The sequence below is a fragment of the Paraburkholderia gardini genome (genome assembly GCF_907164575.1).
GTDB lineage: Bacteria > Pseudomonadota > Gammaproteobacteria > Burkholderiales > Burkholderiaceae > Paraburkholderia > Paraburkholderia gardini.
The window spans coordinates 1-105218 of the sequence record NZ_CAJQYY010000024.1 but is presented as its reverse complement, the minus strand read 5'-3'; the positions used below and the strand labels follow the sequence as shown (position 1 = coordinate 105218).

General features: G+C 63.4%; 92 protein-coding genes, 3 tRNA genes, 1 other RNA gene, 1 pseudogene and 1 riboswitch. Of the genes and pseudogenes, 63 read left to right on the top strand and 34 right to left on the bottom strand.

The window, feature by feature from the left end; all coding sequences use genetic code 11:
* From LPA34_RS19730 to LPA34_RS19710, 5 genes are all read left to right on the top strand, one after another.
* Positions 1–320 (top strand): endoribonuclease YicC domain-containing protein (locus LPA34_RS19730; RefSeq protein WP_228981319.1); only part of this gene is annotated, 320 nt, incomplete at its 5' end.
* Positions 321–327: 7 nt separating this feature from the next.
* Positions 328–1011 (top strand): guanylate kinase, encoded by a 684-nt coding sequence (gene gmk / locus LPA34_RS19725; RefSeq protein ID WP_228981318.1) that lies wholly within the window; start codon positions 328–330, stop codon positions 1009–1011.
* A 59-nt stretch (positions 1012–1070) separates the two neighbouring features.
* Positions 1071–1274, top strand: coding sequence for a DNA-directed RNA polymerase subunit omega (gene rpoZ / locus LPA34_RS19720; RefSeq protein WP_006025620.1), 204 nt, complete (start codon positions 1071–1073; stop codon positions 1272–1274).
* A gap of 91 nt (positions 1275–1365) precedes the next feature.
* Positions 1366–3750 carry a RelA/SpoT family protein gene (locus LPA34_RS19715; protein WP_228981317.1) on the top strand — a complete coding sequence of 795 codons (2385 nt, stop codon included), beginning with the start codon at positions 1366–1368 and terminating at the stop codon, positions 3748–3750.
* A gap of 60 nt (positions 3751–3810) precedes the next feature.
* Complete coding sequence (locus LPA34_RS19710; RefSeq protein ID WP_228981316.1) at positions 3811–4302, top strand: phage protein NinX family protein; 492 nt, start codon at positions 3811–3813, stop codon at positions 4300–4302.
* 52 nt (positions 4303–4354) lie between these two features.
* Here the strand turns inward: LPA34_RS19710 and LPA34_RS19705 are convergent.
* Both LPA34_RS19705 and LPA34_RS19700 read right to left on the bottom strand, forming a co-directional pair.
* A tRNA-Arg gene (locus LPA34_RS19705) sits at positions 4355–4431 on the bottom strand.
* 101 nt (positions 4432–4532) lie between these two features.
* Positions 4533–4609 (bottom strand) — tRNA-Arg (locus LPA34_RS19700).
* Positions 4610–4725: 116 nt separating this feature from the next.
* On the opposite strand from LPA34_RS19700, the gene greB reads away from it, so the two are divergent.
* The gene (gene greB / locus LPA34_RS19695; protein ID WP_228981315.1) at positions 4726–5295 is read left to right on the top strand and encodes a transcription elongation factor GreB; all 570 of its coding nucleotides are present in this window, start codon (positions 4726–4728) and stop codon (positions 5293–5295) included.
* Positions 5296–5394: 99 nt separating this feature from the next.
* Here greB and LPA34_RS19690 read toward each other — a convergent pair whose 3' ends face one another.
* Both LPA34_RS19690 and LPA34_RS19685 read right to left on the bottom strand, forming a co-directional pair.
* Positions 5395–6540: a porin gene (locus tag LPA34_RS19690; RefSeq protein ID WP_228981313.1), complete on the bottom strand. Its 1146-nt coding sequence runs from the start codon at positions 6538–6540 to the stop codon at positions 5395–5397.
* 527 nt (positions 6541–7067) lie between these two features.
* Positions 7068–7319 (bottom strand): hypothetical protein, encoded by a 252-nt coding sequence (locus LPA34_RS19685; RefSeq protein WP_228981311.1) that lies wholly within the window; start codon positions 7317–7319, stop codon positions 7068–7070.
* Positions 7320–7681: 362 nt separating this feature from the next.
* Here LPA34_RS19685 and LPA34_RS19680 point away from each other — a divergent pair, with 362 nt between their 5' ends.
* Together LPA34_RS19680 and LPA34_RS19675 are read left to right on the top strand one after the other, a co-directional pair.
* Positions 7682–7885 (top strand): cold-shock protein, encoded by a 204-nt coding sequence (locus LPA34_RS19680; RefSeq protein WP_090528809.1) that lies wholly within the window; start codon positions 7682–7684, stop codon positions 7883–7885.
* A 281-nt stretch (positions 7886–8166) separates the two neighbouring features.
* Positions 8167–9324: an exonuclease domain-containing protein gene (locus LPA34_RS19675; protein ID WP_228981308.1), complete on the top strand. Its 1158-nt coding sequence runs from the start codon at positions 8167–8169 to the stop codon at positions 9322–9324.
* On the opposite strand, the gene LPA34_RS19670 is transcribed toward LPA34_RS19675, so the two are convergent.
* The 5 genes from LPA34_RS19670 to pepN form a co-directional block, all read right to left on the bottom strand.
* Positions 9321–9917 carry a chorismate mutase gene (locus tag LPA34_RS19670; RefSeq protein ID WP_228981306.1) on the bottom strand — a complete coding sequence of 199 codons (597 nt, stop codon included), beginning with the start codon at positions 9915–9917 and terminating at the stop codon, positions 9321–9323. The genes LPA34_RS19675 and LPA34_RS19670 overlap by 4 nt on opposite strands.
* A 255-nt stretch (positions 9918–10172) precedes the next feature.
* Positions 10173–10322 (bottom strand): hypothetical protein, encoded by a 150-nt coding sequence (locus LPA34_RS19665; protein ID WP_228981305.1) that lies wholly within the window; start codon positions 10320–10322, stop codon positions 10173–10175.
* A gap of 897 nt (positions 10323–11219) precedes the next feature.
* Positions 11220–11295, bottom strand: a tRNA-Thr gene (locus LPA34_RS19660).
* A 62-nt stretch (positions 11296–11357) separates the two neighbouring features.
* Positions 11358–12374 (bottom strand): class 1 fructose-bisphosphatase, encoded by a 1017-nt coding sequence (locus LPA34_RS19655; protein ID WP_228981304.1) that lies wholly within the window; start codon positions 12372–12374, stop codon positions 11358–11360.
* Between the two features lie 197 nt (positions 12375–12571).
* Entirely contained in the window at positions 12572–15274 is a 2703-nt protein-coding gene (gene pepN / locus LPA34_RS19650) for an aminopeptidase N (protein ID WP_228981303.1), read from the bottom strand.
* A gap of 212 nt (positions 15275–15486) precedes the next feature.
* Between pepN and LPA34_RS19645 the strand changes: the two genes are divergently transcribed.
* A complete protein-coding gene (locus LPA34_RS19645) occupies positions 15487–16182 on the top strand; it encodes a DUF4136 domain-containing protein (RefSeq protein WP_228981302.1) in 696 nt (231 codons plus the stop codon).
* A 114-nt stretch (positions 16183–16296) separates the two neighbouring features.
* Here LPA34_RS19645 and LPA34_RS19640 read toward each other — a convergent pair whose 3' ends face one another.
* Positions 16297–16869, bottom strand: coding sequence for a TMEM165/GDT1 family protein (locus LPA34_RS19640; protein WP_228981301.1), 573 nt, complete (start codon positions 16867–16869; stop codon positions 16297–16299).
* 18 nt (positions 16870–16887) lie between these two features.
* Positions 16888–17103: riboswitch (yybP-ykoY riboswitch) on the bottom strand.
* Positions 17104–17647: 544 nt separating this feature from the next.
* Here LPA34_RS19640 and LPA34_RS19635 point away from each other — a divergent pair.
* Genes LPA34_RS19635 through LPA34_RS19550 form a run of 18 tightly spaced genes read left to right on the top strand, consistent with a single transcriptional unit; the run spans position 17648 to position 34702 of the window.
* A complete protein-coding gene (locus tag LPA34_RS19635; protein WP_228981299.1) occupies positions 17648–18349 on the top strand; it encodes a beta-ketoacyl synthase chain length factor in 702 nt (233 codons plus the stop codon).
* Entirely contained in the window at positions 18333–19127 is a 795-nt protein-coding gene (locus LPA34_RS19630) for a lysophospholipid acyltransferase family protein (RefSeq protein ID WP_228981327.1), read from the top strand. Before LPA34_RS19635 ends, LPA34_RS19630 begins: the two co-directional genes overlap by 17 nt.
* A complete protein-coding gene (locus LPA34_RS19625) occupies positions 19102–19401 on the top strand; it encodes a phosphopantetheine-binding protein (RefSeq protein ID WP_228981298.1) in 300 nt (99 codons plus the stop codon). The genes LPA34_RS19630 and LPA34_RS19625 overlap by 26 nt, the downstream gene beginning before the upstream one ends.
* A 3-nt stretch (positions 19402–19404) precedes the next feature.
* Positions 19405–19656 (top strand): acyl carrier protein, encoded by a 252-nt coding sequence (locus LPA34_RS19620; protein WP_228981297.1) that lies wholly within the window; start codon positions 19405–19407, stop codon positions 19654–19656.
* Positions 19656–20297, top strand: a complete 642-nt coding sequence (locus LPA34_RS19615; protein ID WP_228981296.1) for a COG4648 family protein — start codon at positions 19656–19658, stop codon at positions 20295–20297. The genes LPA34_RS19620 and LPA34_RS19615 overlap by 1 nt, the downstream gene beginning before the upstream one ends.
* Positions 20298–20302: 5 nt before the next feature.
* Positions 20303–21994, top strand: a complete 1692-nt coding sequence (locus LPA34_RS19610) for an AMP-binding protein (protein ID WP_228981326.1) — start codon at positions 20303–20305, stop codon at positions 21992–21994.
* On the top strand, positions 21991–23730 hold the full coding sequence (locus tag LPA34_RS19605; RefSeq protein ID WP_228981295.1) for a glycosyltransferase family 2 protein: 1740 nt from the start codon (positions 21991–21993) through the stop codon (positions 23728–23730). Before LPA34_RS19610 ends, LPA34_RS19605 begins: the two co-directional genes overlap by 4 nt.
* Positions 23717–25315, top strand: coding sequence for an HAL/PAL/TAL family ammonia-lyase (locus tag LPA34_RS19600; protein WP_228981294.1), 1599 nt, complete (start codon positions 23717–23719; stop codon positions 25313–25315). Before LPA34_RS19605 ends, LPA34_RS19600 begins: the two co-directional genes overlap by 14 nt.
* On the top strand, positions 25312–25743 hold the full coding sequence (locus LPA34_RS19595; protein ID WP_228981292.1) for an acyl-CoA thioesterase: 432 nt from the start codon (positions 25312–25314) through the stop codon (positions 25741–25743). The genes LPA34_RS19600 and LPA34_RS19595 overlap by 4 nt, the downstream gene beginning before the upstream one ends.
* A complete protein-coding gene (locus LPA34_RS19590; RefSeq protein WP_228981288.1) occupies positions 25731–26405 on the top strand; it encodes a LolA family protein in 675 nt (224 codons plus the stop codon). The genes LPA34_RS19595 and LPA34_RS19590 overlap by 13 nt, the downstream gene beginning before the upstream one ends.
* On the top strand, positions 26405–28810 hold the full coding sequence (locus LPA34_RS19585; RefSeq protein ID WP_228981285.1) for an MMPL family transporter: 2406 nt from the start codon (positions 26405–26407) through the stop codon (positions 28808–28810). The genes LPA34_RS19590 and LPA34_RS19585 overlap by 1 nt, the downstream gene beginning before the upstream one ends.
* A complete protein-coding gene (locus LPA34_RS19580; RefSeq protein ID WP_267478874.1) occupies positions 28807–29991 on the top strand; it encodes a beta-ketoacyl-[acyl-carrier-protein] synthase family protein in 1185 nt (394 codons plus the stop codon). Before LPA34_RS19585 ends, LPA34_RS19580 begins: the two co-directional genes overlap by 4 nt.
* 38 nt (positions 29992–30029) lie before the next feature.
* The gene (locus tag LPA34_RS19575; protein ID WP_228981324.1) at positions 30030–30521 is read left to right on the top strand and encodes a hotdog family protein; all 492 of its coding nucleotides are present in this window, start codon (positions 30030–30032) and stop codon (positions 30519–30521) included.
* Positions 30518–31243, top strand: a complete 726-nt coding sequence (locus LPA34_RS19570) for a 3-ketoacyl-ACP reductase FabG2 (RefSeq protein WP_228981284.1) — start codon at positions 30518–30520, stop codon at positions 31241–31243. The genes LPA34_RS19575 and LPA34_RS19570 overlap by 4 nt, the downstream gene beginning before the upstream one ends.
* Complete coding sequence (locus LPA34_RS19565) at positions 31243–32469, top strand: beta-ketoacyl-ACP synthase (protein ID WP_228981281.1); 1227 nt, start codon at positions 31243–31245, stop codon at positions 32467–32469. Before LPA34_RS19570 ends, LPA34_RS19565 begins: the two co-directional genes overlap by 1 nt.
* A gap of 5 nt (positions 32470–32474) precedes the next feature.
* Complete coding sequence (locus LPA34_RS19560; protein ID WP_228981323.1) at positions 32475–33713, top strand: beta-ketoacyl-[acyl-carrier-protein] synthase family protein; 1239 nt, start codon at positions 32475–32477, stop codon at positions 33711–33713.
* 37 nt (positions 33714–33750) lie between these two features.
* Positions 33751–34248, top strand: a complete 498-nt coding sequence (locus tag LPA34_RS19555) for a signal peptidase (protein ID WP_228981279.1) — start codon at positions 33751–33753, stop codon at positions 34246–34248.
* A 19-nt stretch (positions 34249–34267) separates the two neighbouring features.
* Positions 34268–34702, top strand: a complete 435-nt coding sequence (locus tag LPA34_RS19550) for an excinuclease ABC subunit A (RefSeq protein ID WP_228981277.1) — start codon at positions 34268–34270, stop codon at positions 34700–34702.
* A 65-nt stretch (positions 34703–34767) separates the two neighbouring features.
* Here LPA34_RS19550 and LPA34_RS19545 read toward each other — a convergent pair whose 3' ends face one another.
* Positions 34768–35499 (bottom strand): class I SAM-dependent methyltransferase, encoded by a 732-nt coding sequence (locus LPA34_RS19545; protein WP_228981276.1) that lies wholly within the window; start codon positions 35497–35499, stop codon positions 34768–34770.
* A 140-nt stretch (positions 35500–35639) separates the two neighbouring features.
* Between LPA34_RS19545 and LPA34_RS19540 the strand changes: the two genes are divergently transcribed.
* A complete protein-coding gene (locus LPA34_RS19540; RefSeq protein WP_411179010.1) occupies positions 35640–36902 on the top strand; it encodes an NAD(P)/FAD-dependent oxidoreductase in 1263 nt (420 codons plus the stop codon).
* A 152-nt stretch (positions 36903–37054) separates the two neighbouring features.
* On the opposite strand, the gene guaD is transcribed toward LPA34_RS19540, so the two are convergent.
* The 7 genes from guaD to LPA34_RS19505 form a co-directional block, all read right to left on the bottom strand.
* Positions 37055–38368, bottom strand: coding sequence for a guanine deaminase (gene guaD, locus LPA34_RS19535; RefSeq protein ID WP_228981274.1), 1314 nt, complete (start codon positions 38366–38368; stop codon positions 37055–37057).
* A 124-nt stretch (positions 38369–38492) separates the two neighbouring features.
* Entirely contained in the window at positions 38493–39521 is a 1029-nt protein-coding gene (locus tag LPA34_RS19530) for an adenosine deaminase (RefSeq protein WP_228981269.1), read from the bottom strand.
* Positions 39522–39605: 84 nt separating this feature from the next.
* Entirely contained in the window at positions 39606–40613 is a 1008-nt protein-coding gene (xdhC, locus tag LPA34_RS19525; RefSeq protein ID WP_228981268.1) for a xanthine dehydrogenase accessory protein XdhC, read from the bottom strand.
* 108 nt (positions 40614–40721) lie between these two features.
* On the bottom strand, positions 40722–43106 hold the full coding sequence (gene xdhB / locus LPA34_RS19520; protein WP_228981266.1) for a xanthine dehydrogenase molybdopterin binding subunit: 2385 nt from the start codon (positions 43104–43106) through the stop codon (positions 40722–40724).
* A complete protein-coding gene (gene xdhA / locus LPA34_RS19515) occupies positions 43106–44662 on the bottom strand; it encodes a xanthine dehydrogenase small subunit (RefSeq protein ID WP_228981263.1) in 1557 nt (518 codons plus the stop codon). The genes xdhB and xdhA overlap by 1 nt, the downstream gene beginning before the upstream one ends.
* 362 nt (positions 44663–45024) lie before the next feature.
* Entirely contained in the window at positions 45025–45531 is a 507-nt protein-coding gene (locus tag LPA34_RS19510; protein ID WP_228981262.1) for a disulfide bond formation protein B, read from the bottom strand.
* 95 nt (positions 45532–45626) lie between these two features.
* On the bottom strand, positions 45627–47003 hold the full coding sequence (locus LPA34_RS19505) for an amidase (RefSeq protein ID WP_228981260.1): 1377 nt from the start codon (positions 47001–47003) through the stop codon (positions 45627–45629).
* Positions 47004–47195: 192 nt separating this feature from the next.
* On the opposite strand from LPA34_RS19505, the gene LPA34_RS19500 reads away from it, so the two are divergent.
* The 3 genes from LPA34_RS19500 (at position 47196) to LPA34_RS19490 (ending at position 51481) form a co-directional block, all read left to right on the top strand.
* The gene (locus LPA34_RS19500) at positions 47196–48953 is read left to right on the top strand and encodes a cation:proton antiporter (protein ID WP_228981259.1); all 1758 of its coding nucleotides are present in this window, start codon (positions 47196–47198) and stop codon (positions 48951–48953) included.
* 130 nt (positions 48954–49083) lie between these two features.
* Positions 49084–50505 carry a gamma-glutamyl-gamma-aminobutyrate hydrolase family protein gene (locus LPA34_RS19495; protein ID WP_228981258.1) on the top strand — a complete coding sequence of 474 codons (1422 nt, stop codon included), beginning with the start codon at positions 49084–49086 and terminating at the stop codon, positions 50503–50505.
* A 268-nt stretch (positions 50506–50773) separates the two neighbouring features.
* Positions 50774–51481, top strand: coding sequence for a DUF2968 domain-containing protein (locus LPA34_RS19490; protein WP_228981257.1), 708 nt, complete (start codon positions 50774–50776; stop codon positions 51479–51481).
* 214 nt (positions 51482–51695) lie between these two features.
* Here the strand turns inward: LPA34_RS19490 and LPA34_RS19485 are convergent, their stop codons facing one another.
* From LPA34_RS19485 to LPA34_RS19470, 4 genes are all read right to left on the bottom strand, one after another.
* Positions 51696–52295 (bottom strand): cupin domain-containing protein, encoded by a 600-nt coding sequence (locus tag LPA34_RS19485; RefSeq protein ID WP_228981254.1) that lies wholly within the window; start codon positions 52293–52295, stop codon positions 51696–51698.
* A gap of 160 nt (positions 52296–52455) precedes the next feature.
* On the bottom strand, positions 52456–52950 hold the full coding sequence (locus tag LPA34_RS19480) for a cache domain-containing protein (protein WP_228981252.1): 495 nt from the start codon (positions 52948–52950) through the stop codon (positions 52456–52458).
* Between the two features lie 416 nt (positions 52951–53366).
* The gene (locus LPA34_RS19475) at positions 53367–54446 is read right to left on the bottom strand and encodes a hypothetical protein (protein ID WP_228981250.1); all 1080 of its coding nucleotides are present in this window, start codon (positions 54444–54446) and stop codon (positions 53367–53369) included.
* 233 nt (positions 54447–54679) lie between these two features.
* Entirely contained in the window at positions 54680–55204 is a 525-nt protein-coding gene (locus LPA34_RS19470) for a GNAT family N-acetyltransferase (RefSeq protein WP_228981249.1), read from the bottom strand.
* Positions 55205–55407: 203 nt separating this feature from the next.
* On the opposite strand from LPA34_RS19470, the gene tcuC reads away from it, so the two are divergent.
* On the top strand, positions 55408–56706 hold the full coding sequence (gene tcuC / locus LPA34_RS19465) for an MFS transporter (protein ID WP_228981248.1): 1299 nt from the start codon (positions 55408–55410) through the stop codon (positions 56704–56706).
* A gap of 117 nt (positions 56707–56823) precedes the next feature.
* Here tcuC and LPA34_RS19460 read toward each other — a convergent pair whose 3' ends face one another.
* Entirely contained in the window at positions 56824–58671 is a 1848-nt protein-coding gene (locus LPA34_RS19460; protein WP_228981247.1) for a tetratricopeptide repeat protein, read from the bottom strand.
* Positions 58672–58796: 125 nt separating this feature from the next.
* On the opposite strand from LPA34_RS19460, the gene LPA34_RS19455 reads away from it, so the two are divergent.
* The 3 genes from LPA34_RS19455 (at position 58797) to LPA34_RS19445 (ending at position 62135) form a co-directional block, all read left to right on the top strand.
* Positions 58797–59123, top strand: coding sequence for an ArsR/SmtB family transcription factor (locus LPA34_RS19455; RefSeq protein ID WP_228981245.1), 327 nt, complete (start codon positions 58797–58799; stop codon positions 59121–59123).
* A 113-nt stretch (positions 59124–59236) separates the two neighbouring features.
* On the top strand, positions 59237–60340 hold the full coding sequence (locus LPA34_RS19450; protein WP_411179011.1) for a cation diffusion facilitator family transporter: 1104 nt from the start codon (positions 59237–59239) through the stop codon (positions 60338–60340).
* 79 nt (positions 60341–60419) lie between these two features.
* Positions 60420–62135, top strand: a complete 1716-nt coding sequence (locus LPA34_RS19445) for an FAD-dependent monooxygenase (protein WP_228981242.1) — start codon at positions 60420–60422, stop codon at positions 62133–62135.
* A 94-nt stretch (positions 62136–62229) separates the two neighbouring features.
* On the opposite strand, the gene LPA34_RS19440 is transcribed toward LPA34_RS19445, so the two are convergent.
* Genes LPA34_RS19440 through LPA34_RS19425 form a run of 4 tightly spaced genes read right to left on the bottom strand, consistent with a single transcriptional unit; the run spans position 62230 to position 67450 of the window.
* Entirely contained in the window at positions 62230–62472 is a 243-nt protein-coding gene (locus LPA34_RS19440) for a formate dehydrogenase subunit delta (RefSeq protein ID WP_228981240.1), read from the bottom strand.
* Positions 62473–62481: 9 nt separating this feature from the next.
* Positions 62482–65394: a formate dehydrogenase subunit alpha gene (fdhF, locus tag LPA34_RS19435; protein ID WP_228981238.1), complete on the bottom strand. Its 2913-nt coding sequence runs from the start codon at positions 65392–65394 to the stop codon at positions 62482–62484.
* A gap of 17 nt (positions 65395–65411) precedes the next feature.
* On the bottom strand, positions 65412–66968 hold the full coding sequence (locus tag LPA34_RS19430; protein WP_228981237.1) for a formate dehydrogenase beta subunit: 1557 nt from the start codon (positions 66966–66968) through the stop codon (positions 65412–65414).
* On the bottom strand, positions 66965–67450 hold the full coding sequence (locus LPA34_RS19425; protein ID WP_267478176.1) for an NAD(P)H-dependent oxidoreductase subunit E: 486 nt from the start codon (positions 67448–67450) through the stop codon (positions 66965–66967). Before LPA34_RS19425 ends, LPA34_RS19430 begins: the two co-directional genes overlap by 4 nt.
* 143 nt (positions 67451–67593) lie before the next feature.
* Between LPA34_RS19425 and LPA34_RS19420 the strand changes: the two genes are divergently transcribed.
* Together LPA34_RS19420 and LPA34_RS19415 are read left to right on the top strand one after the other, a co-directional pair.
* The gene (locus LPA34_RS19420; protein WP_228981236.1) at positions 67594–68673 is read left to right on the top strand and encodes a substrate-binding domain-containing protein; all 1080 of its coding nucleotides are present in this window, start codon (positions 67594–67596) and stop codon (positions 68671–68673) included.
* A gap of 110 nt (positions 68674–68783) precedes the next feature.
* On the top strand, positions 68784–69050 hold the full coding sequence (locus LPA34_RS19415; RefSeq protein ID WP_228981235.1) for a hypothetical protein: 267 nt from the start codon (positions 68784–68786) through the stop codon (positions 69048–69050).
* Positions 69051–69125: 75 nt separating this feature from the next.
* Here the strand turns inward: LPA34_RS19415 and LPA34_RS19410 are convergent, their stop codons facing one another.
* A complete protein-coding gene (locus LPA34_RS19410; protein ID WP_228981234.1) occupies positions 69126–69485 on the bottom strand; it encodes a COG4315 family predicted lipoprotein in 360 nt (119 codons plus the stop codon).
* Between the two features lie 745 nt (positions 69486–70230).
* Here LPA34_RS19410 and LPA34_RS19405 point away from each other — a divergent pair.
* From LPA34_RS19405 to LPA34_RS19390, 4 genes are all read left to right on the top strand, one after another.
* Entirely contained in the window at positions 70231–71196 is a 966-nt protein-coding gene (locus LPA34_RS19405) for a lysophospholipid acyltransferase family protein (protein ID WP_228981232.1), read from the top strand.
* A 103-nt stretch (positions 71197–71299) separates the two neighbouring features.
* Complete coding sequence (locus LPA34_RS19400) at positions 71300–72496, top strand: HlyD family secretion protein (RefSeq protein WP_228981230.1); 1197 nt, start codon at positions 71300–71302, stop codon at positions 72494–72496.
* A gap of 2 nt (positions 72497–72498) precedes the next feature.
* A complete protein-coding gene (locus LPA34_RS19395) occupies positions 72499–74616 on the top strand; it encodes a peptidase domain-containing ABC transporter (RefSeq protein ID WP_228981229.1) in 2118 nt (705 codons plus the stop codon).
* Entirely contained in the window at positions 74609–75988 is a 1380-nt protein-coding gene (locus LPA34_RS19390; protein ID WP_228981227.1) for a TolC family outer membrane protein, read from the top strand. The genes LPA34_RS19395 and LPA34_RS19390 overlap by 8 nt, the downstream gene beginning before the upstream one ends.
* A 109-nt stretch (positions 75989–76097) precedes the next feature.
* Here LPA34_RS19390 and ssrA read toward each other — a convergent pair.
* The 4 genes from ssrA to ompA form a co-directional block, all read right to left on the bottom strand.
* Positions 76098–76467: a transfer-messenger RNA gene (gene ssrA, locus LPA34_RS19385) on the bottom strand.
* A gap of 178 nt (positions 76468–76645) precedes the next feature.
* Positions 76646–77359, bottom strand: a complete 714-nt coding sequence (locus LPA34_RS19380) for an HAD family hydrolase (protein WP_228981225.1) — start codon at positions 77357–77359, stop codon at positions 76646–76648.
* A 28-nt stretch (positions 77360–77387) separates the two neighbouring features.
* On the bottom strand, positions 77388–78086 hold the full coding sequence (gene ubiG, locus LPA34_RS19375; RefSeq protein ID WP_228981223.1) for a bifunctional 2-polyprenyl-6-hydroxyphenol methylase/3-demethylubiquinol 3-O-methyltransferase UbiG: 699 nt from the start codon (positions 78084–78086) through the stop codon (positions 77388–77390).
* A 226-nt stretch (positions 78087–78312) separates the two neighbouring features.
* The gene (gene ompA / locus LPA34_RS19370; RefSeq protein ID WP_228981222.1) at positions 78313–78960 is read right to left on the bottom strand and encodes an outer membrane protein OmpA; all 648 of its coding nucleotides are present in this window, start codon (positions 78958–78960) and stop codon (positions 78313–78315) included.
* A 491-nt stretch (positions 78961–79451) separates the two neighbouring features.
* Between ompA and gyrA the strand changes: the two genes are divergently transcribed.
* From gyrA to cysM, 17 genes are all read left to right on the top strand, one after another.
* Positions 79452–82088 carry a DNA gyrase subunit A gene (gene gyrA / locus LPA34_RS19365; RefSeq protein ID WP_228981220.1) on the top strand — a complete coding sequence of 879 codons (2637 nt, stop codon included), beginning with the start codon at positions 79452–79454 and terminating at the stop codon, positions 82086–82088.
* 128 nt (positions 82089–82216) lie between these two features.
* Positions 82217–82834 carry a DUF2059 domain-containing protein gene (locus LPA34_RS19360; protein ID WP_228981320.1) on the top strand — a complete coding sequence of 206 codons (618 nt, stop codon included), beginning with the start codon at positions 82217–82219 and terminating at the stop codon, positions 82832–82834.
* A 188-nt stretch (positions 82835–83022) separates the two neighbouring features.
* On the top strand, positions 83023–84105 hold the full coding sequence (gene serC / locus LPA34_RS19355) for a 3-phosphoserine/phosphohydroxythreonine transaminase (protein ID WP_228981219.1): 1083 nt from the start codon (positions 83023–83025) through the stop codon (positions 84103–84105).
* A gap of 50 nt (positions 84106–84155) precedes the next feature.
* Positions 84156–85238 (top strand): prephenate dehydratase, encoded by a 1083-nt coding sequence (pheA, locus tag LPA34_RS19350; protein ID WP_228981218.1) that lies wholly within the window; start codon positions 84156–84158, stop codon positions 85236–85238.
* 59 nt (positions 85239–85297) lie between these two features.
* Positions 85298–86413 (top strand): histidinol-phosphate transaminase, encoded by a 1116-nt coding sequence (gene hisC / locus LPA34_RS19345; protein ID WP_228981217.1) that lies wholly within the window; start codon positions 85298–85300, stop codon positions 86411–86413.
* 45 nt (positions 86414–86458) lie between these two features.
* Complete coding sequence (locus tag LPA34_RS19340) at positions 86459–87400, top strand: prephenate dehydrogenase (RefSeq protein WP_228981215.1); 942 nt, start codon at positions 86459–86461, stop codon at positions 87398–87400.
* A 12-nt stretch (positions 87401–87412) separates the two neighbouring features.
* The gene (aroA, locus tag LPA34_RS19335; RefSeq protein WP_228981213.1) at positions 87413–88717 is read left to right on the top strand and encodes a 3-phosphoshikimate 1-carboxyvinyltransferase; all 1305 of its coding nucleotides are present in this window, start codon (positions 87413–87415) and stop codon (positions 88715–88717) included.
* Between the two features lie 46 nt (positions 88718–88763).
* Positions 88764–89450: a (d)CMP kinase gene (gene cmk, locus LPA34_RS19330; RefSeq protein WP_228981211.1), complete on the top strand. Its 687-nt coding sequence runs from the start codon at positions 88764–88766 to the stop codon at positions 89448–89450.
* A gap of 177 nt (positions 89451–89627) precedes the next feature.
* Entirely contained in the window at positions 89628–91343 is a 1716-nt protein-coding gene (rpsA, locus tag LPA34_RS19325) for a 30S ribosomal protein S1 (RefSeq protein WP_090528989.1), read from the top strand.
* A 22-nt stretch (positions 91344–91365) separates the two neighbouring features.
* On the top strand, positions 91366–91689 hold the full coding sequence (locus LPA34_RS19320) for an integration host factor subunit beta (RefSeq protein WP_228981209.1): 324 nt from the start codon (positions 91366–91368) through the stop codon (positions 91687–91689).
* Between the two features lie 220 nt (positions 91690–91909).
* Positions 91910–92203 (top strand): LapA family protein, encoded by a 294-nt coding sequence (locus tag LPA34_RS19315; protein ID WP_228981207.1) that lies wholly within the window; start codon positions 91910–91912, stop codon positions 92201–92203.
* 63 nt (positions 92204–92266) lie between these two features.
* Positions 92267–93442 carry a lipopolysaccharide assembly protein LapB gene (gene lapB, locus LPA34_RS19310; RefSeq protein ID WP_228981205.1) on the top strand — a complete coding sequence of 392 codons (1176 nt, stop codon included), beginning with the start codon at positions 92267–92269 and terminating at the stop codon, positions 93440–93442.
* 172 nt (positions 93443–93614) lie between these two features.
* Positions 93615–95030, top strand: coding sequence for a UDP-glucose dehydrogenase family protein (locus tag LPA34_RS19305; RefSeq protein WP_228981203.1), 1416 nt, complete (start codon positions 93615–93617; stop codon positions 95028–95030).
* Positions 94984–95985, top strand: coding sequence for a D-glycero-beta-D-manno-heptose-7-phosphate kinase (gene rfaE1 / locus LPA34_RS19300; protein WP_407672539.1), 1002 nt, complete (start codon positions 94984–94986; stop codon positions 95983–95985). The genes LPA34_RS19305 and rfaE1 overlap by 47 nt, the downstream gene beginning before the upstream one ends.
* Positions 95986–96069: 84 nt before the next feature.
* Positions 96070–97062: an ADP-glyceromanno-heptose 6-epimerase gene (gene rfaD, locus LPA34_RS19295; RefSeq protein ID WP_228981200.1), complete on the top strand. Its 993-nt coding sequence runs from the start codon at positions 96070–96072 to the stop codon at positions 97060–97062.
* Between the two features lie 77 nt (positions 97063–97139).
* Complete coding sequence (locus LPA34_RS19290) at positions 97140–97514, top strand: ComEA family DNA-binding protein (RefSeq protein WP_228981198.1); 375 nt, start codon at positions 97140–97142, stop codon at positions 97512–97514.
* 176 nt (positions 97515–97690) lie between these two features.
* Entirely contained in the window at positions 97691–98593 is a 903-nt protein-coding gene (cysM, locus tag LPA34_RS19285; RefSeq protein ID WP_228981196.1) for a cysteine synthase CysM, read from the top strand.
* 94 nt (positions 98594–98687) lie between these two features.
* On the opposite strand, the gene mltB is transcribed toward cysM, so the two are convergent.
* The gene (gene mltB / locus LPA34_RS19280) at positions 98688–99920 is read right to left on the bottom strand and encodes a lytic murein transglycosylase B (protein ID WP_228981194.1); all 1233 of its coding nucleotides are present in this window, start codon (positions 99918–99920) and stop codon (positions 98688–98690) included.
* 194 nt (positions 99921–100114) lie between these two features.
* Between mltB and LPA34_RS19275 the strand changes: the two genes are divergently transcribed.
* Positions 100115–101038: a histone deacetylase family protein gene (locus LPA34_RS19275; protein ID WP_228981191.1), complete on the top strand. Its 924-nt coding sequence runs from the start codon at positions 100115–100117 to the stop codon at positions 101036–101038.
* Positions 101039–101078: 40 nt separating this feature from the next.
* Here LPA34_RS19275 and LPA34_RS19270 read toward each other — a convergent pair whose 3' ends face one another.
* Positions 101079–102026, bottom strand: a complete 948-nt coding sequence (locus tag LPA34_RS19270) for an alpha/beta hydrolase (RefSeq protein WP_411179009.1) — start codon at positions 102024–102026, stop codon at positions 101079–101081.
* Positions 102027–102233: 207 nt separating this feature from the next.
* Between LPA34_RS19270 and LPA34_RS19265 the strand changes: the two genes are divergently transcribed.
* The 4 genes and pseudogenes from LPA34_RS19265 to LPA34_RS19250 form a co-directional block, all read left to right on the top strand.
* The gene (locus LPA34_RS19265) at positions 102234–103268 is read left to right on the top strand and encodes a methionine ABC transporter ATP-binding protein (RefSeq protein ID WP_228981188.1); all 1035 of its coding nucleotides are present in this window, start codon (positions 102234–102236) and stop codon (positions 103266–103268) included.
* Positions 103258–103911 (top strand): methionine ABC transporter permease, encoded by a 654-nt coding sequence (locus tag LPA34_RS19260; protein ID WP_228981185.1) that lies wholly within the window; start codon positions 103258–103260, stop codon positions 103909–103911. The genes LPA34_RS19265 and LPA34_RS19260 overlap by 11 nt, the downstream gene beginning before the upstream one ends.
* 53 nt (positions 103912–103964) lie before the next feature.
* Positions 103965–104768 carry a MetQ/NlpA family ABC transporter substrate-binding protein gene (locus LPA34_RS19255; RefSeq protein ID WP_228981184.1) on the top strand — a complete coding sequence of 268 codons (804 nt, stop codon included), beginning with the start codon at positions 103965–103967 and terminating at the stop codon, positions 104766–104768.
* Positions 104769–105055: 287 nt separating this feature from the next.
* Positions 105056–105218, top strand: a pseudogene (locus LPA34_RS19250) (electron transfer flavoprotein subunit beta/FixA family protein); the annotation flags it as partial.

Below are 105218 nucleotides of genomic sequence, written 5' to 3'. Positions count from 1 at the left end.
TGGCCGCGCCGGACGGCGCGGCCACGATCGTCCCGCGCGAGGAAATCGCCGAACGTATCCGCCAGGAAGTGACGATTTACGGCATCCGCATCGACATCGCGGAAGAGCTCACGCGCCTCACCGCGCATCTGAACGAAACGCGTCATGTGATCGAGAAGGGCGGCAAGGTCGGCAAGCGCCTCGACTTCATGATGCAGGAACTGAATCGCGAGGCGAACACATTGGGATCGAAGGCGGCCGCGAAGGAACTGGCCGATTCGTCGATGACGCTGAAGCTCCTCATCGAGCAGATGCGCGAACAAGTACAAAACCTGGAGTGACACGCCCATGACTGGCCAGACACGCGAAGGCAGCGCGCAGCACAACCCGTACGCCGGCGCTTATCCGGGCAACCTGTTCATGGTCGTGGCGCCGTCCGGCGCGGGCAAGTCGACGCTCGTGAACGCGCTGCTCGCGAAAGATCCGCAGATCCGTCTGTCGATTTCGTACACGACGCGCTCGCCGCGTCCGAAGGAACAGGGCGGTCAGCACTATCACTTCACGACGGTCGACGATTTTCTGTTGCGTCACACGCAGGGTGAGTTTCTCGAAAGCGCGGAAGTGCACGGCAACTACTATGCGACCTCGCGCGTGTGGATCGAGGAACAGATGAAAAGCGGCCACGACGTGCTGCTCGAAATCGACTGGCAAGGCGCGCAGCAGGTGAAAAAGCAGTTCCACAATGCCGTCGAGATTTTCATTCTGCCGCCTTCGCTCGATGCGCTCGAAGAGCGTCTGAAGAAGCGTGGCCAGGACGAGCCGAACGTGATTACGCGCCGTCTGCTTGCCGCGGGTAGCGAGATGGCGCACGCCGCCGAAGCCGAATACGTGGTGATCAACGAGAACTTCGATCGCGCGCTCGCCGAGCTGCAATGCCTCGTCGCGGCGACGCGTTCACGCTTCGCTTCGCAGTACGCACGCCACACGCAGCTTTTTGTGCAACTCGGCATCCATCTGCCGCACGGCGGCTAACGGCGGGGTTTCCGGCACATAAGGTAGAATAAGCAACATACTGAGAAGGAATTTCCAACATGGCCCGCATTACCGTCGAAGACTGTCTGAAACAGATTCCGAACCGTTTCGAACTGGCGCTTGCCGCAACCTATCGCGCGCGTCAGCTCGCACAAGGCCACACGCCGAAGATCGAAAGCCGCGACAAGCCTACCGTCGTCGCACTGCGCGAAATCGCGGCTGGTCAGGTCGGCGTCGAAATGCTGAAGAAAGTGCCGGTTTAAGGCGCGCTTCGTCCGCATTCGACTGCTGAGTTATTGAACAACGCGTGCAGACCGGCTTGTCGCCAGCACGTATTCCGGCACGGAGGCGAACATGAGCACGACCCCATCGCCTGCCACTTCGGAAGCGGAGCACGATTCGCACGACAACGTCCCCGAAGGCGATTCGCCTTCGACTGCACGCCGCTACATCGACGCGGTCCTCGAACAGTCGTTTCGTCATCTGTTCGGGCCGACCGCCACGCCGGAGCAGCCGCGCCGGCATGACGTCGTTTCGATCTCGAAGCTGACGTCGGCACTTGCCGAATACATCACGCCGGAAGAGATCAAGGACGTCAAGGCGGCCTTCCATTTCAGCGATGAGGCCCATCTCGGCCAGTATCGTCAAAGCGGTGAACCCTACATCACGCATCCTGTCGCCGTCGCGGAAATCTGCGCCGGCTGGAAGCTCGACGCCCAGTCGATCATGGCGGCGCTGCTGCATGACGTGATGGAAGATCAGGGCGTGACCAAGGCGGAACTTGCCGAGCGCTTCGGCGCGAAGGTCGCGGAACTGGTCGACGGGCTGTCGAAGCTCGACAAGATGGAGTTTCGCAATCGCGAGGAAGCGCAGGCGGAAAACTTCCGCAAGATGCTGCTCGCGATGGCGCGCGACGTGCGCGTGATTCTCGTCAAGCTTGCGGACCGCCTGCACAACATGCGCACGCTGGGCGCGGTACCGCATGAGAAGCGCCGTCGCGTGGCGCGTGAAACGCTCGATATTTACGCCCCGATCGCGCACCGGCTGGGTCTGAACAATACGTATCGCGAGTTGCAGGACCTGAGCTTCGCGAACTTCAACCCGCATCGGTACGCCACGCTCGAAAAGGCCGTCAAGGCGGCGCGCGGCAACCGTCGCGAAGTGGTCGGCAAGATCATGGAATCGGTGCAGCGCGCGATCGCCGACGCGAAGCTCGATGCCGAAGTCACCGGCCGCGAAAAGACCATCTTCAGCATCTACAAGAAGATGCGCGACAAACAACTGTCGTTCTCGCAGGTGCTCGACGTGTACGGGTTCCGCGTGGTCGTCGAAAGCGCGCTGGAGTGCTACACCTGCATCGGCGCGCTGCATGCGCTCTATAAACCGGTGCCGGGCAAGTTCAAGGATTACATCGCGATTCCGAAGGTCAACGGCTATCAGTCGCTGCACACCACACTCGTTGGCCCGTTTGGCGCGCCGATCGAGTTCCAGGTGCGCACGCGCAAGATGCACGAGATCGCGGAAGCGGGCGTCGCCGCCCACTGGCTGTACAAGAACGGCAGCGCCGATCTCAACGACGTGCAGAAGCGCGCGCATCAGTGGATGAAATCGCTGCTGGATATCCAGAGCGAAGCGGGCGATTCGAGCGAATTCCTCGAACACGTGAAGATCGACCTGTTCCCGGATGCGGTCTATGTGTTCACGCCGAAGTCGAAAATCATGGCGTTGCCGCGCGGCGCCACGGCACTCGATTTCGCGTATTCGATCCACAGTGACCTGGGCAACCAGTGCGTCGCGGTGAAGATCAACAACGAACTGCTGCCGCTGCGCACGGAGCTGAAGAGCGGCGATATCGTCGAAGTCATTACCGCGCCGTATTCGAAGCCGAATCCGGCGTGGCTTGGCTTTGTGCGCACGGGCAAGGCGCGTTCGGCGATCCGCCACTACCTGAAGACGATGCGGCTGAACGAGTCGGTGCAGCTCGGCGAACGTCTGGTCGATCAGGCGCTGAAGGGCTACGGCTTTGCACTGTCGGACGTGACGCCGGAAGTCTGGGAAAAGCTGGTGCAGTGGACCGGCAACAAGAACCGCCAGGAAATTTTCGCGGACATCGGCCTTGGCCGGCGCGTCGCAGCCGTGATGGCAAAGCGCATCGAGGTGCTGATGAGCGGCCGCGACGCCGACGACGACAGTCCGCGCCAGGAGTCCGCCGGCTCGCATGCGCCGCCGCCGGTCGTGATTACGGGCACCGAAGGCATGTCGGTGCAGCTCTCGGCCTGCTGCCGTCCGATTCCGGGCGACGACATCATGGGCTACATCGGCATTGGCCTCGGCATGGCGATTCACACCACCGATTGCCGCGTCGCACAGCGCATTCACCGCCGCGATCCGGGCCGCTGGATCGACGTCGCGTGGGCGCCGCAGCCCGGGCGTCTCTTCGACGTCGCGATCAAGGTGCTGGTGAAGAACACGAAGGGCGTGTTCGCCCGAGTCGCCGCCGACATCACGTCAGCCGACGCGAATATCGTTCATATCGCAATGGACGAAGACCTGTCGCAGGAATCCACCGTCCTGCGCTTCGTGATTCAGGTGAGCGACCGCGTGCACCTCGCCAATGTCATGCGCCGCGTGCGTACGAACCCGGATGTGATGCGCATCGCGCGCGAGCGTCCGAGCGAGGAAGGCCATCATCGCCACGACGGCGGCATGCGCATCGACCGCGAACGCGCCGATTACTGACGGTTTCAGGCGCGTCTGAATCGAACGCGCGCACCTGCGGCTGTTCGAAAGGGAAATCCGATGAACGTTGCTGATCTGACCGATGTCGCGCTCGATTACTGGGTGGCGCGAAGCCTCCACGATTTTGTCCGCGAAATCCACTTCACCGACAGCGGCCGCACGGTTGCGATCCGCGGCACCGACCGCGGCCGCCCCTGGGATGGACGGTTTACGCCGTCGGCCTCATGGGAAGCGGCTGCGCTCGTGCTCGACCGCGCAAGGCAGCTGGAGCTCGCGGCGGGCGGGCACGGCACCGACGCGCATTGTGTCGCTGATTTCGAGGGTGGATTGCATACGGTGGAAGGGCGCGGGGAATCGACGCGAACCGCACTGCTGCGGGCATTCGTCGCGAGCCGTTTCGGCGATACGGTCGCTGACGACATGCTGCGCCAGTCGCAGGCACTGGCGGGCGTGTGTGCGGAAGTAATCAGCGAGGCGTTGACGCCGCCCTCCGCCGAAGACATGCCGACGCCGAACGGCCGCATCGGCGATATCCAGTCGGCGCCGCGTTGATTGAGGCAACATAAAAGACAAAGGGCCTTCCATCTGGAAAGCCCTTTATAGGTGGTGCGGCTGGCAGGATTCGAACCCACGACCCCTTGGTTCGTAGCCAAGTACTCTATCCAACTGAGCTACAGCCGCACGCGAAACAGGTAGTGCCTGAACGCCGGCGCTTCGTACAAAAAACCGACGAAAGGCCGGTGAAACAAAAGGGCCTTCCCGGAGGAAGGCCCTCGAATAAGTGGTGCGGCTGGCAGGATTCGAACCCACGACCCCTTGGTTCGTAGCCAAGTACTCTATCCAACTGAGCTACAGCCGCACGCAGAAACGGGATTATAGCAAAGCCGCGAAAAAAGGGAAGCCACAAACGCCAATTTGTCCCATTATCCTTGTTATGTATCCTTGATGGACGGGGCCTGGCCCTTTCGAAGCACCATGAACAAAGCCTTTGTCAAAGAGTCGACCGACGATCTGGACGACGACGCCGATGTCGCCCAGCCCGAGATTCCCGCGGGTGCGAAGAACTACATCACGCCTGCGGGTTACCGGCGTCTGCGTGACGAACTGTTGCATCTGATCGACGAGGAGCGTCCGGAGGTCGTGAGGCTGGTGTCGTGGGCGGCGTCGAACGGCGACCGCTCCGAAAACGGCGATTACATCTACGGCAAGCGGCGCCTGCGCGAAATCGACCGGCGTATCCGCTTTCTGACGAAACGCCTCGATCTGGCGGAAGTCGTCGACAGCAGCCGGCAGGAGAGCGTCGATCAGGTGTTTTTCGGGGCGAGCGTCGACTACGGGACCGAAGACGGCGAAATGCACACGGTGACGATCGTGGGCGTGGATGAGGTCAATCTGGACATCGGACATGTGAGCTGGGTTTCGCCGATTGCGCGCGCGCTGCTGAAGGCGCGAACCGGCGACCAGGTCACGCTGCACACGCCTGCGGGGCCGGAACCCATCGACGTGCTCGACGTCCGTTATCCACGGCCGGACGCAGGCGGGTAAGCCGTTACGACGTCGATGTCGATACCGGAGAATGCCCGCGGCCAGTAAAAAAGGCGCCGCAAGCGGCGCCTTTCAATACTGCGGATACTACCTGACAGCTTAGAAGCGGTGACGCAGACCAGCCGTCACAGCGACTTGCTTGTTGTTGCCCGAAGCGTTCAGGCCGTTGATGTCTGCATTGACACCAGCGCCTTCGTTGACTTCCTGGTATTCGCCTTGCAGGTACACGTCCGTACGCTTCGACAGCGCATAAGCGGTTTGCAGGTTGAACTGGTTCCAGTGCGGGCTCGTGCCTTCCAGGTTGCCACGCGTGTACGTGTACGAACCGGCGATGCTGATAGCCGGCGTCAGAGCGTAACGTGCGTTTGCTTCGAAGTTCTGGAAGCGTGCGCTGTCGCCGTTCATGGCGATGCCGCCCGCCACGCCCGATTGACCTGCGCCGATACCGGCGAGACCGTTCAGGTTCGTTTGCGAGTACACGAGGCCAGCCGTTGCCGGGCCGAACGAGTAGCTTGCGCCTGCACCCCACGTTTGCTGACGTGCCGCGTAGAACGTGTTGTCGCTCGACACTGCGCCACCCGAGTTGAACGCTGCAGCTGCGCCCGTTGCGCCGTTGCTGTTCAGTTGCAGGTAGGCCGCGCCGATGTTCAGGCCGCCGTAGTTATACGATGCACCCGCGCTGTATGCGCGGTTGTTCGCGAAGCCGTCTGCCTGGTTCGAGAAGCCATACAACGCGCCGAACTTGAAGCCGCCGTAAGCCGCGCTCTGGTACTTGACCGAGTTGTTCACGCGGAACGAGTTGTTCAGGTTGTCGTTGTCGAACGGGTGGGCAAACTGCGTGCCGCCGTATTGCGTGCCGGTCAGCGACAGCGGGCCGACGTAGTCAACCATGCTGTCGTATTGACGGCCCAGCGTCACGGTACCGAACTGGTTGCTCGACAGACCGACGAAAGCCTGGCGGCCGAATTCACGACCACCTTGCTTCAGCGTGCCGTCGTTGATGCCGAAGCCATTTTCCAACGTGAAGATGGCCTTCAGACCGCCGCCCAGATCTTCCGCACCGCGCAGGCCCCAACGGCTGCCGTTCACCGCGCCGCTCGTTTCCTGCCAGTTGCTATGACCGCCCTGGTTGTTCGTGTAGGTGATGCCTGCGTCGATCAAGCCGTACAGCGTGACGCTGCTTTGTGCATGAGCGGCAGTAGCGAAAACGCCCGACAGGGCCGCGACCATGAGTGTCTTTTTCATCTTTGTAACTCCGAGAACAGGATGGGCTTTGGAAACCCAGGCTTCAAGGAAACGATCACGCAACGCTGCGAGAGGCGGAATGCACGTGAAAACGCGCCATACGACAAGCACGTTCGTTTCCGGGACAGCCAAAGTGTATGTACGTGAGTTGCGATGCGCCCATTCCGAAATCCGCAATAAAGTATTACTGGATTGGAAATGATATTTAGCCTCGGCTAAAGCCTTGCTGGTAAAGGCTTTGGGGGCTTCTTCCCGATACGGGAGATTGATGTCAACCTTAGGGCGTTGTGCAATTGCGACAGCAAAAGTGGCCCAAAAACTACAACGTTTGTCTCAAACTGTAACTGTTGCAGTTTTTGAAATAGACGATTGTTGTTATTGCCGCTAATCGCATTTCAAGGCAGCGCTATACTGAACTTTCTGCTTTTCGAAGCAGACTTTTTCGTTGACGAAAAAGATCTCCAAACCTTTGTCGGCGCGGCCTTCCAGCCGCGCTCTTTTTTTTCAGCCGTTCTGCACGTTCCTTCCTAGCCAGCTCCGGTTGCCACCGGATTCGCTTCGTCGAACCCGAAGCTGCCATGCACGCTCCAATCTTCCATTACGTAGCGGCGCGCGTCCATAGGGGAAGACAGCAGGTTCTGCCAGTGATCGCCGTGCCACACCGGGTCGAATGCGAACGCAGAAGAATCCGCCGCTTCCGTGGTTCCTTCCGGCTGTACGGATGACGGTTGAGAATGAAAAAGCCAGTTGGCCAGCCATCCGGGTTGCTTGAAAAACATGGCGATCTCCCTTTTGCGTGATACATAACTTCGATCGTGATGTGAATGTATTACATGAACAACCCGGATAAACACTTACCAAAAACACTATTTGTTACATAGTGGAAATTTTGCCCGAATTTCCGTTCTGAGACTTTTAAAAAAAGTAATAATGACCGATAGTTTTAAAATGCGTTTTGAATTAGGTGACTGCTTCATTCAGGCCTTCAAATCCAGTTGCCAGGATTTCTCTTGACGGCTTCTCATCGTTCCCCGTATAACGGCAAGGCTGAATTCCAGAGCTGGATGTGTAGTTGGCAGGCCCATGGAGTTGGCATAAAGGGCATCACCCGTTTTACTTTAAATTTCGAGGGAACTGGAATATGGAAACCGGTATCGTCAAATGGTTTAACGATGCTAAGGGCTTTGGATTCATCACGGCTGATTCGGGTGGCGAAGATCTGTTCGCTCATTTCTCGGAAATCCGCTCGGAAGGATTCAAGTCGCTGAAAGAAAATCAGCGCGTGTCCTTTGAGGTGAAGGCCGGGCCGAAGGGCAAGCAGGCTGCGAACATCCAGCCGCTATAAGCCTCTGCGCGCCACGCGCAGAGGTTGCCGTGACCTCAAAAGCCCTCGCCACGCCGAGGGCTTTTTTTATTGGCGGAAATTGTGGGATTTTAATCGAAATTAAAAAGCGGATTTCGCAGGGCTGGTTTATAAATTCTGAATGCCGGTGGCGATTTTTTAAAGGTCATGAGCGCGCGGGTTTTTTATTCGCCGGGCAACCAGACAGAAATTTCCCGCCGCAATCCTGCTGATCTGCCAACTGGTGCATACTTGCGCAAAGTCCACGCCTAGAACGCATTCTCATGTCTGAACAGTATCTGGCGGTTCCCGCCATCGATGTACCTATTGTCTTTGTCGACCTCGAAACCACTGGCGGATCTGTCGGCGAGCATCGAATTACCGAAGTCGGCGTAGTCGAAGTGGGGCCGCAAGGCGTTTCGCGCTGGAGCACGCTGGTCGATCCGCAACAACCCATCCCGCCCTTCATCCAGCAACTCACCGGCATCACTGACGCGATCGTGCGTGGCGCGCCGACGTTCGAGTCAATTGCGCCCGCGCTGTTCGAGCGCCTGAAGGGCAGGCTCTTCGTCGCGCATAACGCCAGTTTCGACCGCGGTTTCCTGCGCGGCGAATTCGCGCGCGTGGGGCTGACGTTCAATCCGGATGTGCTGTGCACGGTGCGGCTGTCGCGCGCGCTGTTTCCGGCCGAAAAGCGCCATGGTCTCGATGCGCTGGTTCAGCGGCATGCGCTCGTGCCGTCCGACAGGCATCGTGCGCTGGCGGACGCCGATCTGCTCTGGCAATTCTGGCAGCGTCTGCACAGCCTCGTGCCGGTGGACGCGCTGCGCACGCAGATCGAGCGCACCACGCGCTATTTCCAGCTTGCCGGCGACATCACCGAGGACCTGCTTGACACCGCGCCGGCCGGCTGCGGCGTCTATGCGTTCTATGGAGAGGACGACCTGCCACTCTACGTCGGGCGCAGTGTGCGTGTCCGTCAGCGGGTACGGGCGCATCTCACGGCCGAGCGGCGTTCAGCGAAGGACATCCGTCTCGCGCAGCTGGTTCGGCGCGTCGAATGGCGCGCGACGGGCGGCGAGCTTGGCGCGTTGCTCGCCGAAGCGCAGTGGATTGCGACATTGCGCCCGCGGCATAACCGGGCGCCACGAGTGGGCCGGCACGATCCCGTCGACGCCCCCTGGCCGTTCAGCGGTCCAGTCGTCTTCGAGGAGCGCGATGCGCAATCGCAGGCCACGGCGTTTCATGTGATCGATCGCTGGCGCTATCTCGGCGGTGCGGCGACACAGAAAGAGGCAGCTTCGCTGGTCGTGCCAGGTATTGCCGGCGCGTTCGAACTGTCGACGTACCGCATTCTCCAGACGCATCTCGAGCGCGGCCTCGCAGTGTCGCTGCTGGGCGCGCCAGCGCCGCTCGCTTCGAGCGACGCCGCTACCGTCTAACCCGTCGCGCCGACGCCGCCCGACTCACACACGTGCGAGAGTGCATGCGTCAGCGCGCTCGAATGCGCGGCGTCGTAGCGCGTCAACGACTTCCAGTTTGCAATGCCCCGTGCGACCCGCGACGGACAGTCCGCTGCACCGCGCAGCGGCTGCACGCGCGCGAGGCCAGCCAGCATCGACTGCGTCAGTCGATCCAGTTGCGGGCGCGTGCTGGTGGCGAGGTCCGGTGCGGCGCCAGCCGGCGGCTGGCCGTTGCGCCACGCATCGAACAGTGCATTCTGCACATCCTTGCTGGCATCGATCTGATCCCGGAAGAACGCTTGCGCGAACGCCGGATCGACATTCGCGACTACCGCGCGCTTCGCGACATCAGCGAGTAGCGTGTTTTCGCGCGGCGTGTCGGTGATCGGCTGATGCGTTGCCCACTTGTAGCGCGCGACCGGCTCCGCCAGCGCAAGACGTTGCGAGGCAAGCGCGATGAGATTGGTGAGCGCTGTGTCGTCGCCATCGGCGGAGGCGGGAAGCGGTGCGACGGCGAGCGTGGCCGCGACCAGCGTCGCGCAGAGCGCGCCAGTGCGTGTCAGAAGTGTCATGAGTGAATAGCGGCCGGCAGGCCAGAACGGAAACAGCAGTAGAGTAGACCATCACCGCACTGGCGCGGTCAAATCGACGCGCGCAACCGTGCACGCCAGGTGCCGCCACCCGGCGCGCAGGCAACAATCAGGCGGCAGTCGTTCGCGCGAGTGCACGCGGTACGCAGCGCGCAACGGCGCCTGCGCACGATAGCCATCCCCGCGCGAATCGGGCGTCACCCGGCGCGTCACCCGTATTGCCGTGTCTGACCACGCTTACTTCTGGTCGCACGACTTGCGTTGTTCGTCGAAGAATGCGCGAACGTGTTCTGGAAGTTCGGCCCCGAGGAACTCAACGCCTGCCGGTTCCGGATCCGGACTCAACACCTTGTCTGGGGTCGGAATTCTTGGCGGTCTGGTATCCATGATCTTTCTCCTTTACAAACCGATTATCTGCTCCGGTCTCCGTTTTGCACCAGTGCTGCGAAGCGGCAACTCCGGTTTCGCTGTTTCATTGTTGCTTTAACGGCACAGCCCTTCCGGAATTGAAGTCGAGTGAATAAAATTTATCGGTTGTCTGCTAATCCCTTGCTGCCAGCTCTTCCTTACAGCCAGTCTCCCGCTCCTCTCCGCCCTGGTCCGTGCGTCGCCATACATGCGGACGCACGAAAGCGGTGTCGTTGTTATTGTGCATCGCAGCGAAAAGATGCGCGATTCCGGATTCGTATGAAATGTGATCTTGCCTGATCTTTTATTAACGGATGATTAAGGCGCTCCGTTGACGAACAGAAACAGGTTTCGTTGTCGTCAACGTGAATGAGGACGCATTCGGTTTTTAAACGATCATTCGTTCGGAAATCGACTTTCGAAAATATCGCTAATATTTACCGGACATGGAAATATGCGTCCGGTGTGAGGAAGGCGTGAATGCATTTGCCGGGTAGCGACGCGGTTTCGCCGTCCGGAGCAGGTTCGTTGTTCTACCGGGAGGCGCACATGAAATCGGGCGCATCGTTGTGAACGCGGTATGCGTTCAATCAGGATTCTTAAGCATGGCCAGGAGGCGAAACAACCAGCCGATGCAGTTTTTTCGTAGCGATCGCGCCGCGCCGTGCATCTGGAATGGTTTTGTGCGCAACGACCGCGTCGGAATATCAGGGAATCGTGTTGGACCCGCCGCGGCAATGTCGTTCGCTACGATGGGGGTAGCGAGACCGCGACCGACGGCGTACGGTTCGCCGACGTCGCCTTTATCCGCGCTCCACAAAGCCTGCAAAGCAAAAAGCCCAGTCGCGATGACTGGGCTTTTTGCCTGAATCTTGTTGGTGCCGGAAAGAGGAATCGAACCCCCGACCTTCGCATTACGAATGCGCTGCTCTACCGTCTGAGCTATTCCGGCATCAGGGAAACGAGATTATAGGGACTTCTTCAATAGTTTGACAAGCCCCCGGTTCAACTTTTTCAGCTTTTTGCTTCGAGATGGTAGCGGGTCACGCGATCGACTTCATTTTTCGAGCCGAGGAACACCGCGACGCGTTCGTGCAGGCTCTTCGGCATCACGTCGAGAATGCGTTTCTCGCCGTTCGTCGCGGCGCCGCCCGCCTGTTCGACGATGAACGCCATCGGGTTCGCTTCGTACATCAGGCGCAGCTTGCCTGGCTTGTCCGGGGTACGCTTGTCGGCGGGGTACATGAAGACGCCGCCGCGGTTCAGGATACGGTGCACGTCCGCGACCATCGATGCAATCCAGCGCATGTTGAAGTCCTGCTGACGCGGACCTTCGGAACCCGCATTCAGTTCACCAATGTATTGCTGGACCGGCGGATGCCAGTGGCGTGCGTTCGATGCGTTGATCGCGTATTCGCGCGTTTCGACCGGAATGCGCATATCGCTTTGCGTAAGCACCCACGAGCCGAGTTCGCGATCGAGCGTGAAGCAGTTCACGCCATTGCCGGTCGTCAGCACGAGCACCGTTTGCGGACCGTAGACGGCATAGCCCGCGGCGACCTGCTGCGAGCCGGGTTGCAGAAACGACTGCTCGGTCGGTTGCTGGCCATCGGGGCAGCGCAGCACCGAGAAGATCGTGCCGATCGACACATTCACGTCGATGTTCGACGAACCGTCGAGCGGGTCGAACACCAGCAGGTATTCGCCCTTCGGATAGTTGCTGGGGATCGGGAAGAACGTTTCCATTTCTTCCGACGCCATCGCGGCCAGGTTGCCGCCCCATTCGTTCGCGTCGAGCAGGATTTCGTTCGACAGGATGTCGAGGTTTTTCTGCACCTCGCCCTGCACGTTTTCGCTGCCGGCTGTGCCGAGCGCTTCGCCCAGCGCGCCCTTGCTGACGTGGTAACTGATCGACTTGCATGCCCGCGCAACGACTTCGATCAACAGACGCAGATCGGCAGGCAGGTTATTGGTCTCGCGTTGCTGCTCGATCAGGTACTTCGTAAGAGTGGTACGACGTTGCAAAGCCATTGCTTACTCCGGAAAGGCATAGGAATGCACTGATTTTACCTGCTTGCATCCGCCCGCCCCGCCTTTTGAGACGGCGCGTGCGCTTTTCGCATCACGAGGGTTCGATTCGCGGCGCATTGAGGCGGCCCGTTTCTCGCATGAAAAAAAGAGCCGGCGTACCGCACCGGCTCCTTCTTCAAACAGAACCGCCGAAAAAATCAGCCCAGCGCCTTCTCCACGATCTCGCGCACATCGCGCGATTTCACCTGCGCCGCGACGGATTCCAGTGCCGCGCGCATGCCGTCGCGCAGCGTCGGCGTGAACCGGCGCCACAACTCCAGCGAGCGCGCGAGACGCGCCGCAACCTGCGGATTCATCGCGTCGAGCGCGATCACCTGTTCGGCCCAGAAGCGGTAGCCCGAACCGTCCTCCGCGTGGAACTGCGACGGATTGGCCGCGCAGAAACTGAAGATCAGCGAGCGTGCCCGGTTCGGGTTCTTCAGCGTGAACGCCGGATGCGCCATCAGCTTGCGGACGATATCGATCACCGGCCGCTGCGCGCTGCCGCGTTGCGTCGCCTGCAGTGCGAACCACTTGTCGATGACGAGCGGTTCGTTTTCGAAGCGTCGATAGAAGTCGTCGAGCGCGGCGTCCGCCAGCGTGCCGCCCGCAGCCGCCGACGCATTCAGCAGCGCCGACAGCGCAGCCGACCGGTCCGTCATGTTGTTCGCCGCGTCGTACTGCGCGTGGGCAAGACGCACGGCTTCGGCGGGATCGTCCAGTTCGGCGAGATACGACAGCGCGAGGTTCTTCAGCGCGCGATGGCCCGAAGCCTCGGGAGTCGCTTCGTATGCGCCCGGCGTCTGATGCCGGGCGTAGATCGCGAGCCAGTCGGCGCGCAGCGCGTTCGCCAGACGGTTGCGCACGAACCGCCGCGCCCGGTGCACGGCGGCCGGATTCGACTCGGCCATCTGCTCGGCCAGGTACGCTTCCGAAGGCAACATCAGCGCGAGTTCGCGAAACGCCGGCGACAGCGTTTCGTCGCGCAGCACGCGCGCGAACGCTGCGACCACGGCGTCGTCGAGCTGCAGCGGCGCGCCCGTCGCGGCGTGTGCCGCGAGTGCGAGCAGTTCGCGCGTGGCAAGCCGCTGGCCGGCTTCCCAGCGGTTGAACGGATCGCTGTCGTGGGCAAGCAGGAAGGTCAGCTCCTCGTTCGAGTAGTCGTATTCGACGATCACCGGCGCCGAGAAATTGCGCAGCAGCGAAGGCAGCGGCTTGTCGGCAACATCGACGAACGTGAAGGTCTGCTCCGTTGCCGTGAATTCGAGCACGCGCGTCGTGCCCGCGCCCGCGGCCGTTTCACCTTCGAGGCGCAGCGGCAGATCGGCGCCGTCCTTGCCGATCAGGCCGATGGCGAACGGAATCAGCAGCGGACCCTTTTGCGTATCGCGCGCGGCCGGCGAACTGTCGCCGTAGCCTTGCGTCAGCGTCACGCTGTAACGGTGCTGCGCAGCGTCGTACGTGGTCTTGACGGACACGCGCGGCGTGCCGGCCTGGCTGTACCAGCGCTCGAACTGCGCGAGGTCGCGACCGTTGGCGTCGGCGAGCGCGTGACGGAAATCGTCGCACGTCACGGCCTGGCCGTCGTGGCGCCTGAAGTAGAGATCCATGCCCTTGCGAAAACCGTCGCGGCCGAACAGCGTCTGATACATCCGCACGACTTCCGAGCCTTTTTCGTAGACCGTCATCGTGTAGAAATTGTTGATTTCGACGTAGCTTTCCGGGCGCACCGGATGCGCCATCGGGCCGGCGTCCTCGGCGAACTGCATCTGGCGCAGCACGCGCACGTCCTCGATGCGCTTCGTGGCGCGCGCGGCTTCATCGCTACTGTTGCTCTGGCCGCCGGCCATGTCGGCGGAAAATTCCTGGTCGCGGAACACGGTCAGCCCTTCCTTCAGGCTCAGCTGGAACCAGTCGCGGCACGTCACGCGATTGCCGGTCCAGTTGTGGAAGTACTCGTGGCCCACCACGGCCTCGATGTTCGCGAAGTCGGTATCCGTCGCGGTTTCGGGGTTCGCGAGCACGTACTTCGTGTTGAAGATGTTGAGCCCCTTGTTCTCCATCGCGCCCATGTTGAAGTCGCTCACGGCGACGATCATGAAGCGGTCGAGATCCAGTTCGAGCCCGAAGCGCTGCTCGTCCCAGCGGATCGAGTGCTTCAGCGAATCCATCGCGTGTTGCGTCTTGTCGAGGTCGTGCGGTTCGACCCACACCTGCAGCAGCTTTTCCTTGCCCGAGCCGCTCTTCACGCGCTCCTCGAGCGCGACGAGCTTGCCCGCCACCAGCGCGAACAGATAGCTCGGCTTGCGAAACGGGTCTTCCCAGCGCGCGAAGTGGCGACCGTCAGGCAGGTCGCCTTCGTCGACCAGATTGCCGTTTGACAGCAGCACCGGATATGCGGCCTTGTCGGCACGCAGCGTGACCGTGTAGGTCGCCATCACATCGGGCCGGTCGAGGAAGTACGTGATGCGGCGAAAGCCTTCGGCTTCGCACTGGGTGAAGAAGTTGCCGCCCGAGACGTAGAGGCCCGAGAGCGTGGTGTTCTCCGCCGGGTTGCAGGCGCTCACGAGCGTCAGCTCGAAATCGTCGGGCACGTGGTCGAGCGTCAGGCCGCGCGCGTGCGGATGCGCGGCGGCGTGCGGCTTGCCGTCGATCGCCGCGCTGATGAATTCCAGCTGTTCGCCCATCAGTTCGAAATGCGACGCGCGCACGGCGCCGGGATTGCGACGCACGCGCATCGTGTTACGGACGACCGTGCGCCCGGGGACGAGATCGAACTCCAGCGCGACGGTATCGATCATGAATGCGGGCGGCGCGTAATCGGCGCGGCGGATCACAGCAGGCGTAGCGGTGTCGGACATGGCGGGTTCATTAAAGAGTGCAGGGCGGCCGATGGCCGTGCGGGGTGCGCGGCGACAAACCAGTTGGACCATTGTACAAAGCCATTCCAGATTGTGCCCCTCGAACTTTTTACCGACGATGCGGGTCAGCGTAATATCGGGCCACGATGCAATGGCGCAGCGCGCCTGCCAGACACCGAAAGATGCCGAAGACGCTGAAAATGAGGAAGACCATGAAGTTCGACCGTTGGACCCGCCGTGTCACCATGCTGCTGGGCGCCATGGCTGTCACCCTGTCCGGCTGCACCACCTGGGTGACGACGCAGGTCACCGCCTTCTCCGACTGGAGCGGGAGCGACGCGACGCGAACCTATGCATTCACCCGCGCCAGCGACCAGCAGAACAACCTCGAACTGTCCACCTACGAGGCGCTCGTCGGCAACGAACTCACGAACCAGGCGTTCCGTCGCGTGAACAGTCGGGACGCGCACTATCTGGTTGGACTCGGCTACGGCACCCGCAGCGATATGGTGACGGTTTCGCAGCCGGTCTATTACTACAACCCGTGGCCGGCGCCTTACTACTGGGGCCGCCCGATGGTGGACCCGTGGGGACCGTTCGGGCCGTTTCCGGCCGGCTACGTGGGCCAGAGCTATCCGGTCTATACCCATCTGCTCAGCATCCGCATCACCGATCGCGCGTCCGGCAAGGAGGTGTACAACGTGACGGCCCGCAACTCGGGCGACGAGCCGTCGCTGGTGCGCGCGATGCCGTATCTCGCACGCAGCGCGCTCGCGGATTTCCCGCTGGGTAACGGCGTCGTGCGCACGGTACGCATTCCGCTCGATGGCAGCGGCGGCGCGCCGTCGAACGAAGCGGCTGTGGGAGCGCCTCCGGCGCCGGCCTCCGCGGCCAAAACCGTCCAGTAGCCGAGGCTTCGCAGGTTTTACGCGTTCCGCACCGGCGGCATCGCGGCGAAAAAAGCCGGCTCCCGCGTCATACGCGGAGCCGGCTTTTTACTGATGCATCACGCGGAACGCGCCTCAGAGCCCCACGCCGAAGAGCGCCATCGTACCCAGCACCACGAACATGACCGCGGCGATACCGTGGACCACCTTCGTCGGCAGCCGGTGGGCGAAGCGGTCGCCGAGCAGGATGGCCGGCACGTTCGCGATCATCATCCCGAGCGTCGTGCCGGCCACCACGCCGAAGAAATCATGGAAACGCGCGGCGAGCGCGACGGTGGCGATCTGCGTCTTGTCGCCCATTTCCGCGAGAAAGAACGCGACGACGGTTGCCCCGAACACGCCGAGGCGCGTGCGGTTCGCGTTGGCTTCGTCTTCGTCGAGCTTGTCGGGCACCAGGATCCACAGCCCCATGCCGATGAACGACACCGCCAGCGCCCAGCGCATGATCGTCGGCGTGACGAGCGTGCCAAGCCATGCGCCGAGCGCGCCGGCGCCCGCGTGATTGACGAGCGTCGCGACGAGGACGCCGAGAATGATCGGCAACGGTTTGCGATAGCGGGCAGCGAGGACGAGCGAAAGCAGCTGCGTCTTGTCGCCGATTTCGGCCAGCGCGACGGCGCCGGTCGAGATGAGAAAGGCTTGATCCACGTTGTGATGGTTTTCCCGGGCCGTGATGAACGAGCGACGACCCACAACCAGCCGGACCCTGTAGCGGCAGCTGTGGATCATCGGTCTCGCCAGGCCTCAAGGCTGCGTCTGCCATGGCCGTACAGGCCAGGTCTGTTGACAGGCGCCCCCGCGTGACACGTGCGCGGCGCGGTCTTCATGACTGAAAGACTGCGCGGACATGCAGCAGGGCGGCTACTCCCCAATGAGGGGCGGATTATAACACGCGGTTTTCGGGTCGCTGCGCCCCGCCTGGCGCGCCTGGGCCCCGTCCGCAGTCCCTTTCAACCTGATGTCGCAGATGCGACGCGTGCAAACCGTCCAGATGCCGGCGGATGGCGCAAACATTTCTTTCCGAAAGTAAAAAGGGCGATATGAAAATGCGAGAGCGGTTCACCACATTTCGTCAGCATGCGAAAGGGTTTGAGGCCGTCCAAGACTACATTTACGTTTCCGTGGCGGCGTTAAGACGGATACAGATAGATACGTCTTTCGTGGCTGATTTAATCCACAATATTCAGTATGATGCCGGCGACCGCCGGGGAATCCGAGTCTAACTAACATCATGTCCGGTGAGTCCGCCCCTAAATAATCCGGGGCATCGGCCGTTAATTCACCTGAACACATATAAATAACGAGACTGGATTGACCCTTGCGGCGTCTGCCCCCGGGCTGGGCGGCGCCCGTGTGTCGCCTTCCGGCCGGCGCGCCAGATGGGGCGCCAGCAGCCTTAGCCGCTTTCAATCGCGCGAACACCGATATGCCCGATCTGCACTGGACTATTCCGGTTGCTCGCTGGTCTTCCTGGCCTGCCGCCGCAGCCACCGCCCCCGATATCGGCTTCATCGAGCCGATCGTACGGCGGCGACTGAGCACACTGTCGCGCGCCGCGCTGAAGGTGGCGCACGACTGCGTGGGCGATGACGTCGCCGCCGTGCGCACGGTATTTGCATCGCGACATGGCGAACTGCGCCGCACCACCGACATCCTGCGCGCCATCAGCGCGGGCGAACCCGTATCGCCGACCGCGTTCAGTCTTTCGGTTCTCAACGCGATGACGGGCGTGTTCGGCATCGCCCGCGGCGACCGTTCGCCGGCGAGCGCGATTTCGGCGGGCGCCGAGACCCTTGGCTACGCATTGCTGGAAGCGCATGCGCAATACGCGAGCGATCCCGCCACGCCCGTGCTGCTCGTCTACGCCGATGAACCCGCCGATCCCGCGTACGGCACGATCGAAGACGAAGTGCAGGGCGGCGCACTTGCCATCCTGCTCGACGCGGCCGCAACCGCAGGCCAGCTGACGTGTACGATTGCCCGCGCGCCGGACGCCGGCGATGCGTCGTTCGCCGTATTCCCGACACAGAGTCAGGCCGTGCATCACTGCCTCGACACGCACGCGAACGCGGTATGGCAGGGCGCAGGCGCAATCTGGCAATGGAGCTGGCATCATGGCGCGGCTTGAGTTCGTGTGGCGGCTGACCGCAACCGGCCTCGCGATGGCGGTGTTCGGGATATGCGGTTTCCTGTTTTCCGTGATCGTGTTTCCGCTCGCGTGGCTATGGCCGCACCGGGCGTCACGGCAACGTGCGGTGACCACGGTCATTCACGGATTTTTCCGCGCGCTCGTGGCCGTGCTGCAGTTCGCCGGCGTGATGAAGCTCGAAGTCGAGGGCGGCGACGCACTGCGCACCCGCCGTCCGGCGGTCGTCGTGGCGAATCATCCGACGTGGCTCGACGTGATGGTGCTGCTCTCGCTCACGCCGCACGCGTGCTGCGTCGTGAAGAACGCGCATTGGCGCAACCCGTGCTTTTACGGCATCGTGCGGGCGGCCGAATACGTGAGCAACGCGGACCCGGTCGAGCTCGTCGAGGCAGGCTCGCGGCAACTCGAAGCCGGCTATACGATGATCGTCTTTCCGGAGGGCACGCGCAGCCCCGCGCAGAACCGTCTGCACGCGTTTTCACGCGGGTTCGCGCACATGGCGATCAAGGCGGGCACGCCGATCCTGCCCGTGCTGATGAATTGCGATCCGCCCGTTTTCACGAAAGAGATGCGCTGGTACGACGTGCCGGCGCGCGCATTTTGCATGCGCGTGAGCGTGCTCGAGCCGGTTGGCGTCGAACAGCTTTCAGCCCACGAGACTTCGCCGGCACTTGCCGCGCGTTCCGTGACCAGCGCCATCGAGGCCCACATTACCCAGCATCTGTTCGACTATGGATTCTTTAAAACTGGAAATTAAGCAGCTCCTGATCGCCGCTTTGGATCTGGAGGACCTGACACCTGCCGACATCGACGACGATGCGCCGCTCTTCGATACCGATGGCATCGGTCTCGATTCGATCGACGCGCTCGAGATCGGCATCGTGCTGCGAAAACAATACCAACTGACCATCGCTGCGAACGACGAACGCACGCGCGAGCATTTCCGCTCGATCAACACGCTGGCGGCGTTTGTCGCCAGCCAGCGCGAGCCGGTGCACGCAGCGAACGAAACCGCAGGAAAAGGGGAGTAAATCGTGAACGAGGCAGACATTCTTGAGCGCATCCGCGCCATCTTCAAGGAGAACTTCGCGATCGAGCCCGAGCGCGTGACGCCCGGGGCGAATCTGTTCGAAGATCTCGATCTGGACAGCATCGATGCAGTCGATCTCGCGATCAAGCTGCAGGAGATGACGGGCCGACGCATCAAGCCCGAGGAGTTCAAGTCGGTGCGCACGGTCGGCGACGTGATCGGCGCGGTCGAATCGCTGCTGGCGGCGCAGGGCTGATGCAGTCTGCTCCGTCAGACGCACCGGACGCTACGGCAGGCGGGGTGCGTCGGGTGCTGGGCGCGATCGTGCAGGTGTTGTTGAAGCTGGCGTATCCCGCGTTGATCCTGTGCGCCTGGAAGTGGGACACGCCGCGCTACGTCGGGCTCATGCTGTTCGCCATCCTGTGGTTGCAGCGCTGGGCGGGGACCGGCAGCGTGGCGTCGTCGCTGCGCAGGCTGACGGCCGTCGACTGGTGCGTCGCGGGCCTGTTGAGCTGCGCTTCGGCCGCCATCGTCGCGACCAACAGCGAGATGCTGCTGCGTATTTACCCGTCGCTCGTCAACCTTGGCCTGCTGATCGCGTTTGGCGCGACGCTCGTGCGCGGGCCGACGATGATCGAGAAATTCGCGCGCATCAGAACGCCCGATCTCAGTGCGCCGGCCGTGCTGCACACGCGCCGCGTCACCCAGATCTGGTGCGGATTCTTCGCGCTGAACGGCACGTTCTCCGCGTATACGGCGTTCTTCTGGACGCGCGAGGCGTGGTCGCTCTATAACGGCGCGATCGCGTACGTCCTGGTCGGCGTGCTGCTGATCGGTGAAATCGTCTGGCGCTATCTCGTGGTGCTGCCGCGCGCGGCGCGCTCGGGGGCGGCATGAGCACATTGATCGCGCTGCACGATCTGCTGCTACCGGTGCGAACCGACGCGACCCCCGTGTGCCGCAACGGCGACACGGTGACCGGTTTCGCCACGTTTCGCGCGCGAGTCCTGAGCCTCGCGGATACGTTGCACGCGCAACCGTCGACGCGCTACGCGCTGTGCGTCGACGACGCTTACGATTTCGCGTGTGCGCTGTTCGCGCTCTTTGCCGCCGGCAAGGAGCCCGTGATTCCCGCGAACGCGACGCCAGGCTACCTCGCCGATCTTTCGGACGCGTTCGATGCCGTGCTGACCGACGCCAGCCTGCACGCGCTCTTCGCCGATGCGCCGCAAAAGCCAGGCATGCGGATCGCGACCATCGATCCCGTCGCGCCGCTCATGCTCTACACATCGGGCAGCAGCGGCCGGCCGAAGCCGATCCACAAGACGCTCGCGCAGTTCGACGCCGAAGTGCACACGCTCGAAACGCAGTGGGGCGCAACCGTCGGCGATGCGACGGTGCTGGCGAGCGTTCCGCATCATCACATTTACGGGTTGCTGTTTCGCGTCCTGTGGCCGCTTGCCGCCGGTCGCGCGTTCGACCGTTTAGTCTGCATCGATCCGATGCAGTTGCAGGAGCGCATCGATCGATGTGGCGCAAACGCCGTGCTGGTGTCGACGCCGGCGCAACTGTCGCGCTGGCCCGCGCTCGCGGGTTTTGCCACGCTCGCGCCTGTGCCGCGTGTGGTCTTTTCGTCGGGCGGTCCGCTCGCACGGGATACCGCGCGCGAATACGCCGCCGCGTTCGGTGCGGCGCCCGTCGAAATCTACGGCAGCACCGAGACGGGCGGTATCGCCTGGCGGCAGCAGAGCGAATCGGAGGCGTGGCAGCCGGTGGCCGGTATCGAAGTGCGTCGCGATGAAGACGGCGCGCTCAACGTGCGCTCGCCGCATCTCGATCACGACGGCTGGCACCGCACCGACGACGCCATCACGTTCGACGACGATGGCCGGTTCCGTCTGCGAGGCCGGCTCGATCGCGTGATCAAGCTCGAAGGCAAGCGGCTTTCGCTGCCCGAGCTCGAAGTGCGGCTTGCGCTGCACCCGTACGTCGCACAGGCGGCGGTCGTGCCGCTCGCGGGCGCGTCGCGCGAACGTGTCGGTGCGCTCATCGCACTCACCGATGCAGGCAGCACCGCGCTGCGCGGCGAAGGCCGGCTCGCGCTGACGAAAATCTTGCGACGTCATCTCGCGGCCTGGTTCGACGTCGTCGTGTTGCCGCGGCACTGGCGTTTTCGCAGCACGTTGCCGTTCGATGCGCGCGGCAAGCTGCCGGCCGCCGCCGTGGCCGCCGCGTTCGAGGCGCGCAGCGAAGGCGTCGAGGTGCTCGCCGAAGCGCGCACCGGCGACGAAGTGCATTACGACCTGCGCGTGCCGCCGGAACTGGCGCATTTCGCGGGTCATTTTCCTGGCTTGCCGATTCTGCCGGGCGTCGTGCAGGTCGACTGGGCGATTCGTCTTGCAGCGGAACATGTTCCTGATGCACGCGCCATTGCTTCGGTCGACCGGCTGAAGTTCATGGCCCCCGTGCCGCCCGGCGCGACGTTGAGCCTGAAGCTCTCGCACGATGCGACGCGCCGTCGCGTGCAGTTCGCCTACCGGCTTGGCGAGCGCGAATGCGCGTCGGGCGTGATCGTGTACCGGGAGCGCGTATGAACTTCGCGCCCTGCATCGTGATTCCGATCTACAACCACAAGGACGCGATTGGTTCGACCGTCGCGCATCTGGCGGTGCACGGCCTGCCGCTTTTCGTCGTCGACGATGGCAGCGATGAAGCCACGCAGCACGTGCTCGCCGCGCTGGCAGCGCAATACGCGGGACAGGTGACGCTGTTGCGTCTGCCGGTGAACGGTGGCAAGGGCGCGGCCGTGATGGCCGGCCTGCGCGCCGCCCGCGCGGCAGGTTACACGCACGGGTTACAGATCGACGCCGACGGCCAGCATGACGCCGCCGACGTGCCGCGTTTCATCGACGCGGCCCGCGCCGAGCCCGGCGCGGTGATACTCGGGCGGCCGGTATACGACGAAAGCGTGCCGAAGTCGCGTTTGTATGGCCGCTATCTGACGCATGTGTGGGTGTGGATCGAAACGCTGTCGTTCGAGATTCGCGATTCGATGTGCGGATTTCGCATGTATCCGCTCGATCTCGCCTGCGCGCTGATCGACAGCGTCGCGCTGCCCACGCGCATGGATTTCGACATCGAGATTCTCGTGCGTCTCTACTGGCGTCGCATCGCGTTTCGCGCGATTCCGACGCGCGTGACGTACGCGACCGACGGCATCTCGCACTTCGACGTGCTGTGGGACAACGTGCGCATCAGCCGAAGCCATACGCGGCTCGTCGCGGGCATGCTGCTGCGTTTGCCGTTGCTGCTCGCGCACAAGGTGATGACGCGACGCGCGGTGCCCTCGCTCGATGCCGATGCCGCAAATGATGGAAAGCGTGGTCAGCACTGGTGGCGCATCGCTGAGCGCGGCAGCCAGCCAGGCATGTCGTTGCTCGCGCTAAGTTGCCGGCTTTTCGGCATGCGCTTTACCGCGTTGTGGCTGCATCCCGTGGTCGCGTACTTTCTGTTGACGGGCCGTGCCGCGCGCGTGGCGTCGCATAACTATTTCGCGCATCTCGCGCGGGTGTCATCACCCGACGCGAAAACGCCGCGCCCAGGCTGGCTCTCCGCGTACCGGCAGATGCTGGCGTTCGCGCAGTCCGGTCTCGACAAGCTCGCTGCGTGGTCGGGGCGCGTCGACATGAAGGACGTGCGGTTCGACGATCCGCGAGCGTTCGAGGCGTTGAGCGCGAGTGGCCGCGGCGCGCTCGTGATCGGCGCGCATCTCGGCAACCTGGAAATGACGCGTGCGCTCGCCGCGCGCGGCGCGCACACGAAGGTGACCGCGATTGTCTATACGGAACACGCGCGACGCTTTAACAGCGTGCTTGCTTCGTCGAACAGCGACTTCACGCGGCGGCTGGTCGAAGTCAGCGACTTCGGTCCGGAAACCGCGATGATGATGCAGGAGCGCGTCGATGCCGGCGAGCTGCTCGTGATCGTCGGCGATCGCGTGCCGGCGCACGAAACAGGACGCACGACCGAGGCGCAGTTTCTCGGTGCGACCGCGCCGTTCGCGCAGGGGCCCTATGTGCTCGCGCATGCGTTGGGTTGCCCGGTGTACCTGTTCTTCTGTATCCGGGAGCAGTCTGGCTACCGGCTTTATTTCGAACCGTTCGCGGAGCGCATCGACCTGCCGCGCCGCGAACGCGCGCAGCATCTTGCTGCATGGGCGCAGCGCTACGCCGCACGCCTCGAACACTACTGTCGCAAGGCGCCGTTTCAATGGTTCAACTTTTTCGATTTCTGGGCGCGCCCAGGTGGAGGCGCGAATGGCCGAACATGATCTGATCGACGATGCCGGGCTCGATGCGCAACCCGCCGTCGACAAGGCAATCGTCATCGGCGGACGCCGGCTGACGATCGAAGACGTGGTCGCGATCGCGGAGCGTCGCGCGCCCGTCGCGCTGAGCGACGATCCGGCATGGCGCTCGCGCATCGAGCGCGGCGCGGATTTTCTGCGCAGGCATCTCGCCTCGGGCGCGACGGTGTACGGCGTCAACACCGGCTATGGCGACGCATGCGTGGTCGACGTACCGATGGGCCTCGTCGAAGCATTGCCATTGCAGCTCACGCGTTACCACGGCTGCGGCATGGGCGTGCATCTCGACGACGCCCAGACGCTTGCCGTGATCGCCGCGCGCCTCAACTCGCTCGCGTATGGTTTCTCGGGCGTACGACCTGTCCTGCTCGACCGTCTCGCCGATCTCATCAACCATCGCGTGCTGCCGCGCATTCCGTCGGAAGGGTCGGTGGGCGCAAGCGGCGATCTGACGCCGCTGTCGTATGTTGCCGCCGCGCTGGTCGGCGAGCGCGACGTGCTGTTCGAAGGCCAGTTGCGCGACGCGTCGGACGTGTGGGCGCAACTCGGCCACATGCCGCTCAGGCTCGCGCCGAAGGAAGGCCTTGCGTTGATGAACGGCACCGCCGTGATGACCGGTCTCGCGTGTCTCGCATTCGCGCGTGCCGATCATCTGACACGGCTTGCCGCGCGTCTCACCGCGCTCTCGACGGTCGCGCTCGACGGACGTGCCGCGCATTTCGACGCGCTGCTGTTCGAAGCGAAGCCGCATGCCGGTCAGGCGGAAGCCGCCGCGTGGATCCGCGAGGATCTGGCGGGCCGCGCCGATACGCCGGGGCATCGTTTGCAGGACCGCTATTCGATTCGCTGCGCGCCGCATGTGATCGGCGTCGCGCGCGATGCGTTGTCGTGGGTACGGCGCGACGTCGAGAATGAACTGAACAGCGCCAACGATAACCCGCTGATCGATCCCGACGGCGAGCGTGTGCTGCACGGCGGCAACTTCTACGGCGGACACATCGCGTTCGCGATGGATTCGCTGAAAGTGGCCGTCGCGAATCTCGCCGACCTGATGGACCGCCAGCTCGCGCTGCTCGTCGACGACAAGTTCAACAATGGTCTGCCGCGCAACCTGTCGGGCGCGTCGCCTGCGCGCGCGCCGATCAATCACGGCTTCAAGGCCGTGCAGATTTCGTCGTCCGCGTGGACGGCCGAAGCGCTCAAGCTGACGATGCCCGCGAGCGTCTTTTCACGTTCGACCGAAGCGCACAATCAGGACAAGGTCAGCATGGGCACGATCGCCGCACGCGACTGCCTGCGCATACTCGAACTGACCGCGCAGGTCGCGGCGGCGCATACGCTCGCGACGGTTCAGGCGGTGCGGCTGCGTTTGCGCATGAACGAAACGACGCCCGTGCCCGCGCCACTCCACGCGTTCGCTGGGCGTGTGAGCGCGCAGTCGCCGTTCGTCGACGAAGATCGCGCACTCGAACCCGACCTGCGCGCGTTGACCGCGCGCATCGTGGAGTGCGCGTTGATCGACGGCTATCGCGGAGAGCACATCGCATGACCGGAACCGGCAAGGTGCTCAGGGCGAGCGCGACGGTCGAAGTGCCGTTTCATGACGTCGACGCCATGGACGTCTGCTGGCACGGCCATTATCTGAAGTACTTCGAGATCGGTCGCGCGGCGCTGCTGCGCGCGTTCGACTACGACTATCCCGAGATGCGTGCCTCGGGTTATCTGTGGCCGATTGTCGAGGCGCATCTGAAATACGTGCGACCGGCCACGTACGGTCAGCGCATCGACGTGTGCACCGAACTGCTCGAATATGAAAACCGCTTGAAGATCGGTTACGAGATCGTCGACAGCGTGACGGGCACGCGACTCACGAAGGGCTATACGATCCAGGTGGCGGTCGACGCGGCGACGCAGGAACTGCAGTTCGTCTCGCCGCCCGTCGTGTTCGAACGGCTGGAGCGTGCATGGTCACGTTAAAACTTCGCGCGTACGTATTCGCGGCGGCGATCGCGTTGACGCTACCGATGTCGTCGCTGCCCGCACGCGCCGCGGGCACGCAGCAGGCGGCATCGCCAAACGACACGCAACTGGTCCAGCAGATCGCCGGTCGTCTCGCGCAGGCGAAAGGCATCCGCGCGCAGTTCACGCAGACACAGACGTTGTCCGCGATGAACCGGCCGCTCGTGAGCACGGGCTCGCTCGTGTTCTTCCGCGAGCGCGGCGTGATCTGGCAGATCGATACGCCCTACAAGGCGACATACGTCATCACCGATGCGGGCGTCGCGCAGGTCGACGCGAACGGCAAGCCTTTCACGGCGAATCGCCAGCCTCAGGGCGCGCGTGGCGTCGCGCAGGTTTCGAAGATGATGCGTGCGATGCTGGGCGGCGATCTCTCGGCGCTCTATTCGCAGTTCGACGTGAAGGCGGACGGCACGACCGCGCAATGGCGCATGCAGCTGACCCCGAACCAGCCGCAGCTCGCGCAGTCCATCAAGGGATTGCAGATGGAAGGCGGAGATTATCTGAAGACGCTGCGCATCACGCTCGCCAACGGTGATGTCACGCAGATCGGGTTCGCGAACAGCAACGCCATCGACGCGCTCGATCCGGCCGATCTCGCGCTGCTGGGGGCGAAGTAATGCAGGTGCTGCAGCAACGCGCCGCGCGGCACACATGGGGCATTCGTGCCGCGTGGCTGCTGCTCGCCGTGGTCGCGTCGCTGTATTGCGTGTGGCGGTTCACGGTCGGCTCGCCGTTGCAGACCAATCTGCTCGCGCTGCTTCCCGCCACCGAGGCGGACCCCGTCGCCGAAAAAGCCGTCGATACGCTCGCGGCCGCGCTGGGCGACCGCACGGTGCTGCTCGTCACATCGAACGATGCGACGCATGCGAAGGCCGCCGCGAAAGCGCTGGGTGCGACGCTCTCGAAGAGCGGCGCGTTCGCTTCCGTGATCGCGGAACTGCCGCCGTTCGATACTTCGCAGATCGCGCGTCTTTATCTGCCGTATCGCTTCAATCTGCTCGCGCCCGACGATCGCGCCGCGCTTGCGGGCGGTCCCGCCGCACTGCACGACGCGCTTGCGCAACGTTTATACAGCCCGATGCAGGGCGGCCTGTCCACCCCCGTCGCCGACGATCCATTCGGCTGGCTTCAGCACTGGATGGCCGGCCTGCCGCTCGCCACGTCGAATCTGGCAATCGAGGACGGCCTGCTGGTCGCGCACCGGGGCGCGGCGACGAGCGTGCTGATCGTTGCCACATTACCCGGCTCGGCATACGAATCGGAGACCCAGCATGCGGTGATGGAAACCGTCGCGCACGGTGAAGCCGCGCTGAAAACGACATGGCCCGACGTCACGCTGGCCCGCACCGGTGCTGTGTTTTATGCGCAATCCGCGCGCGCCGCATCCGAGCGCGAGGTGCATCTGATCGGCGTGGCGTCGATTTGCGGCATCGCGTTACTGATGCTGTGGGTGTTCCGCTCGCCGCGTCTGTTGCTGCTGGGTTTCGTATCGACGGCGCTCGGCGTTGTCTGCGCGCTCGCGGTGACGATGCTGGTGTTCGGCAAGCTGCATCTGCTGACGCTCGTGTTCGGCGCGAGCCTGATCGGCGAAGCGGTCGACTATTCGATCCAGTACTTCGTCGTGTACCTCGGCGGCGCTCGCGACTGGGAACCGCGGCGCGGCGCGCGCGAAGTCCGCCCTGCACTGAGCGTTGCGCTCGCGACGAGCCTGCTCGGCTACGCGATCCTCGCCTGGGTGCCGTTTCCCGCGTTGAGGCAGATTGCCTGTTTCGCGATCGTCGGGATCTGCACGGCGTTCGCATCGGTGCTGTGGCTGTTGCCCGCGTTACTGATGCATGCGCCGAAGCGCACGCCGCAGCGGATCTTCAACGGCGGCGCCACCTTGCTTCGGCGATGGCAGGCCGCAATCGGCGGACGCCGCGCATGGGGCGTGGCGGTGCTACTCGTGATCGTCGCGATTCCGGGCTGGCTGCGTCTCACGAGCGACGACGATATTCATCTGCTGATCCAGCGCGATCCGGCGCTCGTCGCGCAGGAGCAGAAAGTGCGTGACGCGATTGGCGTCGACAACAGCGCGCAGTTCTTCGTCGTGCGAGGCGAGACGCCCGAAACGGTGCTGCAGCGCGCGGAAGCGCTCGGCGCGCTGACGGGCAAGCTGAAAACGAACGGCTGGCAATCGGTGACTTCGTTCGTGCCTTCCGCGAAGCGTCAGCGGGAAGATCGCGCGCTGCTCGCGCAGCACGTATTCAACGATCCCGTCGCGTTACGCGCGATGCTGATCGATGCGGGTTTTCGCGACGCGGTCGCCGACGCGTGGCTGAAGGCGTGGGCGCAGTCCGGACAGTCCGTGCTGACGGTCGATCAATGGCTCGCCGCGCCGTGGTCGCAGCCGTACCGGCATCTCTGGCTCGGCCAGGTCGATGCCGGTGCGAATGCTGCATCGCACGGTTATGCCGCTGTCGTGATCCCGCAAGGCGTCACGCCTGACAATCAGGCGGCATTGATCGCCACCGCGCACGCGTTGCCGGGCGTCGTGTTCGTCGACAAGGCGGCGAGCGTGTCGTCGCTGTTCGGCGAGTACCGTGTCGATAGCGGGATCTGGCTTGCGGGCGCGCTCGCGCTCGTGATGGCGTTGCTGATGGTGCGCTACCGGCCGCGCGGCGGCATCATGGTGACATTGCCGGTTCTGCTCGCCGTCGGCGTGACGCTTGCGGTGTTCGGCTACGCGCGCATACCGCTCAATCTCTTCAACTGGCTTGCGTTGATGCTCGTACTTGGCGTCGGCGCAAACTATGCTGTATTTCTGCGCGAAGGGTGCATACGCGCGCCGCACGAACTCGGCGCGGTGTGGACCGGCGTGCTGCTTTCGGCATCGACGACGTTGCTGTCGTTCGGTCTGCTCGCATTGAGCGCGATGCCCGCGCTGAAAAGTTTTGGCGCGACGCTGGCGCTCGGGATTGCCGTTTCGGTGCTGCTTGCGCCGGCCGGCATGCCGTCACAGGATGAAAGGAGGGCTACGTGAGCGTGTCACGAGTTTACTTACATGCCCTCGGCATGATCAACGCGCTCGGCGAAAATCTCGACGCAATCGTGCCGGCGCTGGCCGCGTGCCGCGCGCCCGGAATGGGCGTCGCGCACATGGGCATCGGCGATGCGTTCGTCGGCCGCGTGTGCGCGCCGCTCGACATTGCGCCGCCCGCGTCGCTCGCGCGATACGACTGCCGCAACAACCGCCTGCTGCTCGCCGCGTTGAAGCAGATCGAATCCGCGGTTCAGGCGGCGCGCGAACGGTATGGCGCGGACCGTATCGGCGTCGTGCTGGGCACGAGCACATCCGGCATCGATGCCGCCGAAACCGCGTTCGTCCATCAGGCGCAGGCGGGCGAGCTGCCCGCGAGCTTCAACTACCGGCAGATGGAAATCGGCACTGTCGCGCCGTTCGCGGCGGCCGTGCTGGGCATTCACGGCCCGGCATTCACGATTTCCACCGCGTGTACGTCGAGCGCCAAGGCGTTCGTTTCGGCGCGAAGGCTGCTGCAACTACGGCTTTGCGATGCGGTGATCGTCGGCGGTGTGGATTCCCTGTGCGAATTGACCGTGCAGGGTTTCGCCTCGCTCGAATCGACGAGCAACACGCGCACCAATCCGATGAGCCGCAACCGTAACGGTATCAACGTCGGCGAAGGTGCGGCACTGTTCCTGATGAGCCGCGACGAGGGTGCCGTGCGGCTCGCGGGCGCGGGTGAATCGAGCGACGCGCATCATATTTCGGCGCCGGACCCGCAGGGTGTCGGCGGTGAGATGGCATTGCGCGCCGCGCTGGATGATGCGGGACTGGCGCCGTCGGCGATCGGCTACGTGAATCTGCACGCCACCGCCACGCGCAAGAACGACGAGATGGAAGCGCATCTGATGTCGCGTGTTTTCGTGGAAGGCGTGGCGACGAGCGGCACGAAGCCGTTCACGGGTCATCAACTCGGCGCGGCGGGCGCGACCGAACTCGGCTTCGCATGGCTCACGCTCGCACGCGATGACGTCGCGCTGCCAAAGCATGTATGGGACGGCGAGGCCGACGCTGGATTGCCCGCGCTCGATCTCGTGGAGAGCGAGCGTTATCTGTCGCGGCCGGCCGGCCCGCAGTACGTGATGAGCAATTCGTTCGCCTTTGGCGGCAGTAACGTCAGCCTGATTCTCGGACGGTAATGGACGCGATGGATACCTCAACCGCCAGTGCTCACGCGATGCCCGTCGAACCGGAAGCGGGCGCGACATCGGGTCCGTTCGGGCCGATCGAAACGATCCTGCCGCATCGCGGCACGATGCTGCTGGTCGACGCCGTGCTGACGTACACCGACGAAACGCTGAGCGCCAGTGCGCACGTCGAAAGCGACGCGTGGTACGCCGACGCCGACGGCGCGATGCCCGCGTGGATCGGCATTGAACTGATGGCGCAGGCCATTGCGGCGCACGTCGCGCTGCTCGCGATGCGCGCGGGTGGCCGGGCGCGTCCGGGCGTGCTGCTCGGCTCGCGCAGTTACAGCGCGCTCGTGTCCGCGTTTGCCGCCGGTGCGCGCCTCACGATCGAGGCGAAGGAACTGCTGCGTAGCGAGGAAGGCCACAGCGCGTACGAATGCACGATCGATCACGACGGTGTGTGCTACGCGCAGGCCGTGATCAAGGTGTATCAGCCAGTCGACTTTCAGTCATTCATCGAAGGGAGCTTCAGCACATGAGCCGGCGTGTTCTCGTAACCGGTGCAAGCCGCGGCATCGGCCGCGCGATTGCCTACCAACTGGCCGCTGACGGCTTCACGGTATCCGTGCATTGCCGCACCGGACGTAGCGAAGCCGAGGCCGTGACGGCCGGCATCGCGGCGCAGGGCGGCGCGGCGCGCGTGCTGCAGTTCGACGTGCGCGAGCGCGCCGTGTGTCGCGAAGTGCTCGAAGCCGATATCGGCACATACGGACCGTACTACGGCATCGTGTGCAGCGCCGGCGTGACGCGCGATGCGGCGTTCCCCGCACTCACCGAAGAAGACTGGGACATCGTCATCGAAACCGGGCTCGACGCGTTCTACAACGTCGTGCATCCGCTGACGATGCCGATGGTGCGAGCGAAGAAGGGCGGCCGCATCGTCACGATCGCGTCGGTGTCCGGCGTCATCGGCAATCGCGGGCAGGTGAATTACAGCGCGGCGAAGGCCGGCCTGATCGGCGCGAGCAAGGCGCTGGCCGTCGAACTTGCGTCGCGCAACATCACGGTGAACTGCGTGGCGCCCGGGTTGATCGAAACCGGCATGCTCGACGACATGCCGCTCGAACATGCGCTGAAAACAGTGCCGATGAACCGCGTCGGCCAGCCGGCCGAAGTGGCTTCCGTGGTGAGCTTTCTGATGTCCGATGCCGCTTCGTATGTGACGCGGCAGGTCATCGGCGTGAACGGCGGGATGATCTGATGAAGCGCGTCGTCATTACCGGCATGGGCGGCGTCACGGCATTCGGCAGTGCGTGGGACGGCATCGAGGCCACGCTGCGCAGCGGCCGCAATGCCGTTCGACGCATGCCCGAATGGGATTATTTCGAATCGCTGCATACGCGGCTCGCGTGCCCACTGCCCGAATTCACGCTGCCTTCGCACTATCCGCGCAAGAAGACGCGTTCGATGGGCCTCGTATCGATGTACTCGGTGCGCGCAAGCGAGCTGGCGCTCACCGACGCGGGCCTCATCGACGACCCGACGATCAGCGACGGACGCATGGGTGTCGCGTACGGCTCGTCGTCCGGATCGGTGCAGCCGATCCGCGCGTTCGGCACGATGCTCGAAACCGGCTCGATGGGCGACGTCACGTCGAACAGCTACGTGCAGATGATGCCGCACACCACGGCCGTGAACGTCGGGTTGTTCTGGGAGCTGAAGGGGCGCATCGTGCCGACGTCGTGCGCGTGCGCATCGGGGAGCCAGGCAATCGGCTACGCGTATGAGGCGATCGCGACGGGCAGGCAGACGCTGATGCTCGCGGGCGGCGCCGAGGAACTGTCCGGTCCCGCGGTCGCCGTGTTCGATACGCTCTACGCGACGAGCACGCGCAACGACGAGCCGCATCTCACGCCGCGTCCGTTCGACGTCGCGCGCGACGGTCTCGTGGTCGGCGAAGGCGCGGCGACGCTCGTGCTCGAAGAGTACGGGCATGCGCTCGCGCGTGGCGCGCGCATTCATGCCGAGATCGTCGGTTTCGGCTGCAACTCGGATGGCGCGCACATGACGCAGCCCACCGCGGCGACGATGGCGTTCGCGATGCAGCTTGCGCTTCAGGATGCAAAGCTTCCGCCCGAAGCGATTGGGTACGTGAACGCACACGGCACGTCGACGGACCGCGGCGACGTCGCGGAAAGCCACGCGACCGCGCAGACATTCGGCGCGCACATGCCGATCAGCTCGCTGAAGAGCTATGTCGGCCATACGCTCGGCGCGTGTGGCGCGCTCGAAGCATGGTGGACGATCGAAATGATGAAGCGCAACTGGTATGCGCCCACGCTGAATCTGACCGATGTCGATCCGGCCTGTGCGCCGCTCGATTACATCGTCGGCGAAGGCCGCACGATCGACACCGAACATGTAATGACCAACAATTTCGCGTTCGGCGGCATCAATACGTCGCTGATTTTCAGGCGCGTGCCGTGAGCGTGATGGCAAAGCGCGGCATGCAGCGCGTCGTCGTGACCGGCATGGGCATCGTGTCGTGTCTTGGCAACGCGCTCGACGACGTGTCCTCCGCATTGCGCGCGGGGCGTGGCGGCATCACGCGTGTCGATGCATGGCGTGAGCGCGGTTTTGGCAGCCAGGTCGCCGGTGTTGCATCGGTGGCGAACGAGTTGCCGTTCGATCGCAAGCTCGAACGCTTCATGGGTGACACCGCGCGTTTCGCGGCCCATGCCGCGCGCAAGGCGATCGATGACGCCGCGCTCGATCCCGCTGCGTTGCGCTCGCCGCGCGCAGGCGCTGTGATCGGCTCGGGTGTCGGCACGATGTCGACGTACGACGCGGCGATGGCGGTCGCGAATGCGCGTGGCGTCGAGAAGACGCCGCCTTATACCGTGCCGCAGGCGATGAGCAGCACTGCTTCGGCGAATGTCGCGCAGGTGTTCGGCATCGAGGGCGTGACGTATTCGCCTTCGTCCGCGTGCACGACTTCTTCGCTCGCGATCGGACAGGCGATGCAGCTGATCCAGACAGGCCGCCAGGACATCGTGCTTGCGGGCGGCAGCGAATCGCTGCACGACAACATGACGCTGATGTTCGACGCGATGGGCGCGTTGTCCCGGCGTTTCAACGACACACCCGGGAATGCATCGCGTCCGTACGACGTGGCGCGAGACGGTTTTGTGATGGCGTCGGGCGGCGGCGTGCTGGTGCTCGAATCGCTGGAGCATGCGCTCGCACGCGGCGCGCGCATTTACGCCGGGCTGACCGGTTTCGGACATTGCACCGACGGCGCCGGGATGGTCACGCCGCACGCGAGCGGCATTGCACGCGCAATGCGCGAGGCGCTCGACGAATCCGGTGCACGTCCCGACTACATCAACACGCATGCACCTTCGACGCCACGCGGCGACGCTGAGGAACTGCTCGCGCTGCAGTCGATTTTCGGCGCGGAGATTCCCGCGTTTTCCTCGACGAAGGGATTGACCGGACATCCGCTTGGCGCGTGCGGCGCGCACGAGGCAATCTACGCGTTGCTGATGATGCGTGACGGTTTCATCGCGGGAACGACAGGAATCGAAGTTCCCGATCCGGCTCTGGATCTCGACCGGTTGCCGCTCGTGCGCGAGTCGCGTGAAGCGTCGATCGACACGGCGATGTCAGTTTCGTTCGGGTTCGGCGGGAGTTGTGCGAGCCTGGTGTTGAGTGCCTGGAAAGGCGTGTGAAGTAAAAGAAGATCAAACCATAACGAGGGAAATAACAATGAAGATGCGTTACACGCACGGCGTCGTGGCAATCGCGGTCGCGTTTGCGGCTCTGTCCCAGACCGCGCAGGCGGGAACCGAGGTGAAGTCGTTGCCGCTGCAGGCCGTGCTCGGGCAGGCGGCACCCGCAGGGCAGGCCACGCCGGGAAGGCGCATGCAGGCTGTCGCGCAGCCGCAGTCGGGCGCCGATATCGCGTTGTTCTTCGGCGACGAGGCACACCCGGCGGTTCGGAGCCAGCTCGGTGACGCATCGGAATCGGCGCGTATTGCGCGCAGGACCGACGATCAAACGACCGCATGCAATCGCGCGCTGAGCGAAGCGGTCGACAAGTTGCGCACGTATGCGCATGACCATAACGCGAACGCGATCATCAATATCCGCACGAGTTTTCATAGCACCGAAACCGCGTCGACGACGGATTTCACGTGCGGTGTGAGTGGTTCCGCTGCCGCGCTGCGTCTGCGCGGCGACGCTGTTGTACTCGAAACCAACTGATAAAACGGGGAACATGATCATGAAACGCCATTTGATGTTTGCTGCAGTCTTCGCGTCGCTGATGACGGGCCAGGCCTTCGCGCGCGATACCATCAACAACTTCCCGGTCGACGCAGCGCTGAAGAGCGAGCCGGGCAAGGTCGGCGATGACATTCCGCTGTATTTCGCGGGCCAGAAGCATCCGGCAGTCGTGAAGTCGTTAGGCGAGTTCGCGACCAACAAGAAGACCAATGCATTCGGCAAGAGCGACGAGGCTGCATGCCAGCACGTGTTTCTGTCAGCGGTGATCGAATTGCAGGAGCGGGCGCGCAAGGAAGGCGGCAATGCCGTCATCAATATCAAGAGCAACTACAAAAATGAAGAGCGCGAGAGTGCGACCGAGTACACGTGCGGCGCGGGTGCCGTGGTGGCGGGTGTCGCGCTGAAGGGCGACGTGGTGACGTTGAAGAAGTAAGCGGCGCGTGTAGTCGTCGTGGCAGCGTGGCATGCGCCGCACTGCCACGGCAGGTCGGGTCGGCGTCAGGACGACGGCGTTCGGGTCGCTGCCACGTTGACCAGCGTTTCGCGACGCTTGCCGGGTTGCGGACGATGCAGGCCGAGCCGCTCGAAGAGACCGAAGTCCCTGGCGCGGCTCCACCAGAGATAGGGCAGTGAGATGTTGCGTTCGCCGAATGCGAAACCGGCGTCGCGGATCATGCCGAGATATCCGTCAGCGCTTTTCTGCACGTGCATCGGATGACGGAACAACAGACGGATCACCCATGACTTGATGTATGCATCGGTCGATTCGGCGAAGAGCAGCACGCCACCCGGTTTCAGCACGCGACGGAATTCCGCCAGTGCGCGTTCCTGTTCAACGAGGTGGTGGAATGTTTGATGGCAGAACACGATGTCGGCGCTGGCGTCGGGCATCGGCAGGCGGGCACAGTCGCCGTGCATGACATCGATGGCTATGTGCGGCGGGCAGGCGCGGGCCGCGTTTCTGGCGAGTGCGAGTGACGGTTCATGAAAGTCGACGCCGGCAATGCGAGCCGGCTTGAACGCTTCGGCGAGCAGGCGAAACGAAATGCCCTGGCCGCAACCCGTATCGACGATGACCGGTGCGGCCGGCAGGGGTGTATCGATCAGGCGCTTGAGGTCGTTGATCGCGACGCGCAGGACGTGGTGCTCCCACGTATGGGTTCGCAGGAACCAGATGCCGAAGGCCGTTTCCGGCACGTATGGCACGCGGGATGTTTCAGCTGGCGACATATGGTCTCCTCGTCGCGATGTAATGGTCGATTGACTGATCTGCGCGTCATTGTAATTGGAAGTCGATGACGCGTGAGGGGATGGCGGGTACAGGGCGCGCTCTGTCTGCGACAACCGTGGATTACCAGAAGAGGGTTACCTTGAATACGAATACTGATATTAATACTCGTACGAAGACGGGCGATGCGGTGGATGTCGCGATCATTGGTGCGGGGCCTGCGGGTTCGGTTGCCGCGGCGTTGCTCCGGAAGGCCGGGTGTTCCGTACTCGTGCTGGAGCGCCAGCATTTTCCGCGGTTTTCGATTGGCGAGAGCCTGTTGCCGCAGAGCATGGCTTACCTCGAAGAGGCGGGCATGTTGCAGGCCGTCGTCGAGGCCGGGTTTCAGTACAAGAACGGCGCGCATTTCATCGCGGGCGAGCGCGTATCCTCGTTCGATTTCCGTGACAAGCACACGCCTGGATGGGGCACCACCTATCAGGTCGAGCGGGGCACGTTCGATGACCTGCTGATTGGCTGTGCCGCGAAAGCGGGCGCCGAAGTACGCTTTGGGCACACCGTGCGCGCGATGCAGACGGGCGATGCGCCGGTCCTGGACGTCGAGAACGAAGCCGGCAACACGTACAAGGTACACGCACGATTTGTCCTCGACGCTAGCGGGTTTGGGCGCGTTTTGCCGCGGCTTATGAATCTTGAGACGCCGTCACGGATGCCGACGCGCGCGGCGATTTTCACGCACGTTCAGGACGGGATTCCGTTCGGCGCGATGGATCGCAACAAGATCACGGTAGCGGTTCATCCGGAGCGTCGTGACGTGTGGTACTGGATGATTCCGCTTGCGGGCGGGCGATCTTCGGTGGGGTGTGTGGCTGAAGTGGCGTTCCTCGATGTACCCGAGGAGGCGCGTGAGGCGAGATTACGTGAGTTGATCCGGCAGGAGCCTACGTTTGCGCGGTTGATTGGCGATGCACCGTTTTTGATGCCTGTGCGGCATATTGGCGGTTACTCGGCGAACGTCGAGCGGTTGCATGGCGCGGGTTATGCGTTACTGGGTAATTCGGGGGAGTTTCTTGATCCGGTGTTTTCATCGGGCGTGACGATTGCCGTGCGTTCGGCGCATCTTGCCGTGCAGGTTTTGTTGCGGTCGTTTGATGGCGAGGCTGTCGACTGGCAGCGGGAGTATGACGTGCCGTTGCGGAAAGGGATTGATACGTTTCGGGCGTTTGTTGAACGGTGGTACACCGGTGAGCTTCAGGAGATTATTTTTTATCCTCATCAGACGGATTCCATCCGGAGGATGATCAGCGCTGTGCTCGCTGGATATGCATGGGATGAGAGCAATCCTTATGTTGCTGATCCTGAGCGGCGACTCAAAACGTTGTTTGAGGTTTGTTCCCAAACCTAGTGGCTGTGTTTTTTTGTTGTTCTGGTTTTTGGGCCTTTCCTGGTTTTCGTACCGGTCTGTTTGTGCTGCCCCTTTGGCGGGGCGGCATTCTGGTTTTGTCTTGCCGATGCGGGTTCTTGCCAAAAACAAAAAAAAGCCAAAAAACAAAAACATCAAACCGCGCCGCGAGGCGCACCCCTCGAATGAACAAGCCTCCCACCCGAATAAGTCTCAAACACAGCGCGATCATCGCCTAAAAGAGCAAACGAGAACAACAACTCTTCAAGCGATTCACACCGGGCATTCCGCCGGGCAAGCACTCGCGTCCCCGCCGGATCAAGCACGACAAAATCCGCTTCACTACCCGCGGCAAGCGTCCCAACCCTGTCGCCAAGATCCAGCGCCTCAGCAGCACCTGCCGTCGCCAGCCAGAACATCCGCGTAGCGCTCAGATGATGTCCGTTCAATCGCGCAACCTTGTGCGCCTCATTCATCGTCTGCAGCATCGAGAACGATGTGCCTCCACCCACATCCGTCGCCAGCGCCACCGGCATGCCCGCTTCACCCGCCGCGTCGAAATCGAACAGTCCACTGCCAAGGAACAGATTGGACGTCGGACAATGCGATGCCACCGCGCCGGTCTCCGCCATCCGTCGACGATCCTCGTCATCGAGATAGATGCAGTGCCCATACACCGCGCGACGACGCAGCAACCCGTAATGGTCGTAAATGTCCAGATAGCTACGATGCCCCGGGAACAGGTCGGCCACCCACTTCACTTCGTCTCTGTTCTCGGCAACGTGGCTCTGGATAAATACATCCGGATGCTCGCGTGCGAGCACGCCGCACGCCTCCAGTTGCGCTTCGGTCGAAGTCGGCGCAAAGCGCGGCGTCAATGCGTACATCTGGCGTCCACGGTTGTGCCAGCGACCGATCAGCTCGGCGCTGTCGTCGTAACCCGATTGCGCCGTGTCACGCAGAAACTCAGGACAGTTGCGATCCATCAGCACCTTGCCCGCCACCATCCGCAAATTTCGCGCTTCGCTTTCGGCAAAGAGTGCATCCGCGGATCCCTTGTGCACGGTGCAGTACACAAGCGCCGTCGTCGTGCCGCAGGCAAGCAGCTCATCGACGAAAAAGCGCGCGGTGTCGCGCGCGTACGCCGGATCCTCGAAGCGACGCTCCGTCGGGAACGTGTACGTGTCCAGCCACGGCAGCAGTCCGGGTGCCGGCGACGCAATCATGTCGGTCTGCGGATAGTGAATGTGCGTGTCGATAAACCCGGGCACGATCAGCTTGTCGCGCATCTCGCTGACCTGTGTGCCCGGAGCGAGCTGTTTCGATAGCGCCGCATACGCGCCGCTCGCAACCACGTGACCGTCCTCGACGATCAGAAGGCCGTCTTCATTGAAGACCGCCGCATTGGACGATTGCGCGGGATCGCCATTGAAGGTCAGCAGTTGTGCGCGGTAAGCCGTTTGAGTCATGGAAAAACCGTCTCCGTCATAGGGAATCTAAAGTCTCAAGGCTGGCTCTCCTGCCAGCTCTTGTTGTCAGGGTTCAAAGCAGGGGAATGCACACGCAAGGCAAAACGCAACGCAAGCGCGTGCGTCAGGCGTTCCAGTGCGCGTCGAGCTTTGCGAACATCGCGTCGCGTTCTGCCGGCGTCACGAATGAAGCCTCAAAACTGTTGCGCAGAATCGTGTAGACCTCGGCATCGTTCAGCTTCAATGCCGCGATGGTCGCCACATAGTTCGCGTTCACATAGCCGCCGAAATACGCAGGGTCGTCGGAGTTCACCGTGACCGCGACGCCGCGTTCAAGCAGGTCCTTCAGCGTGTGTTTCGTCATGTCGTCGAACACGCACAGCTTGAGGTTCGACAGCGGGCACACGGTCAACGCCACGCGCGTATCGGCGAGGCGTGTCACGAGCGCGGGATCTTCGATGCTGCGTACGCCGTGATCGACACGGTCCACCTTCAGCAGGTCGAGCGCTTCGTAGATGTATGCCGGCGGCCCTTCCTCGCCCGCATGCGCGACGAGCTTCAGTCCCTTGTCGCGTGCCTTCGCGAACACGCGCCCGAATTTCGATGGCGGATGCCCACGCTCGGACGAGTCCAGTCCGACACCGATCAGGCGGTGACGGTACCGATCGAAAAGCGGCAGCGCTTCGTCGAAGGTGGCGAGGGCATCCTCCTCGGAAAGATGGCGCAGGAAACACAGGATCAGCTTGCTGGTGAGCCCGCGTTTTTCGGCGTCCGCAAGGGCACGTTCAATGCCGGCCACCGCTGTTGCAATCGGAACGCCACGTTCGGTATGCGTCTGCGGATCGAAGAAGATTTCGGTGTGAATGACGTTGTCGGCAAGCGCGCGTTCGGCGTACGCCATCGTCATGTCGTAGAAATCCTGTTCCTTGAGCAGCACGCTCGCGCCGGCGTAATAGATGTCGAGGAACGATTGCAGATCGGTGAACGCATACGCAGCGCGCAATGCATCGATCGAGTCGTACGCGAGCTTCACGCCGTTGCGCTCAGCCAGCGCGAAAATCAGTTCGGGTTCGAGCGAGCCTTCGATGTGAATGTGCAGCTCCGCTTTAGGCGCGGCTGCCGCTTTGGTAGTGAGGGCGTCGATTGGGGTCATGTTCTGTCGTGTACGTTTATGTCTGTGGAGCTTCCTTCGCTCCTGATATTGCGGGTTTGGTACTGATTCTGATTAATGCTGTCCTCAGGCCGTTTGCGTCGCATGGGCCTGCGCTTCGACGGCCTGGAGCAGTTGCGCGGCCGCCGAGATCGCGATGATTTCCGGCGACTTGTCGATGATGCCGTCCACGCCGAGCGGGCATTTCATCCGCGCGATCCGCGAAGGATCGATGCCGCGGGCGGCAAGCCGGTGCTCGAACTGCTTGCGCTTCGAATGCGAGCCGATCATGCCGAAGAACGCAAAGTCGCCGCGCTGCAGGATGCGCTCGGCAAGCGCCAGATCGACGCGATGATCGTGTGTCATCACGATGAAGTACGTGTTCGGCGCGGCACGGTCGACGGCTTCGTCGGGCGCGTCGTTCGCGTCGATCGTGAGGTTCGGCGCGTTAAGCGTTTCGCGCGGCGGGAACTGCGCGTCGCGTTCGTCGACCCACAGTACGTGGCACGGCAGCGTCGCGAGCACGCGCACGAGCGCGGCGCCGACGTGCCCTGCGCCAAACAGCACGACGGCGAAGTCGCGCGGCGCGATCGTCTCGGTGAGCAGCGCGCCGCTCTCGTCGAAACCGGCGCCGTCCCACAGCAGACAGTCGGCGCCTTCGACGCCGGGTTCCGGATCGGACAGCATCACGGCATCCGGAGCGGGGCCGAATGATACGCTACGCACGGTCGACTGGCCGGCGGCGTTGCGTCTCGCAAGCGACGTCACCCAGCCAAGATCGCCGACGTCGAGCCGTTCGAACGCAAGCACCACGGCGCCGCCGCAGCACTGTCCGAGACTTGGGCCCAGCGCGAAGCGTTCGAGCCTGCGCAGATGCGGCGTACGCATGCCGTCCTTGAGCACCTGACGCGCGGTCTCGATGGCCTTCCACTCGAGATGTCCGCCGCCGATCGTATGCTTCGCGGAATCGCGCGTGACGATCATCCTGGTGCCGGCATCGCGCGGCGCGGAACCCTCGGCGCGCGCGACCGTCACGAGCACGACGGCATCGCCGTGAGCAAGTAGCTGTTGCAGATCGGGCAGCCAGGTTTGCATCCGTCTTTCTCCATACAGGGCTTCACGGGATCGCCGTAAGGCCGGTTATGTGTTGCTGCGTTGCTGTCGCCGTGCGTTATGTGCGCGGCGACTCGCGTATTAAAGGCTTCAGGCTGTCGAATCGGCCGTTGCGGGTGCCGGCGCTGGCCGCGCATGCAGTTGCGCATGCAACCGCATCGCGTCGATCGCATCGAGAATCGCCTCGGGCGTCGCGGGCGCACGCAGCGGCGGCGCGACATCCGCATCCGGCGCCACTGCGGCGATCGCGTCGCGCAGCGCGAGCAGCACCGAAAACGGCAACAGCAGCGGCGGCTCGCCGACGGCCTTCGAACGGAACACGGTCGGCTCGGCATTTTCGTTGCGATACAGCTTGACGTTGAATGCCGCGGGCGTGTCGCTGACAGCAGGAATCTTGTACGTCGAAGGCGCATGTGTCATCAGGCGGCCGTCACGATTCCACCAGAGTTCCTCGGTGGTGAGCCAGCCCATGCCCTGGATAAATCCACCTTCGACCTGACCGATATCGATCGCGGGATTGATCGACTGACCGACGTCGTGCAGGACATCCGTGCGCACCAGCTTCCATTCGCCAGTGAGCGTATCGACGACGACTTCCGACACCGCCGCGCCGTACGCGAAATAGTAGAACGGATGGCCGGTGAGCGTCTTCGCGTTCCAGTGGACTTTCGGCGTCGTATAGAACCCGTCGGACCACAGCTGGACGCGCGCGAGATACGCTGCGTTCACCAGTTGCGCGAACGGGATCGATGCGTCGCCGATGCTCACCATGCCGTCGGCGAACGTCACGTCTTCGACGGCGCCGTTCAGCTGCTGCGCGGCGAGCGCGGCCAGCCGGTCGCGTATCGTGCGGGCGGCGGCTTCGGCGGCCTTGCCGTTCAGATCGCTGCCGGTCGAGGCAGCCGTCGCCGACGTGTTCGCCACCTTCGACGTATCGGTCGCGGTGGCGCGCACGCGCGACAGCGCGACGCCGAGTTCGCTCGCCACCACCTGCGCGACCTTCGTGTTGAGCCCCTGGCCCATTTCGGTGCCGCCATGATTGACGAGAATCGAGCCGTCCTTGTAGACGTGCACGAGCGCGCCGGCCTGATTCAGGAACGGCACGTTGAACGAGATGCCGAACTTCAGCGGCGTCATCGCGATGCCGCGCTTGAGCACGGGGCTCGTCGCGTTGAACGCGGCGAGCGCGTCGCGACGCGCCCGGTAATCGCTTGTCGCGAGCAGTTCTTCGGTCAGCGGCGCGATGACGTTGTCCTCGACGCGCTGTCCATACGGTGTCACGTCGCGTTCGCCGACGCCATAGTAGTTGGCGGTTCGTACATCGACCGGATCGCACTTCAGCTGGCGCGCGATGCTGTCGAGCATCACCTCCATGACAAGCGCGCCCTGCGGTCCGCCGAAGCCGCGAAACGCGGTGTTCGACTGGGTGTTCGTCCGGCAGCAGAGCGTGAGGATCTCGACGTCGGACAGATAGTAGGCGTTGTCGAAGTGACAGACGGCGCGTGTCGCCACCGCGCCCGACAGATCCGCCGAATAGCCCGCGCGCAACGCAATCTCGACGCGCGCGCCGAGAATCCGGCCGCTATCGTCGAAGCCGGCTTCGTATTCGTAGATCGCGTCGTGGCGCTTGCCGGTGATCATGAAGTCGTCGTCGCGATCGGCGCGCAGTTTGACCGCGCGCTGCAGCTTGTGCGCCGCGAGCGCGGCCACGCACGCGAACAGCGCCGACTGCGATTCCTTGCCGCCGAAACCGCCACCCATGCGCCGGCATTCGCACATGACGCTGTGCGTCGGCCAGTCGAGCATATGCGCGACGACGTGCTGCATCTCACTCGGATGCTGCGTCGAACTGTAGACGAGCATGCCGTCCATCTCCTTCGGCAGTGCATACGCGACCTGCCCTTCGAGATAGAACTGCTCCTGTCCACCCACTTCGAACGTGCCCGAGATGCGATGCGGCGCGGCGGCGATCTTCGCTTCGGGACTGCCGCGCTTCAGATGCAGGGGCGGCAGCACGAACTGCTTTGCCGCTTTCGCTTCGGCGGGCGTGAGCACCGCTTCGAGCGGTTCATAACGGACGACGTCGTCGCTCCTTGCAAGCGACGCCGCACGCCGCGCGAGTTCATGACTTTCAGCGATGACGGCGAAAACGGGCTGGCCGAGGTACAGCACTTCGCCGTCGGCGAGGATCGGGTCGTCGTGCAGCACCGGGCCGCAATTGTTTTCGCCGGGAATGTCGGCGGCCGTCAGCACCGCGACGACGCCCGGCGCGTTGCGCACCGCATCGAGATCCATCGACACGATGCGCGCGTGCGCATGTCGCGACAGACCGAGCGCCGCGTGCAGCGTGCCCTGGAGTTCGACGATGTCGTCGGTGTAGGTCGCTTCGCCGCTCACGTGCAGCGTGGCGGATTCGTGCGGTAACGCGGCGCCAGCGGCGGATTGCGTCACGAACGCATCGGTTTGCCTGTTCATCACAACGGCTCCCTTGCCGCATCGGCGGCTGCTTCGCCAGGTTCGCCCGCCTCGAATGCGAACGCGTTCACATCGGACAGCGCGAGCGGCGCGACGTCGCGCGTTTCCAGATGAAAGCGCCACAGCAGATTGCGCGCGACCTTCAGCCGGTAAGCGCTCGACGCGCGCATGTCGGTCAACGGCTGATAGTCGGCGGTGATCGCGTCCATCGCGTTGCGGGCGCAGGCTTCGTCCCATGACGCGCCGGCCAGTGCCGCTTCGGCCTTTGGCGCGCGCTGCGGCGTCGCCGCCATGCCGCCGAACGCGACGCGGGCTTCCGCGATCGTGCCGCTGGCGTCGATCTTCAACGCAAACGCCGCGCAGACGGCCGAGATGTCCTGATCGTACCGCTTCGAGACTTTATAGGTGCGAAAGCGCAGATCGCGCGCGGGACGCGGCACGCGGATCGCCGCGACGAATTCGCCGGGTTGCAGCGCGCTTTTCTGATAGCCGACGTAGAACGCATCGAGCGGCAGCGTGCGCGTGGCGCCGCCGTGCCGCAGCACGACTTCGGCGCCGAGCGCGATCAGTGCGGGCATCGAATCGCCGATCGGCGAGCCGTTCGCGACATTGCCGCCGAGCGTGCCGGCGTTGCGGATCGGCAGCGAGGCAAAACGCGTCCAGAGTTCGGCGAGTTCGGGATAGTCGACGGCGAGCGCCGCGTACGCGTCTTCCAGCGATGCGGCCGCGCCGATGGTGAGCGTCTGCGCGTCTCGCTCGATGGTTTTCAGTTCGGCCACGTTGCCGATGAAGAGCACGTCGCCGAGATCGCGAAACTGCTTGGTCACCCACAAACCGACGTCCGTGCTGCCAGCCAGAATGCGGGCTTGCGGATGCCGCGCGCGCAACGCAGCGAACGCCTCGACGGTGACGGGCGCGTAGAACGTCGGCGAGCCGAATGACGCGCCGCGCGCATCGGGCGCGGTGTATTCGAAGGTGTCGCTGCGCTGGAGGGTGCGCAACGCTTCGGCGATGGGCGCGCGCTCGAGCGGCACACGCGGATACTGCTGATAGTCGAACATCTTCTGCGCGGCTTCGACGATGGGCCGATAGCCGGTGCAGCGGCACAGGTTGCCCGACAGCGCGGTGTTGATTTCATCGCGCGAGGGCAGGCCGGCGCTGGCGGGCTGGTTCTCGTAGAGCGCCCACATCGACATCACGAAGCCCGGCGTGCAAAAGCCGCATTGGGAGCCGTGACAGTCGACCATCGCCTGTTGTACCGGATGCAGCGCGCCCCCGGCGTCGCGCAAATCCTCGACGGTGAAGAGCGCGCGGCCATCGAGCGTCGGCAGGAACTGGATGCAGGCATTGACCGCTTTCAGCGTGAGCGCGCCGTGCGCGTCGCATTCGCCGACGACGACCGTGCACGCGCCGCAATCGCCTTCCGCGCAGCCTTCCTTGGTGCCTGTGCAATGGAGATCCTCGCGCAGATGCTGAAGCACGGTGCGCGACGCGGGCACGTCGCGCACTTCACGGACGGACCCACGGTAGAAGAAGCGGATGGTGTGCGTTGTCATGGCGAATCCAGAAGACATTGCGGACCGGGCGCGCGTTACGCATGGGGTCGTGCCGTAGCCGGCCTCGCGCACGTAGATCGCCATCCATGACCGAAGATAGCACCGTCGGGCACCAGAAAGTATTTCGGTCCGATGATGCGGGCTATCAGCCTGCGGTCATGCCATCCGTACGATTCGTATCGCGCGGACAGGTTGCGTCGCGCCGGAAAAATCGCGGAGCCATGCGGGGCGGGGGAGAGCGGCCGGTGCGGGCGTGCGACGAGGGCAGAAACAGGAGTGCCGGAGCCGGCCAGGTGTTTACGCGCAGGCGGCCCGCGATGGGCGCGGCCTGCGCGTTTTTTGCGGATGCGTGCAGCGGGGCGTTAGCTGCGGTGACGGTTGCGCACGATACTCAGGGCGAGCAGCACGAACGTGATCACGAACGCGATCAGCGACCACGTAGGCAGCGAAAGCCCGAGGATAGGCGGATACGGCGTTTCGCAGAGGCCGGCTACCTTGAAGACGGAGGGCAGCCAGCGCGCGGGCGGCAGGCTGTCGACAACCGGTTGCAGTGCATCGAAACCGCAGCTGAAACCCGGGTGCGCCAGCACATGGATATGCCGTGCCGCCGTGACGATGCCGCCCAGCGCCGCCAGCGCGGCCAGCACTTCCAGCAGCCGCACGCCGCGCCAGCGGTCGAACCGCGCGCCGAGGAACGCGAAAATCGCGACCAGCAGGAAGAAGTAGCGCTGGATGATGCACAGCGGACACGGATCTTCGTGCTTCACGAACTGGAGATAAAGTGCGCCCGCAACCAGCGCGACGCAGATGAGACCGAGCAGGACGAGCCATGTGCGCTCGCTGCGCAGCACGGGATCCCGATGATGCATGAGGTGGTTTAGAGCCATTTTGATATAAATAGGGGCCGAAGTAGCGTGAGTGTGACCGCGATTCTAGCGCGAACGCTGCCCGTATCGCGGCTGGTCTAACGGATAGTGTTCAGGACGGCTTCGACGGCCCGGCCAACCCCGAGCAGTGCGTCGTCGCCATAAGGCTCGCCGGCCAGCATCAGGCCGACCGGCGCGCTTCCCCGCGCGTGGCAGGGTAGCGACAGCGCGCAGGCGTCGAGAAAGTTGAATGCGCTCGGATTGCGCAGGATCAAGGCGTTCGTACGGCCGAACGCGTCGTCGTCGTGGATGAGCTCGGCGAGGCGCGGCGGCACGACCGGCACGGTCGGTGCGACGATCGCGTCGAAGCGCTGCCAGAGCGCCCGCGCGGCATCGAGCATCGCGTGGCGTTCGGCGACGAGGTCGAGGTAATCGGCGGCACTCGCGGGCTGACCTTTCAGGATGCGCACCCGGACGCGCGGGTCGTATTCCTCGCGGTGCTTTTCCAGCAGCGGACGGTGCCATGCGTACGCTTCAATCGATGAAAAGCCGAAGCGGTTGATCGCGGGCAGCCGGTCGAGCGGCGCAAAGCGCACTTCGCTTACGATCGCGCCGGCGGCTTCGAGATGCTTGAGGGCGGCATCGATGGCTTCGGCGACGGCCGGTTCCACGCCGTCTGTCACATAATGATTGAGCACGCCGAGCCGCACGCCTTCGAGCGGCCGCGCGGCCGGAATGCGCGGCTCGAGCCCCGCCAGCATCCGGTCGACGAGCGCGCAGCACGCCACCGTTACGCCGATCGGGCCGAACGAATCGAGCGTCGTCGAAAGGGGCACGCCCCCTTGTCTCGGGATGCGCGCAGCGGTCGGCTTGAAGCCGGTCAGGCCGCACAGCGCGGCCGGAATGCGGATCGAGCCGCCGGTGTCGGTGCCGAGCGCGACCGCCGCCATGCCGTCCGCGACCGATACGCCCGCGCCCGACGACGAGCCGCCTGAAATCCGTTCGTCGCCTTTCACGTCGCGCCGCCAGGGCGACAGCGGATGGCCGTAGTGCGGATTGAGCCCGAGCCCGGAGAACGCGAACTCGCTCATATTGGTGCGCCCGACGATCACGGCGCCCGCGCGCTTGAGCCGCGCGACGACGAGTGCATCGGCGGTGGCGGGCGCGGCGCCGGCAAGCGCCCGGGAACCGGCGCGCGTCACCTGGCCTTCGATATCGAACAGATCCTTCACCGAAACCGGAATGCCCGCGAGCGGCGAGAGCACGGTGCCGGCGGCGCGCAGGCGATCGTGGGCGTCGGCGGCGGCACGCGCGCTGTCCGCATCGACGTGCATGAAGGCGACCGCGCCCTGGCCGGCGGGATCGGCAATCCGTTCGAGTGCGGTCTCAACCAGCTGGCGGCTCGTCGTGCGGCCGGCGGCCAGATCGGCGGCAAGCTGGGCAAGCGGCGGGAAGGGCGTGAATTCGGTAGCCATGGCGGTCCGTGTCCAGTCGATGATGCGGAAGATGCAATGTGCGGTTTTGCCGGGTCCGGTGTGCCGGCCGGCGCCGGAACACCGCGCGGCGCACGTCAGGCGATATCGTTCGCATTGTAGATCGGCGCGCAGGGGACTTCTCGTCCAGCTGGGTTACCATGCTTTCTTTACCATTTGTAAGGATCTGGGCGTATGCATCACGGCATCGGCTTCATTCAGGATCTGGCGGTGGTGATGGCGATCGCAGGCGTCGTCACGGTGTTGTTTCATCGCCTGAAACAGCCGGTGGTGCTGGGGTATATCGCAGCGGGCGTGATCATCGGACCGTACACGCCGCCGTTCCAGCTGATCCACGACGAGCAGACCATCCAGACGCTCGGCGAGCTCGGCGTCGTCTTCCTGATGTTTTCGCTCGGTCTCGAGTTCAGCCTGCGCAAGCTGTTTCGCGTCGGCGCGACGGCGATCGTCGCGGCGTTATCCGAGATCGTGCTGATGCTGTGGCTCGGCTACGAGATCGGCAGCGCGTTCGGCTGGAGCCAGATGGACTCGCTCTTTCTCGGCGCGATCCTCGCCGTTTCGTCGACGACGATCATCGTCAAGGCGCTCTCCGAACTGAACCTGAAGCGCGAAAGCTTCGCGCAACTCGTGTTCGGCATTCTGATCGTTGAAGATATCCTGGCGATCGCCATGCTTGTGCTGCTCTCCGGCATCGCGCAGACGGGCGAACTCAACACGGGCGTCGCGTTCGTGACACTCGGCAAGCTGCTGCTCTTCATGACGGTTTCGCTCGTGGCCGGTATTCTGATTGTGCCGCGCGCGCTCAACTACGTCGCGCGCGCCCAAAGCGACGAGATGCTGCTCGTGTCGGTGCTGGGCTTTTGCTTCGGCTTCTGTCTGCTCGTCGTGAAGCTCGACTACAGCATCGCGCTCGGCGCGTTCCTGATCGGCGCGATCATGGCCGAGTCGCGTCATCTGCATCGTATCGAGCATCTGATCGCGCCGTTGCGCGATGCGTTCTCGGCGATCTTCTTCGTGACGATCGGGCTGATGCTCAATCCCGCCGTGCTGGTGGATTACGCGTGGCCGATCGCGGTGATCACGGTGGCCGTGATCGTCGGCAAGATCGTGTCGTGCGGGCTCGGAACCTTTCTTGCGGGTAAGGATGGCCGCACGGCGATGCGCGTCGGCATGACCGTTTCGCAGATCGGCGAGTTCTCGTTCATCATCGCGTCGCTCGGGCTGACGCTGAAGGTGACGAGCGCGTTTCTCTATCCGGTCGCGGTGGCCGTGTCGGCGCTCACCACGCTGTTCACGCCATACCTGATCCGCGCGGCCGATCCGTTGACCCGCCGTCTTGCTCACGCCATGCCGCCGACGCTTGCCAGCCTGTTCGGCATGTACGCACAATGGCTCGGCAGCCTGGGGCCGGCAACGGGCGAGCCGACCCTGTTCAGCATCACGCGGCGCATTGTCGTGCAGATCGCCGTGAACCTCGCGCTCGTCGCGGCGATCTTTCTGGCGGTGTCTTACGGTTCGTCGTATGGCAGCCGCTGGATCGGGCGCTGGATCGCCTCGGAGCCGAATCAGCGCGTCGTGCTATGGAGCGCGGCGCTGCTGGTATCAATGCCGTTTCTCGTCGCCGTGTATCGCAAGACGAAATCGCTCGCGTTGCTGCTCGCCGAGATCAGCGTGCAGCCCGGGAAGGCGGGACGCTTCACGTACGCCATCCGCTATGCGATCTCGGGCCTCGTGCCGGTTGTCTCGATGATCGGCGTGTTCCTGCTGGTCGCGGCGCTCTCGGGCGCGATCCTGCCGCCGACAGGTCTGCTCATCGCCGTGCTGGTCTGCGCCGCGCTGCTGGCGGCCCTGTTGTGGCGATGGTGCGTGAAGATTCACGCGGCGATGCAGATCGCGCTGCGCGACACCTTCGACGAGCAGCCGGATCCCTGACCGTCGGTTTTTCGCAAAAAAGCCGCAACAATGTGAGCAAATGTTTGCTGGTTTGCCGCTGATGGCGGGCTGGCGGATAATCGGACGGTGTCCCATTCGTTCGCGTACACGGCGCGCCTGTCCCACAGTCATGAGCGAAAACAAGCCAACCAATCCTGGAACACCCGCAGCCGCTTCCGCGGGTACACCCGGCGCTACACCTTCCTCCACTGATTTGCCCGGCACATCGTCGCCCGACGCGCAGTCCGCGCCGGCGGGGTCGTCGACGGCGCCAGCGGCCGCGCCCGAGGCCGCGGCCCGCGCATCGACGGACGATCCGCGGAGCGCGTCGACCGTGACGCCCGCCGCGACACCGAAGACCCGGCAGCAACTCGACGCCGCCGAAGCACGCGCGGCCGCCGTCCAGGCGACTGCGAAGCAGGAAGCCGCGGTTCACGATCGCGACCGCACATCGCGAACGGGTACGCCGGCGTCGTCTGCTGGCGCCACGGCCGGTGCGTCGCCAGCCTCCGCCGAAACGACCGGAGCGACCGAAACGACCGGAACCGCCGGAGCTACCGGAACCGCCGCGGGCGCAGCACCCGCACCGGGTACGCCGCCACCGGGCTTCACGTCGCAGCCGGACTTCGCCACGTTCAATCCGCCGCCGGCCAGTTCGCTGCCGCCTTCGGCGCCGCGTTATCTGAAGCACAACGATTCGGCGTGGACGGTATTCGGACGGATCATCGCCGCGCGCGCCCGGCAGCTGTTCGATCGCGCCGGCCAGCGCATCACGCAACGCACACTGCGTATCGGCGTGTCGGCGCGGATCTTTCATCCGGAACCGGGCGCGAGAGGCCTGCGCGGCAAGACGCTGCAATACCTCGAAGAGTCGATCGCGCACTGGGTGATGTCGCGCGACGTCATCGTGTTCATGATTCCGACGGTCGGCCATCAGGGCATGCTGCATCCGAGCAACATCCGTCTGCGCGACTACGCGAAGCACCTCGACGGCCTGCTGCTGCAAGGTGGCGCGGACGTCTCGCCGCAGTCTTACGAGGAAGCCGCGACGCGGCCGGAGTGGCCCGGCGACCGCGTTCGCGACATGTACGAACTGGAACTGCTGCATGAGTTCGTCGAGTCGGGCAAGCCGGTGCTCGGCGTCTGTCGCGGCTGCCAGTTGATCAACGTGGCGTTCGGCGGCTCACTCTACCAGGATATCGCCACCGATGTGCCGACCGCCGGCGTGCATGTCAGCGAGCAGTACGACCAGCATCGTCACGCTGTGCATTTCCCGGATGGTTCGACGCTCGCGAACATGTTTCCGGGGCGGCGCGAAGCGATCGTCAACTCGATTCACCACCAGGCCGTGAAGACGCTCGGTCGCGACCTGAACATCGAGGCGGTCTCGGCGGCCGACGGCATCATCGAAGCCGTGCGGTATCGTCGCGCGCCGTTCGTGATGGGCGTGCAGTGGCACCCGGAATTTCACCGTGCGGGCGGTCCGGAACTGCTCGACTGCACGCCGTTGCTCGATACGTTTTTGCGCGTCGCGCGCGAGACCCGGTTCTAGCCTCGCCGTTTTCGACATCGACAGGAAAGCCGGCGCATGCCGGTTTTTTTGTGTCTTCTTTTGTCCTTCCCCTGGGATTTCCATCGCTTTTCGCGCGGGTCCACTTCGTTGAGCCGCGATTGATCTTCGACGTCGCTGATTGATGCGATCGCCGGGGCGCTCATCTATCTCGATTTAAAGTCTGCACGGGGTTGCTCAGAACGCTTCGCTTCGCCGTCAAACCGCGCGATAATCGTCGGCTATTCAGCATTTGCACGGAGCATGCACGATGAAGTACTCCTTATGTTTGCGGCGCGCGATGCTGCTCGCGGTGGTGGGCGCGTCGCTGCATGGTGTGGCGGTGCAGGCGCAGGAGAGCGACTCCTCGGCGCCTGTCGTCGGCACGCGACCCGCGATGAACACGCTGACGCCGCAGTTGAGCGCACCGCCCCAGCAGGGCGCGTCGGGCGCGAGTGCCGCGGGCGATGCGCAGGGTGACGTCGCCGAACTGATGCAGATGATTCACGATTCGAAGCTCGTGGAATTGCGCACCACATACAACGGCAGCTACGGCGCGAGTCTCTTCTTTTATCCGCAGGAAATGACGTATTACGTCGCGCTGTTTCAGGACCGTCATTTCTGGCGCGTGATCAAGTCGCAGGACGATGTGCGTGCCGAAGCGATTTACGCCGGCTTCGTGAAGCAGACAGCAGAGCTTGCCGACATCGAAATCCATCGAACCGGATTGCAGGCGCAAAAGGCGTTTCTCGATCGTGTGATCGCATTGTCGGAAGACCGGGCAAAGCGCTTGCAGGCCGACCTCGATGTCGCGCGGACGCAGCAGGCGCAGGTCAACGAACACCAACGCGAGGTGCAGGGCGAGGCGGTCGCGTTGCGCGCCGGGAAGGACCGCGCGCAGGCGCAGCTGCGTGAACTGCAGCGGCAGGTGCAGCAGTTGCAGCGTCAGACGGAAGCAGGCTTGCCAGGCGCACGATAGCGCGACGTCAGTGCCCGTCCGGAACGAAACAGACCGATTGTGTGAACTGCAACACTAGCGCTCACGAGACCGTAGACCGTAACCGGACCGAAGCGGAATTACAAGGTATCGGATTCGAAGGCCGAAAGCGGTCGCTCAACGTGCGAAATGACAGGTATCGGCGAAGCGAAACCCACAAGAGGATGTCCACGCAATGAGGCGGTTAAACCGCTGTTCACGGGAAATTTGCGGGAGATGAAAACGGTTTGGTGCCGTCGAGCACAAACATCACCAGGGCGTGCAGATCCGCCGAGCCACTGGCCGAGACTTGCATCGGGACACCAGCACCGTGGCCCGGCTCGACCTGGCCAGCCTTAACGACCATCACGCCGTCTGGAGTACGAACGCTTTGCGCCCCGGCCAGCACGAAGAAGGTCTCCGAGCCCGGATGAGTATGCACGGGAGTTGTGCTGCCAGGCGTCCCACTAGCCGCATTGATTCTGAGGAGATACTGCGGCGCAATAACTCGAGGGATGGGGCCTACCTCGGCCACCTTCGTGCCGCCCACTGACGACCCACCCGCCGGGCCGAGCGTGAAAAGCCAGACCTTGCCCGCCGATTCGGCAACCAGTCCCCAGGTGCCTGCGACGGCTTGCGCCTGCCCGCGCGTTGTAAAGCGCTCTATTCGCCAGAAAAGTTGTCCGGGCGGCAACTCGGCGACCTTCTTTTCGGCCAGCTTCGTGATGACAAGTGGCGTCTGCGCAACCGCCGCCGATGGCAGCAAGGACGGTCCCAACGCCAGAACCAGAATGAAACTGATGAGAAATCGTGTCATGAGGACGCCGCCTTTGTTCACGTACCGACGTAAACCACTCTGGAGCCTCACTCGCCGCGCTACGCTACGTCATCGACGATCCCGCAACTGCGACACGTGACCACTCGCCACAACGGATTCTTACGCAGCCGTGCGGTGATCGACTGAGGCTAGCCAGAATCTACTCCGAATAGAAACCCGAACCCACCAGGCCTGGAACTGCGTTGATCTTTACTGCCTTCACATAGGTCCATTTATGCGACGGCTGGGTCTGCCCGGGTCTCAGGAACATGTAATCGACCCAGCCCGATCCCTTCGTTTCAGCCGTCTGAATCATGGCGTCGTGAAACAGCTTGCCGTTGGTATCTTTCTGACCGTTGACATTGGTCCCCTCACGGGCCGGGAAGGCCGGATTCAACAAGACATTTGCCTTCAGATCGTAAACGAACAGATAGGTGTCCCCGTGGAACCACTCGCTGCCTTTCGCTCTGAAGCCGGAAAACGCCTCCTTGCCTTTACTGTCAATCAACGCCGCAGCTTTGTCGACCAGCGCTTCGGTTTGTTTTGCTGTCTCGGACGTCGGGGAAGATGACTGAGAAAACGCAGGCGACGCGGAGCAGAACAATCCAGCCAGCAGCAAGATGCTGATAAAGAGAGCTTTCCCGTTCACGTTCATAACGGTATCTCCAGCCGTATCGAATGACGACCGCTGAGCGGACCCGGTGGCGCTTCGTCACAGGCTCGGCGAGGACTACACAAGAGCCGCTTGTGGGAGGGAAGCACTTGCTCCGTATGCAAGAAGACCAGGACGCGAAGCGCAGTCTGGTCAGGCTCGTTTTCCCGCATCGCATGGGCGACTTGACATGAATGACTGCTGCTAATGTCGACCTGACAGCGGACGGTCGCGGAGAGGAAAATGGCCGAACCGCGGAAGTAGGCGGTCGACCCGGTAATCCCCCGTCAGATATTCCGTGGCCAATTGCTGGCGAAACTTCACGGTGTATTCGTCATTCCCCCCAAAGAGGTTGGACGGTTGTCCAGCTTTCGGGGAGCGGCTTATGTGTGTCGGGCTGTTTTTTGGGGTGCTGTCGGTTATGGCGAGAAGCTGTCAGGCACCTCGGTCACGCGACGTTGCGTCATGCCGTTCATCCAGTCGCCGGAGGCGTTGTTCGTGCGGACAGGTGTGCGCGATGTCGCGGGGCTGCCTGTCAGCGTGGCGGCCCAGGTCTTGATGGACGCGTAGTCGTCAGTGGACGCCGTGGACGCCGCATGGGGCGAGAAACGCCCCGCGGCGGATAGCGCAGCATCGGGACGACGCGCTGTCCCGATGCGTTGACCTGTGGTGGCCGTGGCTACATTCGAGGCGGCAGAACGACGGCTCACTCCGGCGAGTTGCGCGGCCCGGCGTTGATCCGCCTTCAGCGATTTCGCGTACGTCGTGCCTGTTGCATCGCGCGCGGACTTGCGCGATGACTTCACGTTCGCGTGGGCGATTTGGGTGGAGCGCTTGCGCGTGGAGCGCCTTGTTGAGTCGCGACCGGCTGATGCAGCGACGGCTGTAGTCGTTGCCGCCGATGCGCTTTTCATTACCGTTTCCGCGGTCTGTCCGCGACCTGGCGCCCGGGAACCAGCCGGCAGCCTGGCGTCTTCATTGCGCAATGCACCTTGCGCCGACGGCACACGAGGTGATGCAGGAGCGTCGGCCCTGGCGACATTGTCAGCATCGCGGCCGCCTGCATCCGGTGGCGAATGAGAAGACGACAGCGCGATCCACGCGAGTATGGCCGCGCCGCTCACGGCGCACGCGCCACCCAGAGCCATCCGTTTGCGAGTGGAGGTGGGCGGTGCAACCGGCGGTATCCGCAAATCGATATGCGCGGCGCGCGCCGGGGCCGCGGGCGAACCCGATGGCCCGGCGACATGCGAAGCAGTCACCGGACCGGTGCGCTTCGCCTTGAGCGGTTCCCACCGGCATGCCGAGCGTATCGCGTCGGCGCTCAGACAGAACGTGTGCAGCATCGCTGCATACAGCGCCTTGAGTTCGGCACGAAAGCTGACATTGGGCGGCAGCAGCGCCCATTCGCGACCGAACGAACGAGGCAGGCGTTCGAGCGGATGCGTTCTGGGCAGCGCCATTGCGCCTTCGATCAAGGTGAGGGGAATTGTCGACATCGTTCTTCTCGCGATGCCGCGTAGCTGAGGTTGGCCGTTCGACGTATGACGCGACGCCGATGCACCGCGACATGCAGTGGCCGACCCCGACGCGGGCCGTCTCGGTAAAAGCCATAGCTGGAAGCGGCCGATGATGCCTTGGCACCCAGGCGCCAACGATCAGAAACATCTGAAAGTGCCTGGCGTTATATCGGGTTCTCCGCGTTGCATTGCATCGAACGGAAGCATGTCGTCTACGCGGCATCTGCGTCGAGACGATAGATGTAGCGCAGTGCCGTGATGTCGACGCCGCCCATGAAGTCCGGCTCCGCGCCCGCTGCCCGCCAGCCCTGACGTTCATAGAACGCGATCGCGGGCGCGTTGCCCTCGAGTACATAGAGATAGAGCTGGCGCTCGCCCTGCGTGCGCGTCCAGTCGCACGCGGCGCGCATCAACCGCTTGCCGACGCCGATACCCTGGTGCGCGGGCAACGCATGCAGGTTGTCGAGCAGCACACCCCATTGCGAATCGGTCTGCCGTTCGACGCACACGAAGCCCATCGCCTCGCCCGCACGTTCGGCGACCACGACGAGCCGCCTTTCGGCACCCGGCGCCGCAAGCCGGGCCCGCCAGTGCGCGGCGCGATCCTGCACGACGTCGTTGTCGAGAAACGCGTCGGGCAGCAGGCCGCGATAGGTGGCCTGCCAGCTGGCGGCGTGGATCGATGCAATGAGCGCGGCATCTTCGACGGTGGCGGGACGCAGGATGAGTTCGGACATGGCGGAAAGCGCGCAAACAGGGGCGGTAATCGCATAGTGTACCGCCCGCCGCGAGGCGATTTTAGTAAGCATTCTGTATGAATTCTGATGCATCATCCTGATGCTCATCCCGATGTTGCCGCGCGCGTCTCCCGCTGACGCCGCGGTCGTTTCAACTGCCCTTCGTCGTCGCCAGCACGGTGAGGGGCCAATCAGAGAATGTCATGTCTACTGCGTCCCACGCATCGCCGTCAAGCGAGTCGAAGGTCAAGACAGTATTCCGCGTGGTCAGCGGCAACTTTCTTGAGATGTATGACTTCATGGTCTACGGCTATTACGCTTCGGCGATTGCCAAGACCTACTTTCCGGGCGGCAACGAATTCGCCTCGCTGATGCTGTCGCTGTCGGTGTTCGGCGCGGGCTTCCTGATGCGTCCGCTCGGCGCGATCGTGCTCGGCGCGTACATCGACCATCACGGCCGCCGCAAGGGGCTGATCCTCACGCTCGGCCTGATGGCGCTCGGCACGCTCACGGTAGCGGCGATTCCCGGGTACGCGACGATCGGTGTGCTGGCGCCGGTGCTCGTGCTGCTCGGGCGGCTGCTGCAGGGTTTCTCCGCAGGCGTCGAACTGGGCGGCGTCTCGGTGTATCTGTCGGAAATCGCGACGAAGGGTAACAAGGGCTTCTATTGCTCATGGCAGTCGGGCAGCCAGCAGGTGGCGGTGGTGTTCGCCGCGCTGATCGGCGTGGTGCTGAACCGGATCCTGCCGGCCGACCAGATGACCGCCTGGGGCTGGCGTGTACCGTTCCTCATCGGCTGCCTGATCGTGCCGTTCCTTTTCTTCATCCGCCGTTCGCTGCAGGAAACGGAAGAGTTCAAGGCGCGCAAGCATCGTCCGTCGATGGGCGAGATCATGAAGTCGATGGTGCAGAACTGGGGCGTCGTGCTGGCCGGCATGGGCATGGTGATCATGACGACGGTGTCGTTCTACATGATCACCGCGTACACGCCGACGTTCGGCAGGGAAGTGCTGAAGCTGTCGTCGATCGACGTGCTGATGGTGACGGTGTGCGTCGGTGTGTCGAACCTGATCTGGCTGCCGCTCTCGGGTGCGCTGTCGGATCGTATCGGCCGTCGCCCGGTGCTGCTCACGTTCACGATCCTGACGATTCTCACGTCGTATCCGGCTGTGCAGTGGCTCGTCAGCGATCCGTCGTTCGTGCGTCTGCTGATGGTCGAACTGTGGCTCTCGTTCCTGTACGGCTGCTACAACGGCGCGATGGTCGTCGGTCTGACCGAGGTGATGCCGGTCGAGGTGCGTACCGCGGGTTTCTCGCTTGCCTACAGCCTCGCGACGACGATCGGCGGCTTCACGCCGGCCATCTCGACGCTGCTGATTCACACGACGGGCAACAAGGCCGCGCCGGGTCTGTGGATGGGTGTGGCCGCGATCGTCGGCCTGATCTCGACGCTCGTGCTGTATCGCACGCCTGAGGCGCGCAACCAGTACCGCACAGCGTAACGGCGTGCGCGCCGCAAGCATTCCACGCATTGCACGGATCGTATGATGGGTGTCGTGTGACGTAGCAGTGGTCGATCCGGAAACCCCCATGTTCGTCGTGAACGTGGGGGTTTTGTCTTATGCGTCGCGTAAAGCGAGCGCGACGGTTTGCACGACGTCGTCCCACGCGCCCGGTTCCGGCTGACGCACGAGTTCGACGCCCGGATACCACGGGCTGCGCGTCTCGCGGGTGAACCAGCGCCAGTCGGCGGCGAACGGCAGCATCAGCCAGAGCGGCTTGCGCAGCGCGCCGGCAAGGTGGGCAATCGACGTATCGATCGAGACGACCGCATCGAGCCGTTCGACGATCGCGGCGGTGTCCGCGAAGTCGGCGATGCGCTGCCCGAAGTGATGGATCGAGGCGGCGCGCGGATGCGCTTCGAGCGCGGCGCGCTCTTCCGCGCGCAGGTCGGGCTGCAGCACGATCCAGTCGATGCCTTCGAGCGCGAAGAGCGGCTCGAGCGCGGCGAGCGGCATCGTGCGGTTTTCGTGCTGCTGGATGCGGCCGGACCATGCAAGACCGATCTTGCGTTTCGCGTGACCGCCGAGCGAACCGCGCCACTTGCGCCGGTACGCCGGCGGCACGCTGAGATACGGCGTGCGCGCGGGGATCGTATCGAACGTCGTGCCGAGCGCGAGCGGCAGGCTCAGGAGCGGACACTGCAGATCGGCGTGCGGGCGCGGCGCGCCCTGTGCGATCAGCGTGATGCGCCATTCCTGCGCGGCGGGAGCGAGAACCGGCAGCAACTGCGGCTGCACTTCGAGCACGACACGTACATCGCGACGCGCGACAAGCGGCACGAAGCGCACGAACTGCAGCGTGTCGCCGAAACCCTGTTCCGCGTGGATGAAAAGCGTCTTGCCTGCAATCGGCTCGCCGCGCCAGCGCGGCATCGGCAAACTGACCGGCAGCGCGGTGGTTTCGAGCCGCCACTCGTATTCCGGCAGACCGCGCGCGAAGTCGCCCTGCGTGAGCCAGACCAGCGCGCGGTTCATATGCGCCGACGCCAGATCGTCGCGCAGACGCAGTGCCTGATTGAACGCGCGCACCGCTGCGTCGAGCGCGCCGAGCGCGTGACGCGCCGTGCCGAGTCCGAGCCACGCGAGGCTGAACGCCGGATCGAGACCGACCGCGCGCTCGAAATGCTGCGCGGCCTGCGCGTGCTGCCCGAGCGCGGCCAGTGCATTGCCGAGCCCGAACAGCGCGGGCGCGAGATGCGGCTGCATCGCAAGCGTTGCTTCGAACGCGGCGACGGCTTCTGCGTGCCGGCCGAGTGCGTCGAGCGTGTTCGCCAGATTGAATTTTGCCGCGACAAAGCGCGGCTCCGCGGCGAGCGCGGCCTGGAACTGCGTGATTGCGTCGTCCGGCTGGTCGAGTGCGTTGAGCGCCATGCCGAGATTGTTGTGCGCGCCTGCGTGGCCCGGGCGCAGCGTCAGCGCACGCTCGAATGCGGCCACGGCCTCGCGATGCTGACCGAGCGCGTGCAGCGCGTTGCCCAGATTGTTATGCGACGACGCATCCGCCGGTTGCAGTTGCAGCGACCTGCGGAAGGCATCGGCGGCATCTTCATGACGGCCGGTCGCCGCGTACGCGTTGCCGAGGTTGTAGTGCGCCATCGGGAGCGTCGGCGCGAGCGAGAGCGCGTTGCGAAACCGCTCGATCGCGCCATCGAGACGGCCGAGCGCCTTCAGCGCGTTGCCGAGATTCAGTTGCAGCGCGGCGTCGTCCGGGCGCAGGTCGGCCGCGCGCTTCACGAGATCGGCGGCGGCAGCGTGCTGGCCCTGCTGATGGCGCAGGACGCCGAGCAGATGCAGGGCGTCGACGTGGACGGGGTCGGCGGCGAGGGTCGCGAGGTAATCGCGCTCGGCGTCGTCGAGTCGACCGTCACGATGCGCCGCCCAGGCGCGGTCAAATACAGGTTGCATGACGGTGGGAAGGCAGTTCGGTGAGACAGACGCCGCATTTTCCCACACTCGGCGCCGCGCACCCGGATTGACGCGGCGGGCAGCAACGCATAACATATGAACAAATGTTCATATGTACATCGACAATGACTCCTTCGACTCAGGATGACCGCGTCGTCCAGCTCGCCGATCTGTTCCGGCTGCTTGGCGATCCGACGCGTTTGCGCATCGTGCTGGCCTGCGCGGAAGGCCGGCGCGCCGTGGGTGCGATTGCCGGACTGCTGGGCCTGTCGCCTTCGCTGGTGAGCCATCACCTGCGCCTGCTGCGCGCGGCGCGCATCGTGCGCGCGGAACGGCAGGGCAAGCAGGTGTTCTATCTGGCGGCCGACCTGCATATCAGCGCGATGCTCGCGGGCATGCTCGAACACGTGGCCGAGCCGGTTGCGGAATTTTCCATGGATCAAGAATCATGAATACGACGAACCGGAACCAGCCGGCCGAAGAGCGGGAAGACGAACACGCGCCGTCATCGGTCGAGGATTCCGGCGCCCATGGCGACGAAACCGCGCGCGTGTCCCCTTCGCATATGAAGTACCGTCGCGCGTCTGTGCCCGTGTCTGCGTCCGCGCACCGGCATGGCACGGGTTGCGATCACGCGGGTCATTCACCTGCTACGCACGGTCACGCGGATCACGGGCATGCCGAAGACGCCGCCCACCAGCATGACGATCACGCCGGGCACGACCACGCCGGGCACAGCCACGGTCACGGTCACAGTCATGGCGGACATCACCATCCCCACGCACCCGTAGCGGGGCAGGGCCGCTCGTTCGCACTCGCTGTCGGGTTGAACGTTGCGATTGTCGTGATCCAGGGCGTCTATGGCGTGCTCGCCAATTCGACCGCGCTGCTCGCCGACGCCGGCCACAATCTTTCCGACGTGCTCGGCCTGCTGCTCGCATGGGGCGCCATCTGGCTGACGACGCGCCGTCCGTCCGCGCGCTACACGTTCGGTCTTGGCAGTTCGTCGATTCTCGCTTCGCTGGCGAACGCCGGTTTGCTTCTTTTTGCGTGCGGCGTGATCGTCGCCGAGGCGATCGGGCGACTGTTCCATCCAGCGCCGGTCGCCGGTCTCGACGTGTTCGTCGTCGCGACGTTTGGCATGGTCGGCAACGGCTTTTCGGCGTGGCTCTTCATGCGTGGCCAGGAGAAGGATCTCAACATTCGCGGCGCGTTTCTGCACATGGCCGCGGATGCGCTGATTTCCGCGGCAGTCGCCGTGAGCGGTCTGGTGATTCTTTTCACGAACTGGACGTGGCTCGATCCGCTGATGAGTATCGTCGTGGTCGCGGTGATCGTGTACGGCACGTGGGGGCTCGCGCGCGATTCGATGTGCCTCGCGCTCGACGCGGTACCGCCAGGCGTCGACCTGCAGCGCATCCGCGACTACCTTGGCGCGCAGCCGGGCGTCACCGGCGTGCACGACCTGCACGTGTGGGCACTGTCGACAACCGGCAATGCGCTGAGTGCGCACGTCGTCATGCCCGACGGTCATCCGGGCGACGAGTTTATCGACAGCATCGTAAGGACGTTGCGCGAGCGCTTCGAGATGCATCACGCAACGCTCCAGGTCGATCTCGGCACGACCGATCATCACTGCGCGCTCGATCGCCACGCGGCCAGCCATTGACACGCAATTGACGCAGTGCGTCGCCGGACGGAAATACGGCGGCGTACACTAGACACCGTGTCAGTGTCTGGAGCCCTGCATGGCCGCTGTTCCTCTCGACGCGCCGCCGGTCCTCATCGTCGGCGCGGGTCCGACCGGGCTTGCTGCCGCGATGAGCCTCGCCCGGGCGCGCATACCAGTACGTCTCATCGACCGCGCGTCGCAGCCCGCACCTTATTCGCGCGCGATCGGCATCCAGGCGCGCACGCTCGAACTGCTCGAACAGCATCGCATCGTCGAACCGTTTCTCGAACTCGGACACCGGGCGCGTGCCGCCAATCTCTACTCGAACGGGCAGCGTCGCGCGCGGCTCGATTTCGATCCGTTGCAGACGCGTTATCCGTATCTGCTCTTCATCGATCAGTCCATCACCGAGCGGCTTCTTGCCGGACATCTGGAAACGCTGGGCGTCACGATCGAGCGCGGCGTCGAGATGACCGGGTTCGCACAGGGTTCGGCCGGACTGAACGCCACGCTGCGACGCGCCGACGGTCACGTCGAGACGTTGCATCCCTCGTATCTGATTGCCGCCGACGGCGCGCATAGCGGCGTGCGTCACCGGCTCGGTGTGAGCTTTTCGGGCAAGACATTCCAGCAGACGTTCCTGCTCGCGGACGTCGAGGCCGACGTCGACTGGCCCGACGACGAATTCCACATCTTCGCCTCGGGCGAGGGGCTCGCCGGCATGTTTCCGATGGGCGAGGAGCGCTACCGGCTGATCGCCGATCATCCGCTTCAACCGTTCGAAGCCATGAGCATGAACGGCGAGGCGCCGCCGCCGTCGGAAATTCCGTCCACACCGCCTTCGCTCGATGAATGCAGGGCGATGATCGGGCGACGCGTACGGCATCCTGTGACGCTGAAGTCGCTGAACTGGTCGTCGTATTTTCATCTGAACAGCCGCATGGTCGGCCAGTTGCGCGCCGGGCGTGTGTTTCTGGCCGGCGATGCCGCGCACGTGCACAGCCCGGCCGGCGCGCAGGGCATGAACACCGGCATCCAGGAGGCGTTCAACCTCGGCTGGAAGCTCGCGTGTGTGCTGTCCGGCGAGGCGCCTGACCGGCTGCTCGACACGTATCACATCGAACGTCATCCGATCGAACGCGACGTGCTGCGGCAGACGAGTTTCGTCACGCATCTCGCCGAAGCCGATCATGGCCCGCTCAAGATGCTGCGCGAACGCGTGATGCCGGTGCTGTCCACGCTCGGGCCGCTGCGCGACGCCGCGCGCCGTTCCGTCAGCGAACTGTCGATCCAGTACCGGCGCAGTCCGCTCACGCTGGAGCGTGTGCTCGACGGCGGTCCGCGCGCGGGTGAACGCGCGCCCGATGCGTACGTACACGTGCTGGACGGCCCGTTGGGACGCGCGCCGGGCGTGGGCTGCCTGTTCGATCTGCACGATCCGGCTTATTTCTCGCTGCTGCTGCTGGTCGCGCCGGACAAGCAGGAAGAAGCCACGCACGATCCGGTCACCGCCCGCGATGCGGCGCGCGATGCGGACCTGAAACGCTTTGTCGAGGAAGTGGCGCTGCTCATGCCGGGTGCGATGCGCATCTGGCGTCTGACCGACGTGCAGGGCGAGGGCGGCCCGACGCTGACCGATTCCTATGGCCGCACGCGGCCCGCGTTCTATCTGGTGCGCCCGGACGGCTACATCGCGGCGCGCGGCCGGCCCGCGTCGGATCTGAACGGCCTGTTGCGTCACTGCGAAACGTGGTTCACGAAAAGCACGCGGGCTGAGCGCGATATCGGCTGACCCGCGGCGACCGAACCACGACAGCTGAAAACCAGCGGATAAAAAAACGCCGGACGCATCACGCGTCCGGCGCCCTGTGCTGCTACTGCGAGATTCAGGCAGCGACCGGTGTCAGGTCGTCGCGATGCTTCACAAGCGATTCCCTGACGATATCCGACATCACGATTTCGGTGGCGCCGGGTGTGTCGAGCGTCGCCAGAATCGCGCGACGCATCCGCGGCTCCCAGAAACGCCGGATGTGATCGGCGATGCTGGTCACGGCTTCCTCGTGATCCGGCAGTGAATCGAAGAAATCGCCGATCCGGTTCGCCATGTCGATCAGGTTGTTGTCATCCATGGTTTGCCCTCATTTACCCGACGTGACGTTGGCCAGTTCGAGCTGCTCGGCGTTGAAGCGCGAATACTGCTGCTGCCACTCGGACGGCTGTTCGACCGGCATCACCTGCACCGCCGTCACCTTGTACTCCGGGCAGTTCGTCGCCCAGTCGGAACTGTCCGTGGTGATCACGTTCGCACCCGATTCGGGGAAGTGGAACGTCGTGTACACGACGCCCGGCTGCATGCGCTCCGTCACCTTCGCGCGCAGCACGGTCTGTCCGGAGCGCGACTCGATGCCCACCCAGTCGCCCGTCTTGATGCCGCGCTCCTCGGCGTCGTGCGGATGCAGTTCGAGCCGGTCCTCTTCGTGCCAGCGCGAATTCTCCGTACGGCGCGTCTGCGCGCCGACGTTGTACTGCGACAGGATGCGGCCCGTCGTCAGCAGCAGCGGATATTTGCGCGTGACCTTTTCCGGCGAGGCGATGAACTTCGTGATCACGAACTTGCCCTTGCCACGGACGAACGTATCGACGTGCATGGTCGGCGTGCCGTCCGGGGCTTCTTCGTTACACGGCCACTGGACGCTGCCCATCTCGTCGATCTTCTTGTACGAGACGCCATGGAACGTCGGCGTGAGCCTCGCGATCTCGTCCATGATTTCGGACGGATGCGTGTAGTCCATTTCGTAGCCGAGCGCGCGCGAAAGCAGCAGTGTCACTTCCCAGTCGGCGTAGCGCCCGAGCGGCGGCATCACCTTGCGAACGCGCGAGATGCGACGTTCCGCGTTCGTGAACGTGCCGTCCTTCTCGAGGAACGTCGAGCCTGGCAGCAGCACGTGCGCGTACTTCGCGGTTTCATTCAGGAAGATGTCCTGCACGACGATGCATTCCATCGCCGACAGCGCGGCCGCTACATGGTGCGTGTTCGGGTCCGACTGGACGATGTCCTCGCCCTGGCAGTACAGGCCCATGAACGTGCCGTGCGTGGCCGCATCGAACATGTTCGGAATGCGCAGGCCCGGCTCCGGTTGAAGCGTGCAGTTCCATGCCTCTTCGAAGAGCGTGCGCGTCGTCGTATCGCTGATGTGGCGATAGCCCGGCAGTTCGTGCGGGAACGAGCCCATGTCGCACGAGCCCTGCACGTTGTTCTGGCCGCGCAGCGGGTTCACGCCGACGCCTTCGCGGCCGATGTTGCCCGTTGCCATCGCGAGGTTCGCGATACCCATCACGGCCGTGGAACCCTGTGCGTGTTCCGTGACGCCCAGGCCGTAATAGATCGCGGCGTTGCCGCCCGTCGCGTAGATGCGGGCCGCGGCGCGAACCGTTTCCGCCGGCACGCCGGTGACCTCGGCGGTTGCTTCCGGTGCGTTTTCCGGCAGTGCGACGAAGTCGCGCCATTGCTGGAACGCGCGGTCTTCGCAACGCTCGGCGATGAACTGGTCCGCGAGCAGGCCTTCGGTGACGATCACGTGCGAGAGCGCATTGATGATCGCGACGTTCGTGCCCGGACGCAGTTGCAGGTGATACACGGCCTTCACATGCGGTGTATCGACGATATCGATCACGCGCGGATCGATGACGATCAGCTTCGCGCCTTCACGCACGCGCCGCTTCAGACGCGAGCCGAACACCGGATGCCCGTCGGTCGGATTCGCGCCCATCACGACGATCACGTCGGCCTTGTCGACCGATGCGAATGTCTGCGTGCCGGCCGATTCGCCGATCGTCGTCTTCAGGCCGTAGCCCGTCGGCGAGTGACATACGCGTGCGCAGGTGTCGACGTTGTTGTTGCCGAACGCGGCGCGCACGAGTTTCTGCACGAGATAGGTTTCCTCGTTCGTGCAGCGCGACGACGTGATGCCGCCGATCGAATCGCGGCCGTGCTTCGCCTGGATGCGACGGAATTCCGACGCGGCATAGCTGATCGCTTCTTCCCAGCTGACTTCGCGCCACGGATCGGTGATTTTCGCGCGGATCATCGGCTTCGTGATGCGGTCCTTGTGCGTCGCGTAGCCCCACGCGAAGCGGCCCTTCACGCACGCATGGCCTTCGTTCGCGCCGCCGTTCTTGTACGGCACCATGCGCACGACCTGGCTGCCCTTCATCTCGGCCTTGAACGAGCAGCCGACGCCGCAATACGCGCACGTCGTGATCACCGAGTGCTCGGGCTGGCCGAGCATCACGATGGTCTTTTCCTGCAGCGTCGCGGTCGGACATGCGGCGACGCACGCGCCGCACGACACGCATTCCGATTCCATGAACGGCACGTTCTCGCTCGCGGCGACGCGCGATTCGAAGCCGCGCCCGGTGATCGTCAGCGCGAACGTGCCTTGCGTTTCCTCGCACGCGCGCACGCAGCGGTTACAGACGATGCACTTCGACGGGTCGTACGTGAAGTACGGATTCGACTCGTCTTTCACGTCCTTCAGATGGTTCTCGCCATCGAAGCCGTAGCGCACTTCGCGCAGGCCCGTGACGCCCGCCATGTCCTGCAGTTCGCAGTCGCCGTTCGCGGGACAGGTCAGGCAGTCGAGCGGGTGATCGGAGATGTACAGCTCCATCACGTTGCGGCGCAGCGATTGCAGACGGTCGGTTTGCGTGCGTACTTTCATGCCGGCTTCGACCGGCGTCGTGCACGACGCGGGATAGCCGCGGCGGCCTTCGATCTCGACGAGACACAGACGGCACGAGCCGAACGGTTCGAGCGAATCGGTGGCGCAGAGCTTCGGCACGTTCACGCCGGCCTCGGCCGCGGCGCGCATCACCGAGGTGCCGGCAGGCACCGTGACGGATTCGCCGTCGATTTCGAGCGTCACACTGACGTCGGCGTGACGCAGCGGCGTGCCGTAGTCGGTGTCATCGAACGGATCGCGTGACTGTGATTTGCAGGCGCAGTTGCCGGAGCCGCAGCCGCCAGCTTTCGGGTTGAGCACGTCGGACATATTGTGGGGCTCCATCGTCAGGCCGCGGCCGCTTTCGGCGCGGTGTCGAGACCGAAGTCTTCGGGGAAATGGTCGAGTGCGGACAGCACCGGGAAGGGCGTCATGCCGCCCATTGCGCAAAGCGAGCCCGCCACCATCGTGTCGCACAGGTCGCGCAGCAGTTGCACCTGTTTCGTCGAGGTGTCGCCGTTGCGGATGCGGTCGATCACTTCGACGCCGCGCGTCGAGCCGATCCGGCACGGCGTGCATTTGCCGCACGATTCGATCGCGCAGAAGTGCATCGCGTATTGCGCGAGGTCGGCGAGATTCGACGTGTCGTCGTGCACGACGAGACCGCCGTGACCGACCACCGCGCCGACCGCCGCGTAGGCCTCGTAATCCATCGGGATATCCCACTGGCTTTCGGGCAGATACGTGCCGAGCGGGCCGCCGACCTGGACGGCGCGTGCCGGACGACCGCTCGCCGTGCCGCCGCCGTAGTCGTAGAGCAGTTCGCGCAGTGTCACGCCGAACGCCAGTTCGACGAGGCCGCCCTGTTTGACGTTGCCCGCGATCTGGAACGGCAGCGTGCCGCGCGAGCGGCCCATGCCGAAGTCCTTGTAGAACGCTGCGCCCTTCGCGAAGATGATCGGCACCGTCGCGAGCGTGATCACGTTGTTGATCACGGTCGGCTTGCCGAAGAGGCCCGCGAGCGCAGGCAGCGGCGGCTTCGCGCGCACGATGCCGCGTTTGCCTTCGAGCGATTCGAGCATCGCGGTTTCCTCGCCGCACACGTAAGAGCCCGCGCCCTTCGCGACGAACAGCTCGAAGCGGTGCGCCGAGCCGAGCACGCTGTCGCCGAGCCAGCCGGCGGCGCGCGCTTTCACGATCGCCGCTTCGAGCGTGGCGATCGAATGCGGATACTCGCTGCGCACATAGATATGACCGACGGTTGCGCCCGTCACGATGCCCGCGATGATCATCCCTTCGATCAGCACGTACGGATCGCTTTCCATCACGAGACGATCGGAGAACGTGCCGGAATCGCCTTCGTCGGCGTTGCAGACGATGTACTTCTGGTCCGCGAGCGCCGCGCGCACCGTGCGCCATTTGATGCCGGCCGGGAACGCCGCGCCGCCGCGCCCGCGCAGGCCCGATTCGATCAGCGCGTCGCAGGCGGCGGCGCCGTCCATCGCGAGCGCCTGCTTCAGACCTTCGATACCGCCATGCGCGACGTAATCTTCCGTCGACAGCGGATCGGTGATGCCGATGCGCGCGAACGTCAGGCGCTGCTGCTTCTTCAGATACGGAATCTCGTCGACCACGCCCACATGCCGCGCGTGCGCGTTGCCTTCGATAAAGCCCGCATCGAACAGCGACGCGACATCGGCTGCCTCGACGTTCGCGTAACCGACGCGGCCCGCGGACGTTTCCACTTCGATGAGCGGTTCGAGATAGAGCAGACCACGCGAGCCGTTGCGCACCACCTCGATCGCGATGCCGCGACGCGTGGCCTCTGCTGCGATGGCTTCAGCGATGGCTTCCGCGCCGAGCGCGAGTGCCGAGGAATCGCAGGGAATAAAGATGCGCGTCATACCGTTTCCTCCACACACTGGCTGGCGGCGGCAAGGATCGCATCGAATTTTTCCGGCGTGACTTTCGCGTGCAGCGTGTCGTTGACCATCATCGCCGGCGACAGCGCGCACTGGCCGAGGCAATACACCGATTCCAGCCCGACCGCATCGCCGTGGCTGTGATCCGCGTCGAAGCGGCAGCCGGTGCGCGCTTCGATATGTTTCGCGAGCGCTTCGGTGCCCATGCTGCGGCATGCTTCAGCGCGGCACAGTTGCACCGTGACACGCGCGGCGGGCTGCGTGCGGAAGTGGTGGTAGTAGCTGATGACGCCGTGCACTTCGGCGCGCGACAGGTTCAGCGCCTTCGCGAGCGGCCCGACGACTTCGGGCGGCACGAATCCGGTTTCGTCCTGGATTGCGTGCAGGATGGCCAGCAACGACATCCCCGGCCGCGCATGACGCTGGACGACCTCTTCGGGCACGACGGTATTTGTATTGTTCAAGTGGGGGCTCCTCCAGAGTCAAATATGCACTTGTTATTCATAATGTGTGCATCTATGCTTTCGTGTATCTGGTATATCTGTATAGAAAGATAGGTGGACAACCCGTCTGCCGCAATAGGAAACGTTGTTGCATATACGAGCTCATGATCAAAATTGAATGCCAGGCGCAACTCGTGATGCGCGATCTGGACGGCCGGGAGGCCAGTCTGACGGACGTCGTGCCGCTTCTGGCGCTCGTCGATGAATCCGGCAGCATTTCGCAGGCCGCCACGCTTAAGGGTTTGTCCTACCGTCATGCGTGGGGTTTACTCCGCTCAATCGAGGAGCGGCTCGGCGGTGCGTTGATCGCCAAGGAGCGCGGCCGGGGTTCGGTGCTGTCAGAGCTGGGTCAGGCAGTGCTGCGTGCGCAGCGTCTGTGTGGCGAGCGGCTCGACGGCAACATGCAGGCGCTGGCGAGTGAGGTCGCGAGCGACCTGAACCGCTGGCTCGCGCCGCCCACCGACAACGTCCGGATTCACGCGTCGCACGGTTATGCGGTCGCGGCGCTCGTGACCGAACTGGTGACGCGCGATATCGCCGTCGAAATCAAATACCGCGACAGCGGCGAATCGGTGACGGCGCTTGCTCGCGGCGAATGCGATCTGGCGGGCTTTCACCTGCCGCGCGGCGAGTTTCGCGAGGCGTGCGCCGATGCATATAGAGGCTGGCTCGATCCGCAGCGACATGTGCTGGTGCATCTCACGATGCGCCAGCAGGGCCTCTTTCTCGCGAAGGGTAATCCGAAGGGAATCGTTGGCCTGACCGATCTTGGGCGTGACGACATCCGCTTCGTCAACCGTCAGCCGGGATCGGGCACGCGGATGCTGCTCGATCTCGCGTTGCGGCGCATCGATATCGATCCGGATCGCGTAAACGGCTATGCATCGGCGGAACTGACGCACTCGGCGATCGCGGCGTTCGTGGCGAGCGGAATGGCTGATGTGGGCTTCGGCGTCGAGCCCGCCGCGCATCATTTCGGGCTCGACTTCGTGCCCGTGGTCCACGAGGACTATTATTTCGCCTGCGAGCGGCAGGCGCTCGCGCGCGCGCCGCTCGCCGCCGTGGCCGCGCTCCTGCGTAGCACCACGTTTCGCGACTGCGTCGCGCGGCTGGAAGGCTACGATCCGCTGTACTGCGGCGAGGTCTTCGAGCTCGATGAGGGATTGAGCGGCGTGGCCGCGTAAGCGCGCGTAACATCCGCGGCGCGCGTGGCCGCTGCATCGCGGCGCGGTTTGCGATACTCTCTACGCTTCGCAGCCCGCTTCACGCGCGTGTCACGACGCGCCGAGTTCCTATGAAATTCCTGATCAATGTGTGCGCCGCCGCGATCTCCGTCGGCGCACTTTTCGGTACCGTTTCAGTTGCGTTCGCGCAGAACTCGCCGGGTGTGCCCGGCGGCATCCTGCAGGACCAGTTCCGTCTGAAGGAGCATCCGCAGATGCCGTTCGCCGCATCGGCGCCTTCGAAGAAGTATCAGAAGGACACCCCGTCGGCGCGTCGCCGCAAGGGCGACAACGGCGATCCGAACGGCTGCAACCTGCAGTGCCCTGACGACGAGTAATGTGTTGCGACGCCGCGAATGTGCATATCGCGGCGTGTGGGCAAAACGGATCCCTTCAGCCTGCTTCAGACCGCATCACGGCTTTGCCGTGTGCCACATGTCCTTGAAGCCGTCGCCCTTCATATCCCCCGCCCTGGTGTCTTTCGCGAAGCGATACACCGGCTTGCCTTTATACGCCCACTGCTTCTTGCCATCGGCTGACGGAATCACCGTCCAGTCGCCCGAAGGCTTGTCGTACGAGTCAGCCATCGCGGCCGGCCACGCCGTCGCGCAGCCGCCCATGCAGGCGCTTTTGCCAGGCGTCGTGTCCTTGTCGAACGTGTAGAGCGTCATGCCGTCTTCGTCGACGAAATGGCCATCGACGGCTTTGGGCATCTCGGCGAAAGCGGTCTGCTGGATCGCGAGAAGGGCGAGCAAAAACATCGTCTTGCGCATGATGTGATCTCCTGTTGTGGACGTTCTGTGATGGAGTTTAGGTGTTCAGGGAGAACGGCACGTGACGAGAGCGTCGCGTGTTCCCGATAAACGGGTGCCGGTGGGAGATTATTCCGTCCGTCGTGGTTTTTATATCCGGTGTCGGAATATCTGATTTTCTGCGTGGGGTTTTTCCCGCATGGCGTAGTTTATTTTCGTTTGCCTGCCTGATAATTAATTCTGGAACTTCATCTGACGGAAGTGCCTGATCCTGCTTTGAATTCCTTATTGATGACCGGGAACTATTCCTGATTCATTTATTGTGTGTTTCCTGCGTGGGGCCGCGCAACAGACCTGCCGTGGCGCTGCCGGTGAGCGCTGCACGTGACTTCGTTAAAAAGCTGTACCCGGGATTTGCGAGATGCGATCGTTTCGCGGACTGGTTTTTTTAATACAAACAGGTCAATGTAAATAAAGGTCATGCCGTTTTATATTAAAAAAATCCCGGGCTATGATTCGCGTCGCTCGAATATGAATATCCGTTTCGAGTGAAGGAAAATAACCCATCATCAATGAGGTAACTGAAATGCAAAAGATCGAACGCACCGAACTGGCCAGGGCAGCTGTCGCAGGCGGTTGCTGCAAGTGCTGCTCCGCTCCGGCAAAGGCGGCGAGCAAACCCACGCCGTCGAAGCCGGTAGCCTGAGCTTCGCGTAGCTGACAGGACGGCCCCCCGAGGGGCCGTCTTCATGTTGACGCCATTCCCATGTTGATGCACATCTGGTCGCAAAGCGCGGTCGCCAGATTGCGGGTTGCGTTGCGCAACAGCATCAGGCGCTGGCCGCTTTACCTGCGAGGCGCACTGGTGGCGCGGCTTCCGGCTGCGGCAATCGAACCACTCGCGCTCGCCGGTTCACGCATACGCGGTTTTGCCGACGCGCGTGCGCGTTGTCATGGCGAAATGCGTTGTGAGATTGGCCGCGATGTACTCGGGTCCGCGCCGTTCGACAGACGGCGTGTCGCCGCGAGCAGCACGCGCGAGCGTCTGATCGATCAGCGTATCTATTACGGCAGGCTGTCGCGTGGCGTTGAAGTGTGGCCTGAACTTCACGCGGTCGCTGCCCGGCTCGCGAGTGAGATCCGGCGTCTGAAGGCCATCGATCCGAAACGTCCGGTCATCGTGTCGCCGTTTCACTATGTGTCCCAGTACGCGAACATCTACGTGGTCGACGCATTGCGCGTCGCGCTGGGTCTCGAAACGATTGCTGTCGTCTCGGCTGTGCCACGGGACATGTATGGCGATGACGACGCCCTGATTCCTGGCGTGGATGTGCTCTACACCTACGGCGATGGCGATCGCAACGGGCTCGGCCTGCGCGTTGCGCGGGCGTTGAGGCGCACGGGCGTCGCGGTGCTGTTCGCCGACGTGCCGCCGTTCGCGTTGCACCGCTATCCGATGGAAACCGTGGGTGTTTCGATGTTCGGGCGTCCCGCGCGGATTCATAACGGCGTGTTTCGCCTCGGTACACAGTTCGACGCAACCTTGCTGCCGTTCTATCTGCGCTTCGACGCGGGACGCTTCAGCGCCGAACTGTTCGAGCCGCTGACGCTGGCCGGCGAGGGCGCGCCGCAGCAGCTTGCCGGCTACATCGAGACCGCGCTCATCGATAACTTTCTTCACTCGCTCGTCGCGGTCAATCCGTCGATGTACGCCTTCGCGCCAACGCGTTAGGCGCGCTGCGCTTGCGCTGTCCTGCCAGGCGCGGCATGCCGCGCGCGTGAATTCAGGCAAGGCGTCCACGCCGGTCAGAAGCCGGCATTCCGCACAACAGGTTATGGAACCCATCGATCTCCCTCAATTCAAGGACGTCTCATGGCGCTGGATCGCCTATGCGACGTCGGCGCTCGTGACCGTCGCGACGGCGTTCGCGTTTTTCCACGAAGTCGAACTGAAACAGGACGTGCGCGCGGAGATCGTGTCGCCGTCGGAAATCAAGATTCAGGGCCTCGAAGGCCTCGTCGCGGATATCTACGTGCATCAGGCCGAACGCGTCGCGCTGGGTGCGCCGCTCTTCAGGCTCGAGCGGGATCTGTCGCTCGCCAGCGATGGCCGTCCGCGTCCCATGTTCGACGAACACATGCGTGACGAACAGATCGCTTCGACCGAAGCGCAGTATCGCCAGCGCAAGGCGGAACTGTCTGTGCAACGCGAGACGTCGCAACTGACCGAAGCCAGCCGGCGCGCGGAGATGTCGTCGCTCGACGAGCAACTGGCCCAGAACCGGCAACTCGTCGATGAATCGGCGCACAAGCTGTCGCGGCTCGAGTCGGTGTCCGAGTACGTCACCGCCGACCGCATCGAACAGGCGAAGGCCGACACGCATCAGGCGAAAGTCGTGGTCGCGCAGAGCACCGCGCGGCGGCAGCAACTCGTGGCGGAACTCGGCACGGCAAGAAGCGCGCAGGCCGGGATCGACGCCCAGCTGAAGGAACTCGACGCGCGGCATGCGCGCGATCTTCAGGACCTTCGCATGCGGTTCGAGCAGAACCGGCAAAACATGACGATCTCCGCGCCGCGCGCAGGCACGGTGTCGTTTTCGGGGCTGGTGGCGGGGCGAACGCTTGCCGCATCCGATGTAGCGCTCGTCATCGTGACCGGCGAGGGCGGCGCGTTGCGCGCCGCGCTGCGCATTCCTTCGCGCCGTCGCGGCTTTGTGCGCGAAGGGCAGACCGTGCGGCTCAAGTTCGACGCGTTTCCGTACGCGAAATTCGGCAGCTACGAGGCGCGCATCGATTCGATTTCGCGCACGACGGTGCGCTCGCCGATGTCGCCGCCTTCGGGCGCGTCCGAGCCGCGCGCGCCGGAAGGCGATTACATGGCGTGGGCCACGTTGCGTGGCCACACCTTCGACTTCGAGCGGCAGCACTTCGAGATCCTGCCCGGCATGTCGGCGACCGCGAGCATCGTGATCGAACGCCGGACGATTGCCGAATGGGTGCTGGCGCCGTTCTTCCGCATGCTGAGGGGATAACCGTGCGCGCGATCTATCAAAACGAAGTGGCCGAATGCGGCTACGCCTGTCTCGCGATGGTGCTGTCGCACTTTGGCCGCGCGACGGAAGTGCGCGAGCTTCAGGCGTTCAGCCCAATCTCGTCCAATGGTCTTTCGCTGATGGACCTGTACGACGTCGCTGTCGAATTTGGCCTTGCCGTGCAGGCGTACCGCTTCGGCACGTCCGATCTGCCCACCGTCAAGCGCGGCTCGATCCTCCACTTTGGCGGCGCGCATTTCGTCGTTTTCGAGAAGTGCGGACGCGGCTATGTGCAGGTGATCGATCCGGCAAGCGGCCGGCGACGCATATCGATGGAAACGTTCATCGCGAGCGTGTCCGGTTATCTGCTCGAATGCGCACCGACGCCATCGATGCCCCGCGTGCGCAGCCGCTCGCACGTGCCCGCGGCGCTTGCCCGGGTGCGCGCGCTCAATCCGCAACTCAAGGCGCAGATCGCGAAGGTGATGTTCGTCGCGCTCGGCAGCCAGTTCGCGATTCTCGCAATGCCGTATCTCGGCAATCTCGTGCTCGACGATGTTGTCGCCGCCGATAACCTGAACCTGCTCAACATCCTGATCGTGACGTTCAGCGCGATTTTCGTCACGGGCGCACTGAGTCATTTCGTGCAGACGTACCTTGTCGAGCTGCTGCACGGTTTCGTGCAGATGAACATGACCGAGGGAATACTCGCGCATCTGCTGCGCAATCCGGTGTCGTACTTCGAAAAACGTCACGTGGGCGATCTGTTCGCGCGGGTCAAGGCGCAGGATGAAATCAGTATCTTCGCCACGCGCACCCTGATTTCGCTTGGCATCAATCTGGTCGTCGGCGTGCTGGCACTCGCGTTGATGCTCGTGCAAAGCCCGCAACTGACGGCCATTGCCCTGGTGATTTTTGCGTTCTATGTGATGGTTTCGTACGCGCTCTTCGCGGGCATGCGCGACACGCACGCGCTCGTACTCGAAGAATCCGCGCGCTGCGACGATACGTTGATCGAGACGATCCGTGCCGCGTCGCTTATCAAGCTGTCGCAGGGCGAAACGCGGCGCACCGCGATGTTCATGGCGAAGTACCGCGCGTATGTCGCCGCGCTCGTTCATGGCGGCCGTCTTGCGAGCGCGCGCGACGCCATTCTCAAACTGGTGAACTACGCCGACATGATCGCGATCACCTGGTTCGCGGCGCGGCTGATGCTGGGCGGCGCGATCTCGGTCGGCGTGTTCTATTCGTTCCTGATCTACAAGTCGTTGCTGTCGGAGCGACTGGCTGCGTCGATCAATGCGCTGTTCGAGTATTTCATGTTGAGCGTGCCGGTTGCGCGCGTGGGCGACATCGTCGACTGCGAAGGCGAGCGGTATACGCCCGCCAGCGACGTCCATCGAACTGTCGAGGTCCGCACGTTCGGGCAGATCGACGTGCGCGACGTGACGTTTCGCTACGGCGTTTCGGACCAGCCGGTGCTGAAGGGCGCGAATCTCACGATCAACAAGGGCGACAAGATCGTGATCATCGGCTCATCCGGCAGCGGCAAGTCGACGCTCTTCAAGCTGCTCGCCGCCGCCGAACCGTTGCAGGAAGGGCAGATCACGCTGAATGGCATCGCGTGGCCGAATCTGACCGTCGACGAAATCCGGCGACACGCTGTGCATATGCGTCAGGGCGACCTGATCCTGCATGGCTCGATTGCCGAAAACATTTCGCTCTTCGCGGGCAACGCGGACGAAGCACGCATTCACGCGCTGCTCGATGACGTCGGTCTGCTTGCCGACGTGATGCGTCTGCCGATGCGCACGCGTACGGTGATCAGCGACACGATCGCGAATATTTCCGCCGGCCAGCGGCAGCGCCTGCTGCTGGCGCGCGCGCTTTACCAGCCGCGCGAACTGCTGCTGCTCGACGAACCGACGTCGAATCTCGATCCCGTGTCGGTCCAGCATATCGTCGCGTTGTTGCAGCGTCTCGATCGCACGATCGTGGTGATCACACACGACATGTCGCTCGCATCGGCATTCGATGTGCGCTACCGGCTGGTCGACGGCGTGCTCGTGCGCGATCTCGACTGTTGTGATGCTCGTAGCGAGGTGGCCCCTCATGAATAAGCGCATGGTGCTGGTCGCGCTGGCGATCGTCGCGGGTGTTCAGTGCGTACGGGCGGCCGATCTGCTGACCGTCGTCGAGCAGACCACCGATCACGATGCGGAGCTCGCGGCGACGCGCGCGGGCGCACGCGCCGCGCATCAGGCGATACCGAAGGCGCGCGCTCAGTTGCTGCCGCGCGTGGAAGGCGGCTGGGGCCGTGCGTATAACCGTATCGCCACCGAAGACTTCCCGACCACCACGTACTGGCAGAACGGCTGGACGGTGAGCCTGACGCAACCGGTGTTCGACTGGAGCCGCTGGACGACTTACCGGCAGGCGGACTTCATCGAGGCACGCGGCGCCACCGAGGTCGCGCAGGCGCAGCAGGCGTCGATCCTGAAGGCCGCGCGCGCGTACTTCGACGAACTCGCCGCCGAGGATGAACTCGCGCGGGCAAACGACTATGCCGCCGCGCTCGATACACATCTGACCCAGCTGCGCCGCAGGCAGCTAGCCGGCGAAGCGACGGTGATCGATTTACGCGAAGCCGAGTCGGGTGTGCTGCAGGCGCATCTGCAGCAGCAGGACGCGGGCAACGCGTTGCAGCTGAGCCGGCTCGCGCTGGAGCAGGCGACCGGCCAGCCCTTCACCTCGCTGTCACGGCTGGCCGATCCGGTCACGATGCCGCGCGTCGAACCGGACGACATCGACGCGTGGGCAAACCAGGCGCAGGCTCACGACTATCAGGTGCAGTTGAAACAGATCGACTGGCGCATCGCGAAACTCGAGGTCGAAAAGGCCCGCGCCGCGCATCTGCCGACGGTCAACCTCACGGCGAGCCATACGCCGGCAGGCGCCGGTTCCGGTTACGCACGCCCGACGACCACCACGACGGCGATGCTGTCAGTGAGCATTCCGTTTTTCGAGGGCGGCGAAACGGAGGCACGCGTCGACGAGACGGTCGCGCTGGAGGACAAGGCGCAGGACGACCTGACCTCGGCGATCCGCCAGGCTGGCGCGAGCGCGCGTGAAAACTGGATGCGCCTTCGCTCGGGCGCCGCGCGCGTCGACGCGCTGGCGCGTCTTGCGAGGACATCGAGCGCTGCGTTTGCCGCGACGCAGATTGGCTACAAGGTGGGCAGTCGCGACAGCACCGACGTGCTGCGTGCCGCCGACACGTTCTACGCAAACCGGCGTGACCTGATCCGCGCACGATACGAGACGATCATGGCGCTCCTGCAACTGAAGGCCGCGACGGCCGCCCTCACGTTTGACGAAGTGGCGAGCGTCAATACGTTGCTGGTCTCCGCGGCGAATGGCGCGCCGCGGCAGCCACTGCGCGCGCCTCAGGTTGCACCGGCACGAGCGGAGTTCCCAGCGTCTTCTCACTGATGCATCGCGTTTGAGAGCGCGTAACAGAAAGCCCCACGCAGCGCGAACTGGGTGGGGCTCTTGTTGATCTGCTGATACTGACTGTTGCTGCTTGTTACCGGGTGTTTTCTGGTGGAGGCGGCGGGAATCGAACCCGCGTCCAGAAGCACTCTACGACCAGTTCTACATACTTAGTTCTATCTTTTGATTTAACCGGACCGACGCGGACGAACACGCTTCGGTACAGCGATTCACTGGATTTTCGACCTTGGCGTCGTGACGCCGACAAGGCTTAACTGACGTATATGACCTCTGTCGGTATTGCTACCGGTCTTGCGACTCTAACCCGTCAGTGAGCCAGGCAGAGGACGGCGGCCCTTAGGCTGCCAGTGCGAACGTTTCGTCGTTTGCAGTTACGTTTTTCCCGCTGATTTACGAGGTTACGGGGCCTCGGTATGCCCTGGCCGCTTCGCAACCCCTGTCGAAACCAGGTCGCCCCCGCGGTCGGATGACCTGCATATGCAGGTCAATCCCCATCTTACAATACGGCGACTCCTGCGTCACGGCTTCTCTGCAATCCAGGCCGGGATCCCCGCTTGATGCCTCCGCGCCACAGGGGGATTTGCCACCGCAAACCCAAACGCGGTCCTGTCTCCGACCACGGCGACCTGTTCGATATCAGGTGATGTCGCGCAACAGGCGTTGCAATTCGGCAGTCGACTGGACGACGTGCCTCGCGTGCCATTTCGCGGGCGGCAGGTCGTTGCCGCAATAGCCGTACGCGGCGGCCACCGTGACCATGCCGGCGGCAAACCCCGCCTGCACGTCGCGCAGATCGTCGCCGACGTAGACGACACGCTCGGGCGGGATCGCCATTTCCTGCGCCGCGTGCAGGAGCGGCGCGGGATGGGGCTTCGAGTGAGGCGTCGTATCACCGCTGACCACGCAGACCGCGCGCTCCTCGAGACCCAGTTGCGCGACGAGCGGTTCGGTCAGGCGCGATGCCTTGTTGGTCACGATGCCCCAACGGATGCCGCGTGCGTCCAGGTCGTCGAGTACCGCGTCGATGCCCTGGAACAGGGTTGTCTCGATACACAGATCGGCTTCGTAGTTGGCGAGAAACTCCTCGCGCATCGAAGCGAACTCATGGTCCTCCGGACCAATGCCGAAGGCGCCGCCAATCAGGCCGCGCGCACCCGCCGATGCGAGCGGGCGCAACGCGTCGAGCGGCACCATGTCGAGCCCGCGCTCGTGGCGCATCTTGTTGACCGCCGCGGCGAGGTCGGGTGCGGTATCGGCCAGCGTGCCGTCAAGGTCGAACAGGACGGCCTGACACAGACCGGTTGCAGCATCGTCGTCTTCGCGCTGGGGCAGAGGCGTGGGGTCGCTCATGAAGGTGTGTTCGCAGGTTTCGGGTCGGTCAGGCGGGGCGGCGGCTGGCGAGCATGTAGTTCACGCTCGTGTCGTCGGCGAGCGCGAAGTGCTTGCTGAGCGGGTTGTACACAATGCCCTTGATGTCGTCGGTGATGAGGCTCGCGCTACGTACAAAGCCCGCGAGTTCGGACGGACGGATGAAACGCGCGTAGTCGTGCGTGCCCTTCGGGAGCATGCGCGCAATATATTCCGCGCCGATCACGGCAAAGAGGTACGACTTCACGTTGCGATTGAGCGTCGAGAAAAACACGCTGCCGCCCGGCTTGACGAGGGTCGCGCACGCGGCTACCACGGCTGCCGGCTCGGGCACGTGTTCGAGCATTTCCATGCAGGTCACGACGTCGTAAGTGCCGGGTTCGCGGGCAGCGAGCGCCTCCGCGGCGATTTCTTCGTAATCTACGGTTACACCGCTTTCAAGACTGTGAAGATCCGCGACGCCCAACGCCTCGCGCGAGAGATCGATGCCCTTGACGTGCGCCCCCATTCCCGCCATCGATTCCGACAGGATGCCACCGCCGCAACCGATATCCAGCACGCGTTTGCCGGCGAGCGACGCATGCGTGTCGATCCATTTGAGCCGGACTGGATTCAGTTCGTGCAGCGGTTTGAATTCGGCGTTCGGGTCCCACCAGCGATGGGCGAGATCGCTGAATTTCTGTAATTCGTGGGGATCGGCATTGGTCATGTCGGATTCGGGCCTTGATGAAAGCGGGTGAGCGGGCAGGCGAGGATAAACCCTGAGTATATAGGCCGTCGAACCCGGCGGCAAAATGCTGCGCAATGCAGCGCGCCTGAGTCAGAAACCCTGCGGAAAATGGGTGCCGCCCGTGAGCACGGTACAGATAACCGGCGTCTGGAATAAAAAAAGCCCCGCCGAAGCGGGGCTTTGATGCTGCGGTAACGCTGTAATCTTACTGCTTCGAAGTACCGACAACTTCGACTTCCACGCGGCGATCCGGTGCGAGGCAGGCGATGAGTTGCTTGTGGTTCTTCTGGTTGCAGCCAGTCGTAACCGGGTTGCGCTTGCCCTTGCCTTCCGTGTAGACACGGTTGGCTTCGATGCCCTTGCTGACCAGGTATGCCTTGACAGCTTGTGCACGACGCAGCGACAGACGGTCGTTGTACTTGTCCGAACCGATACGGTCCGTGTAACCCGTTGCGACCACGACTTCCAGGTTCAGACCCTGGATCTTTGATGCGAGTTCGTCGAGTTGTTGCTTGCCAGCCGGCTTCAGGACAGCCTTGTCGAAGTCGAACAGGGCATCAGCCTGGTACGTAATCTTCTGGCTGGTGATAGCCGGCGCGACAGGCGCCGGAGCCGGCGGGGTCGGAGCCTGGGCTACCAGGGCGCCATCGCACTTCGCGTTAGCCGTTGCCGGCGTCCAGAACGCATCGCGCCAGCAAAGCTCGTTCGTGCCGTTCATCCACACGTATTCGCCGGTGCCGTTCACCCAGTTGTCATTCGTGGCTTGTCGCGACGCCGGCACCGACTGTGCCGAAGCGGATGCAGCCATTACTGCGGTAGCTGCAATGAACGCGAGCTTTGAAAGTTTATTCATATTTCTCCTCTCGAAATTGAGATTACCGCAGGTTTACTGCGAGCTTGTTGACGAAGACAAGTCATACATTGCTCGAAGTATAACATCGGTGCGGAACAAAAGACGTGCTGTGTAGACTTCGAGCAGTGTCTAACTCTTTGTGCGTTGGCATTTTGCCATATCGTTCCCTTCTGACGATAAAAAAATCCTTCCCTGTTTCTTGCCCCCAACCAATTGTGGTGCATGCGCAACAAAGAAACTGCTGGATTTTTGCGTCCGTCCGCTTTGTTCCGATACAGGTCTGTATCCGGAAAAATCTACCGGCCGGGCAGACCGCTCGTCGGGCACGCAGGAGCCGTTCCCGGTCCTCTCCCTAATAGGTATACGGACCCCGTCGGGCGCGGATGCCGGGCATGTTAGAATCGCGTGATGCGTTGCGCCTGCAGCGTCTACGCGAAGCCGGCTTATCGTGCGTTTCAGGTGGCCGTCCTTGCATGTAAAAGACACGGATAATGGATCAATTCGCTAAAGAGACTCTGCCAATCTCCCTAGAGGAGGAAATGCGCCGTTCGTATCTCGATTACGCGATGAGCGTGATCGTGGGGCGTGCGCTCCCTGATGTCCGCGACGGCCTGAAGCCGGTCCACCGGCGCGTGCTGTACGCGATGCACGAGCTGAACAACGACTGGAACCGCGCCTACAAGAAGTCCGCGCGTATCGTCGGCGATGTGATCGGTAAGTATCACCCGCACGGCGACACGGCTGTCTACGACACCATCGTCCGGATGGCGCAGGACTTTTCGCTACGATACATGCTGGTGGACGGGCAGGGTAACTTCGGTTCCGTCGATGGCGACAACGCCGCGGCGATGCGGTACACCGAAATCCGCATGGCCAAGATCGGCCATGAGCTGCTCGCCGACATCGACAAGGAAACCGTCGACTTCCAGCCGAACTACGACGGCAGCGAAAACGAACCGGCCATTCTGCCGGCGCGTATTCCCAATCTTCTGATCAATGGCTCGTCCGGTATCGCGGTCGGGATGGCGACGAACATTCCGCCGCACAACCTGAACGAGGTTGTCGACGCCTGCCATCATCTGCTGAAAAACCCGGAAGCCACGATCGACGAGCTGATCGAGATCGTCCCCGCGCCTGATTTTCCGACCGCCGGCATCATCTACGGCGTCGCGGGCGTGCGCGACGGCTATCGCACCGGCCGTGGCCGCGTCGTGATGCGCGCCACGACCCACTTCGAGGAAATCGATCGCGGCCAGCGCATGGCGATCATCGTCGACGAACTGCCGTATCAGGTGAACAAGCGCTCGCTGCTGGAGCGCATCGCCGAGCTCGTCAACGAGAAAAAGCTGGAAGGCATTTCCGATATCCGCGACGAATCCGACAAAAGCGGCATGCGCGTCGTGATCGAGCTGAAGCGCGGCGAAGTGCCTGAGGTGATCCTCAACAATCTGTACAAGGCGACGCAACTGCAGGACACGTTCGGCATGAACATGGTCGCGCTCGTCGACGGCCAGCCGAAGCTGCTGAACCTGAAGGAAATGCTCACCTGCTTCCTGTCGCATCGACGGGAAGTGCTGACGCGGCGCACTGTATATGAACTGCGCAAGGCCCGTGAACGCGGCCACGTGCTCGAAGGCCTGGCGGTCGCGCTCGCGAACATCGACGACTTCATCGCGATCATCAAGGCCGCGCCGACGCCGCCGATCGCGAAGCAGGAGTTGATGGCGCGTCCGTGGGATTCGTCGCTCGTGCGCGAAATGCTGTCGCGCGCCGAAACCGAGAACGCATCGGCGGGCGGGCGTGAAGCCTATCGTCCCGATGGTCTGAACCCGGCGTTCGGCATGCAGCCGGATGGCCTGTACCGTCTGTCGGACGTGCAGGCGCAGGAAATCCTGCAGATGCGTCTGCAACGCCTGACGGGTCTCGAGCAGGACAAGATCATTGGCGAATACCGCGAAGTGATGGCCCAGATCGCCGATCTGCTGGATATCCTCGCGCGTCCGGAACGCATTACGGCGATCATCGTCGACGAACTGACGTCGATCCGCGCCGAATTCGGCGACGCGCGCCGCTCGCGCATCGAGCTGAACGCGACCGAGCTGAACACCGAGGACCTGATCACGCCGCAGGACATGGTCGTCACCATGTCGCACGCGGGTTACGTGAAATCGCAGCCGTTGTCCGAATATCGCGCCCAGAAGCGCGGAGGTCGCGGCAAACAGGCGACGTCGATGAAGGAAGACGACTGGATCGACACGCTGTTCATCGCGAACACGCACGATCACATCCTGTGCTTCTCGAACCGCGGCCGTGTGTACTGGGTGAAGGTGTATGAGGTGCCGCAGGGCTCGCGGAACTCGCGCGGCCGTCCGATCGTCAATATGTTCCCGCTGCAGGACGGCGAGAAGATCACGGTGGTGCTGCCGGTCAAGGAATTCTCGGCCGACCGCTTCATCTTCATGGCGACGGCGCTCGGCACGGTCAAGAAGACGCCGCTGGAAGCGTTCAGCCGTCCGCTGCGCAAGGGTATTATCGCGGTCGGTCTCGACGACGGTGATTACCTGATCGGCGCCGCGATCACTGACGGCCAGCACGACGTGATGCTGTTCTCGGATTCGGGCAAGGCGGTGCGCTTCGACGAAAACGACGTGCGTCCGATGGGCCGTGAGGCGCGCGGCGTGCGCGGCATGCAGCTGGACGACGGGCAGCAGGTCATCGCGCTCCTCGTTGCTGGCGACGAGCAGCAGTCGGTACTGACCGCAACGGAGAACGGCTTCGGCAAGCGCACGCCGATTACCGAGTACACACGTCATGGCCGCGGCACAAAGGGCATGATCGCGATCCAGACCTCGGAGCGTAACGGCAAGGTGGTCGCCGCGACGCTGGTCGATCCTGAAGCGCAGATCATGCTGATCACCAACACGGGCGTGCTGATTCGTACGCGCGTGTCGGAAATCCGTGAGATGGGACGCGCAACGCAAGGTGTTACACTCATCAGCCTTGATGAGGGCACGAAGCTTTCAGGTCTCCAGCAGGTCGCCGAAGCGGAAGCAGATGTCGAAATCGAAGGCGACGCCGACGGTCCCGCCGATGTCGATACGAACGGTGAAGAGGGCGGTGCAGCCTGATCTGCGCTGACCTCGTGGGTATTGAGTACATAACGGATGAGCAAGCCGCATGAATCTGCGCCGACCTGCGAGGTTGCGGCGCGATTCGGGCGGCAGGTAGTTCGATCTATTTCTCTTGGGGAGTAATGATGCAAAAACGATTCAAACAGTTGATGTTGCTGGCCGCTTTCGTACCGACTTTCGCGATGGCGCAAGCACTTCAAACCCAGCAGGCAGCGCCGGCTGCAGCAGCAACTGCAGCAGCGCCGGTTGATTCGGCCAAGCAGGCTGCGATCAAGGATCTGCTGGACGCGATCGACGCGCAGAAGCTCGTCGGTGCAATCGGTAACAGCGCACAAATGCAGGCAAAGCAGCTGGTTCCGGCCATCCTGTCGGACGCCCTGTCGGAAAACAAGTCGCTGACGGACAAGCAGAAACAGGCTTCCGTCCCGACGCTGCAAAAGAACACGGTGCCGAAGCTGGTTGACTCGGCCGGTCAGGTGTTCGCAACGGACTCGTTCCGCCAGGACGCGATGCAGGCTCAGTACGACGCGTACGCGAAGTACTACAGCACGCAGGAAATCAAGGATCTGACGTCGTTCTACAAGAGCCCGACGGGCCGCAAGTTCATCCAGGTGCAAGACCAGGTGGGCCGCGACGTCGTGAACGGTCTGATGCAGAAGTACATGCCGCAATCGATCAAGGCAACGCGCGACCAGGCTGACAAGGAAGTTGCTTCGGTCAAGCCGGCCGCCGCCGCGAAGTAAGCGGGCCGACAGGCTCAGCCGGCGCTGCCGCGACCGGCCATACAACGGCGTCTCAGGGCGTCCGGGTTTGGCGGGTTGCCACTGTCAGTGCGATAATGGTCGTTTGCGCGCACGCGCAGACGACCATTTTCTTTTCAGGCGCGCAATCCCGCAATTTCTGCGTCGCGCCTGCTTCTGGGGTTTTCAGGATGCGCGTCTTTAATTTCTCCGCCGGACCGGCGGCCATGCCCGAAGAAGTGCTGCGCCAGGCGGCGGCTGAAATGCTCGACTGGAATGGCAGCGGCATGAGCGTGATGGAAATGAGCCATCGCGGGAAAGAATTCATGTCGATCCATGAAGAGGCGCTCACGGATCTGCGCGAACTGCTCGCGGTGCCGGCAAGCCACCGCATCCTGTTCCTGCAGGGCGGCGGTCTCGGCGAAAACGCGATCGTGCCGATGAACATGCTTGGCGCTCGCAAGAACATCGATTTCGTCATCACCGGTTCGTGGTCGCAGAAATCGTTGAAGGAAGCGCAGAAGTACGGCGCCGCTCATATTGCCGCGTCGGGCCAGACGGCAGACGGCTTCACGCGCGTGCCTTCGATGGCGGAATGGAAGCTGTCGGACGATCCGGCTTATGTGCATCTGTGCACGAACGAGACGATTCACGGCGTCGAAACCTTCGAAATTCCCGATCTCGGCGATATCCCGCTCGTCGCGGATGCGTCGTCGCACATCCTGTCGCGCCCGATGGACATCGCCAAGTACAGCGTGCTGTTCGGCGGCGCGCAGAAGAACATCGGCATGGCCGGCGTCACGGTCGTGATCGTGCGCGAGGACATGCTCGATCGCGCGCTCGCGATCTGCCCGTCGGCGTTCGAATGGAAAACCGTCGCTGAAAACAATTCGATGTACAACACGCCGCCCACCTATGCGATCTACATCGCCGGGCTCGTGTTCAAGTGGTTGAAGAAGCAGGGCGGCCTTGCCGCCATGGAAGCGCGCAATCTCGAAAAGTCGAAGCTGCTTTACGACACGATCGATGCGAGCCGTTTCTATCTGAACAAGGTCGAGCGCAACGCGCGGTCGCGGATGAACGTACCGTTTTTCCTCGCCGACGAGTCGCGTAACGAAGATTTCCTGGCCGGCGCGAAAGCGCGCGGGCTGGTGCAGCTGAAGGGCCACAAGTCCGTTGGCGGCATGCGGGCGTCGATATACAACGCGGTGCCGCTCGAAGGCGTCAAGACGCTCGTCGAGTACCTGAAGGAATTCGAACAACGCAGCGCCTGATTCCTGGCGCGCATCCTTTCCCGTATTCTCCGGCAGGGCCGTTTTCACGCATGGACGACGAACTTAATTCAAGACTCAAACCGTTGCGCGACCGCATCGACGCGATCGACGCGCAACTGATCTCGCTCCTCAACCAGCGGGCCGCGGTCGCGCTCGAAGTGGGCGAGGTGAAGAAGCATTTCAACGCGCCGGTGTTTCGCCCGGAACGTGAGCAGCAGGTTATCGCGCGTCTGCAGGGCATGAGCGACGGCCCGCTCGCCGACGATCACATCAGCGCGATCTGGCGCGAAATCATGGCCGCGAGTCGCGCGCTGGAAAAGACCATCCGTGCCGCGTATCTCGGGCCGGTCGGCACCTATAGCGAACAGGCGATGCACGAGTACTTCGGTCAGTCGATCGAAGGGTTGCCGTGTCCATCGATCGACGAAGTGTTCCGTTCGGTCGAAGCCGGCGCCGCCGAGTTCGGCGTCGTGCCGGTCGAGAATTCGACGGAAGGCGCCGTGTCGCGCACGCTCGATCTGCTGCTGCAGACGCAGCTTGTGATCGGTGGCGAGCTTGCGTTGCCGATTCATCACAACCTGCTGTCGCTCAATGGCGGCCTGACCGGCGTGACACGCGTCTGCGCGCATGCGCAGGCGCTCGCGCAATGCCAGCGCTGGCTCACGGCCAACGCGCCGCATCTCGAACGTCAGGCGGTGGCGAGTAACGCCGAGGCCGCGCGCATGGCCGCGGAAGACCCGACGATCGCGGCCATCGCCGGCGATCGCGCGGCGACGCATTACGGCCTGCAGGTCGCCTACGCCCTGATTCAGGACGATCCGCACAACCGCACGCGCTTCGTGATGATCGGCAAGGAACCGGCGGGTGTCAGCGGCAACGACCAGACCTCGCTGATCCTGTCGGTCAAGAACGAGCCGGGTGCGCTCGTGAAACTGCTGGAACCGCTCGCGCGGCACGGCGTGTCGATGACGCGTTTCGAATCGCGGCCGGCCCGCGTCGGCACGTGGGAGTACTACTTCTACATCGACTTCGAAGGTCATCGCGACGACGCAACTGTCGTGGAAGCGCTTGCGGACCTCGAAAAGAAGGCTGCCTTCGTGAAGATTCTCGGTTCGTATCCGCGCTCGCGCTGATATCGCCTCAAGTCCGCCGCCCCATTCAGCCAACTGGCAAAGTCGATCTGGAGTTACTCATGACATCGCAATTCGGTCCTTCCTATGTGCGCGACATCGCGCCTTACGTCGCTGGCAAGCCGATTTCGGAAGTCGCCCGCGAGTTTGGCCTCGATGAAGCGCGCATCGTGAAGCTCGCGTCGAACGAAAACCCGCTCGGCATGCCCGAATCGGCGAAGCAGGCGATGGTGAAGGCCGCGAACGAGCTGGGCCGCTATCCGGATTCGAACGCGTTCGAACTGAAAGCGGCGCTGGCCGCGCGCTACGACGTGCCCGCCGAATGGATCACGCTGGGTAACGGTAGCAACGACATCCTCGAAATCGCGGCGCACGCGATCGTCGAGACGGGCCAGTCGATCGTCTACGCTCAGTATTCGTTCGCCGTCTACGCACTGGCTACACAGGGTATCGGCGCGCGCGCGATTGTCGTGCCGGCCGTGAAGTACGGTCACGATCTCGACGCGATGCTTGCCGCGATCACCGCCGATACGCGCCTGATCTTCGTCGCCAACCCGAACAATCCGACGGGCACGTATATCGAAGGCCCGGCGCTCGAAGCGTTTCTCGACAAGGTGCCGCGTGACGTCGCCGTCGTGCTCGACGAGGCGTATACGGAATACCTCGCGCCGCAAAAGCGCTACGACTCGATCGCGTGGGTGCGCCGCTATCCGAATCTGCTCGTGTCGCGCACGTTCTCGAAGGCGTATGGCCTCGCGGGTCTGCGCGTCGGTTTTGCTATCGCGCAGCCGGAACTGACTGACCTGCTGAACCGTCTGCGTCAGCCGTTCAACGTGAACACGCTCGCCCAGGCTGCAGCGGTCGCTGCACTGAACGACAAGGCATTCCTCGAAGAAAGCGCAACGCTGAACGCGCAGGGCTATCGGGTGCTGACCGAAGCGTTCGAGCGGCTTGGCCTCGAGTATGTGCCGTCGGACGGCAACTTCGTGCTGGTGCGCGTCGGCAGCGACGACAACGCCGGCAATCGCGTGAACCTCGGCCTGCTGAAGCAGGGCGTGATCGTGCGGCCGGTTGGCAATTACGGTTTGCCGCAGTGGCTGCGCATCACGATCGGTCTGCCGGCCGAAAACGAGGCGTTCATCGCGGCGCTCGAAAAGACTCTCGCCGCCGCTAGCTGAGCGGTTCGACCTGTTACCGCGCGCCGTTCCAGGCGCGCTTTTTCCGTGACCGCTGTGGCCGCTTTTTCCTTTAACAAACTGGTGATTTTTGGGGTCGGCCTGATCGGCGGATCGCTTGCGCGCGCGTTGCGCGAGCGCGGCGGCGTGTCGGGCGCGCGAAGCGTGACCGGCGTGGGCCGTTCGGCGGCATCGACGGCACGTGCGCTCGAACTCGGTGTCATCGACGCAACCGCGGCGCTCGCCGACGATGCGGCGTTGCGCGCAGCGCTTGCCGGCGCCGACTTCGTGCTGCTGGCGGCGCCGGTTGCGCAGACGCAGTCGCTGCTCGAGCGCATCGCGCCGTTCCTCGACGATGTCACTCTCATCACCGACGCCGGCAGCACGAAGTCCGACGTGGCGGCGGCCGCGCGTGCAGCGCTCGGTGCGCGCATCGGCCAGTTCGTGCCGGGGCATCCGGTTGCCGGCCGCGAATCGAGCGGCGTGGACGCCGCGCTGCCGGATCTGTACGTCGGCCGTAATGTCGTGTTGTGCCCGTTGCCGGAAAACGATCCGCAGGCGGTGGAGCGTGTCGCGGCGATGTGGCGTGCAACCGGTGCGAGCGTGTCGAACATGTCGCCGGAGCAGCATGATCGTGTGCTCGCTTCGGTAAGCCATCTGCCGCATGTGCTGTCGTTCGCGCTCGTCGAGCAGATTCTGAATTCGCCGGACGCCGCGCTGAAGTTTTCGTTCGCCGCCGGCGGCTTTCGCGATTTCACACGGATCGCGGCGTCGAGCCCGGAAATGTGGCGCGATATCTGCGTGGCGAACCGCGCTGCGCTGCTGGACGAACTCGACGACTACATGGCTGTGCTGACGCGCCTGCGCGCCGCGATCGAAACCGGTGACGGCGCCGCGCTCGAAGCCGTGTTCGCCCGCTCGCGCCTCGCGCGAACCGAATGGCAGGAACGCGGCGGCGCGAAGATTTCCGCCGGCGACGCCTCGAAATAACAGGACACACTCATGGAACATCTCGATCTCGGACCTTTTTCCCGTGCGTCCGGCACGATCCGCCTGCCGGGTTCGAAGAGCATTTCGAACCGCGTGCTGCTGCTGGCTTCGCTCGCCGAAGGCGAAACGACGATCACGAACCTGCTCGATTCCGACGATACGCGCGTGATGCTGGCCGCGCTCGAGCAACTCGGCGTGAAGCTCAAGCGTGACGGCGACACCTGCGTGGTCACCGGCACGCGCGGCGCGTTCACGGCGAAGACGGCCGACCTGTTTCTTGGCAACGCCGGCACGGCGGTGCGCCCGCTGACGGCGGCGCTGGCGGTGCAGGGCGGCGATTACCGCGTGCACGGCGTGCCGCGCATGCATGAGCGGCCGATCGGCGATCTGGTCGACGGGCTGCGGCAGATCGGCGCGAAGATCGACTACGAGGAAAACGAAGGCTATCCGCCGCTGCGCATCCGTGGCGGCAACATCGCGGCGGAAGCGCCAATCCGCGTGCGCGGCGACGTCTCGAGCCAGTTCCTGACCGCGTTGCTGATGACACTGCCGCTCCTGAAAACGGAGAGCGGCGTGACGATTGTCGACGTCGAGGGCGAGCTGATCTCGAAGCCCTATATCGACATCACGATCAAGCTGATGGCGCGCTTTGGCATTGAGGTCGAGCGCCTCGGGTGGCAGCGTTTCACGGTGCCGTCGGGCAGACGCTACCAGTCGCCGGGGCGGATCATGGTGGAAGGCGACGCGTCGTCGGCATCGTATTTTCTCGCGGCCGGTGCGCTCGGCGGCGGTCCGCTGCGCGTGGAAGGCGTCGGGCGGGCGAGCATCCAGGGCGACATCGGTTTTGCGAACGCGCTGATGCGCATGGGCGCGAACGTGTCGATGGGCGACGACTGGATCGAGGTGCGTGGCATCGGCAACGATCACGGCAAGCTCGACCCGGTCGACATGGACTTCAACCTGATTCCGGATGCGGCCATGACAATCGCCGTGGCCGCGCTTTTTGCCGACGGCACGAGCACGCTGCGCAACATCGCCAGCTGGCGCGTGAAGGAAACCGACCGGATCGCCGCGATGGCAACCGAACTGCGCAAGGTCGGCGCGACGGTGGAGGAGGGCGAGGACTATCTCGTCGTCACACCGCCCGCGAAGCTGACGCCGAACGCGGCCATCGATACGTACGACGACCACCGGATGGCCATGTGCTTCTCGCTGGTGAGTCTCGGCGGCGTGCCGGTGCGCATCAACGATCCGAAGTGCGTCGGCAAGACATTCCCCGACTATTTCGAGCGCTTCATGGCGCTTGCCCAACCCTGACGACGAATCCCGAATTGATCTCATTCGACCTGACGCGCGACCCTAGATGAAACCGACCCGTCCCTTTCACCAGACGCCCGTCATCACGATCGACGGCCCGACGGCCTCCGGCAAGGGCACCGTAGCCGCGCTGGTTGCCGCGCACCTTGGCTTTCACCTGCTGGACAGCGGCGCGCTGTACCGGCTGGCGGCGCTGGCGAGCCTGCGCTACGCCATCCCGGTCGGCGATGCCGATGCGCTCGCCGGGTTGATCAACGATCTGCACATCACGTTCCGTGAAGGGCTTGCACAACTCGACGGCGCGGACGTTTCCGCGGAAATCCGCATGGAAGAGATCGGTAACCGGGCTTCCGCGATTGCGGTTCACGCGCCTGTGCGGGCCGCGCTGGTGGCGCGCCAGCGGGCGTTTCGCAAGGAGCCGGGGCTGGTCGCCGACGGCCGCGACATGGGCACGGTGATCTTCCAGGACGCGACGCTGAAGGTCTTTATGACCGCAAGCGCGGAGGCTCGCGCCGCGCGGCGGCATAAGCAATTGATCCAAAAAGGAATTTCTGCTAATATAGATGACTTGCTTCGGGATTTGCGTGAGCGTGACGAACGCGATAGTCAGCGTGCGGCCGCGCCGCTCAAGCCCGCGGCGGATGCAATGCTTCTGGATACCTCGTCGCTTTCGGTCGACCAGGCGGTCGATCAGGTGGTGCAGTGGTACCAGAGCGTAGTGGTGAAAAATTAGCAAAAAACAGTATGCGCAGTTGATTGTGTAGTGCAGTAGGTGCTTCGCGAATGGTCGTGAAGCGTGTTTTAACCCCTTAACCCCGCGTGGCATTCGTATTTTTGCCCTATTCGCCCAGCGAATTCGCTAGCCATTCCGGCCGGCAGGCAGCGCGAAAACCCGCAACTTCTGATTTTTATGTCCGACCTGCAAACCTCTACCCCGAATACCGAATCTTTTGCGGCTCTGTTCGAAGAGTCGCTGACCAAGCAGGACATGCGCGCTGGCGAAGTGATCTCCGCCGAAGTCGTGCGTGTCGACCACAACTTCGTGGTCGTGAATGCTGGTCTCAAGTCCGAAGCCTACATCCCGCTCGAAGAGTTCCTGAATGACGCGGGCGAGGTAGAAGTGCAGGCGGGCGACTTCGTTTCCGTCGCGATCGACGCGCTGGAAAACGGCTATGGCGACACGATCCTGTCGCGCGACAAGGCGAAGCGTCTGGCTTCGTGGCTGTCGCTGGAAAAGGCCCTCGACAACAACGAACTCGTGACCGGCACGATCACGGGCAAGGTCAAGGGCGGCATGACCGTCATGGTCAACGGCATCCGCGCGTTCCTGCCGGGTTCGCTCGTCGACACGCGTCCGGTCAAGGACACGACCCCGTACGAAGGCAAGACGCTGGAATTCCGCGTCATCAAGCTCGACCGCAAGCGTAACAACGTCGTGCTGTCGCGCCGTGCCGTGATCGAAGCCACTCAAGGCGAAGAGCGCGCAAAGCTGCTCGAGACGCTGAAGGAAGGCGCGATCGTGGAAGGCGTGGTCAAGAACATCACCGACTACGGCGCGTTCGTGGACCTCGGCGGTATCGACGGCCTGCTGCACATCACCGACATCGCATGGCGTCGTGTGCGTCACCCGAGCGAAGTGCTGTCGGTTGGCCAGGAAGTTACCGCGAAGATCCTCAAGTTCGATCAAGAAAAGAACCGCGTTTCGCTCGGCATCAAGCAACTCGGCGACGATCCGTGGGAAGGCATTTCCCGCCGTTACCCGTCGGGCACGCGCCTGTTCGGCAAGGTCACCAACATCACTGACTACGGCGCATTCGTCGAAGTGGAATCGGGCATCGAAGGCCTGGTTCACGTGTCGGAAATGGACTGGACGAACAAGAACGTTGCACCGTCGAAGGTTGTGCAGCTGGGCGACGAAGTCGAAGTCATGGTTCTCGAAATCGACGAAGACCGCCGCCGTATCAGCCTCGGCATGAAGCAATGCAAGCCGAACCCGTGGGACGACTTCAGCCGCAACTTCAAGAAGGGCGACAAGCTGCAAGGCGCAATCAAGTCGATCACCGACTTCGGCGTCTTCATCGGTCTGCCGGGCGGCATCGACGGCCTGGTTCACCTGTCGGACCTGTCGTGGAGCGAAACGGGCGAAGAAGCGGTTCGCAAGTACAAGAAGGGCGACGAAGTGGAAGCCATCGTTCTCGGCATCGACGTCGAGAAGGAACGCATTTCGCTGGGTATCAAGCAGCTCGAAGGCGACCCGTTCAGCAACTTCGTTGCAATGAACGACAAGGGTTCGATCGTCGACGGCGTGGTCAAGACGGTAGATGCGAAGGGTGCCGTGGTTCAGCTGTCGGCGGAAGTCGAAGGCTACCTGCGCGCTTCGGAACTGTCGCAAGACCGCGTGGAAGATGCACGCAACGTCCTGAAGGACGGCGACAAGGTCAATGCGATGATCATCAACATCGACCGCAAGTCGCGTGGCATCAACCTGTCGATCAAGGCCAAGGATTCGGCAGAGCAACAGGAAGCGATTCGCGGCCTGGCTTCGTCGGATTCGAGCTCGGCTGCAACCGGCACGACGAACCTCGGCGCGCTGCTGAAGGCCAAGCTCGACGGCCAGAACCAGTAAGCCTTAAGAGGTCTGCTGCAGTATGACCAAATCGGAATTGGTCGCCCAGCTGGCTACGCGATTTCCGCAACTTGTACTCAAAGATGCGGATTTTGCGGTGAAGACGATGCTTGATGCGATGTCGGAGGCGCTTGCCAGCGGTCATCGCATCGAAATTCGTGGCTTCGGCAGCTTCGGCTTGAACCGTCGTCCTTCCCGCGTCGGACGCAATCCGAAATCGGGCGAAAAGGTGCTGGTACCTGAGAAGTACGTACCGCACTTCAAGCCTGGCAAGGAATTGCGCGAGCGCGTCGATGGTCGCGCGGGCGAGCCGTTGAAAGCCGAGTCGCCGGACGACGATCTGTGAGATTCAGCAGCGTCGTCAGCGTCCAGTGCAGACGGCAAAGACCAGAAAAAGCGCCTTCGGGCGCTTTTTTTTCGTCTGTCCCGTCTGTCATTCCCCGGCGGTTCGTGCCTCACGGGGAACGCTTCATTTACAATACGGGTCACTTCGGCGCGGGCAATTTCGTGGCGCGACGCGTCATCAGGCCAGCGTCATCTCGCAACTGCCGTCAAGAGACTAATTCATGAAATTTATCGTCTGGTTGATCCGCGTTCTGGTGTTCGTGCTGCTGCTGGTGCTCGCGTTCGCCAATACGCAACCCGCCACGCTGAATTTCCTCGCCGGTTATGCGTGGCAGGCGCCGTTGATCCTGATCGGTCTCGCGTTCTTCGTCGTCGGGCTGCTGGCGGGTCTGTTGTCGTCGATGCCGGCCGTGGTCCGCCTGCGATTCGAGAACGGCCGTCTGAGACGCGAGTTGCGGACCGCGCGCGAAACGCCTGTGGTTGTCGAAGAACCACCGCTGCCGCCGCTGATCTAGTTTTCTTCCTGCCGCGTGCGGTTGCGCACGCTGGCGTTCAATTCCCACTTCCGAACAATTCGCATGGATCTGGATTTCTGGTGGCTGCTCGTCATACCCGTCGCGTTCGCGTTCGGCTGGATGGCGGCGCGGTATGACCTCAAAGCGTTGCTGTCCGAAAGCGCCAACCTTCCGCGTTCGTATTTTCGCGGCCTGAACTTCCTGCTGAACGAGCAGCCGGACCAGGCCATCGATGCGTTCATCGAAGTCGTGAAGCTCGACCCTGAAACCATCGAACTGCATTTCGCGCTGGGTAACCTGTTCCGGCGTCGCGGCGAAACCGACCGCGCGATCCGGGTGCACCAGAACCTGTTGAGCCGGGCGGATCTGCCTGTCACCGAGCGCGACCATGCGTTGTTCGAGCTTGGACAGGATTTCCTGAAGGCGGGCCTGCTCGATCGCGCGGAGGAAACGTTCCGCTCGCTCAAGTCGGGTGATTACGCGCTGGGCGCACAGCGCGCGCTTCTCACGATCTATGGGATCGAGAAGGACTGGAACAAGTCGATCGATACTGCACGCCAGCTCGAAACGATGGGCTCGGAGTCGCTCGAAAAGGAAATCGCGCAGTTTCATTGCGAGCTCGCGCAGGAAGCGCTGCAGCAGAAGAATGTCGAAGAAGCGCGCCGGCAGCTCGGCCTCGCGTTAAAGGCGAATCCGCAGAGCGTGCGCGCGACAATTCTGTCTGGCGACGTCGATGCAGCGGGCGGCGCGCAGGAAGCGGCGATCGCGCAGTGGCTGCGTGTCGAGGCGCAGAATCCGGCGTATCTGCCGCTCGTGGCGGAAAAACTGCTGAAGGCATATCAGGCGCTCGGTCGGGGCGAAGAAGGCGCGGATCTGATGGCCACGTGGATCGACCGTTATCCGTCGAACGATCTGCTTGACGTCGCGTACCAGCATGTCGCCGCGTTGCGCGGACCCGATGCGGCACATGCGCTGGCGCGCGCGCAGATGCAGAAGTCGCCGAATCTGGCGGGCATGACGCGTCTGCTCGAGGCTCAGCAGTCGACGGCCGAAGAGCCGCGTCGCAGCGAGCTGGAACTGATGCGCACGTTGATCCGGCAGCGCACGAAGAACCTGCCGCGCTACACGTGCCAGAATTGTGGATTCCGGGCGCGCCTTTTTTATTGGCAATGCCCGGGCTGCAGCGGTTGGGAGACCTATGCGCCGCGCCGGGTAGAGCCGATCACTGCGTCGAACTGAATATCGGGCGAGGGCCTTCGCTTGGGGGGGGCGTCGCTATCGGAACAGCATCTACAGTCAGGGGCGCCGCGCATGCGTGATGCGCCGCTGGCACTGGCGAGATGCCCCGGGCGGCGAGCGCCGCTCTCTGTAACAACAGGATTCGCCAGATGAATCCAATACCGGAGCGCGTATGAAAGTCACTATCATCGGCACGGGCTACGTCGGCCTTGTCACGGGCGCGTGTCTCGCCGAAATCGGCAACGACGTGTTCTGTCTCGACGTCGACCAGCGCAAGATCGACATTCTCAATAGCGGTGGCGTGCCGATCCACGAGCCGGGTCTGCAGGAGATGATCGCGCGTACGCGCGCGGCTGGGCGCATCCAGTTTTCGACGGACGTCGAAGCGAGCGTCGCGCACGGCGAAGTGCAGTTCATCGCGGTCGGCACGCCGCCCGATGAAGACGGCTCGGCCGATCTGCAATACGTGCTCGAAGCGGCCCGCAATATCGGCCGCCACATGACCGACTACAAGGTGATCGTCGATAAATCGACGGTGCCGGTCGGCACGGCCCAACGCGTGCAGGGCGTGATCAACGAGGAACTCGCGAAACGGGGTCTCGCGGGTAGCGCGGAGCATCAATTCTCGGTGGTGTCGAATCCGGAGTTCCTGAAGGAAGGCGCCGCCGTCGACGACTTCATGCGCCCCGATCGCATCGTACTCGGCAGCGACGACGACGAAGCCGGCATGCGTGCGCGCGAAAAGATGAAGCGTCTGTACGCGCCGTTCAACCGTAACCACGAACGCACGCTTTACATGGATGTCCGTTCGGCCGAATTTACGAAGTACGCGGCGAATGCGATGCTGGCGACGCGCATCTCGTTCATGAACGAGATGGCGAACCTGGCGGATCGCGTCGGTGCGGATATCGAAGCGGTGCGTCGCGGTATCGGTTCGGACCCGCGTATCGGCTACCACTTTCTGTATGCGGGTTGCGGCTATGGCGGTTCGTGTTTCCCGAAGGACGTGCAGGCGCTGATCCGTACGGCGGCCGGGACGGGCCCGGGTCTGCGCATTCTCGAAGCGGTCGAGGAAGTGAATCACGAGCAGAAGGAAGTCCTCGTGCGCAAGATCACGAAGATGCTTGGCGACGACCTGACGGGCCGTACGTTCGCCGTCTGGGGGCTCGCGTTCAAGCCGAATACCGACGACATGCGCGAAGCGCCGAGCCGTCGCGTGATCGCTGATCTGCTCGCGCGCGGCGCGGCGGTGCGTGCGTACGATCCGGTCGCGGTGGATGAAGCGCGACGTGTTTTAAATCTCGATCTCGGTCACGAGCCCGCGCAACTCGCGCGGCTGCATTTCACCGCGACGCAGGACGAGACGCTTTCCGGCGCGGATGCCCTCGTGATCGTCACGGAATGGAAGGAGTTCAAGAGCCCGGATTTTGTCCATCTGAAGGCGGTGCTCAAGTCGCCGCTGATTTTCGACGGCCGCAACCTGTATGAACCTGGAGCGATGGCCGAGCTCGGCATCGACTATCACTCGATTGGACGTCCGCATGCCGAACTTTCCGAATCTACGGTCAGCACCTCATCCGATGCCTGAGCACGCCATGCCCATTCCCGATGTGGGCGTCGTCCCGCGCGCCCAGCTCGCGGGTGCCCGCGTTCTCGTGGTCGGCGATGTGATGCTGGACCGCTACTGGTTCGGCGACGTCAACCGCATTTCGCCTGAAGCGCCGGTGCCCGTCGTTCATGTGCAGAAGCAGGAAGACCGGCTGGGCGGTGCGGCGAACGTCGCGCGCAATGCGGTCGCGCTCGGTGCGCAGACGGGCTTGTTGTGCGTCGTCGGTCACGACGAGCCGGGCGAGCGCGTCGTGCAACTGCTTCAGGATAGCGGCGTGGCGGCTCATCTCGAGCGCGACCCGGCGCTCCTGACCACGATCAAGTTACGTGTGCTTTCGCGTCAGCAGCAACTGCTGCGCGTCGATTTCGAGAACACGCCGGCGCATGAAATCCTGCTTGCGGGTCTCGCGCGCTTCGACGAACTGCTGCCTTCTCACGACGTGATCCTGATGTCGGATTACGCAAAGGGTGGTCTTACGCACGTGACGCAGATGATCGCGCACGCACGCACGGCCGGCAAACCGGTGCTGGTCGACCCGAAGGGCGACGACTGGGAACGCTATCGCGGCGCCACGCTGATCACGCCGAATCGCGCGGAGCTGCGCGAGGTGGTCGGGCAGTGGAAGTCGGAGGATGACCTGCATGCGCGCGTGGCGGCGTTGCGCGCGTCGCTCGACTTCAAGGCGCTGCTGCTGACGCGCTCGGAGGAGGGCATGACGCTCTTCACCGACGAAGGCGTGCTGCACGCTTCGGCCGTTGCACGCGAAGTGTATGATGTCTCGGGTGCGGGCGACACCGTGATCGCCACGCTCGCCGTCATGCTCGGCGCCGGCCTGTCGCTCGTCGAAGCCGTCGGGCTCGCGAATCGCGCAGCCGGCATCGTGGTCGGCAAACTCGGCACCGCTACCGTCGACTACGACGAACTCTTTCAATGATGTCGCGCACCGCCCGACCTTCGCGCTCCACCGCGACACCGGCGGCGGGTTGCGAAGGCTGAACCTCATTTCCGCAGGACGACCATGACCCTCATCGTCACCGGCGCAGCCGGTTTTATCGGCAGCAATCTCGTCAAGGCGCTCAACGAACGCGGCGAACAACGGATCATCGCCGTGGATAACCTCACGCGCGCCGACAAGTTCAAGAACCTCGTCGATTGCGAAATCGATGACTACCTCGACAAGACCGAATTCGTCGAGCGCTTTACGCGCGGTGATTTCGGCAAGGTGCGTGCGGTGTTTCACGAAGGCGCCTGCTCGGACACGATGGAAGCCGACGGCCGCTACATGATGGACAACAACTTCCGCTACAGCCGCGCGGTGCTCGACGCCTGCCAGGCGCAGGGCGCGCAGTTCCTGTATGCGTCGTCGGCGGCTGCCTATGGCGGGTCGAGCCGCTTCGTCGAGGAGCGCGAAGTGGAGAAACCGCTGAACGTATACGGCTACTCGAAATTCCTGTTCGATCAGGTGATCCGCCGCGTGCTGCCGACGGCGACCAGCCAGATCGCCGGCTTTCGGTACTTCAACGTGTACGGCCAGCGCGAGACGCACAAGGCGCGCATGGCGTCGGTGGCGTTTCATAACTTCAACCAGTTCCGCTCGGAAGGCAAGGTCAAGCTGTTCGGCGAGTACAACGGCTACAACCCGGGTGAACAGACGCGCGATTTCGTTTCGGTCGAAGACGTCGTGAAGGTGAACCTGTTCTTCTTCGATCATCCGGAGAAGTCGGGCATCTTCAACCTTGGCAGCGGCCGTGCACAGCCGTTCAACGATATCGCTTCGACGGTGGTCAACACGCTGCGTGCGCTGAACAGCGAGCCGGCGCTCTCGCTCGCGGAGCAGGTGCAACGCGGGCTGATCGAGTACATTCCGTTTCCCGATGCGCTGCGCGGCAAGTATCAGTGCTTCACGCAGGCGGACCTCACGAAGCTGCGTGCGGCCGGCTACGACGCGCCGTTCCTGAGTGTGCAGGAAGGGGTCGATCGCTACGTACGTTGGCTGTTCGGCCAGCTTTAACGCCTCCCTGCGCATCAATACACTGGAGTCTCCTGGTCGGCGGCAGTCGCCGGCCGGTTGTTCAAGGGAGATTCCACATGTTCAAAAAATTTCTGGTTCTGGCAGCACTGCTCGCTTCGTTCGGTCACGCGTTTGCATCGGTGGACGTCAACACCGCCAATGAGGACGCGTTGCGCGGTGTCAAGGGCATCGGCCCCGCACGCGCCAGGGCAATTCTCGACGAACGCACCGCACACGGCCCGTTCAAGGACGCCGCCGATCTCGGCAAGCGCGTAAAGGGCATGGGCGGTCATACGGTCGAGCGGCTCCAGTCTGAAGGCCTCGCGGTCGGACCCGCTGGTGCGCAGGCTACCGCTTCCGCGTCGGGCAAACCGGCGCCAGCCGCAGCGGGTACGGCTACCGCCGCGAACGCGAAGAAAGACAGTACGACCACCGTCGCGGTGAAGAAGTAACCTGAATCAGGCGGCCACGTGCGCGCGGCCGCCTGCCTGAAAGTGGAGCATCCGGTTCTGGGGTGAAGCACGGCGTAATGCGCGTCCATCCACACGGCCAAAAGGGCCACCCGGCAGGCGCGGGCATGGTGGTTTAGAATCGCTGGATTCCGCGCATCGCTTTCCAGGCATTCGATATGGCTTACAAAACAATTGAAGACACGATTGGCAATACGCCGCTCGTTCAGCTTGTCCGCCTTCCGGACGACGAAATCCGTAGCCGCAACAACGTGATTCTCGGCAAGCTCGAAGGCAACAATCCGGCGGGTTCCGTGAAGGACCGCCCGGCGCTTTCGATGATCAGAAAGGCAGAAGAGCGCGGCCGCATCAAGCCGGGCGATACGCTGATCGAATCGACAAGCGGAAATACCGGCATCGCGCTGGCCATGGCTGCGGCGGTCCGCGGGTACAAGATGATGCTGGTCATGCCTGAAGACCTGTCGGTCGAACGACGTCAGAGCATGGCGGCGTACGGCGCGGAGATCGTTCTCACGCCCGTCACGGGTGGCATGGAATACGCACGTGACCTCGCCGAGCAGATGCAACGCGAAGGCAAGGGCACAATCCTCGACCAGTTCTCCAATCCCGACAATCCACTTGCTCATTACGAGACGACTGGCCCGGAAATCTGGCAGGACACGGAAGGCCGCATCACGCATTTCGTTTCGGCGATGGGCACCACGGGCACGATCATGGGCGTGTCGCAGTACCTGAAGGAAAAGAACGAGTCGATCGAAATTATCGGTGCGCAACCGGAAGAAGGTTCGCGCATTCCGGGCATCCGCAAATGGCCTGAAGCGTATCTGCCGAAGATCTTCGATCGCAGCCGCGTGGATCGCGTCGAGAACGTGAGTCAGGCAGCGTCCGAAGCGATGGCGCGGCGTATGGCCGCCGTGGAAGGCATCTTCTGCGGCATCTCCGCGGCAGGCGCGTGCGAAGTCGCCTTGCGTATCGCGCGGCAGGTCGAAAACGCGACGATCGTGTTTGTCGTGTGCGATCGCGGTGACCGCTATCTGTCGACCGGGGTGTTCCCCGCCTGATCGCGGTCGGCCTTCCCGTCTGGCATCGCCAATAAAAAAGCGCCGGCTCCGGCGCTTTTTTTATTCTACGGCGCGACCTTCACGCTCCGGCGGATTACTGCGCGTTCGCGCCCGATGCTGCCGTGCTGCTCGAATTTGCGCCGGCGGCCGTTTCGCTCGCGATCTGTGCCTTGATGCGCTCCCCCAGCTGATACACGGCCAGCGCGTAGAAGAAGCTGCGGTTGTAGCGCGTGAGTACGTAGAAGTTTTTCAAACCCAGCATGTATTCGGTCGCGCGGCCCGGCGTCGGCAGATCGATCATCGCGACCGGCGTGCCGGCTTCCGATGCGATATCGAGCCCCGGCTCGTTCATCAGCATGCCCGCGCGCAGCAGTTGCTGAAGCGGCCAGTGCGGTTCAGGCTGCCCGTCGGCGGCGGCCTGCGCGACGCCGAGGCTGCCCGTGTCCGACGCAATCTTCCATACCACCGGACGGCCCGTTTCCCAGCCGTTCTGTTTAAGATAATTCGCGACGCTACCAATCGCATCCGCCTGGCTCGTGCGCAGATCGATCTGCTTGTTGCCGTCGAAGTCGACCGCGTATTGCACGATGCTGCTTGGCAGGAACTGCGGAATGCCGATGGCGCCCGTGTACGAGCCGAGCACCGAGTTGGGATCGATCTGGGCGTCGCGCGTCCAGACCAGGTAGTCTGCGAGATTCTTGCGGAACGTCGTCTGACGGTCGGCGCGATTCGGGGTGTTGGGGTAGTCGAAGGTTAGCGTGGTGAGCGCATCGAGCACACGGAAGTTGCCCATGTAGCGCCCGTAAATGGTTTCGACGCCGATGATGCCCACGATCACTTCCGGCGGCACGCCGAACTGCTCATAGGCGCGCTGCAACGTCGCCTGGTTCGCGCGCCAGAAGCGCACTCCCGCGTTGATTCGCACCGTATCCAGGAAGCGCGACTGATACACCCGCCAGTTTTTCACCGAAGGCGACGGCGAAGGTGTCACGAGTTTCACCGCTGTCGCCGAGTAGCTCGTGTGCGCGAACAGCGTGTGCAGCGTGGCGGAATCGAAATCGTAGCGTGCGACCATGTCGTTGATGAACGCGTCGACGTTCGGATTGTTCGCGTAGCGTTGCGGAACGATCTCTTCCTCGAAGGTTTGCCCCTGAGGCACGGGCTGCTCCGGTAAACCCTGCGCGACGAGCACGGGTGCTTTTGCCCGGGCAGTCTGCGCCAGCACCGCGGGCGATGCGATGAACGCGCATGCGGCGACGGACAGCGCGGCGGCAACGTTCGTTACGCGAAGCCGGTTTCGTGCGGACAGGGCAAGCTTGACGATCATAGGGCAGGGGTCGGTTCGGTGCGAAGGGTTCGGCGCAGTATACCCGACGGCATTCGCAAAACCATGGCCAGAGCGCGTCGCGGCGATCCGTTGTGGTAACTTGATGCCTGATACGCGTGCCACGTGCGGCGCGCGCAAACGGAAGGAGACATGTCGCGCTGGCTTTGATCGCCAGGCGGCAGAAGAACACGCTCATGGCAACAGGCTTCTATTCCCACAACGACTGTCTGCTGCACGAAATGGGGCAATGGCATCCCGAGTGTCCGGCGCGCCTGCAGGCAATCGAAGACCAGCTGATCGCAAGTCGCATCGGTTCGCTCATCGAGCGCGAATCGCCGCCGCTCGCCGACGATGACGCGCTACTGCGCGTGCATACCCAGGCGCATGTGGACTACATTCGCGCATGCTCGCCGGATGGGGGTTACGCCGCGATCGATCCTGACACAACGATGAATGCGCACACGTTGCAGGCCGCGTTGCGCGCGGCGGGCGCGGCGGTCGCGGCCACCGACGCCGTCATAGAAGGCCGCTACGACAACGCGTTCTGCAGCGTGCGTCCGCCCGGTCACCACGCGGAGCCGGCACGCGCCATGGGCTTCTGCTTCTTCAACAACGTCGCGATCGCCGCGCGTCACGCGCTCGAGGTGCACGGCCTCGCGCGCGTCGCGATCATCGATTTCGACGTGCATCACGGCAACGGCACCGAAGCCGCGTTTGCCGGTGACTCACGTGTGCTGATGTGCAGCTTCTTCCAGCATCCGTTCTATCCGTTCACGGGCGCCGACAACCAGGCGGCGAATATGGTCAACGTGCCGCTCGCCGCGCGCACGGGCGGCATGGTCATGCGCGAAGCCGTCGACCTGATGTGGCTGCCGCGGCTTCATGAGTTCAAGCCGGAAATGCTCTTTGTGTCGGCGGGATTCGACGCGCATCGCGAAGACGACCTCGGCAACATGGGCCTCGTCGAAGACGACTACACATGGTTGACCCAGCAGATCCGGGATATCGCAGCCCGCTACGCGCAAGGACGCATCGTCAGCACGCTGGAAGGCGGCTACAACCTCTCGGCGCTCGGGCGCAGCGTCGTGGCGCACGTCCGGGCACTGGCCGACATCTGAGCGACATCTGAGCGACATCTGAAGCCTGCACGCCAGTGCGTCAGCCCGCACGCGCCAGGATCCACTGGATCAGGGCGCTGATTACCCGATCGCGGTCCAGGTCGTTCATCGTCTCGTGATAGCTGTCGTTATAGAGCGTGAGTGTCTTGTCCGGCGAGCCGGCGTGCGCGCCGAAGTCGCGGCTGCCATCGGGCTCGGTGAGTCTGTCCGCGGTGCCGTGCCAGACCAGCAGCGGCAGACGCAACGACGCGCGACCGCGTTCGATCCGTGTCATCGCATCGAGAATTTCCGCGCCTGTGCGTGCGGATACCGCGGCGTGATGCACCAGCGGATCGCCACGGTTCGCCTCCACGACCGCCGGGTCGCGCGAGAGCAGCGACGCATCGATCTTCATCGCCGGAAACCGGGGCCACACGCGGCTGATGATGCGGCTCATCGTGATCATCCAGCGCGGCACATCGCGGCCCGCGGCGAGCGCCGGGCTCGACAGGATCAACCCATGCAGCTTCGGGCCGTTGCCGGCGGCGCGCTCGATCGCATGGAGCGCGGCGACCGTGCCGCCCATGCTGCGGCCCATCAGGAAGAGCGGCGTTCCCGGCCGGGATGCCACGCTGAGCAGGGCGTCGGCATCGTCGAGATAGTCATCGAAGCGCTCGATCCATACACGCGCGCCAGATGCCAGCCCGTGTCCGCGCAGATCGATCGCGACCAGTTCGATGCCCGCGGCGTTCAGTTCGCGGGCAAGCGCTGCGTAGCGACCCGCGTGTTCGGCAAGCCCATGGACCAGCGCGACGGTCGCACGCGGTGTGCCTTCAGGCGTCCACCGGTAGAGCGCCAACCCGGCGCCGTCGCGCGTGGTGACGCGCGAAATCGCGGCGACCGGCGCTGACGGCAAAGCTCCGTCCCGTGTCGCGGACGTGTCGGCTGCATGTGAAGTGATCTCTGTCACTGCTGTCTCCAGTCTCATTATTCTGATCCGACCGATCATAGCGGCGAGCGCCCGGCCGACGTGAGGAACCTGTGTGGTGCGATCCTCTAATGCCTGCAGGTTATGAAAAAATCGTAATTGATTATTAAAGAGAATGATGCCGATGCGGTAAAATCCCGGCTCAAATCCCAATAAAAGCAACGGCGGCTGGGTGTCGGAGCGCAAAACGCTCGTCGGACAGAACCAGCCGCCGTTTCGTTTTTCCACATGATCGAACTTCGCAATATTTCGCAGCGTTTCGCGGGGCCCAGAGGCTGGGTCGAAGCACTGCATAACGTCAATCTTGCCATTCCGCCTGGCGAGGTGTTCGGCATCATCGGCCGCAGCGGAGCGGGCAAGAGCACGCTGGTGCGCACGATCAACCTGCTGACCCGTCCGACCGAAGGCAATATCGTCGTCAACGGTCGCGATCTGACGACGCTGCCCGCCGCGCAACTGCGTGAGGCGCGCCGCGAGATCGGCATGATCTTCCAGCATTTCAACCTGCTGTCCTCGCGTACGGTCTACGAGAACGTCGCGCTGCCGCTCGAACTCGCCGGCATGAAGCGCGCCGAAATCGAGCTGACGGTGTTGCCGCTACTCGAGCTCGTCGGCCTGTCGGCGCAGCAGGATCGCTACCCGGCGCAAATCAGCGGCGGTCAGAAGCAGCGCGTCGGCATCGCGCGTGCGCTCGCGAGCAAGCCGAAAGTGCTGCTCTCCGATGAAGCGACGTCCGCGCTCGACCCTGAAACCACGCGCTCCATTCTCGATCTGCTCAGACGTATCAACCGCGAACTCGGTTTGACGGTGGTCCTGATCACGCACCAGATGGACGTGATCAAGCAGGTCTGCGATCGCGTTGCGGTGCTGGATGCCGGGCGCGTCGTCGAAGAGGGCAAGGTCATCGATGTGTTTCTGCAGCCGCACCACGAAGTCACGCGCGCGCTGATTGGCGACGTGATCGCCCAGGAACTGCCGCCGGCGATGAAGGCGCGCGTCGCCGAACGTTTGAAGACGGGCAGCGGTCATCTGCTGCGTCTTGCGTTCACCGGTTCGGGCGTCGACCAGCCGATCCTGTCGGAGACGATTCGGCGCTACGAACTGGATTTCAACATCCTGCACGGCCAGATCGACGAGATTCAGGGCCAGGCATTCGGCTCGCTCGCGGTGCTCGCGGGCGGACAGCCCACCAGGGTCGCCGAAGCGATCGTGTATCTGCGCGAACAGGGTGTGGTGGTCGAGGAGCTGTCGTATGTTGAGTGAAATGTTCGATATGTTCGTGCAGTCGTTCTGGGAAACGCTCGTGATGGTGGGCATTTCCGGACTGGTCGGCGCGCTGGTGGGTTTGCCGCTCGGCGTGCTGCTGTATCTGACGGATCGCGACGGCGTGCTGCAGAACATCGGCGTGAATCGCGTGATGGGCGTGGTCGTCAACGCCGTGCGTTCGACGCCGTTCATCATCCTGCTGGTCGCGGTGATTCCTTTTACCCGGCTGATCGTCGGCTCGTCGATCGGCACGGCCGCCGCGGTCGTGCCGCTGACGATCGCCGCCGCGCCGTTCATCGCGCGTCTGGTCGAGACGGCGCTGCGCGAAGTCGACCGCGGGCTGATCGAAGCCGCGCAGGCGATGGGCGCGACGACCAGCCAGATCGTCTTCAAGGTGCTGTTGCCGGAATCGCTGCCGGGCGTGATCGCCGGCCTCACGATCACGTTCGTTTCGCTGGTCGGCTATTCGGCGATGGCCGGTGCGATCGGCGGCGGCGGTCTCGGCGACCTCGGCATCCGCTATGGATATCAACGGTTCCTGCCGCAGGTCATGCTGACGGTCGTCGTCATCCTGATCGTGTTCGTGCAAGTGGTGCAGTCGTTCGGGGATTGGCTCGTGCGTCGTCTGAGCCATAAATAACAAAGGCTTTGCCCTTCACGGGTAGTCGCTCATACAGATTGGAAAGGTCAGTCATGCAACGTCGTTTTGTTCTCAAGCTCGCCGCCGTGCTCGGCGCCGCATCGGTATTCGCCTCGACCGCGACGCTCGCCCAGGCGGACGAAACCATCAAGGTCGGCGTCACGGGCGGCCCGCATGCGCAGATCATGGAAGTCGTCAAATCGGTCGCCGCGAAGAACGGGTTGAACATCAAGATCGTCGAATTCTCGGATTACGTGCAGCCGAACGCGGCGCTGGCCGGCGGCGATCTCGATGCCAACAGCTACCAGCACGACCCGTATCTGCAGGCGCAGGTGAAGGACCGCGGCTACAAACTGATCCGCGTGGCCGATACCGTCACGTACCCGATGGGCATCTATTCGAAGAAGATCAAGACGCTGGCCGAACTGAAGCCCGGCTCGAAGATCGCGGTGCCGAACGACCCGACCAATGGCGGCCGTGCATTGCTGCTGCTGCAAAAGCAGGGCCTGCTGAAACTGCGCGCCGATGCCGGTCTGAAGGCGACACCGCTCGATATCGTCGAGAACCCGAGGAAGCTGAAGATCGTCGAACTCGACGCCGCGCAGATTCCGCGTTCGCTGAACGACGTCGACGCCGCCGCGATCAACACGAACTTCGCGATGGAAGCGGGTCTGAAGCCGAGGCAGGACGCGATCGCGATCGAAGACGCGAACGGTCCGTACGTGAACATCATCGCGATCCGCGAAGCCGACAGGAACAAGCCTTGGGTCGCGAAGCTGGTGGCCGCGTACCATTCGCCGGAGGTGAAGCAGTTCGTCGACGGCAAGTTCGGCGGCGCGGTCATCACGGCCTGGTAAGGCCTGACAGGCCCGGTGGGCGTTATGGGTGTGAGATCGGGTTATCCGCCGCGCCCGGCAGTCAAGGCAAGTGCCGACCGTATGCAATCTCGAACTTAGAGGCATCGGGCATAACCCGGGCTTGTCGTCCGGGTTTTTTTGATATTAAAATAGAACGATCGTTCGCTAAACCTGTAGCATTGCGCAGGGGCGATATTTCCGATGCAGACAGCCTGCGGGCGGTTGCTGTGAGGGCAGTCGTTATAATGACCGTCGGGTTGACGTATTCGTAACTTTGGAGCGTATGCATGAAGATCCTGGTGCCAGTCAAGAGAGTGGTCGATTACAACGTGAAAGTCCGGGTGAAGTCGGACGGTACGGGTGTCGACATCGCGAACGTGAAGATGTCGATGAATCCGTTCGACGAGATCGCGGTGGAAGAAGCGGTGCGCCTGAAGGAAGCGGGCGTGG

What these genes read in the sequence shown, in the direction of transcription:
- gmk (WP_228981318.1), top strand. Translation starts at nt 328, where the DNA reads ATGACTGGCCAGACACGCGAAGGCAGCGCGCAGCACAACCCGTACGCC.
- rpoZ (WP_006025620.1), top strand. Translation starts at nt 1,071, where the DNA reads ATGGCCCGCATTACCGTCGAAGACTGTCTGAAACAGATTCCGAACCGT.
- LPA34_RS19715 (WP_228981317.1), top strand. Translation starts at nt 1,366, where the DNA reads ATGAGCACGACCCCATCGCCTGCCACTTCGGAAGCGGAGCACGATTCG.
- LPA34_RS19710 (WP_228981316.1), top strand. Translation starts at nt 3,811, where the DNA reads ATGAACGTTGCTGATCTGACCGATGTCGCGCTCGATTACTGGGTGGCG.
- greB (WP_228981315.1), top strand. Translation starts at nt 4,726, where the DNA reads ATGAACAAAGCCTTTGTCAAAGAGTCGACCGACGATCTGGACGACGAC.
- LPA34_RS19690 (WP_228981313.1), bottom strand. Translation starts at nt 6,540, where the DNA reads ATGAAAAAGACACTCATGGTCGCGGCCCTGTCGGGCGTTTTCGCTACT.
- LPA34_RS19685 (WP_228981311.1), bottom strand. Translation starts at nt 7,319, where the DNA reads ATGTTTTTCAAGCAACCCGGATGGCTGGCCAACTGGCTTTTTCATTCT.
- LPA34_RS19680 (WP_090528809.1), top strand. Translation starts at nt 7,682, where the DNA reads ATGGAAACCGGTATCGTCAAATGGTTTAACGATGCTAAGGGCTTTGGA.
- LPA34_RS19675 (WP_228981308.1), top strand. Translation starts at nt 8,167, where the DNA reads ATGTCTGAACAGTATCTGGCGGTTCCCGCCATCGATGTACCTATTGTC.
- LPA34_RS19670 (WP_228981306.1), bottom strand. Translation starts at nt 9,917, where the DNA reads ATGACACTTCTGACACGCACTGGCGCGCTCTGCGCGACGCTGGTCGCG.
- LPA34_RS19665 (WP_228981305.1), bottom strand. Translation starts at nt 10,322, where the DNA reads ATGGATACCAGACCGCCAAGAATTCCGACCCCAGACAAGGTGTTGAGT.
- LPA34_RS19655 (WP_228981304.1), bottom strand. Translation starts at nt 12,374, where the DNA reads ATGGCTTTGCAACGTCGTACCACTCTTACGAAGTACCTGATCGAGCAG.
- pepN (WP_228981303.1), bottom strand. Translation starts at nt 15,274, where the DNA reads ATGTCCGACACCGCTACGCCTGCTGTGATCCGCCGCGCCGATTACGCG.
- LPA34_RS19645 (WP_228981302.1), top strand. Translation starts at nt 15,487, where the DNA reads ATGAAGTTCGACCGTTGGACCCGCCGTGTCACCATGCTGCTGGGCGCC.
- LPA34_RS19635 (WP_228981299.1), top strand. Translation starts at nt 17,648, where the DNA reads ATGCCCGATCTGCACTGGACTATTCCGGTTGCTCGCTGGTCTTCCTGG.
- LPA34_RS19625 (WP_228981298.1), top strand. Translation starts at nt 19,102, where the DNA reads ATGGATTCTTTAAAACTGGAAATTAAGCAGCTCCTGATCGCCGCTTTG.
- LPA34_RS19615 (WP_228981296.1), top strand. Translation starts at nt 19,656, where the DNA reads ATGCAGTCTGCTCCGTCAGACGCACCGGACGCTACGGCAGGCGGGGTG.
- LPA34_RS19605 (WP_228981295.1), top strand. Translation starts at nt 21,991, where the DNA reads ATGAACTTCGCGCCCTGCATCGTGATTCCGATCTACAACCACAAGGAC.
- LPA34_RS19600 (WP_228981294.1), top strand. Translation starts at nt 23,717, where the DNA reads ATGGCCGAACATGATCTGATCGACGATGCCGGGCTCGATGCGCAACCC.
- LPA34_RS19595 (WP_228981292.1), top strand. Translation starts at nt 25,312, where the DNA reads ATGACCGGAACCGGCAAGGTGCTCAGGGCGAGCGCGACGGTCGAAGTG.
- LPA34_RS19590 (WP_228981288.1), top strand. Translation starts at nt 25,731, where the DNA reads ATGGTCACGTTAAAACTTCGCGCGTACGTATTCGCGGCGGCGATCGCG.
- LPA34_RS19585 (WP_228981285.1), top strand. Translation starts at nt 26,405, where the DNA reads ATGCAGGTGCTGCAGCAACGCGCCGCGCGGCACACATGGGGCATTCGT.
- LPA34_RS19575 (WP_228981324.1), top strand. Translation starts at nt 30,030, where the DNA reads ATGCCCGTCGAACCGGAAGCGGGCGCGACATCGGGTCCGTTCGGGCCG.
- LPA34_RS19570 (WP_228981284.1), top strand. Translation starts at nt 30,518, where the DNA reads ATGAGCCGGCGTGTTCTCGTAACCGGTGCAAGCCGCGGCATCGGCCGC.
- LPA34_RS19565 (WP_228981281.1), top strand. Translation starts at nt 31,243, where the DNA reads ATGAAGCGCGTCGTCATTACCGGCATGGGCGGCGTCACGGCATTCGGC.
- LPA34_RS19560 (WP_228981323.1), top strand. Translation starts at nt 32,475, where the DNA reads ATGGCAAAGCGCGGCATGCAGCGCGTCGTCGTGACCGGCATGGGCATC.
- LPA34_RS19555 (WP_228981279.1), top strand. Translation starts at nt 33,751, where the DNA reads ATGAAGATGCGTTACACGCACGGCGTCGTGGCAATCGCGGTCGCGTTT.
- LPA34_RS19550 (WP_228981277.1), top strand. Translation starts at nt 34,268, where the DNA reads ATGAAACGCCATTTGATGTTTGCTGCAGTCTTCGCGTCGCTGATGACG.
- LPA34_RS19545 (WP_228981276.1), bottom strand. Translation starts at nt 35,499, where the DNA reads ATGTCGCCAGCTGAAACATCCCGCGTGCCATACGTGCCGGAAACGGCC.
- guaD (WP_228981274.1), bottom strand. Translation starts at nt 38,368, where the DNA reads ATGACTCAAACGGCTTACCGCGCACAACTGCTGACCTTCAATGGCGAT.
- LPA34_RS19530 (WP_228981269.1), bottom strand. Translation starts at nt 39,521, where the DNA reads ATGACCCCAATCGACGCCCTCACTACCAAAGCGGCAGCCGCGCCTAAA.
- xdhC (WP_228981268.1), bottom strand. Translation starts at nt 40,613, where the DNA reads ATGCAAACCTGGCTGCCCGATCTGCAACAGCTACTTGCTCACGGCGAT.
- xdhB (WP_228981266.1), bottom strand. Translation starts at nt 43,106, where the DNA reads ATGAACAGGCAAACCGATGCGTTCGTGACGCAATCCGCCGCTGGCGCC.
- xdhA (WP_228981263.1), bottom strand. Translation starts at nt 44,662, where the DNA reads ATGACAACGCACACCATCCGCTTCTTCTACCGTGGGTCCGTCCGTGAA.
- LPA34_RS19510 (WP_228981262.1), bottom strand. Translation starts at nt 45,531, where the DNA reads ATGCATCATCGGGATCCCGTGCTGCGCAGCGAGCGCACATGGCTCGTC.
- LPA34_RS19505 (WP_228981260.1), bottom strand. Translation starts at nt 47,003, where the DNA reads ATGGCTACCGAATTCACGCCCTTCCCGCCGCTTGCCCAGCTTGCCGCC.
- LPA34_RS19500 (WP_228981259.1), top strand. Translation starts at nt 47,196, where the DNA reads ATGCATCACGGCATCGGCTTCATTCAGGATCTGGCGGTGGTGATGGCG.
- LPA34_RS19495 (WP_228981258.1), top strand. Translation starts at nt 49,084, where the DNA reads ATGAGCGAAAACAAGCCAACCAATCCTGGAACACCCGCAGCCGCTTCC.
- LPA34_RS19490 (WP_228981257.1), top strand. Translation starts at nt 50,774, where the DNA reads ATGAAGTACTCCTTATGTTTGCGGCGCGCGATGCTGCTCGCGGTGGTG.
- LPA34_RS19485 (WP_228981254.1), bottom strand. Translation starts at nt 52,295, where the DNA reads ATGACACGATTTCTCATCAGTTTCATTCTGGTTCTGGCGTTGGGACCG.
- LPA34_RS19480 (WP_228981252.1), bottom strand. Translation starts at nt 52,950, where the DNA reads ATGAACGTGAACGGGAAAGCTCTCTTTATCAGCATCTTGCTGCTGGCT.
- LPA34_RS19475 (WP_228981250.1), bottom strand. Translation starts at nt 54,446, where the DNA reads ATGTCGACAATTCCCCTCACCTTGATCGAAGGCGCAATGGCGCTGCCC.
- LPA34_RS19470 (WP_228981249.1), bottom strand. Translation starts at nt 55,204, where the DNA reads ATGTCCGAACTCATCCTGCGTCCCGCCACCGTCGAAGATGCCGCGCTC.
- tcuC (WP_228981248.1), top strand. Translation starts at nt 55,408, where the DNA reads ATGTCTACTGCGTCCCACGCATCGCCGTCAAGCGAGTCGAAGGTCAAG.
- LPA34_RS19460 (WP_228981247.1), bottom strand. Translation starts at nt 58,671, where the DNA reads ATGCAACCTGTATTTGACCGCGCCTGGGCGGCGCATCGTGACGGTCGA.
- LPA34_RS19455 (WP_228981245.1), top strand. Translation starts at nt 58,797, where the DNA reads ATGACTCCTTCGACTCAGGATGACCGCGTCGTCCAGCTCGCCGATCTG.
- LPA34_RS19450 (WP_411179011.1), top strand. Translation starts at nt 59,237, where the DNA reads ATGAAGTACCGTCGCGCGTCTGTGCCCGTGTCTGCGTCCGCGCACCGG.
- LPA34_RS19445 (WP_228981242.1), top strand. Translation starts at nt 60,420, where the DNA reads ATGGCCGCTGTTCCTCTCGACGCGCCGCCGGTCCTCATCGTCGGCGCG.
- LPA34_RS19440 (WP_228981240.1), bottom strand. Translation starts at nt 62,472, where the DNA reads ATGGATGACAACAACCTGATCGACATGGCGAACCGGATCGGCGATTTC.
- fdhF (WP_228981238.1), bottom strand. Translation starts at nt 65,394, where the DNA reads ATGTCCGACGTGCTCAACCCGAAAGCTGGCGGCTGCGGCTCCGGCAAC.
- LPA34_RS19430 (WP_228981237.1), bottom strand. Translation starts at nt 66,968, where the DNA reads ATGACGCGCATCTTTATTCCCTGCGATTCCTCGGCACTCGCGCTCGGC.
- LPA34_RS19420 (WP_228981236.1), top strand. Translation starts at nt 67,594, where the DNA reads ATGATCAAAATTGAATGCCAGGCGCAACTCGTGATGCGCGATCTGGAC.
- LPA34_RS19415 (WP_228981235.1), top strand. Translation starts at nt 68,784, where the DNA reads ATGAAATTCCTGATCAATGTGTGCGCCGCCGCGATCTCCGTCGGCGCA.
- LPA34_RS19410 (WP_228981234.1), bottom strand. Translation starts at nt 69,485, where the DNA reads ATGCGCAAGACGATGTTTTTGCTCGCCCTTCTCGCGATCCAGCAGACC.
- LPA34_RS19405 (WP_228981232.1), top strand. Translation starts at nt 70,231, where the DNA reads ATGTTGATGCACATCTGGTCGCAAAGCGCGGTCGCCAGATTGCGGGTT.
- LPA34_RS19400 (WP_228981230.1), top strand. Translation starts at nt 71,300, where the DNA reads ATGGAACCCATCGATCTCCCTCAATTCAAGGACGTCTCATGGCGCTGG.
- LPA34_RS19390 (WP_228981227.1), top strand. Translation starts at nt 74,609, where the DNA reads ATGAATAAGCGCATGGTGCTGGTCGCGCTGGCGATCGTCGCGGGTGTT.
- LPA34_RS19380 (WP_228981225.1), bottom strand. Translation starts at nt 77,359, where the DNA reads ATGAGCGACCCCACGCCTCTGCCCCAGCGCGAAGACGACGATGCTGCA.
- ubiG (WP_228981223.1), bottom strand. Translation starts at nt 78,086, where the DNA reads ATGACCAATGCCGATCCCCACGAATTACAGAAATTCAGCGATCTCGCC.
- ompA (WP_228981222.1), bottom strand. Translation starts at nt 78,960, where the DNA reads ATGAATAAACTTTCAAAGCTCGCGTTCATTGCAGCTACCGCAGTAATG.
- gyrA (WP_228981220.1), top strand. Translation starts at nt 79,452, where the DNA reads ATGGATCAATTCGCTAAAGAGACTCTGCCAATCTCCCTAGAGGAGGAA.
- LPA34_RS19360 (WP_228981320.1), top strand. Translation starts at nt 82,217, where the DNA reads ATGCAAAAACGATTCAAACAGTTGATGTTGCTGGCCGCTTTCGTACCG.
- serC (WP_228981219.1), top strand. Translation starts at nt 83,023, where the DNA reads ATGCGCGTCTTTAATTTCTCCGCCGGACCGGCGGCCATGCCCGAAGAA.
- pheA (WP_228981218.1), top strand. Translation starts at nt 84,156, where the DNA reads ATGGACGACGAACTTAATTCAAGACTCAAACCGTTGCGCGACCGCATC.
- hisC (WP_228981217.1), top strand. Translation starts at nt 85,298, where the DNA reads ATGACATCGCAATTCGGTCCTTCCTATGTGCGCGACATCGCGCCTTAC.
- aroA (WP_228981213.1), top strand. Translation starts at nt 87,413, where the DNA reads ATGGAACATCTCGATCTCGGACCTTTTTCCCGTGCGTCCGGCACGATC.
- cmk (WP_228981211.1), top strand. Translation starts at nt 88,764, where the DNA reads ATGAAACCGACCCGTCCCTTTCACCAGACGCCCGTCATCACGATCGAC.
- rpsA (WP_090528989.1), top strand. Translation starts at nt 89,628, where the DNA reads ATGTCCGACCTGCAAACCTCTACCCCGAATACCGAATCTTTTGCGGCT.
- LPA34_RS19320 (WP_228981209.1), top strand. Translation starts at nt 91,366, where the DNA reads ATGACCAAATCGGAATTGGTCGCCCAGCTGGCTACGCGATTTCCGCAA.
- LPA34_RS19315 (WP_228981207.1), top strand. Translation starts at nt 91,910, where the DNA reads ATGAAATTTATCGTCTGGTTGATCCGCGTTCTGGTGTTCGTGCTGCTG.
- lapB (WP_228981205.1), top strand. Translation starts at nt 92,267, where the DNA reads ATGGATCTGGATTTCTGGTGGCTGCTCGTCATACCCGTCGCGTTCGCG.
- LPA34_RS19305 (WP_228981203.1), top strand. Translation starts at nt 93,615, where the DNA reads ATGAAAGTCACTATCATCGGCACGGGCTACGTCGGCCTTGTCACGGGC.
- rfaE1 (WP_407672539.1), top strand. Translation starts at nt 94,984, where the DNA reads ATGCCGAACTTTCCGAATCTACGGTCAGCACCTCATCCGATGCCTGAG.
- rfaD (WP_228981200.1), top strand. Translation starts at nt 96,070, where the DNA reads ATGACCCTCATCGTCACCGGCGCAGCCGGTTTTATCGGCAGCAATCTC.
- LPA34_RS19290 (WP_228981198.1), top strand. Translation starts at nt 97,140, where the DNA reads ATGTTCAAAAAATTTCTGGTTCTGGCAGCACTGCTCGCTTCGTTCGGT.
- cysM (WP_228981196.1), top strand. Translation starts at nt 97,691, where the DNA reads ATGGCTTACAAAACAATTGAAGACACGATTGGCAATACGCCGCTCGTT.
- mltB (WP_228981194.1), bottom strand. Translation starts at nt 99,920, where the DNA reads ATGATCGTCAAGCTTGCCCTGTCCGCACGAAACCGGCTTCGCGTAACG.
- LPA34_RS19275 (WP_228981191.1), top strand. Translation starts at nt 100,115, where the DNA reads ATGGCAACAGGCTTCTATTCCCACAACGACTGTCTGCTGCACGAAATG.
- LPA34_RS19270 (WP_411179009.1), bottom strand. Translation starts at nt 102,026, where the DNA reads ATGATCGGTCGGATCAGAATAATGAGACTGGAGACAGCAGTGACAGAG.
- LPA34_RS19265 (WP_228981188.1), top strand. Translation starts at nt 102,234, where the DNA reads ATGATCGAACTTCGCAATATTTCGCAGCGTTTCGCGGGGCCCAGAGGC.
- LPA34_RS19260 (WP_228981185.1), top strand. Translation starts at nt 103,258, where the DNA reads ATGTTGAGTGAAATGTTCGATATGTTCGTGCAGTCGTTCTGGGAAACG.
- LPA34_RS19255 (WP_228981184.1), top strand. Translation starts at nt 103,965, where the DNA reads ATGCAACGTCGTTTTGTTCTCAAGCTCGCCGCCGTGCTCGGCGCCGCA.